The following is a 115,343-nucleotide window of genomic DNA, read 5'->3' on the forward strand; positions in this document are numbered from 1 at the left end:
TCTTATCAGAAAAATACCCGGTTTGGGGAAATGGTTCTTCTGTACTGCTTGGCTACAAATTATATGTTGGTTCGGCACCTGGTGTTAGCGATTATACTTATGCCGATGCATACAGCGTAGCTAACGATGAATATCCTCAGGGATCACTTGGAGCTGTTGGTTTCTTCCCTGATGAAGCCCCTGCAGACTATATTGCAGATATCCTTAATGACAATGTGAGCAACGCGGAAGAAGGAGACAACCTTTTGGTGCAGTACAAACAATACACCTCCGAGCCTGTTGCCGGATATTCAAATTTTTACGAAGTTGATTTCACCGATGGCAGTTTAAATTCGTACGAAGCTTTCAGCGTTGTTGGCGACCAAGTTTGGGAAGCAACAAACTACGGTGCAAAAATGTCGGGATATGCAGGTGGTAGCCAAGACAATGAAGACTGGTTGGTTTCTCCAGCAATTGACTTAAGCGACGCATCTAATTTATTGTTTCAGGTGAGCCAGATCATCAACTATTCAAGCGAGCTTGATCTGCTTAATATTATGGTCTCAACGGATTATACAACAGGCGAAGCACCATCTACCGCAACATGGACTGCTTTAACAATAGAAACAAAACCTGACGGAAGCAACTGGGATCCGGTAGAATCAGAATTAATTGATTTCTCGGCTTACGAAGGCGAAACTATTCACGTTGCATTCAAATACGAATCAACTACTGAAACCTCGGCTACATGGGAAATAGAAAACTTTGTAATTAAAGCTGCCGGTGTTGAAGGCGAAACAGTATCAAAAGAAATCTTCTACACATACGATGGTGAAGAATGGGAAGCAGCAGAAGGCGCATACTTCTTAAGCGATGCCGATTTCGATGCAATGGGTGAAGAGTATGGTCGTCCGGGCTACTACAATAATTTCAGCAGCTCAATCTCCCCTGGTGATTACCTGTCAACGTTCATGGCAACCAATTATGCATACGGGCAGGAAGAAGATGAGATGATTATCGTTTACGATTATTACTCAAGCTCGAGCGGTGCACAGTGGCGTGGTACATTATTCAACTACACCGGCGGCGAATGGGTAGAATACGAATCAGTACAAGATGTGACCTTGCAATTTGCACACGACGGTAATGCCTGGGTACCCGACAATACGATTAAATATGCTTTCACAGGTGATGACTACGCATATGTTGTTGATCAGCTGGGTTCGACATATCCATCAGAAACAGGTAACCTGTCAAACTACGGTAACTTTAACAAATTCTCGTGGACAGATGAAATGCTCCTTGAATCAGTAACTTTAGTTATCGAAAACAACTTCCCATCAGCAGAAGAAGGTCAGAAGTTCGCAGTGACTTACACTGTATACGATGGTTCAACTCACGACGAAACAATGAACATCATTTTAGAAGGTGGTGTTTACGTACTTCAGTAAGAAATTTATTATTAACTCAATATAAAGAAAGCCGCTTTTATGCGGCTTTTTTTATGCTTCAAAACCAAACATTTAACCGATATCACTGTTTTTTATACAGGAATTTATATTTTTGCGCCCTGTTTATTCAGAATCTTAAAGATGGAACAGCTTCAGATAAATAAAATGTTGGACGAAAAGGGTTATATTGAAGAAACAATTGATCCGAGCCTTAAATTGGTTGAAGAAATTACACGCCTGAAAAAGGAAAAGAACGCTGTAATACTCAGCCACTTCTACGTTGAGGGCGAATTACAGGACATCGCCGATTACGTTGGCGACAGCCTTGGGTTAGCCCAGGCGGCGGCCAGCACCGATGCTGAGATGATTGTTTTTGTGGGCGTGCATTTTATGGCCGAAACAGCCAAAATCATCAATCCCGATAAAAAAGTGATCCTTCCCGACCTGAAAGCAAGTTGTTCGCTGGCAGAGTCGGCACCGGCTGATAAATTTGCTGAATTCAAAGCCCAATATCCCGACCATAAGGTAATTACCTATGTAAATGCAACGGCCGCATTAAAAACCATGTCCGACATTGTTTGTACATCGGCCAATGCCGAAAAAATTGTCGACAGTTTCCCTGAAGATGAGAAGCTGATTTTTGCTCCGGATAAAAACCTTGGAAACTACATTAACAGCATAACCGGCCGCAGCATGGTGTTGTGGAACGGAGCCTGCATGGTTCACGAGCAATATTCGGTTGAAAAGATTATTGACCTGATGGACAAAAATCCTGATGCTGAATTTATCGCACATCCCGAATGCGAAAAACCGGTATTACTACTGGCTAAACATATCGGCTCAACTACTGCCCTGCTAAACTACGTGCAAAGCAGCGATGCAAAGAAATTTATTGTAGCCACCGAAAGTGGTATTCTGCACCAGATGACCAAAGCGTGTCCGGATAAGGTATTTATTCCGGCGCCATCAAACGACTCAACATGCGCCTGCAACGATTGCGAATACATGAAACTAAACAGCCTGCAAAAACTTTACATCTGTTTAAAACATGAGCAGCCGGAGGTTACACTTCCTGAAGATGTAATTGAGAAAGCCCGCATCCCAATTCAACGGATGTTGGAGATATCAAAATAATAAACATAAATAAGCCTGGTAAAATTACAAATTACCAGGCTTATTTTTTATATCACGACTGTTAGTTTATCCCAACCACCGAATCGGTAGCCACCACATTTTCAACCATCAGATTTTGCTGCGATACCTCAATGGCGCGCAACAATGTTTTATCAATCTGTTTGATGATGGGATAAAAACCTTCTTCGCCCATAATATTACGGGCCACATAGGCTTTTATTTGGGTGCTAATAACCCGTCCCGAAGCTTTTAAACCTTCAGCATCCTTTTCCACACCCTTTTCTTTGGCATAAGCCACAAACTCGTTAAATGCATTGTACTTATCCATGTAATTTTCAAACTCATCAGCACTCGATAATTTTGACAGCTCATCGCGGTGCGAATCGGCATAAGCATATGCAAACGAGTAGATCAATCCCTTGCGGTAAATCTGGTTGAAATATTCCGAATTTCCAGTGGTATCAACCGGAACAAAAAATCGGGCATTATACCGCCACCGCCATAAACAACACGTCCGCCTTTGGTTTCGTAGCGCAGCGAGTCATCAAAATGAATACTGTCGGCTACCAACTGCTCCATGTTATGAAAACGCTCGTAAATATGGTTGTAATATTCTTCGTTACCATCATCGTAGGAGCTTTGAATACAACGTCCGCTGGGTGTATAAAAACGTGCTACAGTAAGGCGTAGTGCCGAGCCGTCCATCAGTGGAATTTGCTCCTGTACCAATCCTTTTCCAAACGAGCGACGTCCGATTACAAACCCGCGATCATTATCCTGCATAGCGCCGGCAAAAATTTCGCTTGCCGATGCCGAAAACTCGTCAATCATCACATAAACATCGATATCCGAGAAAGTAGCTTTTGCTGAGGCATTGTAAGTTTTTCGGGGTTGATTAATCCCTTCGGTATACAGAATGGGTTCTCCTTTTTTCAGAAATTCGTCAACCATTTGCAACACGCCTACCAGCGATCCACCGGGGTTACTGCGTAAATCGATAATCACTTTCTGTGCTCCGGAATCCTTTAGTTTCAGCATTCCTTCCACAAACTCGCGGTAGGTGGTATTGGCAAAACGGCTCACTTTAATAAAGCCGGTTTCGTTGTCAATCATATACGCCACGTCAACACTGTAAAGCGGAATATCGCCACGGGTGATTTCAAAATCCAGCTCACCATCGTAGCCCGAGCGCATCACGCCAACACTCACTTTCGAATTCTTTTCACCGCGCAACAACGACATCACTGTATTATTCCGAACATCTACTCCGGCAATTACTGAGTCGTTTACACTCACAATGCGGTCGCCAGGTAATACGCCCACCTGGCTCGACGGGCCCCCGGAAATTACTTCTATCACCCGAACCGTATCTTCCTGAATGGAGAACTGAACGCCGATACCCGAAAAGTTACCGCTCATTTCTTCCTGCACTTCGAGCATATCTTTTGCAGGAATATAGTTGGTGTGCGGATCCAGTTTTTTCAGAATCTCAGGAATCGTCTCCTCAACAATTTCGCTGGTATTAACACTGTCGACATATCCTTTATTGATTAAATCGAGAATGGTGGAAATTTTATTGGGTTGAGAAAATCCCATGCCATGAAAAGCCGGAGTAGTGGCATTTCGACTCAGCATATTCCCGATCAGAATTCCTGCTGCAACGGCTATTGCAATCAGTACTGGTAAAAGTATTGTTGTTTTCTTGTTCATAGCTTTCTTTTATGGCCAGTGCTCCAGGTTACCGGGCCTGTCCTCTCATTACTTGTTGTCATCGGCAATTTGCCGCTCTAAATATCAACCTGCTTTACCTCAATATCGGCACGTTTTAACAGGTTTATTCCATCTTCCAGTCGGTAACTTTCGGTAAACACCACACGTTTAATTCCTGCCTGAATGATGAGTTTTGAACACTCCAAACATGGCGAGGAAGTTACGTACAGAGTGGCTCCGTCGCTACTGTTTCCCGACTTGGCAACCTTTGTAATTGCATTGGCTTCGGCATGCAGCACATAAGGTTTTGTTATGTTTTCGTCGTCTTCACAAATATTTTCAAAACCCGACGGTGTCCCGTTGTATCCGTCAGAAATGATCATTTTATCTTTTACAATTAACGCGCCTACCTGGCGGCGTTTGCAATATGAATTCTGCGACCAGATATCGGCCATTTTCAGGTAGCGCTGATCAAGTAATATTTGTTTTTTGTCTTTGCTCATACAATGTTTTCCTTAATTGAATGGGTATAGTTTTTTTGTACCGATTACAAATGTAATACTGATTTCCAATAAATTCTGAAATTATAACACGTATAAACCCTTTGTTGTTGATTTTAATAATTTTTAAAGGTTGAATTGTTAAGAATTCAAAATCATCTTGTTTTTGCACCGTGGCTTCAGCCCGTTGATAAAATCCTAGCCACTGCAATAGGCTTTAGCCAATAATGCCAATTCGTTAAATGCGAAAGCAATTCTTTCTATTCTCAAAAGTCACCGCCCTAAAGGACCGTGCATAAGAAAAGTCCGCCAACAAAAAACGCCGCAAAAGCGGCGTCTTCAAATCAATTTGAAATATTGTTTATCCTTTAATTAAAAGCCATACGTCAGAGTATTTCGGGAAAGCATTACGAACTTGTGCTACTCGGCCTCGTGCTTCGGTTTCGCTCTTATACGAATTTACACAAACACGGTAATAGCCGGTTTCGCTGTGCAAAATAATTGGCGTAAAACCTTCGTCGATAAGCGTTGTACGGTAATTTTTTGCATTGTCTAACTGGCTAAACGATCCGAGAATAACAAAAAATGTATTTGCCTCATTTGCGCTCTGGTCGGTTTCATTGGTAAAAGAAACCTGCTCTTTACGCATAGCAATTGGTTTCTCGTCAACTACAGGTTCGGGTTTTGTAACCGCAGTTGGCTGCGTATTAGTTTCGCTACCCGGAACGGTAAACACTTTTGTGGGTGCTGTGGTGTCGGTCGTATATTGCGACTCGGCCTGACCCGACGATTTTTGGAATATTTTACAAGAAGATGCAGTAATTGCAAGAACTGCCAAAAGAATAACTATCCTGTTCATCTGTTTAAATTTTTATTTCTGTTTTCTGTTTAAAACTACACACGAAGATACGCATTACACCTTCGATGATTTTTCTAAACAAACGCAAGTTTTGCACAGCATGTTGTTCGCAACTACAAAATATATTAATTCGCGGGTTATTTTTTGCATTTAGTGCCGGCACCACCTCCGCCAAAAAATAGCATTACACCAATTAAATAACCAAAATTATACCACCCTCCGGCATTGGGGAAAGCATAAATTTCGTAATCGGTAAAAAGACTGGCTATAAAACTGAACAGCAAAATAAAACCGTGAAAAACACCTTTTATAAATCCCGGAGGATCGCCAATGTTTTGGAACGATTGTGTTGCACATCCGGCAAAAAGGAGTGCTGCAGCCAGAACTACTGTCAGTAAAATAAATGTACGTTTCATTTCAACATTTTTTTGATTTATAAAATTGAAGAATTCTTATCCACCAGAACAAGTTATGGTTTATTTGATTAAAAGAAAAGCTAAAGGAATAAACTACTCTTGAATTATTTGTTGCATAAAAGCAACAAATTCGGGGTATTGAGCCTTTCATTAAGCATTATAAAGTATGGATTAATAAGATCGGCTTTGTTGTAAGCCATGGTTTCAAAATTATCCTGACGAAAAACAGTGCCGCCAAATTCTTCCACCATCAATTGGCCGGGTGCGGTATCCCACTCCGAGCATGGTCCTGCTTTCAGGTACATATCGGCATTTCCTTTTATGATCTCAATTTGCTTTTTTGAACTGCCGCAATGAAGGATTTCCAGCTCAAAATTGCGTTTCATTTTTTTGATCAATTCGGCTTCGCGGGGCTTAAAAAACGAACGACTGGTAGCCACTCTGATTTTTCCATTATAAGCTCCCGGTTTCTCAATTTTTACGAAATTACCGGTATTGTCGAACTCAAATACTCCGTCTCCTTTTCCACAGTACCAGCCTTTTTCTTTTAGCGGTTCATAAATCCATCCGTTTACCGGCGCAGTTTTATTAATCAGGGCTATGTTAATACAGAATTCGCCGTTTCGTTTTATAAACTCCTTGGTGCCATCCAACGGATCGACCAAAAAATAGTTTTCCCAGGTTTTTCGGATTGTGTATTCCGGGAAATTTATTTCTTCGTCTAAAACAGGATTATCAGGGAAAATTTCTGCGAGGCCTTCATTAATAATTTTACTCGATGCTTTGTCGGCCCGGGTAACCGCGGTATTATCCGATTTACGCTGTTCATCAAAGTCGTTGCTTTCGTACACTTCAATAATCGCTTTTCCGGCTTTGGCCAGCACATCAATAACACTATATACCTTGTTTAAGTCCATTTGGCTTTAGTATTCTTGTAAATTTACGTTATCTGTTCAACCAAAAAAATCGCTGCTACAAAAACAGATGGTATTTAAATGTTTCTTTACAAACAGCCCCACAAACCCAATTTATTGATTTTCGTAATAGAATTATTATCTTTTAGCTGAAAGTAAGCCTATGATATTCAATAAAAGTAATAACAGGGAGCCGGCGGTGGCCGGACAATTTTACCCTTCTTCGGCAAACACCTTACGAAATGAATTGGAAGAATTTTTCAGCCAGGCCACTGATGTAAAGACATCACAACCGCTTCGTGCAATCGTTTCGCCGCATGCAGGTTACATTTTTAGCGGAGAGGTTGCTGCTGCCGCGTTCAATCAAATTCCGGCAAATAAAAGCTATAAGAATGTATTTGTTCTTGCATCGAGCCACCGTTATTCCTTTGGCGGCGCGTCGGTTTATACCGATGGAAATTACGAAACACCGCTGGGCGAAATTACTGTGAATAAGAAGACCGGGAAACAACTTATGGCCTCATCGTCGGTATTTGCCGACCATACCGAGTCGCACTATCACGAACACAGCCTTGAAGTTCAACTACCGTTTTTGCAATATCGTTTGGCTAATAATTTTAAACTTGTCCCAATTATTCTTGGAACCAACTCGCCCAGTACCTGCAAGAAGTTGGCAAAAGCACTGCAACCTTATTTTACAGCCAACAATTTATTTGTTGTCAGCACCGATTTTTCGCATTTTCCAACTTATGAAAATGCAAAGTTAGTAGACCAGTTAACGGCTGATGCCATTTGCAAAAACCACCCAAAAAAATTGTTGAAAACACTCGAAAAGAATAAAAACAAACCAATTGAAAATTTGGCCACCTCGTTGTGCGGCTGGACTTCGGTATTAACGCTGTTGTACCTTACCAAAAACAAAAATTTTGAATTTAAGCAACTGACCTATAAAAACTCGGGCGACAGCCAGCTTTATGGTGGAAAAGACCGCGTTGTTGGCTATTGGGCGCTGGGTGTTTACGAGAAAGCTGTTTTTGAAATCAGCGCTTCAGAAAAACAGGAAATTTTACAACTGGCCCGAAATTCAATTGCCCGGTTTTTGGGAACAGACGTGAAAGAAAATACGCACAAAAAGTACGATGACAGCATATTGGATAAGAAAGCCGGAGCTTTTATCAGCATTTATATCGACAATGATTTGCGTGGCTGCATTGGCGGGTTTGCCGGTGAAAAAACCTTACGCGAAATGATCAAACGTTTTGCCGTTTCGGCTACAAACGACCAACGTTTTGATCCGGTTGAAGCTTCTGAACTGGATAGAATGACGCTGGAAGTTTCGGTTTTAACACCTTTGAAAAAAATTAAATCGATTGATGAAATTGAGCTGGGCAAACACGGCATTTATATTAAAAGCGGGTTTAACTCGGGCACTTTTCTGCCACAGGTTGTTGAAAAAACAGGGTGGAGCAAAAAGGAATTTTTGGGAAGATGCTCGAAAAACAAAGCCGGAATTGGATGGAACGGTTGGAAAACGGCCGAACTTTATACCTACGAGGTAGTGATTGTAAAAGATAATCAGGAAAAAACCTCCTGAAGCACTTTTAACGATTTTATTTCGCCCAGCGTATCAAAATGCAAGCGGTAATAATCAATCAATTTTTCAATCAGCGAATCGCGCATGCTGCGTTTCATTTTCAAACTATTTAATTCGTTTAGCTTCAACAAAGCCAGTTTTACCAGAATTGCTGTTGCTTCCTTGTTCGCAAACATTGGGTGCGATGGCTCGAAAGGCACCACTGCTCCTTTTTGCAGATCGAGCCAGCCCTGAAAACCAACTTGTGTTGTATCGGGCATAAATCCGAGGTACTCGGTTAAATGAAAGAGAAAATACAAATGAAAATTTGTCTTGCCCTCATCCATCAGATCGAGATAAAGCAAAGCGTTTTTTATAAACTCAAACAATTCCGGGTAACTTTCCTGTTCGTGGATGGTTTTATACAACACCTCGGCCAGAAAGATAGCCTGTGTAGACTTTACAATGTCAAAAGGAATTTCCTGGTAAGTGTTCAGGTTTTTCAGCGTTCTAATTCGCTGCAGATCGCGGTTTTGCTTCTGGTAGGCTTCCAGTTCAACCATAAATAAGGGCTGCAATAAACCCGCTTTATTTTTTGATTTTCGGCTCCGGGCAGCATTGATCAGATAACTTTGCCGGCCAAATTCTTTGGTAAAAACAGTGGTGATAACACTGCTTTCGCCATATTTTATCGTGTGTAAAACAATGCCTTCCGTAGCCGTTATCATATATCAGTTAAGCTTCTGTTGAATCTGGATCAATGGATAAACAATATTTTTGTGATGTGGGTTTCTTCGCCATTTTCATCATTACAAAATACCAGGTAAACACCGGTTTTTACACGGTTGCCGTTCAGGTTATTCCCGTCCCAAACTGCCTGGCCACCAAACGATGTGGTTTTGTATACCAAATTACCGGTGATGTCGGTAATTTTTACATCGGTATTTTCAATTAACCCGGCAATCGTTACCGGACCATCGTAAGTTTCTCTAACCGGATTTGGATAAACGTACACATCGCTGTACGTATCTGCTCCACCTGTTGCTTCACCCTGATAGGAAATTAACCCTTTGTCGGTTCCTAAAAATACCTCTCCGTTTTTCTCATTTATGGCAATTGACAGAATATTATTTGAAAGTAAGGGACTGTTTTCGGTTGTAAAATGTTCAACTTCTGCCTCGCCTGTTTCCGACACTAAAAATACTCCTGAGTTTTTAGTTCCCAGCCATTTTCGGTTAGCGCCGTCAACGGCAATAGCAGTAACAGTTTCGGTTTCCAACAGTGGATGATAGATACCATCATTTAAATCGAGCCCCGGTTGAGTAGCATAAAAAGTTTCCGAATTCCATATTCTCGACGGGTTACTATACACTGCCACTCCTTTTGAACTCCCAATCCAAATGGCACCCTCCTGATCTTCAGCAATAGCAAACACATCATTCATTCGCGTAGTAATCTCATCGGTACCGTTGCTAAAATAGGTGGTTACAAACAATCTTCTCTTCTGATCACCGTTTCTGTTCACCACGTAGGCATCGTGCCCCGGAACCAACATCCACTTGTCCTCATTTTCATTCACAATGATAGTGGTAACATTTCGGCTATTGGCAATCTCGGGCAATTCAAACGATTCCCAATCGCCGGTTGGCGATAACTTATGCAAATTATGCGCGCATTCAGCGTTGGTAATCCATAAGTTCCCCTCCGAATCGAAACTCATTCCTCCTACTCGTGTATACGGCTCATTGGGCTGCTCCGGCAATGCCGTTTCCAGCGGGCTATTCAGATTATAATACCGTTCCACCAATTCATCATTGCGGTACTCTAACAAGCCACCACCCCAGCTGGCAGCAAAAAAGTGATTTGGATCGCGGGGATCCACTTCTATAGCCAAAATGTTATGAAATCCCTCCAACTCAGGATGTGTTTCTTCGGTAAAATAAGTCCATCCATTGTTATTATAACGCTGGAAAAGGGGCCTGATAAACCCTGTAGTACTACCCGGAGTCATCCAAATTTCTGAATTAAATGCTCCAACAAAAAACATGTCGTTATTTATTGGCCCTGGAGGTAAGGTTTGCTCAAAGCTTTCGTTGTAATAGCGTACCAACACTTCATTATTATCAGCAATCCAAACCGAACCGTCGGCAGAAATGCCCGCACTTCGTGGATTGACGTCTTCTTCCGTCCCATTATTAAATGCGTAGTTATCGATCCGTCCGATTTGCGAATGATTGTTATCGATAATAAATACAGCACTGCGACTGGCAATGGTTAAATATTCACCATTACTTTGTATATCAAAAGCATAGCGAATAGACGAATTGTAAGCCTCCCAGGTACTGTTAGTAAGAATATACATTTCATCCAGGTACCACTCGCCCGCTGCATAATTGGCAATTATGTTCCCCGCATGATTAACCAGATGATTAAAAACATCATCAGCGCGCGGAATATCATCTACATGAATCCAGTTGGCAAAATTGGCCAGATTGGGTTCATTTTTATCTGCCCGGTAAATTCCCTGATTGGTAGCAGCAAAAATCGAATTGTTATCTGTTTCAACATCATTCACTACCAGGGAAGATCCACCGTCGCCGATATAGTAGGTGTCTTTTACTTCCTGCCTTTCAAGGTTCAGCACTACAATTCCAAAACCACAGGCCAAATAAGCTTCATTTCCGGAGAAACAAATGTTGTTGATGACCTTGTTTCCAACAATGGTTTTCCGCTTTATATCCGACAGGTTAACAACCTCTCCATTATCATAAAGCAGATCGATATTGCTGTTTTCGTATGCAATCACCAGCACCTCATTCTGATCGTTGTAAGCGATGGTTTTTACTCCAAAATCCGACAACTGAATGGCATCGCCAAACTTATTTACACTGTTGTCTTCCAGATCGTAATAAAACAAACCACCCTCGGTTAAACAGTAAACTTTATTGGGCGAAACAGCAATTTTACTGGCATTATTATACGAAAGATAATCATGCCACGATCCCTGTTCGCGTTGTGCCTGCGAAACAAAAAACGGAAGTAAAATAATTGCAGAAAGTATAAATCGTTTTATCATTTAATCCAGCTTTTTTAAATAATCGACCAGTTTTTGTACGGCTCTTCCCCGGTGACTGATCTTGTTTTTATCTTCGAGGCCCATTTCAGCAAACGATTGATCAAAGCCTTCAGGTTTAAAAATAGGGTCGTAACCAAATCCCGAATCGCCACATTTCTCCTTCAGTATTTCACCGTTTACAATTCCTTCAAACTGCTTCTCTTCACCATCAATCACCAGCGAAATTACAGTTCTAAAACGTGCTTTCCGTTCATTTATTTTAGCCAGTTTTTGCAATACCTTATTCATATTCGCCTCCGAATTTTTGTCTTCGCCGGCATAACGAGCCGAAAAAACTCCGGGTTCAGCATTCAGCGCTTCAATTTCCAAACCGGTGTCGTCGGCAAAACAATTCATGCCGTATTTGTCGTAGACGTAATAAGCTTTTTCGCTGGCATTGCCTTCAAGAGTAGGCTGTTCCTCCGGGATTTCATCGAAACATTCAATATCTTTTAAACTCAAAAGGGTGAATTCATCACCCAGAATAGCTTGCAGTTCTTCTAATTTATGTTTGTTGTTTGTCGCAAAAACGAGCTTCATAATATGTAATTTTAGCCTGAAAAATTCATGCAATTTTTCACACAATGTGTTGACGATTGAAAATCTGCAAGATATACGTTTTAAATGAATCAAGCTAAAGATTATCAATGTCAAGGTTAACCCTGACAAATAATTGTTTTTCAATTATTTCGTCAGTCCTTCGGATAATTAATTCATCTTAATGAATTAATTAGGTTAGGTAAAAATAAGAAAATGCCTCTACTTTGAAGGTACATTAAGGAATAGCTTTTTAAGGCACAAAAAAACCGCATGATCTAAATCAGCGGTTTCTACTATCGTAATAATTTTTTTTAATCGCAGGTGCAGGTTTCCATGCAATCAACAATCTGACTCAAGATGTTGTATTTCAGGTAATAATAAGTATTCTTTCCTTCTCGTTTCGAGCACAAAACCCTTTATCGCGCAATATGCCTAAATGATGAGATGTGGTTGACTGCTCGATCTTAAGCAGTTCGTGTATCTCGGTAACTGTTAATTTCTTTCCTCCCTCCAGATGCTTCAAAATAGCAATCCGCATCGGATGTGCCATTGCTTTCAGCATACTGGCAGCAACCTCCAAGCGTTCAACATTTATCTCCTTGATATCTACCATGGTTATACCTTTAAAAATGCAAATATATAAATATTTAAGATTTGTTTACTCCTTTTTTGTTTGCTGATAGCTAACATTTGTACAAAATGGATAATTTTTAGATTTTTTAAATAAAAAGCCTGTTTTTATTTAAAATTATTCTATGTTCGTTCATCGAAAGCGAAGTTGGAAAAAGCAATGACGACGATTAAGAAAATAAAGGCCCCAATACAACAGGAACTGCATGATTTTGAGCCCTATTTTAAAAATTCATTGCAAAGCGATATTCCCTTGCTGGCAACCATTTTAAATTTCCTTTATCGTACAAAAGGTAAGCAGCTGCGCCCCATGTTTGTATTCTTATCGGCAAAACTGCACGGCGGAACCAACGAATCTTCAAAACTGGCTGCCTGCTCGGTGGAATTATTGCACACCGCCACATTGGTACACGACGATGTGGTTGACGAGTCGTACGAACGCCGCGGATCATTTTCGGTTAAAGCGCTTTGGAAAAACAAACTGGCCGTTTTGGTGGGCGATTATATTTTAGCCCGCGGACTGCTGCTGCAACTCGAAAGCAAAAAATACAATTTCCTTCATCTTATTTCACGTGCGGTTCAGGATATGGCCGAGGGAGAAATTCTGCAGATGAAAAAAAGCCGCAAACTCGACATCGATGATGAAACGTATTTCGAGATCATCCGCAAAAAAACAGCTTCGTTGATTGCAACCAGCATGGCCATTGGCGCTGCATCGGCAGTTGATGACGAGGCGATAATTGAAAAAATGTACAGCATTGGGCAAGATGCCGGAATCGCCTTCCAGATAAAAGATGATATTTTCGATTACCAGTCGAAAGGCCTGCTGGGCAAACCAACGGGTAACGACATAAAGGAAAAGAAAATTACCCTGCCGCTGCTTCATGTGTTAAACGAGGCCGACAGAAGTGAACGCAAACGTATTTTAAGGCTGATAAAGCGCAAAAATAACAGTTCTACCGTAGTTGAAGAATTAATTCAGTTGGTAACCGAAAAAGGTGGCCTTGAATACGCCGAGCAAAAAATGAATGAGTTTAAAGATAAAGCGATTTCGGGCTTAAAAGAATTTCCGGAATGCGAAGCGCGCGAATCGCTTATCGAGCTGATGAACTACATTGCTACCCGCAAAAAATAACCATTGTGCTTTCTGATATTTAAAACGCGGCTATCGTCGAAGATTAAATATTGCCCTTTTATTCCGGCCAATGTTCCTGTAATTTCAGGGAGCTTATCAAAACCAACACTTTTAATTTTCACCGGAAACTGCTCCACCGGATAATTTATTTCAGTAACCTCATTTTCAACATCAATATATTTTTGCAGTTCCAGTGGCAGCAAATTTGTAATTCGTTCTTTTTCAGCTGCCAGATCAAAATCTTTTAATATCTCGTTTTTTAACATCGACCGCCAGTTGGTTTTATCGCTAAAATGATTTTTTAGAAACACCTCGATAACACCGGCAATATGGCGGTTTGGCGTTTTTGCAATTTTAATGGCGTAACTCGCTCCCTGATCGATCCACCGCGTAGGAATTTGATGACCGCGTGTAACACCAACTTTTAAAGCACTTGCCACTGCCAGGTAAACAAAATGATCAATCATATCGTGTTTTTCGGCCCATTCCATATCGCGGGCAATTCCAAAATGTGCTTTCGACAACTCGGGGCGAAGAATCGACTCGCTGGCTTCGGGAGCGGTTTGAAGACAGTTGTAACAAAATCCCTGGCTAAACGATGTTTTCGTTTTCTTCCCACACGAAATGCAATTAATTTGTCCGTCAAATTGCATCGAAATTTCTTTCCCAATCAACGCATTCATATCAATTTGTTCGCCGCCAATAGGTAGCATATATTTTACCGGAGCATTAAGCTCAGTAAGCATTTTTCTTATGTTGCCTTCAAATTCCATAATCATCATTTTCTGACGTGAAAATAATACAGATGCCTGAGGATGCAAGCTTTGTTTGGAAATTAATCATCAAAGCCCGGTCGTTTAAATTCCATCACTCCGGGAAATGTTTTTAGCATCTGCTTTTTTATTTGCGTCAGCTCGAGTAAAAACTGCAGGATTTCATCTTCCATTTCACTGAAACCGTTATAAAACAACGAAAGCGCATCCATCGAACGATTTATGGCAATTATGGCAATCTTCGCCGATCCCAGATTATCAGCATATAAACCGTATTCATCGTCGGGGTCGTTTTGTCGTTGCTCCAGCTCCAAATGTGCACGATGAACTTTTGCCCCAATAAAAGCACTGTACCATTGAATAACTTCTGCCGCATCACGGTATTTAAACATCGACTCATCATCATCGATCATTACCAGTTTTTCTGCTTTGGCCGAAAAAAGTACCTTATGCTTATTCATCCATTTGTGAATGTTTATTCCGTAATTGCGGGCTTGTACTTCCAGTGGTGTTTCAATGTGTTCGGGCAATTCAATCTCTTCCACATCGTCCAGGTCAATTCCTTCGTGGTCGGCATCTTCTTCAATCATTTCCATGGTTACTTCCCAGGCCAATCGAATTTGTTCCCAAAAGTTTTTATTCTCTTCATCGGGATTTTGCGAATCACCCTCTGCTTTTGTTTCCTGTTCATGTAAATAGGTCAAACATTTCTGCGTCATGGTACACCGTTCGCACCAGCGGTCGCAATAATTGTAAATTCCAGGAACAAGATCCTCCCTTTTTGCCAGATCGAGCAACGTTTGCTTGAAGTGTTCTTTTTTCGATTTCATAAGTGCCAGACAAGTAGTATTAGCACAGTAACAAGGTAAATCGATAAAAAGTTGATAGTATCTTTAGCGCAGCTAAAGATTAGTGTCGTTTGCCACGCCCAAAATGCCGAGGTAGAGCAGTTTTGCAGCATCTTCCATAATCTCGGGAGTTAACACATTTGTTTTGTCGGCGGGCATGTGGTAATGCACCGGGTATACCGAATTACGTGTCCACAGGCCAAATGTTTTAATTCCAACATTTTCAAAATTTGATGCATCGGAACGTGGCCGGCCATAATTCTTTCGAACTGCTGAAGCCCCCATTTCGCGGTGGATATAGTTATTGTTGGCCCGTTCAAAATGACTAAACAATGCCGAATGCGTTTTTCCGCCCGACACAAAAAATCCGGTTCCGTTTCCAACCATATCCAGGTTCATCATCATTTTTGTTTTTTCTATCGGGAATAATGGATTTTTGCAGTAATATTTCGAGCCATACAAACCACATTCCTCACCACCTAAAAGAATAAAAAGTATTGAACGTTTTGGTTTTACTTCGGAGTTTGCTAATGCTTTTGCAGCCCCAGAATATCACTGATTCCGGATGCGTTATCGAGGGCGCTGGAGAATATCACATCACCCATTTTCCCCTGTCCGTCGAGGTGACCACCAATAATTATTACTTCATCTTTCAAATCAGGATCAGCACCTTCAATCATCCCAACAACATTACAAGCCTGTGCCTCCGGAAAATATTTTGTTTCGGCGCGGATAAACACTTTTTGTTCTGCCGGCAACGCAAACGAAGGTGTTTCCATATTCTTTAGCTGCGTACGTACCTGCTGATAATCTTTTCCGGCATCGGCCATCATTTGTGTAACAACTTTTGGATCGACATGTGCATAAATAAACCCTTCGAGATTTACCGTATTCGGATTGGCCACTTTACTGGCATAGATCATTCCGGCAGCACCATGTTTTACCGCATTTCTGAACTTATAGCGGTGATAAGCATAAGGTGTCCATTTTTCCAGTGTTTCATCGTTTTTGGTGTATGGCGTCCCACTTTCAAGGATAATGATTTTCCCTTTTACATCCACGTTTTTATAGTCATCGTAATCCAGTTCCGGGGCAGTAATTCCATGACCAACATACACCAGTTCGGCATGAACGGTGCCGCTTGCCGAGTTGGAGCCGGGTAAATAATCTTCAGGAAAATCGAGGTACGTTTTTTCATTTCCGTTGAAATAAACTACCGATCCCAGCGAGTTTACCGATGAATATTCGTTTGAAAAATACTGAAAATAACTGCCGTTGTTGGCAGGCTGAACACCCCACGCTTTAAATTTTGATGCACACCACTTGGCAGCTTCCAAATATTCCGGAGATCCCGACAAGCGCCCTGCATATTTATCAGCACTTAATTCGGTTGCAAACTCCATTAATTCGTTGCTCGAAATGGAATGTAAAGTAGTTAAATCCACTTCTTTCTGCGCACACAAAGTGCCTGTCAACAATACATTCAGTAGAACAATTAAAACCTGTTTCTTCATTTCTGATCACATTAAAAATGCTAAAATACAATTTTATGCTCTAATGACTGAAGACATTACAGCCGGAGGATTTATTTTATCTATGACTATTTAACTGGTGTGGCAACCAGGGTGCATATTGTATCCCGAACGGCGCAATTCCCTTATGCCTGATTCCCGAAAATTTAAACAATGAGGATAGGATTTTTTAATCCAATTCTTTAATCATGATGTTTTTAAACGCTATGCCCTGACCTTCTGCCTGCAGACCAATATATCCACTGGTAAGTGGAGTGCCATCAATTTTAAGTGCAGGGTCGTAACCATTGGCTACACCACCACCTATTTGTGGCTTGCTGTATTCCAGCACTTTTTTGCCATTTACCTTATGTATAATTAGAGAATCTCTATAAACGATGAGTTCTCCTTGCACCCACTCATCCCATTGATAGGTTTTAGAGGATGAGCTAATACAATGACGCGGATCTTTTTCGTTGTTAAAAATTACATCAGTACCGGGAGAGCACATATTTCCGGTTGGCCGAGGCTCGCCATCGCCTGCATCTGCCAGAATTTGATATTCAATGGAAATTGGCCAATCCTGCTCTTTTAATATGGTTTTAGGAGCCTGAGAATGGAACATAATTCCACTGTTTCTGTAGGTATAAGATTCAGCATCGGTAAGCCATTGGTCGGTAAATTTGTATTCAAATTTAAGGTGGTAGGAAGAGAATGGCTCCTCATAAAATAAGTGTCCATAACGATCATCAAATGTTGTATAGTCATCATAATTAACTTGTAAAGTACCATTATCGACCCTAAAAGTATTGGCGTAATTATCGCCTAATTTATGATGATGAAATTTAGCCACCCATCCCGTGAGGTCTTTACCATTAAATAAGCTACGCCATTCATTTTTGTTGCTTTTGGGTTTTTTGTGCGTGCAAGAAACAGATGCAATTATAAGAATAGCTACCAGGTAAGTTTTTAATGTATTCATTGTAAGTTGTATGTTAGAACATGTTTCCTTTTATTATTCAATCAAATTATAAACCAGAAATTAGCTGCCGGCAAATATAAACGTAGTGCGAGATTGCAAAGCCTATAGTTTTAATTTTGTCGATATGTTAAAATAGTTCATCATTTCAAATTTAGCAATATTGCCCGTTTTACGCTTATAAAATGTTAACGACTGGCTTTATTCAATTTCTTTCTAAGAATTCCATAACAGCCTTATGCACTGCCTCTGGGTTCTCGAAATATAGTCAGCTAGAGGAATTTTCGATAAGAACCAATTCACTATTTGGTAAGAGCTGCCAAAAAAAGTTGGAGAACGGTCTCTATAAAGCAATAAAACCGGAACATCCAACGCTTTGATTTTTTCCTCATTAAAAGACACAAAACTTTCCTTGATGTTTTCACCCCAAATCTTCAATCACAGTTTTCCTCAGCAGCCGTAAGTCCTGTTTCAACCTGATTTTCGATAGCAGATCATTGAGTTATACATGCAAGTCCCACCAACAAGAATAGAATGTAAAACCATTTTTCATTATCTGTTTCTTTAAAATACAGCGTTCAAGTTCTGATATTAGGTAATGAGCAGGTTCAAGTTGCTTGTTGTACGTTCGTACTTTTATTCATTTTAATTTTTGTGCTACTTATTTTTTTCGAAGTCTTTGGAGGCTTTCTATTTCAGCCAAACTGGTGTTGTGTCCGATTCGTGATTTTTGCCAATTATGTCCTTGTACAGTTCGGGTCGTCTTGCATTCTTATATCTCCAACCACCCGACAGTTTGATTTTGTCTTTTGTAATTTTTGAAATCGTAATATCATCATCAAATGATTTTACTTCGGATAAAACCTCTCCAAATGGGTCAATTATCATTGAATTGCCATTTTTAAGATGCTCTCCGTCATAACCAATCGGGTTTGTAAAAGCATAGTAAACTCCATTGTCGTATGCTCTGGCAGGCAACCAACGCATTAACCAACGTCTACCTTTCGGTCCGTCAAATTCCATTCTCAACGAAACGGGGTCATTTTCACGGTTCTGCCAATATTTGTCGTCGACATAATCTCGATGTGGCATTGCCGATGGTGTACAACCTGTAACGTGGGGTGCAAATATTAATTCTGCTCCCAAAAGGCTCGTTGCACGAACGTTTTCTATTACGTTATTGTCATAGCAAATCAAAATTCCACATTTCCAACCGAGTAAGTCGAATACGCAATACTCGTTTCCAGCAGACATATGTTTGTTTATAAAAGGATGAATTTTTCTATACTTCGCTACTAGTCCTTCTCTCGTAACACAGATATACGTATTGTAAATTTTTCCGTGTGATTTTTCAACTAATCCTGCCAAAATCGGAATATTCAATTCTTTGGAAATCGCAATCAATTCCTGCGTACTTTTTCCGTTTGGAACTTCCTCCGCTAAGTCCGTTATCTGTTGTAAATCCAAGTCCTTGGTAAAAGTGTAAGCAGTAATAGACATTTCGTGAAAGCTAATTAAATCCGCTCCATTCAATTTGGCTTTTCCCGCAAGTTTTCGGATTATCGATAAATTGTATGTTTTATCTCCGTCTTTCGGCTGAAATTGAGCTACTGATATGTTCATATTTTGATTCATTTAGTTTTGTTGGATTTATTGAATGGGGGCGTCTTTTTGCTTGCCCATAACGGCGGTCTGTCTAAAAAGTAAAATACAGCCGTTGAGATTTCAATATTTCATTCTTTTTAAAGCCAGCTATCCAAATATTTCTTTCACGGAAAGAGGTTTTTAGACAGTCTGACGGTAAATTGTATGAGTAGTGGCAGATTGCTTGGTACTTTCCTGTCAAACCGCTGCGCACTTTGAGCGGGCTATAAACCTTAAAACTTAGCACTTTCCCTGCCATTACTTATACAAAATGTTGTGCTTAGTTTTTTTAATTTTTTTTACTTTTATATTAATCACTGTCAAGTTTCTCGATGGTTATTTGCATCAAACAAAAGAGCAAATCTCTTTATCTATTTTTTATTCTGGTAAGTGTCCAAATTTATTTATTTCTTCCAACGAATCATCCCAACTTGCTTTGTTTGAGATAAAAATATGTGCATCAGGTCGTTTTTCTAGATTTGTATCTAAACATCCTGCTGGAACTACTAAAAGTTTACCATCCATTTGTAAATTAGGCAGAGCTGAACCACAATTTGTACAAAAAGCTTTCACATGATTACTCTTATGTGGTTGATATGTTTTAATTTCAGTTTCTGTTTTTATCCATTCTAGTTTAGCTGTTGTAGAAAATAAATTTGCAGCATGTGCAGACCCTGTATCTTTCCTACAATATCTGCAATGACATAAATAAAAACTCTCAAAGTCACCTATAACTTTAAATTTAATTCCTTTGCATAAACAAGAACCCAAGTATTCCATTTGATAAGTCCTTTCTTAAAATTATGATTTTAGTGAAATCCATTTTCTGTTATTTTCTATTTTTTTCTCACTTACACTACCCAATCTTTTCTTTAAGCAGTAAGGGTATCTCTGTTAAATTAAGCACAACGGCAGTCTGTCTAAAAATTAAAATTCAGCCGTTGAGATTTCAATATTTCATTCTTTTTAAAGCCAGCTATCCAAATAATTCTTTCACGGAAAGAGGTTTTTAGACAGTCTGACGGTTTGGCTATGTGGAGTGTGGGACTTTGAAATGCTTCACAGTAAGGCTGCCACTGAGCCAATTCGTTTATTCATGTTTTTTTTCTAGCCAAGTCGTCAAAGACGAATTGGCATTGTTGCTACGAAGAACTGCGGTTGAATTACCCACTGTACCCCACATTACATATAGCTTTTGTTAGCGGCTGGGCTTTATTATTTTCTTGATTCAATGGCCGTTTCAATCCAATCTTCAACGTTATTTTTTATATCATTATAAGTGTCTGAAGAACTTGGATTATAGCATTTGACTTTCGTGGATAGTTTCGTACCATCTTTAAAAGTAAACTGGTCAAATGGATTAACTCCTTTAGAACACTTTCCTGTTTTGGGGTCTTTTAGATTATGAATGTATATACCCAAAAGTCCTTTTCCATCTTCCCATGCTTTTTTTATCTCGTATTTAACCCAAGGTCTATTATGGGTATCTTCGCCAATTAAAACAATTACACAACTTTTGAACTTCATATTATCTTCAATCCAAGTCTCAATTGCTTTTTTCCCAGCTTTTTTAATTGTCTCCCAAGCATTTACTGTTACAGGTGTGTTTCCTTCTAATGCACCTATATTTCTAATCTGTTGTACTCTAAAAACATCATTGTCAAAATGAAAACTGTAAAAAACTTTGCGTTTAGCCATAACATTTATTTTTTTATAAGTTTTGAAATAAATTCTATAATAAGTTCAATTAGTTTTTCTGGAGCTAAATTCTCGTCTCCAAGAGCTTTATATAATTTGATATTGTCTTCAGAGCCAAAATAGGAAGAATAGTCTGCTAACATTTCTTCCCAAATTTGTTTAGCCATATATCCTGTTGCGCCAATTGGTAGAGCTATTGCTCCCTGTTCTATTGTAATCTCAAATTCACTTCTCACTCCATTTGCAAGTTTCAGTTGACCATCTTCTAATTTGTTTCCAAATAAGAAAATTGAAACACCTGCATAAGAAATCATGTCTTTCCGGTAATCCGTCCATTGTACTTTTCCCTTTTCTCCTTGTGGAAAAGGTCTTAACAATAGCTGGTTTTTTAAATTTTCTTTTTTATTTAAATATACCTCTTCCAAAACGCCATTAATAACAGAACTTCCTACACCCAGTCCAAAACCAGAAACTATTTTAAAATTATTTTTTATTAATTCTTGACTTAATTTTGATATAAATTCTTCAGCTTTAGCAGGAGTCATTGAACCGTATTCGTGAGCACTTCCTGAAATATATACTGTTTGCCGTTTAAATCTATTTTCGATTTCTTTTAATATGTCTGTAATTTCAGAATACTCTTTAACTAGTATGACATGAATATTAAATCTCAACAAGTCACTAATCATTAATTCTTGTTTTATCTTTCTATACTCAAAGTCATCTGACGATTCATCTTTTCTTTTGCTTACATCCCGAAAAAAACAATAATGTTTCCTTTGGTTGTTTTGATAGGTTACTCTTATACGACTTAAAATGTAATCCAAATTTGGGTCTGTAAAGCTAAAACCAATAAATAGAAACGTCTTTGAGACTAAGTCACCGCTTAATGTATTTATAAAAGCACCATGAGTATGATAATATTTCTCATATTGGTCTTTTGAAATTATTGCATCATCAGGATGCTCAACATCTCCGTGCATTTTATAAATAATAGCATCCCTCCCATGAATTGTATTTGCTAAATGCTTAGTTGTATACTTTACATCAATGATTTTTCCTTTATCCTGCAATGATTTCTCTATGAGTCTATCATAATTTGTTGTCCAAAATGTTTTAATTGGTAGTCGAGCTAGAATCTCATGATTTAGATTCGGATTTTTACCATGATGAAATTCATTAGCAATTTTTTGATTTAACTCGTGCCGATTATTTGCATTCTTATTCAAGTGATATTGGGCTAAAGAAATTAAATCATTCTCTTTCTCAATATCAAGGTGAAGTTCTTCCGCAAAGTCTTTTAATAGTCCTTTCCAGTCAACGTGACCAGAAGCTGCAGAAAGTCCAGCACCTGCAAAAATTGCAGCATTATTTTCTTTAATTTCTTTAAGGAAATCGTTTATGAAATGTTGAATTTTTCTTTTCATGTATTTATAGTTTTCTCAACCAATTCTCAATTGTTTCCCAAGTATTATCAGGATACCAAACATAATATCCTTCTCCTCCAGACTCTCTTGGATTTTTTTCAATTCGTGGATAAATCTGCAAGTATTCATTTCCGTCCCAACTACCACTATTATTTGCTAATGGTAGAATTGCAAACTTTTTTTTTGGCAATTTGAATGGGTCCGCAATACCAACTTCCCAATTACACCATTTAGAATTGACAGCATTATTGGTAGCAAGAAGAACAAATTTATCATTGACTGAAATAATTTGGTTTTTAATTTTATTTGCTGTAGTCCCATTTGTTCTTTCTGGCATAGTTTCATCTGCCCAATCAACATAAATGCTTATGCCTAAATTTTCAAAGAATATTTTCGCTTGTTCAACCACATCTTTGTCATAATGAGAGTGTGAAAGAAAAATACTTGTTGTAGCTGCAGATTTGGAATATGTTCTATTTTCATTTACATATCCAGTTAAGCCTCTATAGCCAGACTTACTTTCTGCAATCGACCGGAATTGTCCTCTTGTTAAAATTGCCATTATTTATTGTTTAAAGATTAGTTCATTGTCTCGTCAGCCTTGCCGCTAACTACTGTGCATCAACATTGTTGTTACATCGCTAATAGTAGCTAAAAAAGTGATGTTACACCCCCAAAACCGGGTGATAACAACACCTATTATGTTTATTGTAATTTTTTCTGCTGCTATTTCAGGGTGCGTATTCAACGGTTTCGGTTTTATTGTGGTTTAAAGTTAGCATTCCTGTTAAACAAAACAATATGGGATTAATAAATTTGAACCAAACCCCCTAACTAGCTGAATAAAAGCCTCCCCCAGGTGGCCGAAGTTGGTTTTAAACGCGTTTTTTTACGCCTGCAGGTGACAGAAGTTCGTTTCAAGTCTGTTTTTTTTCATCCTCAGGGCCTGGGGAAGCTTTCAAACGTATTTTTTTGCGCCCCCAGGTAATCGAAGTTGGTTTCAAACGTATTTTTTTGGGCCCCCACGAGGCAATTGTTGGTTTCAAACACGTTTTATCTCAGCACCACAGCATAGTTGTTGGCTTCAAATGGGTTTTGCACAGGCATCAACTACGTGTAATAGGGATCCGATACGTTTCGATGACGTAAATACAGATCGGATCCATTCTTTTTACAATAAAGCTTGACTCTTTCATTGGCAGCTGAAATCTTCGCGTTTTTGAGTCTTCGTGTTAAACCATCCTTATCCCCCACAGCCTCAATACCATATTTCTCGAATCTCACCAAAGCCCTGTGAGATAGGGATCCGATCCGTTTCGATGACGTAAATACAGATCAGTTCCATTCTTTTTATACAATAAAGCTTGACTCTTTCATTGGCAGCTGAAATCGTCGCGTCTTTGAGTCGTTGTGTTAAACCATCCTTATCCGCCAATCTCCACCTCAATACCAAATTTTTCGAATATCGCCAGTGCCCGGTTCTGTTCCTCTTCGGTGGGTTCTTCCATATTCAATTCCTCGTACTTCGATCCAAGTTTGTTGTATTTATTCGCCGCAATATTGTGGTAGAGCAATAGATTCACCACGGGCCTTTTACCGGGCAAACTGGCAATAAATTCAGCCATCTCGGCAACTGCGTTATGGTCGGCATTTACATTTCGGATAAAGGGAATACGGATATTAATGTTGGCACCACTTTCGGCCAGAACTTGCAGATTTGCCAGGATGAGTTTGTTGCTTACACCGGTCCATTTTTTATGTTTGGCCTCATCCATCAGTTTTAGGTCGAACAGAAAAAGCTCGGTTTTTTTAGCTACTTTCATCAAGGTATCGGGGTCGGCAAATCCGCAGGTGTCGACAGTTCGATGCAGTTTGTTTTTGCCACAGGCCTCCAATAGCTGCAGCAGAAAATCGGAGTGCATCAACGGCTCACCACCCGAAAAAGTAACGCCACCACCCGACTGATCGATGTGGATACGCTCGCGCTCGATGATCTGCATCAGTTCGTCAACCTCGTATGTCCGCCCCGACATTTCGATGGCTTTCGTGGGGCATACATCGGCACAAATACCACATAGGGTACAGGCCTGGTAGTCGGTAACAATTCCTTTTGGCGTAAGTGTAAGCGCATCTTCGGGGCACACTTTTATACATTCCTGCGCACCAATACATTTCGATTCGGTGTATAGTTTTTGTACACCCGGCGACTGACTTTCGGGATTATGGCACCATTTGCACGATAAAGGGCAGCCTTTCATAAAAAGGGTTATCCGAATGCCCGGTCCATCGTTAATGGCGTATCGTTTTATATCGAATAGAAGTGGTTGATTCATCTTTTTGTTAGCATTTCGTACTGAGCCATTTTCTGTCATTTCGACGAGTATGCGAGGAGAAATCTTTTACATTGAAAGAGATTTCTCAGTCGTTCCTCCTTCGAAATGACAGCTTATAGCACCTCATTCTGCGTACGGTCAATAACTTCCTGTTGCAGGTCGGCATTCATATCGTTAAAATAATCGCTGTATCCGGCCATACGCACCAGCAGGTCTTTGTAATCCTCAGGACAAGCCTGCGCTGCCAAAAGTGTTGCCGTGTCAACAATATTAAACTGAATGTGGTGACCTCCCAGCGAGAAGTAACTGCGGATCAAGTGCCCCAGTTTTTCCACGTCTTTGTCGCGTTTCAGCAAACTCGGCACAAAACGCAGGTTCAGCAATGTTCCTCCCGATTTTGACTGGTCGAGTTTCCCCAGCGAGCGAATCACATTTGTTGGTCCGTGTGTATCGCAACCATGCGATGGCGAGGTACCGTCGGAAATCGATTTACCCGCAAAACGTCCGTTTGGTGTGGCTCCCAGCACCAGTCCAAAATACACGTGGCAGGTGGTTGAAAGCATATTTAAATGAAAAACTTCGCCTTTGGTATTTGGTTTCCCTTCAATGGCATCCAGCAGATCGTTGTATACCTGCACGGCAATGGTATCGGCATATTCATCGTCGTTGCCAAAAAACGGTGTACGGTTCAGAATCCGCTGACGCAACACTTCTTCACCCTCAAAATTTTTGGCCACAGCACCAAGAATGGTTTCCATCGGGAAAGTCTTGTCCTCAAAAACATGCTTTTTCAATACCGAAAGACTATCGGTTACCGTTGCCAAACCGGTGCACTGAATATAGTTGGTGTTGTAGCGCGGACCACCATTGTAGTAGTCCTTTCCTTTCGAAATACAATCTTCGATTACCACTGAAAGGAATGGTGCCGGAGCATATTTGGCAAACATCTGATCGATGTAGTTGCTTACGCGTATTTTCTGGTCGACCACAAAATTCAGTTGCTTTAGGAACGCTTCGTACAACTCATCGAAACTTTTAAAGCTGAGTGGATCGCCTGTTTCAATACCGGCCACTTTCCCGGTTAACGGATCGATACCGTTATTCAGCGTAATTTCCAGAACTTTCGGAACATTCAGATAACCGGTCAGCAAATAGGCTTCCTTACCAAACGCTCCCACTTCGATACAGCCACTGCAGCCGCCTTCGCGGGCATCCTGCAGGGTTTTTCCCTGGTTCACCATTTCCTGAATATACATATCGGGGTTAAACACCGAAGGGTAACCATGTCCCTGGCGGATGAGTTTACCGGCGGCCTGTAAAAAGGCATCGGGAGTAACTTTGGCAATGTGCACCGAGTTACCAGGCTGCAAAATGTGCAGCTCTTCAATAACTTCCAGCATCATATACGACACTTCGCTAACGCCGTTGGTTCCGTCAGGTTTTACACCACCAATATTGATGTTGGTAAAATCGTTGAAGGTACCACTTTCGCGCGCTGTAATTCCTACTTTTGGTGGCGCGGGGTGGTTGTTTACTTTTATCCAGAAACAGCTGATCAGTTCCTTTGCCTCATCGCGGGTCAAAGTTCCTTCGGCCAGTTCTTTCTCGAAGAACGGAGTAAGGTGCTGATCGAAATGCCCGGGATTCATGGCATCCCAGCCGTTTAATTCGGTAACGGTTCCGAGGTGCACAAACCAGTACATTTGTATGGCTTCCCACACATTTCGTGGCGCGTTGGCAGGTACCCAACGACACACTTCAGCAATACGCTCCAGCTCGGCAACACGTTTCGGATCGTTTTCGGTTTGTGCCATCTCTTCAGCCAGATCGGCATGGCGCTCAGCAAAAACAATGGCTGCATCGCACGATACATCCATGGCTTTTAATTCCTCCAGCTTTTCGGTGGCTTCCGGGTCATTTAAAAAGTCGAGCCGATTGATATGATCGTTGATCTCCTTTTTATAATCGAGCATCCCCTTTTTGTAGATCGCCCCGTCGAGCGCGGTATGACCGGGAGCGCGTTGCTCCATAAACTCGGTAAACACTCCGGCTTCGTAGGCACGTTTCCATTCGTTTGGCACGTGACTAAAAATACGCTCGCGCATGGTGCGGCCTTCCCAATATGGAATTACTTCGCGTTCGTAAGTATCAATATCTTTCTGCGAAATAGTGTACTGTTGCTGATCGCGCGTGTTCAACACATGAAAATCCTCTACACTATGGCAGGTAAGCTCCGGAAAGGTAGGAACCGATTTTGGAACCGGACCACGTTCGGCAACAATCAACTCATCGTCGCCAATATAGATGGTTTTTTGCTTACAAATTTCAAGAAAGTTGAGGGCACGCATCATTGGTTCCGAATACTTGCCGTAGTTTTCCTTATAAAACTTTGTGGTGATCAGGGCGCGCTCAATCGACAGCGACTCCTGTGTTTCAAAACTTAGTTTTCGCAAACGCTGAATGCGTTCGTTCATGCCGGGACCAATAGCATCAGGGTGCGGCGTGTAAAAATTACCTTCCGCGCCAGCCGGACGCTCGGGTGTCTTTATGGTTGGTTCATCTGCAAAAGACATGACTTCAAAAAATTAAATGATACAATAAATAAAGAAACAGGGTTAACCGGTCAGGGAGATTCTAGGCATACAAGATCCAGCACTCGAACAAGCACCGGTAGCTTACCAGAAGATTTGATATTTTCAATTTCGATATCACTCGACAAATGTAATTTAATGCTGTAAATTTAGTCAAAAGTTAATTACAATATCACGATAATACACAATAGAGCAAACAATTTCTACAAAAAGTCACCAGATAGAAAATAGAATTAAAAATCATTGTTGTCCGGTAAAAAGGAATTACAAACAAACAGATTGCTTCATAACTGCATTGTCAGCGAATTAGATTTGCAGGAATTCGATCGTTTACATTAATGACGAAGGAATTGACGCCGAAGCATCGCTCCTATTCACCTGTAATCCTCCCGGCTCTTATTCTGCAAATATTTCTTTAAAATCATCTTTCATACTCACCACATGCCATCCTTTTTCGGCGGCATCAGCAATTGCCATTTCGCTTCCGTGCATGTAATCGAATTCGCGAGCTTCATCGTTGTGGTGCACCAATATCGCCATTGATGGTTTATCACCTGACAGCGTGTACTCCATCATTTGGTAATCGCCATCGCTATTGCCCGCAGCAAAAATGGGTTTCCGGCCAATGTGCAATTCAATATTGGTTGGTTTTACTGCTTTATTGTTGTTTGAATTCATTTCGGCTGTTCGTACCAGATACGCTCCATTTTCATCTGAAACATATTCCAGTAATACGCTAGTTCCCACAACATTTTCTTTAGGTATATCGTAAATCTCCTCGGAAATGGTACGCACCGAAGTGATTTCGCCACCGGTTACTATATATACCGAAAAGTTGTTATTCTGAAGGTAATGAACCAACTGTACCATTGGCGAGTAGGTCATTTCTTTTAACGGACGGTTGAACTTTCGATGTTTTACCTGCGACAAAGTCTTATAAACAAAATCTTTATAATCTTCTTCTTTCATACCTTGTTGAGCATCAAATATTTTGTTAATAATTTCTTCGGTACTGTAATCCTCCAAAACCGAAAGGTTGTCGCCAGCCAACCCGCTGAAGAATTTATTCTGTTCCCATTCAGGCCGTTTCGGATATTCGCGTTTTACGTAGGCTAACTCCAGTTCAACAGGAATGCAAACCGGTTTCTCGCACCAAAGTGTACCATCGTTATCAAAAACAGCAATTCGGTCTGTAACAGCCACGAAATCGGCCGAAGTTGTATCCGTAACATTCGAAACAAATTCGGTTATTGCCGTTTTTACAGCGCCATCATTCCACAGCGGTAATACCTCTGTTTTTGATGATTCCTTCGTTGTAATAGTACACTGTGTTAAAAGCAATGCCAGAAGAAGAAACAAATTTCGGTGCATCATTTTAGTTTATTTAAATATTTAACATCTAATTATCGATTTTTTTAAGGCTTCTATGTTCTGCAAATTAGAAGAACTTTAGACTCAAAAGTTCGGAATATTTCCGCAAACACACGAATATATTTTTTGCTTTTTCGCTAAAAAAAATCGTATTCTCATATTGCAGCTATTAGTTTCTCAACAGAGACTTGGAGATCATTTCATTGAATTCGTCAGGCTAAAGAAGTTGAAAATGTTAAATAAAAACGTCTCGGAGCAAAACAAAATCACCATTAAACTACTTATAAATAAAGCACATATCAATTAATAAAAGATTATGGCAAAAAAAGTAAATGCTCCTCACGAAGGGGAAGCTCACCTGGTAAGCAACAAAAAATATTTTGATGTAGATGGTCCTGTTTTTTGGCCGGCAGCAATACTTATCGTACTCTTCATCGCGATTACATTAATTGTTGGGCAACCCATGAACAAAGTTTTCGCCACCATTCAAACCTCAATTTCAAATTATGGCGGATGGTTTTTTGTGGTGTCTGTAAATATATTCCTCTTTTTTGTTGTGTTTATAGCCTTTAGCAAGTTTGGCAAAATTAGGTTGGGAGGCAGTAAAGCCAAACCAGAATTCTCGAAAACGGCGTGGTTTGCCATGCTCTTTAGTGCAGGTATGGGAATTGGTATTTTATTTTGGAGTGTGGGAGAACCCATCAACCACTTTATCCATCCACCGGGAGGCGAACCACGAACTATTGAAGCCGCCCGAATATCGATGGAAATAACCTTTTTACACTGGGGCCTGCATGCCTGGGGAATATACGCGTTGGTAGGAATGGCGCTGGCATTTTTTACTTTCAACAAGAAACTGCCGCTTACCATTAGTTCTATTTTTTATCCGCTGTTAGGTAAAAAAATCTATGGCCCCTGGGGAAAAGCAATTAATGTACTGGCTGTTGTTGCTACACTTTTTGGCTTGGCAACATCGCTGGGTATGGGAGTACAACAGGTTAGCGCCGGTTTGGCTCACCTTTTTAACATGCCCGACACCATTACCTCACAAGTTATACTGATTACCCTTATTACGCTTGCCGCAACAGGGTCGGTAGTAGCCGGACTAAGCGGTGGTGTAAAACGATTAAGTGAATTAAATATGTTTATTGGGGCAGTCTTTTTGCTTTTTATGATCGTTGTAGGACCGACATTATTCATATTCGATTCGTTTATCCAGAATATTGGAGGATATGTTCAGAACTTTTTTGAATTGTCGACATGGACAGAAACCTACCAGCAATCGGACTGGCAAAACGACTGGACCGTTTTCTACTGGGCCTGGTGGATTAGCTGGTCGCCATTTGTTGGTATGTTTATCGCCCGTATTTCAAGGGGACGAACATTAAAAGAATTTGTTTTGGGGGTATTAATTGTACCAACACTCCTTACTTTTTTATGGTTATCAACATTTGGTGGAAGCGCCATGTTTCTCGAACTCAATTCGATGGCCGATGTCGCAGGAGCAGTAACCGAAAATATTGCCACCTCGCTTTATGTGTTGTTGGAACAATTTCCAATTTCAGTCGTAACTTCTACGGTTGGAGTGATTTTGGTAACCAGCTTTTTTATTACCTCATCCGACTCGGGTTCGTTGGTGGTAGACTCATTAACAGCTGGCGGGAAATTAGATGCACCGGTTCCTCAACGTATTTTTTGGGCTTTAACCGAGGGTGCCGTTGCAGCAGTGCTATTAGTTGGCGGTGGACTGGGAGCTTTGCAAACAGCTGCAATTTCAACCGGTTTACCATTTGCCATTCTTCTACTTTTTTTGGTTTGGAGCCTTTTAAAAGGATTGCGCGAAGAACACCGCGATTTAATGGAAGTGAAACGCGAGAAAGAACATAAAGAATACCTGGATACCATTACCAGAATGTTGCAAAAACGCGGAAAAACGCAAGCCACTACAGAACCCCAAGGAAATAAAAACAATTCATAACTCTTTAAAAAGTATAAAAATGTATCAATTAAATCATATTCTGGTGTGCCTCGACCTAAGCGAGATGGATGATTCCCTTATTCGTTATGCCGATTTTCTGATTAATAAAATAAAACCGGAAAGTATTACTTTTCTACATGTTATGAAATCTTACGATATTCCCAAAGAATTAATGGATGCTTTTCCGGAATTGGACGAACCTGTTCCTGAAATTATTCGGGAAGAGTTACAGGAAAAAATTAACGAGCAATGCAGCTCGTGTGCCGATGTTAAAATTAAGGTGGTAGTGAAGGACAGTTACCCTATGGAAACCATTGTTAAGTACACTCAGGAAAACCACATTACACTTACTTTAATGGGTAAAAAAATGGGATACGAAGGAAACGGAAGTATTGCCCGAAAAGTTATTGGTATTATTCCTTCTTCGGTATTGTTGGTTAGCGAATCTGTATATGAGCGCATTGATAACCTGTTGGTACGAATGGATTTCTCAAAAGCCAGCGAAATGGCCTTGCAAATGGCTTTTCGGATAAAAGAGTTAACAGGAGCAAATGTGGCTTGTCACCATACCCACAAATTGCCTGTAGGGTATTTTCCGCAGATAGATCCTGATCAGGATGAAAAACTACAGAAATATGTGGAGAAAGTAAGCATTAAAGAGTTTAATAAATTCAACAAACATTACAAACACAATACCGATGAGGTTTCATTTTCGTACACTGTTGATGCCGAAAATGAAGAAGATCAGATTTTGTACAGAAAGGCGCTCAACACTGGTGCAGACATGATTATAATTGGCTCTTCCATGAAATCAGGACTGGCAGATATCCTTATTGATTCTACATCTGAAAAGTTGGCAGAATCCGATAAAAATATACCGGTTCTTATTGTGAATGACAGAAGCAAAGCAATCGTATTTCTAAAAAGATTATTCCAATAAACTATAAAGAAAATGATACAATATTTTTCAAAAACTAAAGTAACAGTACTGATCATCTTGCTCGCGTTTTTTTCGTCGTGTAATACGGGCACTGAAACGGAAGATGAGCGTTCGTTAAAGATTGTTTATACCGATTGGTCGGAAAGTGTTGCCATCACCTATTTATCGTATGTTTTGCTCGAAGAACACATGGATTACAAGGTTATTTTGAAGCTAACAGATGTTGAAACAGCTTACCGTGAAGTGGCCAACAACGAGGCTGATATTTTTACTGATGCGTGGTTGCCCGAAACGCACAAACAATATTTTGATGAACACCAAGATAAGCTGGAAATGCTCGGCATTACTTATCCCGAAGCACGTACAGGGCTTGTTGTTCCGGCTTACAGCGAACTGAAATCAGTAGCAGATCTGGAAAACTATCCTCACCCGATTGTTGGAATTGATCCTGGTGCAGGAGTGATGCAAAAAGCGCAGGCTGCCATCGATAAATATTCCCCGGGAAATACGTTACTGGCACTTTCAGAAGAAGAAATGGTTGAACAGCTGGGCGATTCCATTAAACGACGCTTAGATATTGTGGTAACCGGTTGGGAACCGCATTGGATATTTGCACGCTACGATGTTCGTTTTTTAGATGATCCGGATAATATTTTTGGTCAGAAAGAAAACATTTACACCATTGCCAGGACAGGCCTCGAAGAAGAACATCCGAATGCCGTTCGTTTTTTCGAGCGTATGCAACTTACTGAAATGCAATTAAACAACCTTGTTTATGAAATAAGGGTGAGCAAAGATCCTGTAGAAGGCGTGAATAAATGGATGGAGCAAAATGAATATGTTGTCAATCAGTGGATGAAAAACCTGACAAAAGAGCGCTTAAAAATCATGTAAAATTTTTCGGCCCCCGACTTACTTGTCATCTTTTACACACCTGAAACCGGTGTGATTCATCCCGGTGTTAATTTCACCGGGCATTCGGGCAGCTACCCGATAACTTGAGCAATAACTATCGTTGCAAAGAAATGATCCTCCGCGAATGGTTTTTCGTTTGTCGTATGGATTTCGTGCATCGTTACTTTTTGCAGGTCCTTTCGGGTCAACTGTAACTTTATCGCTTGGTAAACTTGTGTAATAATTCATATCGTACCAATCGGCCGTCCATTCCCAAACATTACCGGCCATATCGTAAAGTTTATAAGGATTTGGCATGTACGATTTAACAGGAGCGGTGCTATAAAAACCATCTTTTTGAGTGTTTAGGTTCGGGAAATTACCATTCCACGAATTGGCTTTGGGTGTACCAGCTTCAATGTGATCGTTTCCCCACGGATAAATATTATTTTCCAGTCCGCCGCGTGCTGCGTATTCCCATTCGGCTTCAGTAGGCAAACGTTTTCCAGCCCATTTGCAGTAAGCCACGGCATCGTTCCAGCAAATATGCACTACCGGATAATTTTCACGACCTTCAGTCGAGCTCTCGGGTCCTTCGGGGTGTTGCCAGTTGGCACCAACCACCCACGACCACCACTGCGAATAATCATTCAGCGGAACAGTTTGCGAAGGTGGGTTAAAAACCATTGATCCGGCTTTTAGCATTTCTTCCGAAGGTTTTGGAGTACCCGGCAGAACCTGCATTTTCATCATTTCCCAATCTATATCTTTTTCAGCCTCGGTAATATAGCCGGTTTCATCCACAAATTCTTTGAATTGTGCATTGGTAACTTCATGTTCATCCATCCAAAAACTGTTTACTTTAACCGGGTGTTTTGGATATTCGTCGGGCCGCGCCTGGTTGTTATCAGCACCCATTTCAAAAGTACCGCCTTCAATAAAAATCATTCCCGCTGTTCCGGTAGCTTGCGGAACTATTTCTGACGAATCGGATTGTACTAAAAACCGCGATTTGGAATTTATATTACAACAGGAGAGCTCCTCCGCATTGGCAACGACTTTTGTTTTTGATTCTTTTTTGGTTTTACAACTCAGAAAAACAACAAGAAATAAACATAACAAGGGAAATCGATACATATTGTCAGGTTAAATTTCTATGTATAACCTGATATCTAAAAAAAGGTTTAGAGAACCTTTATTCATGGTAAAGGCCGGTTATCACCGGCCTTTTATGAATGTGTTGCTCTTAATGTTTGCTAAAATCTATATACAGCACACTAAGTTTAACTTTTGCAAGGTACAACAAATTAGTATAATCAGGAATGAAAAACCGCATTATTTTCACCCTAAACCACTACAAGTCATGGTTTTAATAATAACTATCTTATTAAAAAGAAAAAGAAAAAATCACAATCGATGGAGAAATTCAGGGGTATTTTAAACGAAGAAAGGGCAGTTCAACAACTGCCCTTTTACTAATGTTAACCCCCAAACACACGTCGTGCTGAACGCACGACTATACAAATGAACGAAAAAGAATTTAGTTATCAAAACATCGAGAATTATTTTTCAGTTTTTTTAGACTTTTTCACCGTTTTTATGCTTCGTTATTTTTTTTGCAGGTGTTTAAGGTCTTATCTATTAAAATATATTGGTTGTAAGCCGGCTTTTTATATCCTTCAGAAAAATTGTAGTTTTGATAGATATTCGAATAATTAAAACCAATCAAATGAATACAGTTATTTCTGAAATAAAAGACTTTGGTAAAGATTTCCCGGCCGACTACACTATTCCCAAACGAAAATTAGGGAAAACCAACGAAGAACTTTCCATAATAGGATTTGGAGGCATAATGTTAAACGACAATCCACAGAAATTTGCCAACGAGTTGGTTGCTAAAGCTTTTGACTTGGGAGTAAATTATTTCGATGTTGCACCAAAATACGGAAATGCCGAAGATCGTTTGGGCCCGGCACTAAAACCTTACCGAAAAAATGTTTTTCTTGCCTGCAAAACCCGGCAACGTGATGCCACCGGAGCTCAAAAGGATTTGGAAAGTTCGTTGCGAAAACTACAAACAGATCACTTCGATTTATACCAGTTGCATGAATTAGCTACTGATGAAGATATCCAAACAGTTTTTGGAAAAAACGGAGCGCTGGAAACACTGGTAAAAGCAAAAAAGGATGGAAAAATAAAACATATTGGTTTTTCGGCACATTCGGTTAAGGCAGCTTTATTTGCGCTCAAAAACTTCGATTTCGACTCCATACTTTTCCCCATTAATTTCGCTTGTTGGAATGCGGGCGATTTTGGGCCACAGGTTTATGCCGAAGCAGAAAAACAGGGCATTGGGATTCTGGCTTTAAAAGCCATGGCACTTACCACATTCCGGGAGAAGGAAGACCTGATCTTTAAAAATTGCTGGTACAAACCCATCGACGATGAACGTATTATGAAACTTGCGCTTCGCTATACCTTGTCGAAAGGAGTAACCGCAGCAATTCCACCGGGAGAATACACGCTGTTTTTGAAAGCTTTGGAATTTATGCAGGATTTTAACCCGATTGAGGAAGAAGAGACAAAAGAACTGCTGGCTCTGGCACGAACCACCAAGCCGGTATTTATGCATGGTTGATAAAAACAAAAGGCCGCTGAGTTTCAGCGACCTTTGGAGCCCCTCAGGTATTTACTCAGCCACTTTCACACACAACATCCGGCTTTGATCGCGGATTAGCAACTTTCCATCTGCCAATGCCAGCGGTGCCCAGTTTTGGGTGCCAAATCTGGATGCCATCCCTTCGGCTGCTTGTTCTGTAAGCAGTTCGGACGAAGCCAGCGGTTTGAATCCTGCCGGATCAGGTTCGATTAGATAGAGTTTCTTCGCTCCATCACTTGCCAATAGCAGGCCATCGGCATAAATCATACTTCCTTTATTGAAATCGGGATCACGTTTCGTCTTCCACATTATTTCACCATCCATGTTCATACAGGTGAGTCCGTCGCGGCGGTTGTTTGTTCCGTACTGAGCATAGAAATACCCGTCGATTAGAAGTGGAGGTTTGGTTTGGTCGCCAAATTCAACAGTGGTAAAAAGTTCTTTTGTTGTAAATGTGCCATCACTGTTTTTTTCTACCTGTATCATTGTAGCACCACGCTCATATCCACCCGTTGCCAGAATTTTGTTATTGCCTGCATCAACAGCACTCGGCACTGTAATATGGCATTCCCATCCTTCAAATTCCCATAAAATCTCACCGTTCGCAGGATCAATTCCTACAATGCTTCCCATGGTTTGTGGTGCATCGCGGCGCCCTATTGGATTAGTGGATGAGATAACCATAACAATTTGGTCTTCACCATGTATTTTTATAACTGTCGGGCTTACATAATTCTCATTCCCCAGGTTAGGCGTTTTCCAAACCAGCTCACCCGTATTCTTGTTGTAAGCAACAACTCCAGCTTCAGGAGCCTGCGATGCCAACACCAGTAAATCGCCATAAATCATCGGATTTTGAGAAATCGCCCAGATCGGAAAATTTCCGCGAGCTGCAAAACCGCCCGCTCCTCCGTCCGTTTCATCTGAAGGCGGATTTCCAACATCTCCTCCAAAATCTGTCCATATATTTACATTCCACAAAGGCTTATGGCTTTCTAAATCAATGCAGTATAAATCACCATATGGCCCGCAAGAATATACATGTTTATCATCAACAACCGGAACACTTCGGGAGCCGGGGAACATTACCGAACCCGCAGCAGCGTATTCAAATTTCCAGAGTTCTTCACCTGAATCCAGATCAAAACAACACATTTTGTCGCCTTCTTCATCGTTACGATCAAGAATATACACTTTGCCGTCTTTAACAACTGGGCCGCCATAACCGATGCCCAAAGGAACGGTCCAGAGCACTTCCGGGCCGGACTCAGGCCACTCACGAAGCAGATTTTTTTGAGGTGAGGTACTGTTTCTTTCAGGACCAAGAAATTGTGGCCAATCCTGTGAAAAAACGTTAGTTGAAAGCAACATCAGCAGAACTGCCGATAAAAAGATAATTTGCTTCTTCATTTTGGTCATTTTTAGTTGATATTGGTTGTATTAAATGTAATAGTTCTATTTGTTTACCGCTTGTTCGTATTCTTCATCGCTTACTGGTTCTATCCACACAGCGCCTCCTTCATCACTGTTCAGGCTGATGGCAATGTGTGCAAATTCACTATCATCGGCTGCACCATGCCAGTGAACTACATTTCGTGGTATTTCAACAACATCGCCTTTTTGCAATGCTCGTGCAGGCTGTCCTTTTGCCTGGTAAAATCCCTTTCCTTCGGTGATAAAAAGAACCTGACCTCCCGGATGCGAGTGCCAGTTGGTTCGGGCTTTGGCCTCAAAAGTTACATTGCCAAAGCGGGCATACAAAGTGCTGTCCTGGGCTCCCATCATTTGCAGCCACACCGTGCCTGTAAAATTAGGGCTGTCTAATAATTTTCCCTTCGGAAATACAGATTCAACTTGTTTGCTTGTTTCGCTGGTATTTTCCTGCGTATTGCATGCTGCAATTACAATTACAAAAAACAGCAGACTAATTTTTATTCTTCTCTTCATTACTAATTTTTTAATGTTACTCCCTGTTGTCAAGCACTTCGTTTAAAACAGCCAGAGCTGCTTTAGCTTCTTTCTTTCCAACAGTTGATTTTATGATCCCGACAAATTCGTTTAACTGCTCAGGAGAATAGCCAACATTCAGGCAAATTGCTAAATGACTGCGAAGCATAGGTTCGGCTTTGCCAATTGCACATATCACCGAAACTGTTACCAACTCGCGTTCTGCGTAGCTTAGAACATCGCGGTCGAAAATATCGGAGAACAGGTGCTCTTTTAGAAATATTTCAATTACCGGAGCAAAAGCGGCATAAGCTCTTTGTGGTCCATCTAATGTTCGCCCGATAAGTTCTTCCAGATTCGCTTTGCCACGATCATATTTGCTTCGTTCATCATTAATTGCTGAAGCATCAGAACCCGTTTCATCAGTAATTCCTTTTGCTTTGCGTTCATCCAGTACTTCCATAAAAGTTTGCAAGCCACGTATGCTTCGCGGAAATCCACAGTAGGCATAAAGGTGTACCATTATTTCTTTTATTTCATTAATGGTCAGGCCTGCTTCTAAACCGGCGTTCAGTGCCGGTTTTAATTGCTCCAGCTCGCCTTTGGCAGTAAGTGCTGCAATGGGGACAATACTTTGTTGTTTTTCGCTTAAAGTCGTATTCGTTTCCATCGTATTCTGAGCCGAAAGGGTACCATAAAAACAACAAATTACAGCGATTAAAATTAGTGCCAGCTTTCCTATTTCTTTCATCCGTTTAAAATTTTCAAGTTTCCAATAAATTACTTTAAAATTTGAGAACGGATGTAACCGCTCCGCTCTCAAATAAACTTTTTTAATCATGCTTGTTTGTGAATTTATGATTTAAAAAGTTCATGTTCGTTTCATCTCATTAAAATTGCATATTTTACTTGTATTCGATGTAACTCTCGATGAATTTTAATTCTTCTTGTTTGTGAATTTGAAGAATAAAAATTCATGTTCGTTTCATAACAGTTAATTCAAAGTATAATGATAATTCAATTTTTAAGCTCGCTTAAATACCACCGCGTGTCTGTACCTTGTCCCGAAACTTAAATGCCTTTTCTACTGCATCCAGCCTTGCTTTCCTTGGATCAGGTTTTCCAAGTACTTTAGCATCTAAATCAATATCCAGGATCTTTTCATTTTTTGTGTTATAGAGCGGCCATACAGGAAGTCCTTCCCCATTCGGATTGCCGGTTTTTGCAAAGTTTGTCCAATAGGCATTCATTATTTTCGCTAACTTTTCTTCTTCGGGAGTAGCTTCGGTTGCACCCCAACGGGAATTGAGCGTGCCAAACACAAACGATACTTCCGATCCGTGACCGGCGCCATAACGAGCCCGCTCGCGCATTGCAGGAGGAACATAACCAAAATGGTAAACGTAGGCCGGCTGTCCACTGGCAACGAAGGCTCTTGCTGTAAACCTGGCCGGTTCACCCCAAACCCAATCGGTGTTAAATTTTGTTTGCACCTCAGCAAATTCTTTATTTCCCTCAGGATCAAAAGCTGCTTTAGCTTCTTCTTCCAGGTCTCCAAACGAAGAAAACAATTCTTCCTTTGTAGTGCTGTTACTCACGAATCCTCCCCCAATTTCGGCACTGCAATTTCCAATCATAAGCGGAACTTTTGCCTGGCTTCCCGTATTGTAGGCGCTTTCTGAAGTTTCTACTACAAATTTACCATCGAGAATGGGGCCTGAGTAAGTTCGCGGGCCTCCCTGACCATCCGTTTCCTGTCCCCCGTCAACAATTTCTTCAACACTTAAAGCACGCAACTTTGCCAGGGCAGCTGCACCTGTTCCTTCTATTCCATGCTTTTTTGCAAAATTTATCCCAATGGTTTCTGCTGAAACAGGATAAAGCGGATCGGCATTTTCTTTACGAATTGGGCGGCCTGTTAGAACACCGTCGCGGCCACCACTTGATTCGCCAATTGCTTTATGAAACAGACCTTTTGCATCAGGAATAGTAAGTAGTGCGTGCACCGATACGCCACCGGCAGAGAATCCAAAAATGGTGACATTGTTCGGATCACCTCCAAAAGCAGCAATATTATCCTGTACCCATTCGAGTGCGGCAATCTGATCCATAAAAGCGTAACTTCCTTTAGCTTCTTCAGGATGCTCCTTACTTAAGGCAGGAAAGGCAAAATGACCAAGGCGCCCCAGACGATAGTTTATTGTAACCAGGATTACATCTTTATCGGTAAACTGATCTCCGTAATTTTCCGGGCCTGATCCTGAACCACCAGTGAATCCGCCACCGTGTAACCACACCATAACCGGCATTTTATCTCCCCGTTTAAATGCTGCTGGTGTCCATAAATTCAGATAAAGGCAATCTTCCGACGATCCTTCGGCAATAGTTCCGGGAGCAGTTCCCCATCCTCCCTGTGCGCAGTTAGGGCCATACTCTTTTGCATCGCGTACACCTTGCCACGGTTTTACAGGCTGTGGCGGGCGCCAGCGAAATTCGCCAACCGGCGGAGCAGCAAAAGGAATTCCTTTAAAACTGGAAACATCCCCCTTAGTGACTCCTTCAACGACACCTGACTTGGTTTCAACCTCGGGGCCTGAAGTTTGTGCATTTATTGAAAATGCAATAAATACGAGTATAAATCCTGCTACTATTTTTTTCATTTTGATTGTTTTAATTATTACTAACGATCACCGGGTGTCATCAAGCGGGTAAATGATAATAAACCTAACTTCCAGATACCACCTTGTTTGATATACACTTCAGTAACCTCAAACGGATTGGTGACTTCGTTTCCACCTACTTCTGCCAGCAGATCAATTCTGTTCAGAAGAATTGCGGTGTTATCAATGATGTTTACCGACACTTCATGAATATCGGCTTTCTTGTACCAAATCCCGCCACTTTTAATAATTCCAAGTTCCTGCTCTGTTCCCCAGTGTCCGCCCATGTGAACAAACTCGGCTTTTGCGTGAAAAAGTTTGCTGAGCTCATCTACATTTTTATCCGACATCCACTGCCATTTGTCTTTCGACAAATCGACTATTTCCTGTTCTGCCTCAGTGAAGTTTTGAGGTGCCCGGTTTGCACCTGGCTGGCTGTACAACAATTGAGCACTCATAACCATTAGAAACAGACCGATAATTATTGTTTTCATTTTTTTCGTTTTATAATTCTATACTACGTTTAATTTCTCATTTATTAGTGTTCTATTGTATGTGTATCGCGCACACTGCTAAATGTAAGATCAAGTAATTTCCAGTCGTTTCCTTGTTTTTGATAGACTTCGGTTACTGTAAACTCATTCGATACATCATTTCCACGAACATGTGCCACAAGTGTAATACGGTTCCAAAGAATGGCAGTATTGTCAAACGTTTTTACCACCACATCGTGCACGTCTGCCTGCTTGTACCAAATACTTCCGCTTTTAATGATTTCAAGTTCCCTTTCTTTTCCCCAGGTTCCGCTCATATGGATAAATCGTGAATCATCATGAAAAAGTTCAGCAAGTTTGTCCACATCTTTGTCAGCCATCAATTGCCATTTCTCTTTCGACAGTTGAATAATTTCCTGTTCCATTTCTGAATTCTGTGCAAAGGACCATTGTGCACAAATTAGGATGATAAATAGTCCGATAAGTTTTGTTTTCATTTGATTCATTTTTACCGATTACTAATGCCTTACAAATTCTCACCAAAGAACTCCTTCAGTTTATTTGTTGCCTGTTCAACATATTGGGGCACATAATAGGTTTGTATGTGTGTGGCTCCCGGAATCAGAAATAATTCTTTATCGTTTGTACCGGTTGCAAGGTTAAATGCCCTGTCAGTCATATAATACGTGTCGGCTTTGCTTCCCGCAATCATCAACAAAGGCTGGTCAATCAGGTACATGTTGGTGGCTGCATCAAAAGCCATTAAATCGATTAAACTACTCATTGTATACCTGAATGTAGAATTAGGATGAGCATGCGTTCTGTGGTAATAATAATGCCCTTCACGATACAGATCATAAGGAAAACTGTCAGCCATTTCATCAGTCCAGTCGAGATCAGCAGCATAAAGAATCTCACCACCTGCCGCTTCCTGTGCGCGGGCTTCAGATGCCTGTTTTAATCGTTCCCGAATGGTTTCAAGCTGTGAACTCATAAACCCATTTCGGCGTACTACCCCCGAATTAAACATACTTAGCGTTGCCACCGCCTTAAAACGCTTGTCGGTTTGGGCTGCAGCCAAAGAATAACCGCCGCCACCGCAAACGCCCAACACTCCGAGACGATCAGCATCTACACCTTCATACTGAGTGATAAAATCAGCCATTCCGCGAATGTCCTCAATGCGATTAGCCGATTTATCCACATTACGTGGTTCGCCGCCACTGGCTCCCTGATACGATGCGTCGGCCGCAATGGTAATATAACCCAATTCTGCTAAATGCTGTGCATATAAACCTGCTACCTGCTCCTTCACACCACCATTGGGATGTGCAACCACAACCGCCGGATATTTCTTCGAAGCATTGTAATTTGCCGGAGTATAAACATTTGCAGCTATAGCAATGCCATTTAATTTATAGTCGACAGAATGAATATTCACTTCTCCCGGTACATTTTCGGTTACCGCACCGTTGTATACCAGTCCAAAAGGATTTTTGGTTTTACTTTGACTAAAAGCGATTGTGCTCGTTGTCATGATTATAACTACTAATAAAATGTTGCTAATTTTTTGTTTCATCCGTTTAAAATTTTCAAGTTTCCAAGAAATTACTTTAAAATTTAAGAACGGATGTAACCGCTCCGCTCTCACATAAACTTTTTTAATCATGCTTGTTTGTGAATCTATGATTTAAAAAGTTCATGTTCGTTTCATGTTATTTATCCAATCCTTTTTCGTTCAGCCATTCCGACATTAAACCGGCTATTTTCACATTGTTTAAATCCGAGAAGGGAAAATGTGTATTTCCTTTAATTCCGATTTCGGGCAAATGAACTACTGTTACATCACCACCGTGTTTATTAACGGCATCGCGCCATAAGCGAGCCATTTCAAGTCGGGCACGCCAGCCATCAGTTCCCGGATTTGGATCGGGAGTTTCCGGAATAAAATCGCCGTAATAAATAATGATCGGGATTTTTGTGAGCTTCATAAAATCTTCCATCGGAATTCCTGTGGCAACCAGTGCTCCGGCAGAATTTTCAATCGGTGCAGGAACCTCGCCTTCAGGAAAAAGAAAGCCGCTACCCGGCTCGTACGAAACAATGGCTTTTATATTGTCATTCTCGACCGCTGTTAACCAACCCATTCCGCCTGAATGAGAATGCGTAACCAGAATCCCTTCTCCTATTTTATCAAAAAGAGCAGAAACAGCATCCACATTCACCGCAATATCTATTGGCCCAATATCAGGCACCATTTGTCTGAAATATTGATTAAGCGCCTCGGGATCCTTTGAGAATTGTACGCCCGGAAAAAAAACGGGCCACTCGCCAACCCTGAATGTATTAAACCAAAATGCTTCGTCGGGGGTAGGCGTAAATGTACCTTCTGCCATACTACGACCAGCATTTCCACGACGTGGCTGATCGATTACATAAACCGGAAAACGCCGGCGTAAAAACAGCGTTTGAAAACCTTCTCTTCCGTCGGGCGTGGTTTCCCACGTTTTTGAAAATTGTCCGAAACCGTGCCACATCACCAACGGATACTGACGTGCATCAGCTGGTATCTGGTAGAAAACATAAGCGTGGTCGCCATGATAAGTCTGGCCTTCGGGGCCGCGCGTTATGGTGTTAAATGTTCCCGGATTTTCTTTTACGGTACCACCAACGGCAAAACTGCCCTGTTCACGAATTATCAGGTTATTTTCGTTGGCTGAGTTTTCAGAAGATTGAGTACAGGACAACAATCCGGTAAAGAGTAAGCATAAAAACAATGCTTTTCTTATATCGATATGCTTCAAACCAGCAAATGAAAACCTATTTTGATCTAGTATATTATTCATAAATCAATTATTTAATATTATTCAGTAAATCTGCTACTACAAATATAAGGCACTGTAATATAGTATTTTGTATATAGAATACGGATTACACTACCATTTTTACTGAAATGACTTCAATACGCATAAAAGCTTGTTGAGATTGTTTAAATTTGATTGAATAAAAAGAGAATGAAATGGAAAAGATGAACAGGTTTGAGACGGTAACAGAATATAATATTTTCAATAATCACGAAACTTTGCACCCGCTGGTAAGTATCATTGATTTTTCAAAGGCTGATCCACGACGCTTAATCAAAACCTATTTTGGCTTCTATTTGGTGTTGCTAAAAGATGTGAATTGCGGCGATCTCAGGTATGGAAAAAACACCTACGATTACCAGGAAGGCACCCTGATTTTTATAGCACCGGGGCAGATACTTGATATGAAACCAAGCGTAGAATTGTATCAGCCCAAGGGGCACGGAGTAATTTTTCACCCTGATTTAATTGCCGGAACATCATTGGGGCGTCATATCGATAAATATTCCTTTTTTAGTTACAAAACCAATGAAGCACTGCACATATCGGAGCGTGAGCGCCAGATGATAATGGACAGTTTTGGAAAAATAGAATACGAGCTGGAACATGCCGTAGATAAACACAGTAAAGAACTGATTTCTTCGAATATTGAATTGTTATTGAAATATTGCGAACGTTTTTACGACCGCCAGTTTATTACACGCGACAACGTCAACAAAGGTATTTTGGAGAGGTTTGAGCAACTTTTAAATAGCTATTACTCTACCGATAATCCGCAGAAATTTGGGTTACCATCGGTAGCTTATTTTGCCGACGAACTAAATCTTTCAGCTAATTATTTTGGTGATTTGATGAAAAAAGAAACCGGAAAATCAGCAAAGGAATACATACAGATTAAAATAATTGAAATAGCCAAAAACAAGATATTCGACGAAAACAGAACGGTGAGTGAAATTGCGCACGAGTTAGGATTTAAATATTCTCAGCACTTTAACCGCATGTTTAAGAATGAGACAGGTTATACTCCGAATGAATACCGGAATTTGAATTAATATCGCAGCTTTTTAACGGCTGAATAAGAATGGCAATTGAACGGAGTGGGTTGCCGGTTATTGATCAAGCATCGCGAGCCGTCCTGCAAGTGGAACGAGGGTCTCACAAAAAATAGTTTGAAGCATGAAATCGGTTTGTGTGATATGTGTGCAGTGACATAGGAACGGAATAGACAAAACCGCCAGGCTATCACTTAAAACAATCCCGGTTGAAGCCCGAAGCGACACGCAGGCGAGCCCAAAATGGGCAACGGTTGGATTTTAAGTCTTGCATCAAGGGACGACTGCATGTGCTTAAAATACAGAGAAAGCAATTTATTTGCACCTTCTATATGGTCAGGATGAACCTTATCCCGTGCACTTTTCCCTACTAATTCATCCACATCCCAACCAAACAGTCTTTTTACATTTGGGCTTTTATAGCGGTTTAATCCATTTTTATCGATAATTACAATTACATCGCCAATATTTGCAACCAACTATCGTTGAATAGATTCCCCTTTTTTTAACTCATTTTCTGCATTTTTCTTTTCAGTAATATTTTGAGTTAAGCCAATGACAGAAATGGCTTTTCCATTTTTATCGAATTTTATGTCAGCTTTTTCCCTTAGCCATTTTACTTTTCCATTTTCAATAATCCTATGCTCAATGTTATAAGGTTTCCCTTCCATTGCTGCTTGTCATTCCCGATTCACATAATCCCTGTCATCAGGGTGAATACAGTTCAAAAACACTTCGTAATTTAGTGAAGTCTTGTGGCTTAAACCAAAGTTTTTATAATTCTGTTTTGTCCAGTACAGTTTATTGTTCAAAATATCCAATTCCCATGTACCAATTTTTCCAATTTCCTGTGCCTTTGATAAATAAAATTGATTTTTAATCAAAGCATCCTCAACTCGTTTTTGTTCGGTAATATCTTTAAAAACACAATAAGTCTGTTTAAAACTTCCATCCGGATGAGTGCCAATATATCCTTCTAATGAGATATCTATGAAATGACCTTTCTTATGTTTTATTTTAAACTGAACATCGCTAACGTATCCTCTTCGTTTAAATTCAGCAAAGTTTTTTTCAAAAATGCTCTTCCAATCCGAATGCAAAAAATCAGCATAATTTTTACCGATAACTTCTTCCCAACTATAACCTAGCGTTGAAAGCCATGCTGGATTTATATCGATAAAATACCCTTCTACATCTAAAGATTGATATGAAAGCGGTGCATTTTCGTACAATGCCCGGTATTTGGCTTCTCTATGCGACAGTATAGATCCAGACTTTTTCAATATTTTTTGTATTTCCTGAATCTGATGTTTTAATTGGCGGTTCTGCTCTAAAAGTTCATCGTAAGACAACTTAGAATTGGAATTTTTAATAATCTCCAAACTATCGGTAATTAAAGATTTCTGGTTTTCGAGTTCTTCAAATTTATCAAATAATCTGAATGAAAGAAGAATTAATACATTGTATTTCAACTACAAACAACTTGAAACATGACAGAACATTAAAGGAAAACAAAAAATTGAAGTATTACCAGTCTAATCATCTGATATATTGCAATATATACACTTGCGTATTTCAACTATTAGTATTTTTGTTTTGATGGTATAACACCTCTAACACCGCCTGTAGGGTCATCCATGTCACCATCATATCTTGGTATTATGTGAATATGGCAATGAGAAATTGTTTGACCTGCTGCTTTGCCTATATTAATTCCAATATTAAATCCACCTTGTAAGTATTTCATTTTCTGGTAATTAATAATCGTATTAGTTAATTTTTCAATATCCAATTTTTCTTCATTTGTTAGGTTAAGATAATTGGGTTCATGTCTTTTCGGAATAATTAAAGCATGACCAATACTTATTGGAAACTTATCAAAAAATGCAAGTGATCAATTACTTTTTTCAATTATTCGGGTTGGTTCAATATTGCGAAATGGACATTCAGGCATTGGGGCATTAATATGCCACTAATTTACAGAAATCAACTAATTGAATGAGTTTTTATCGCGTTGAATTATTCCAAATAGAAAAGGGAAGTACAACATTCACTATTGCATGTAAGACTGCTAATCACAATCCAAGAGTTTGTATTGCATATGCACGTTATGGAATTATTATTTAGTGGAAAATACTTGGGTATAATTTTTTAGGAATATCTAGTTGCATCGTAGATTAATTAATCGCTCAAGTTTTTTGCATATCCACCCTAAATTTAAGAGAGCGAAAATTCAATTGGTATGTGCTGCGATTTAATATCGTACCTTCGTACTCTATTTTAGGGAAATTATATGAGACAGCTAAAGATTACGAAGTCAATCACTAACCGTGAAAGTGCTTCGTTAGATAAGTATTTACAGGAAATTGGTAAAGAAGAACTGATTACTGTTGAGGAAGAAGTAGAATTAGCACAACGGATTAAAAAGGGCGACCAAGCTGCTTTAGAGAAATTAACAAAGGCAAACCTGCGTTTTGTCGTTTCTGTTGCAAAACAGTACCAAAATAAGGGACTTAGCTTACCTGATTTAATAAACGAAGGAAACCTTGGGTTGATTAGAGCAGGTCAGAAGTTTGATGAAACACGAGGGTTTAAATTTATTTCCTATGCGGTATGGTGGATTCGGCAATCAATTATGCAAGCAGTTGCAGAACAATCACGTATTATTCGTTTGCCATTAAATCAAGTAGGTTCGTTGAATAAAATTAATAGAGCATTTGCAAAATTTGAGCAAGAAAATGAACGAAAGCCATCGCCAGAAGAATTAGCGGAAATCTTGGAGATACCTGCCGACAAAGTTGCCGATACTCTCAGAGTATCAGGAAGGCATGTTTCTGTTGACGCCCCATTCGTGGATGGTGAAAACAATAGTCTTTTGGATGTTTTGGTAAATAACGATTCACCTAACGCTGACCGTGCCCTTATGATGGAATCACTTGGGGAAGAGATAAGCCGTGCATTAGCAACATTGACAGAGCGTGAAACCAAAGTTATTAGATTGTTTTTCGGTATAGGATGTATGGAAATGACACTGGAAGAAATCGGAGAACAATTTGGATTAACCCGTGAAAGGGTGCGTCAGATAAAAGAAAAGGCTATCAGACGTTTGCGACATACATCACGAAGTACAATATTGAAAACATATTTGGGGTAATTAAACGTTTACGATTTATTCAAATTCATTATAAACTACAGGGTGGAACTGCATCGTTTTTGTACCTTAAAAATGGTGTCCTCATATTAAAATAGGATGGGCAACTCAAAAATTCAGTAACTTCAATATCCTTTCCAAATTCTTGAAGTCAAAAAAAATGGGTGATCGTTAAGGCCTTTCAGAATATTCAATTGTTGTATCACGGCGACGCAATATATTTCGAAGGAACGTTTAAGATAAAACAGTTATAAGTTGACTTATTTCGGGATGGCTGACTGCATGCTGAGTAAAACAACAAAAGAGAACCATTAAAGCTCTCTTTTGCAATTTTTTATCTCGATAGATAGTAGTCCCGACCGGAATTATTTATGCAAAATAGATTAAAACCAAACAAAGTAAAGACCTTACTCATACCCTTGAATTTAAAGGCTTATAGAAGTTTTAATGAAAGGTATATTATAAATAGTTATAAAGCATTATAAGTTTTTAGGTAAAGCCTATTTCAAAGTAAACACAACGACAGAAGGCTCTCATAGAGATGTAACGATTAGGATCAGAATTAAGCATGGTAAAGTAGATCAGGCAACAACCACCGAGGAACAAGTAAAGTTACAACATTTTCAGAGAAGGCTACATAAGGGGGAAGGCTACAGCGGAAGTTGTATGTTGTGGAGAAGCCATAAATTTTCATGTGATTTAAATTGATGTGGCATGAATAAAGAAAATTCTTAAAGTTGACTATCCCCGTGGCAAAGCCAAGGGGTATTACGCCAACTTTATTTCAGCTAAATCGCTGAAACTCGAATTTTCTTTATTTCACCCCTCTGTCAGCCATAAAGGCTGACATCTCCCTCAAACGGGGAGAAAAAGCGGAACCCCATGGCGAAGCCAAGGGGAATTATTAGATTAAATGCGAAAGCAATCGCAGATCAATAATTTGGCACCGAGAAATAAAAGGCAGCTCCCTTTCCAATTTCACTTTCCGCCCAGATTTTTCCTTTGTGCATTTCCACAAATTCCTTGCTTAGAATAAGCCCCAGTCCGGTTCCTTTTTCGCCTGATGTGCCTCTTTGCGTGGAATTTTCTTCCAGATCGAATAGAGTGGCTACCTTTTGTGGTGTAATGCCGATGCCTTCGTCTTTTATGCTAAAAATAACCTCATCGCTTTTTATTTCAGCATCAATCCACACTTTGTTTCCCGGATTGCTGAATTTTACCGCGTTGGTCAAAAGATTTCTGAAAACCAGCGATAGCATATTTTTGTCGGCCATTAAAGGAATGTCTTTCCCGCTCACATGGTTGACAATTTCAATGTTTTTCTTTTTGGCAATTGATGTTACTTCGGGCATAATACTTCCGGTAATTTCCCGCGCAGTGGTTTTAATTGGCGAAAAATCGATAGTGCCCCTTTGTGCGCTCGACCAGTTGAGAAGGTTTTCAAGCAAATTAAAAGCATTCTCACCCGATTCCTTCAAATCGCTGAGTACATTGTTCATTGTGTCTTCATCAAACGATTTATATTGCTCTTTCAGCACATCGGCATATCCGAGAATAACATTGAAAGGACTTCGCAAATCATGCGAAATAATCGAAAACAGTTTGTCTTTTGTGGCATTCAGTTTTGCCAATTCGCGGGTTCTTTCCTCCACCCTTTTTTCAAGAATGTGTTTTTGTCTTTCCAGGCTTTTAATCCGCACATAAAAAATGGAAAGAACAGTAAACCCAATTGCCAGAACCAGTAAAGTTTTAAACCACCAGGTTTGCCACCATGGCGGTTTAACAACAACAATCAGCGAAGCACCTTCTTCGTTCCAAACTCCGTCGTTATTGGCGCCTTTCACCCTAAAAATGTATTCCCCGGGGTCGAGGTTGGTATAGGTTGCCTGACGTTCGTTTTCTGAGTAGGTCCAATCACTGTCGAAGTTTTCAAGCATGTAGGCGTGTTCATTTTTGTTTGGGCTGGTAAAATCGAGCACAGCAAAATGGAATGTCAGCACCGACTGGTCGTAATTCAGTACTATTTTGTCGGTTTCGGGAATGATTTTATCCAATGGCGAGTTGGGATCACCTGGTTTTACGACCATGTGAAAAATATCGAAACCCGTAAACTGTACTTTCGGTACATGATTGTTTCTAACTATTTTTTGTGGATTGATGATATTGAATCCGTTGATTCCTCCAAAATAGAGGTAGCCTTCCGAATCGACAAGTGCACTGCGCGGGCGGAATTCGTTGCTTTGCATTCCGTCATTTTTATTAAAAACAGTGATGGATGAATTTCCCGGTTTAAACCGGCAAATTCCGTTTGATGTTGTTACCCATAAAACTCCCGAATTGTCATTTATAATGGCATTTATAATGTCGCCCGGCAATCCGTCGGCAGTAGTAAACCGCCTGGTTTTATTTGTTTCCGGATTAAAATGAAACATCCCCATGAGTGTTCCCACCCAAATGCTGGTGTCGTTTTCAACATTAACATCGTTAATTTCCAGGTTCCCGATATCAAGCCTGGCTGAATCTCCTTCAATTTTTTCTACCCTTTTATCTGATGGGTTATAAATAACCAATCCTTTTGTGGTTCCAACATATAGATTTCCTTTGCTGTCAGGCTTGACAACATTCACCGTATTTTCACCCAGATCATTGCTGATTTTATTGATGGAAGTAAAGCGGTTTTCGGAAGGTTCGAAAAGAATTAATCCTCCGTAATGGCTACCCAGCCATATTTTGTTGTTTTCGCCTTTTGCAACCGTATAAATTTTATTGCCCGGAATAGCGCTGTTTTCGGTGGTGAAAGATGTGAATGTTTCATTTTCAGGATTGAACCTGATTAATCCGCCGTCCCACGATGCCAGCCACAGGTTCTGGTTGTCGTCTTCAATCATCGATAAAATATAGTCATTTCCAAGGCCGGAGTTTTGGGTGCTGAAGTTTTTGAATTTACGTGTTGATTTGTTGAATTTTAAAATGCCGTTTCCATCCGTACCAATCCAGATATTTGCCCGGCTGTCCTCCAAAAATGCATTGACCAAAGTGCTGGTGTAGGTTTGGTTTTCAGCCACAATATCCTGAAATAATGAAATGGCATAACTGTTTTTTGTAATAGTGAGCACGCCGTGCCCGTAGGTTCCTATCCATAAATTACCTGCATTATCCTGGAAGATGGCATTCACCGAAATGTCCTGAAGATTTTGAACGCTGCGGCCATTCGAAACGACGACATCAAAATTCTGTTTGGTACGGTTAAACAGATAGAGCCCGCTGTTTTCAGCGCCAATCCATAAATTGTTTTCCTGGTCGACATAAATGGCCGAAAGCATATTTTCCGAAATGGAATTCGGATCATCCGGGGTGGGTGCAAAATGCTGCAATTTTTCTGCTGAATTTTCCGCTAATTTTATTCTGAATAAGCCGTCTTCGCTGTTTATCCAAAGATTTTTATTCTGATCCTCTGTCATTTCACGGAATACGTAATCTGAATAATCGTTCCCGTTTACTCCCTCGCTGACTAATTTGAAGGACTTGTTTTCAGAATTAAAAAGATTGATTCCTTTCTGGGTGCTTATCCACAAACGATTAAAACTGTCGATATGAAGTCCTGTGCAAAATGAATTGCTGATACTTTCCTGATTGGAAGAATCATGGGTAAATAATTCACAATTATTTTCAGCACGATTAAACTTTACCAGTCCAACATTCGAAGCAATCCATATATTTCCTTTGTCGTCGGATGTTATTTTATTAGCCTGGAAATTCAGGCTGTAAAGGCATGAAGAAGTATCCTGACTGAAATTGATAAACTGATCGGTTTTTTTATCATAAAGACTTATTCCAGTGTTTGTACCAACAAACATATTGTTTTTATTGTCGACGTAAAGCGAGCGAATCAGGTTGTCGGCCAGACTGTTGGGTTGATTGTTTCGGTTCTGGTAAATTTTCAGCTCTTTGCTGTCGTATCGATGCAATCCATCATACGTTCCAATCCAAATAAAACCATGTTGGTCTTGAGTTATGCTGAGAATATTGGATGAAACCAGGCCGTCATCGGTTGTAATTCCATTAAACAAGAGTTGTTTCTGCCCTGCGTAACCGCTAAAACTCATGGCAAGAAAAAGAAGGAGTGTTCCGAAATTGATTAACTTTTTTATACGCCCCATTTAAATTTATTAAATGTAAAATAACCTTCAAATTGAATGGCAAAAGATACGAAATTCAAAGCTGTTGACAAACGAGGTTTGTTAGATTGTTAAAATGGAGGTTCTGCTTAGAAAGTTTTGCATTTTGAAAAGAGTTTCATGACTATCTATAAACCCCGGACAGTAAATATCTTTAATCGTTTTCCGCAACTGCCAGACGCAGGTTGGGATTACGCAGACAAACGCTGATTATATAAATCTCTGCGAAAATCAGCGCAATATTTTCTTTTTTGGTTGGTATAGAAAGTATTCATTAAATTTTTTCATGAGTGTCCGGTAAAACGATAAGATTGCTTCGCGATGCTGCCAATGACAGATTTTAATAAGTCGTTAAATATGAGTAAAATACCACTTTATGCATTATTGTCATTTCGACGAAGAATGAGGAGAAATCTTTCACAAAAGGAACAGATTTAGCTCCGCTGATTTTCAATTCTCATTCGTTTCCCTCATTCGAAATGACACCCCTGCATAATCTGGCATTACCTCATTATGGCAAAAACAAAATTTTGGTGGACTCTCGCAATGACGCCTTATTCAAGGGGTTTTACACAGGGAGGGGTTGGATGGCGGCAACGCAATACATTACAAAGATAGGATTAAGATAATACAGTTGAAAATTGACTTATTTCGGGATTGTTGACTACATGCTGACTAAAACCACAAAAGAGAACCGGGAAGGCCCTCTCTCATAGCTTTTTATAATACACAAAAGTAGTCCCGACGGGAATAATTTACTATTTCACCACCTTTTGTACGATTGTGTAATATTACTGACAATCTGTTCTTTACAGTACTTTTGTTTATTTAGTTTTTGTAGGGTTTTGTGAAATTTATTATAAAAAGAGCTACCAAAATGCTACCAGAATTGTAAATTTATGGCATAGAAACAAAATCAAACTATGCCAAATATAAGCTTTTACCTCAATACTTCATCAAAAGGAAAGAAGGGAACGTCGCCGGTGATGGCAAAGGTTATTTATAATAAGAAACGCTATTATAAATCGATCGCAAGGGTGAACATTGACGACTGGGACGATGAAAAGCAAAGAATAAAAAGCTCATACAAACAATACAAGGCAAAAAACGCCACAATACAACACCTCAAGTCGTTAATGCTTACATTCGACAACTACTGCCAGCTGAACAAATACCCGGATATCGAAAACGCGATAAAAATGATATTAAGCGGCATCGATCCCATTCAAGGCAAACGTTCACCAAATATTCCTGAAATAAAAGTATTGGACGCATTTTCAGAATTTGTGGAATACTCCAAAAATAATTTCGAGAATAATACCTACCGCCGCCGCAACACTGTGTACAATTTTGTACAAGCTTTTAGTGAAAAAACAAAGTATAACATCACCTTCCAAAATATCGATGTGCAGCTCTTCGATAAAATGAAAGAGTACTCTGCCAAGAAAAAGCACTCGAACAACACTTTCGCCCAAACCGTAAAAGTTTTTAAACGATTTCTGAGCTGGAGCCAGGAAAGAAATTACTTTGATGGATCGATTCCAAAATACAAGGCTACCGAAAAAGATATCACACCAATAATACTTACCATTGACGAATTTAAAACACTCTACGATTTTGAATTCACAGATAAAAAGTTGGCCCGGGTGCGAGATATTTTCTGTTTTGGATGTCTCACCGGATTAAGGTTCTCAGATCTGCAACGGGCACGACGCGACTGGATAGTTAACGACCAGCTGGTAATTACAATGAAAAAAGTAAAAGAGCCGGTAAGAATCCCTTTAGTTGATCGATCAAAGAAAATAGTTGAAAGATATAAGCATCAACCAGTTTGGATCCTCCCCAGGATAAGCAACCAAAAGTTTAACGACTACATTAAAAAAGCCTGCAAAGCTGCAGAAATAAAAGCACCGGTTACTATTTCAACGCATTCAGGTAATAAATTCACTGAAAAAACCTTTCTCAAACACGAGGTAATTACTGCCCACGTATCTAGAAAGACATTCATAAGCATGAGCCTCTACCTGGGAATGACACAAAAAGTTGTGCAGGAAATAACCGGCATACGCGAAGAAAAAACACTCCGGAAATACATTTCCATTGTTGATGAAATGAAGACCAAGGAAATGAACAATACCTGGGGCAAACTATAAGTTACACAGATGGACAATTAAAAGGCCGAATATGAACACATATACTTATTCATCATCCTTCGGATCATAATCAAGAGCAGCCTTAAGATCCTCATTAAATCCTGACAAATTAGTTTTTCCTAAAGCTTCTTTTATACTTGGCATTTTTGGAGGTGATGGCAATTTTCCTGTTGTTTTTATCTGCTCCACAGCTTTATCGAAATCAGAAACATACTCCCTATCCTGAATCACCCTAAATTTTTTATACTCCCTTTCTGCGAACTGATCGGCAACCGCTTTCCTTATTTTACCCGAATCTTTTAAAAGGTCGTATTCATTGAAGGTGAGAAATGTATCCAGCTTTACGACCCAGTCCGACATTTTCATTGTATTATTCCTTTTGGCCTGCAACTCAGCATAATCAAGGTACATGTTTACAATATGATTCAGTTCACTAATCTCCTCATGACTAAGATAATTCTTTGCAACTGTAACATCAGATTTCAGGATTTTCCCACCCTTCTTATCATTTTTCCAGCTTGTTAGGCCCATGTTAGGCCTACCTGCATTTGCCCGTAATTTAATAATCTCCGGTGCCGTATGATGAGTAATAGCATATTCCAATTTATTTTGCACGGTCGCAAAAAACTTCCGGGATATAGGTGCTTTGGCATCATAATCAATACTACACTGAGCGTATATATCGGTAATCTTCTGATAAAACCTTCTCTCTGAAGCGCGTATTTCCCTGATACGCTCCAATAATTCATCAAAGTAATCCTTCCCAAACAAGCTCTTTCCCTGCTTTAACCTATCATCATCTAAGGCAAAACCTTTTGTCAGGTATTCTTTTAAAACATCTGTTGCCCAGATCCTAAATTGAGTAGCTTTATAAGAATTCACTCTATAGCCAACCGATATTATTACGTTTAAATTGTAATAGTGAACTGGCTTAGCAGAATTAGCAATGTGCAATTTTTGCACATTGCTATCTTCATCTAATTCTTGACTTTCGAAAATATTTTTAATGTGCTTAGTTATTCCACTCACATCAATATCAAAAATTTCAGCCATAGCCCTCTGCGTCACCCAGATAGTATCATTATCCTGATCAACTATAACTTGTATTTTTATAATTCCATCACCTGACTGATAAAACAGAAAATCTGATTGGTTGTCAATTTTATTCATATTAGTTTTTTATCAAATTTAATTCTCTAAATATAACACTAACTCGCTTACATACTGAATAATACACTTAAATATTGTTATTAAAACAATGCTGTATTCTCAGTAACATAAGTCGTGCAGTCTTATTTGAAACCCCAATTTTACGGGACAACTCGGTTGGTGAAATCTCGGATCCCTGATTAACCACTAACCAAATAACTAAAAACCACTTTTGAAGACCTACCTTTGTATTATCAAATAATGTTCCTGTTCTAACATTGAAATACTTCCCGGTATTTCGACATCGATACCTATTATTCTTACACTCATATACTTTCGATGTAGGATCAAAAGGAGAAACAACATTACCATGCCACCTAAGTTTTGTCAAATGATCAATACACGTTTGTTCATCCGGGAAAGCCTCAAGTAGTTCTGAAATTGTATTAAAATCTTTATTTATCATCATCAATAAATTGTGTCAGCACACAAATATAATACCTATTTACACAAGATGTTTTATTTTTGTGTAAATATATATTCACTATTTTTTTAGAGTTATTAACCAAAAATCATCAACGGAACAAATCAATGATCAAATCGGTGGGGAGGGGTTGGCAAGATGTGTGTTTGTATATACAAACACTTCCGCCCAGTGGCGGCTTGACTATAAAATTTTCAGGTAATTTTCTTTTCAAACACCCTCCCCTTTTTAGTGTTTACGAGGGATATTTGAAAAGAAAATATTTATGATCTAAGCCATGGAGGTTATTTTTCAAAGCTATCTTTATTCCTTAGCCTTTCAGTGGCCAATAACCTCGCTCTGCTCCACTTTAGTTTTTTATCCCATTTTTTATTATACCAAACAAGAAACTGCTCAACTTTCGAAGGAGATATATCCATATATTCACTCCAATAGTTAGCTAATTCTTTTGGATCACCTTCTTTATCACCGATAATAAGAGCCAATTTGGGATCATTTTGATAAAGTATTTCAAGTATCTCAAATTCTGAAAAAATTTCTTCTCTGAACAAAGTAGAAATCGTATCACTTAAATATTCCTTTTCAGATTGTAGCTGTTTTTCAAATTTGATTTTCTGTTCTCTGGAGTCAAATGTTTCTATTGATTCATATATCTCAAACAACAATTCCATATATTCAGTAAACTCACGTTCGATTTTCTCAAGATAGAGATCTTTGTATTTCTCCTTACGCAAAGTTGCGAGCTCTTCGTTCTTCTTTGACTCTTTATTTAGCTTTTGCAACTTAGTTTCCAAGTCATCAATTTGTTCGGTAAAATTTTTAAGCTGCAGATGTTTAGACTCAATTTCAAATAATTCATTAAAAGGAATATCCAACTCACTTGATATCTTGCGAGCTACTCCCAGCGGAATTAAATCCGTTTCACCTCTTTCAAACTTTATTAACGAAGGCTGCGAAACACCTATTAGCTGAGCAAAATCTTTTTGATTAATTCTTTTCGCCTTTCGTCCCTGGACGATCTTATCTGAAATTGAATTCATGTATCAAATGTAGATTTTCGATTTTTTACTTCAAAATATTTACCATTTAAAAAACAATATTTTGTTTTTCAGTCAACATTATTTTGTTTTATAGTAATTTATTTTTAGTATTGTGCTAAATAATATTTACTAAAGCTTCAAATAATCATGGGAAAAATCAAAAATGTTGTTCAAAAGAAAGAAAGCAGATGTTTTTTCTTTCATCCACAAAAACAGTTTTACAATGCAGTAGGCATTAATCAAAAACGCTGGGGCCAGATCTACCGGGGCGAAATTGATCCCACTATCTCAGAGGCAAAAGCCATTGCCGAATATTTTGAAGTTGATGTTACTGAACTCATTTAAAACCGCAACACATGAGCAAAGAAAATGAACGAGTAATGATTCTGAGCACTCCTGAGCAAATTGCTGAAGGGTTGGAATTATTCATGAAAAAGAGGGAGGCAAAGAACGTTCGGGCTGATTTTAAAAATGATCGGATTACCACTACACAAGCCTTAAAATTAGCTGGTGTTTCTCAACCAACATTCACTAAATGGGTTAAGGCTGGTCTCATTAAAAGGCACGGATCAGGCAACAAACATTTTTATTTCAAATCAGAATTGATTGATAGTTTAAGGAAAATGGCCAATGAAAAAGGGAATGAAATCGATTAAAGGAAAAACTATGAACTCGGATAACATTGAAAAGGCCAACCAGTTGCTTTCCGAATCGCAAAAACTTTATAAAAAAGGGATCGATGCATTAAACGCCGGCGAAGATCCGAAAGAAGTTAGAAAAAAGTATGCCGACGAAGCCGGCGAAAAGCTGGATAGAGGAATGGAGCTACTGTGGGGCTAATTTTTTGTCCTTTAAAAAGATGTGCATTTACACAACATTTGCAGTCATAACGCAATGCAAATTCAAATTACAATGAAAAAAGAAAAATTTCGGATACCCGAAAAACATCGCAAAACTTCAAATTTTACTGTTCGTTTTTCGGAGAGCGAGCGAATAAAACTGGATAAGTTTTGCAAGGAGAAGAACACCACTCTCACCGAATTAATAAGGTTTAGTTTGAGAACGATAATTGAACGAGCAAAATGATAAGAACGGCTAACCAAAGAATAGAAGCCGGCCTTAAATTGCCGGATATAAATTCTCTTATGGGAGATATTTGGCAAAGTGGGGAATTGATTTTCTTTTTCGGAGGAACAGGAACAGGCAAAAGTATACTAGCAGTACAAGTGGGAGACGGATTAAGTAAAGGGGAAAAAGTGTTGGACATACTTGATAATGAATGCGGTCCTCAAACGGTACTATTTCTTGATTTCGAATTATCAGACAAACAGTTCCAGGTTCGATACACCAATAAAAAAAACAATTCTACATATAATTTCTCTGACCGATTTTTAATTGTCAATATTCCATTTGGGGAAATATACGAACCAGGTAAAAAATTGACTGAGAAAATTTTCCGGATTATAGATGGATTTCTTAGAGAATCAAATGCAACAGTTCTGATCGTTGATAACATAACTGCACTCAGCGGAGAAGATAGCAAAGACGGAAATGTAGCGATGGAGCTAATGTCATATTTAGATCGAATTAAGCGTGAAAAAGGATTAAGTATTATGATCCTTGGACACACACCCAAAAAATTCGACTATACCCCACTAACTAATTCAGACTTGGCAGGTAGCTCAAAACTAATTCAGTTTGCGGATTCCGCTTTCGCTATAGGGAAAAGCAGAATTGATACAGACTTTCGATATCTTATCCAAACCAAATTTTCACGAACAAAAAGAGAAGCATACAGCAAAGACAATGTGATCACCATAAGGAAAGTATTTGATAACAACTGTTTGAGATTTCAGCAAGAAGGTACCGGCAAAGAAAGTGAACACATTTCTGATGATGGAGACGACACGAAACTTCAGGCCATTGCTTTAAGAAATCAAGGATTAACAGTTCGGGCTGTTGCTGAGAAAATAGGTGTTTCAATTGGAACGGTATCTAACTGGACAAAGAACACCAGGGGACTTGAACCATTCAGACATTGAACAGATTGAACACTTTGAACATACTGAACAGATAGCACTATTTATGAACAGATTGAACGCTTTGAACAGTTTTTACAAAATATACAAACTAAACAATGTTCAGTGATTTGTGTGCTACTTTATGGCAAATGAACAAGAATGAACACATATATACCTCTATTACTGATACTTACACTTTGCTCGTTCAGTAGAGTGTTTAATTTGTTCAGTTTCCTATAAATTAAACAATACCATCTCATAGCAATGTTCAATTTATAAGGATTAGACAGAGGCTGTTCAAATCTGTTCAATAAAATTACAGTGAAAAAAGAAAGAAAATGAATATCTCAGAAGCGAAACAAATACCCATTGAAACCTACCTTAACCGAATAGGTGTAAATCCTGAACGCCGGGACAAGCATAAGCAATGGTTGTGGTATTGCTCACCTATTCGCGGCGAAAAGGTTCCAAGTTTTAAAGTTGATCAGCGCCTTAACCTTTGGTACGATCACGGAGCCGGAACCGGTGGCTCAATACTGGATCTTGTTATCGCAATTAATGACACGGATATAACCGGGGCAGTTAATATTCTATCTGGAGAAAACATCCCCAGGCGAATCGATCCTTCTTCTTTTCATCGTTCCGGATTTCGCGCTGAGTCAAATTTGAAAATCAACAATGTACGAATGTTGCAAAACCTGGCGTTGATTGGTTATCTTAAAAGCCGCGGCATAATGTACAGGCATTGCGAAAAGTATGTAAAAGAAGCCTATTACTCTGTTAATGGCAAAAATTATTTTGCCGTGGCATTTCCAAATGATAAAGGAGGTTTTGAACTTCGCAACAAATTATGGAAAGGATCCTCAAGCCCTAAGGCAATTACAACGATTAAAGGAAACCAAACAATAAATCTTTGGGAAGGTTTTATGGATTTCCTTTCAGGTATGGCATATTACAATGTCCGGGAGGCTGCAACAACGAATATAATTTTAAACAGCGTCGCCAATCTAAAACATGTAATTTCTACACTCGACGAATACAAAGCAATAAATACATTTTTTGACAACGACGAAGCCGGTAGAAATGCGAATAATGAAATCCTGAAAAGATATCCTGAAAATACGACTGACTACTCTCAAATCATTTTCAAAAACTATAAAGATTTTAATGAATATCTAATTGCAAAAAAATAATCATGTCTCTATCAAATAAGTATTTCGTGAAAGTTTTTACAATATGCGGCGACGGATCACCAGCCCGACAACAAGTATTGCCAACATTTGCAAACGATGAAGTTTCAGCAGAAGAAAACATCGATGATATTATTGCTTGTTGGCCAGAGGTTTCCTCCTACTGGATTATGCGAGTTTCAGACCAACCAATAAAACTAAAGAAATACCGAATTGAAATTTTGGTTACACACCCAACCCGAACCAGAACAATGAGTCTTATTGTAAACATGGAAGAACCAGGTGAAGCGAAAGATATATTCGAGGCATTCTCCGAGGACTGGAAATACATTAAAAGTTTCGAAATATTAAAAGTAACACTAATATAAAATGCGAATTATGAATGAAATTGAATTCCACAAAAAGAGAATAGAACTAACTCGAGGTATTATTGCTGGATACAAAAAGGATAAGGAGCTGGCGATCCTGGACTCCCAGAGGAAAGGGAAGCGTGCTGACACATATTTTGAGCAACTGCTTGAGTTTAAAATAGCAATCGACAAACGTATTGCCATGTGCTCTGAAGATTTCAAAGAGAGCGAAGTGTTTTTAAATGCACGAGGAATAAATCCCTACCCTATGACCACAGAAGAAAAGAAACAATTTAAAAAAGAATACCCAGATCCTTACCGTTGGCGTTGGCCTGCATGGTTACGAGAGCCTATAAAAAAACTTTTTACAAAAAATAAAGGCGACTCAACAGCCGCCTTATAATTGCTTGAACAGTAGTAAAATTAATATTTAATACTATCACTCTAAAATTACACTATTATGGAAACAAATCAAATTATTGAAGAACAAAACATTACAGCATCAAAAGAAAGTGCAACATCTTTTCGAACCGAGTTTGAACAAATTGTAGAGGATAAAAACTCTGGAACTATTGACACCTCGACAGCTATATCGAAGATGAAACAACTTAGAGACAACGTCAATAATTCTCTGTTCACAGAAGAGAATATACAACTCTTTAGTCAGCTTGGCCTAACATTGCATAAAGGTCACCTATTCGTTTAAGACATAACGTTCAGGCCGTTATCGATCCAGTGCGATAACCGGTCATACTTGGCTAGCCCGCAGCTATAACAGTTGCGGGCTTTTTATTTGCCTCCGTTTTATATTGTTGAAATCATTGACTTCAATGTGTCCTTTGTATTCATCACTCTGCATTCTACATTTGGTTTCGTAACTATAAACAAAGTTGAAATGATTGAAAATGGAATTATGAGAAGTGAATCTCTTCGTGGTATCGTTTCTGCCAGGATCCCAAAGGATGTAGAGAATGCAATTAAGGAAAAGGCAGAAAGCGAGGACAGACCAGTTGCCTATATAGTAAGGAATACTTTGATCAATCATTTTGGGCAGAAAATGCATGAAAATAAATAAATCTTTCTCTCATATATCCTGCAATACTGCCCATTATTCTGCATCCTTAAATAGGGCAGGCTCGGCAAGGGTAGAGACTAAAATAACGTAGTTTGGAGAAAATCGAAGTTTTTGAAAAGCTGAAACGCCATGATATCAACACTTACCGAAAGAATTGAAAAATTATTGTTGAGAATTAAAAATGGAAAAAACAACGTTTCAGAAAGGAGATATCGTGTTTAAAACAGATGATTTGAAAAAGGTTAATCCAATCAAAATTTCATCTGTAAAACCAGAAAACGGCGAAAATGTATGTCGCGGTTGCCATGCCAACGCAAAAGGAAAAATGGTTTATACAAAGTATAGAGAATCAGAATTAATTGCAGCAAAATGAGTGTGTCAGAATTAAAAAAATTGGAAATAGCCGCTTTCAAACCAAAGCTAACAAAGTTTAACCTTGGCGACCTGGTTACTGAAAAAAAAGCCGATCGTCCTGAATTAATGGTGGTTAGTGATTTATGCCCTATTGGCGATATACACGATGAAAACGCAGATTATTGCTGCAGCTGGATTACCCTCCGAGGCAAAATCAAAGAAAAGCCATTTAAACAAAATGAATTAAAACTTTCGGAATTATGAGCTTACGTGAATTGAAAAAAATAGAAGTAGAAAACTCGGAGCACGATTTTAAATATCAGCTGGGCGACGTAGTATATATGAAAAACGATTTAGAGTTTAAGTTCCCAATGATTATCCAAGATTTCATACCGGACGAATCGTGTTGTTCTGATTACGAGGTGTCTTGGATGGACAAACAAGGATCGCAAAAATATACAGGCATGCCTGAGGAATGTTTAATCATAAAACCTGAATAACATGGCAAACACTTACAATCGTCGGATAAACCTCTACATCAACGGCAAAGAGGTTAAAAACAATATAAAATCTATAAAGCAAGAATTTTATAAGGCAACTGCTCAGCTTAACAAAATGACTGTTGGCAGTGAAGAGTACAACCGACAATTAATGAAAGTTGGTAAGCTAAAAGGTATTATGGACGATCATAATGCTTCCGTGCGTCAGGCTGGGAAAGAATGGAGCAATACCGGCAACCAATTGAAGAAACAAAACGGAGTTATTGGTAAATTGGTAGGATCTGCAAAAGGATTACTCCCAGCGTTTGGGTGGGCTGCAGTTATCGCCGGAGCAGTAAAAGGAGCCAAAGCCCTATTTAACCTATATACAGAAACAGCCAAAGCACGACGCGAAGCGGAGCGCCTTACTGGTCTAAGCGGTCAACCCCTGGCAGATTTTACTGCCTCCGTACAAGCAACAGCCGACACCTTCAATGAAGATTTTAGCGAGGTTTTAATTTCAACAAACAATTTTGCAAAAACTATGGGGATTTCTGCAGAAGAAGCCCTTAGTAAAATTAATGATGGATTCATCACCGGAGCCGACAGCTCGGGAGAGTTTTTGGACATACTCAAGGAATATGGCAGCCAGTTTAAAGCAGCTGGATTATCTGCAGACGAATCTATTGCCCTAATTACGCAGCAAGTTACATCTGGTGTTTATTCGGATAAAGGCATAGATGCAATCAAAGAAGCAACTATTAGTCTCCGGGAAATGACACCGGCCACAAAAGCTGCAATCGACAATATCGGAATTAGCTCAAACGAACTGCAGGCTAAACTCCGAGATGGATCCATTTCTGCTTTTGATGCAATTCAGATGATTAGCAATCGACTGGCAGAACTACCACCACAAAGCACTGAGGTAGGTACGGCCATTGCCGATATTTTCCGTGGAGCCGGTGAAGATGCTGGTCTGGAATACATCGCAATGCTGGGACAGGCAGAATTGAGTTTAGAGAAAGTAAAAGAAGGAGTTGGTGAAAATGCAATAGTTCAAGAAATACTATTGGAGGCTAACACCAAACTAAAACAAGCCTGGGGAGAATTAATGGGAACCGGAACCGGAACCTTTACTGCCATTAAAGCCACCGCAACCGAATTAATGGCCAACGGAATAGTTTCTCTTTCAAGAGGTATTAAAAATGTTCGCGACTGGTTTATTGAACTTTACAATGGTAGCTTGCCTGTTCGTGCAGGATTTCAATATATGATTTCCAGCTGGATTACAGGTTTTAATATCGTAAAGACAGCTGTTCAGGCATTATGGGAAAACCTTAAGTTAGGAGGAAAACTTATAAAAGCCGTTTTAACTTTTGATCTTGATGGAATCAAAACTGCCTTTCAGGAATACAGCGACAACACTAAGGCCGCTGTTGTTGCCAATGCTCAAAAAGTGGCGAGTACCTGGAAGAGTGCATATGAAAATACAATTAATGGAAAAATTGAAGTTGGTGGCAATATTACTACAGATCCCACTGTTCAAACAAATGAACTGCCTGTTCCAATTGAAACAACGACAAATGATCCTTCTTCCCTGATCGGAAGAAATACAGAATCGATGGAACAGCTAGACTCTATCGATCCCCGAATAGAAACGGAGGAATCTCTTACAGATACTGTTTTAGAACAAACAAAGCTAAGACAAAAAGCCCTGGATAATGAGCAAAAAGCGGCAGAAGAAAGAGCAGCTATTGATGCTCAACTTCAGGAACAAAAGAAAGCAGCTTATTTATCAACACTTGATACAATTATCGGTGTGTTTGGCGAAGAAAGCAGAATTGGGCAGGCAGCATTAATGGCTAAGCAAGCCTGGGCAATTGCCGAAACAATCATCAATATTGCCAAAGGAACGGGTGAAACTGCAGCCAGTGTTCCTTTTCCGGCAAACATACCTTTAATAGCTGGATATGTGGCCCAAGTGGCAGGTCTAATTGGAACGATAAAAAAAGCTACCGGGAAAACTAAAGGATTCTCGCTGGGAGGCTACACCGGCGACGGCGCAACGCTTGAACCAGCCGGCATTGTACACAAAGGCGAATATGTAGTTCCTAACTACCTCATGAGAACACCAGCAATCGCCGATATGGTTTCAGCCATTGAAACAATGCGCACTAACCCGGTATCGGTTAACTCTTCACTGTCTAGAATGTATTCAGATGGTGGCTATACTAGTATTGATAACAGTGCAATAGATAGCTTAAATCCAGAACCTGAAAACTCAGATATCCAAAGACTACAAGACTCCGTAGGGAAACTACACAGTTCTGTTGAAAGATTAAGCAAACAGAAATATTATGTATCAGTGGAACTGATAAAAAAACACCTTGACCTTTGGAATGACATTCAAATGCAAAGCGGCCTACTCCTATTGATTACATTATCGATCTGTTTATAATTTCAAAATATAATATTATGGAAGCAACAACACAAAGCACCAGGGTGGCTGCAGCAGCTGCACCGGAAACACAAGAGTTTGAACCTAAACTGATCGGAGATCCTGATTTTAAAAGGCTTGATGAAATCAATAGGGCATATGAAAAACTGTTTGGGCTTACCGAGCAATTAAAGAGAGAACTGGAAGAATGTCTAAAGAGAGAAAAACCATTCTCTTTTACTGAATTTCTTGATTTTCTTACAAGCGATACTCAAAAGTGGATCTATACAAAACATATTGAGTACAACAATTTGAATTATCCGGGAATAAATCTTGAGAAGTTAATAGAGCTTGAAGCTATTACAATTGAGGGAATAAACGATGTTTTAAACTCAAAGGCAGAGTTTGACAAACTGAAAGATACAGTTAAGAAACTAAGATTCAACTACCCTTTAATTAAGCTCTGGAACGAAGAAGATCAGCGATTTGCAGAAAATCAAGATTTCTGGGAAGCTGTTGATAAATTTTGCTCAAGAATTACCAAGTCAGAAGAACAAAATAGGATCCTCAAGAAGATGGAAAATCTTCGCGATGCTTTAAATGATTTGGTTGAAGAAGGGATAATCAGGCCAAATAATGGAATTCCTGAACTTGATCACTTAAAACATTGGCTACTTCTACCAAACAGATCAAATCTAACCGGATTTTCAGTTGATCGCACATTATTCCAAAGTTTCAGGATGAGTAAATACGAAATTAAAGGAATCCCTCAACATTGGAACACAAACCCGAATCTTCTTCTTTCAAACGAATAAACAACACACAAGATTTTAATGATTACAATTATGAGACAATTTAAACATGTAAACAAAGCACTCGGAGTAGAGCGTCTTGAATTAGTAAATGGAACCGCCAGTTTGCATATTGATCAAATTGATTCGCTTAACCGGACAATTGAAAAATTGGATGCTAAGGGCGAAAGAAAAATTACCCAAATAGAATCGGAAACGGCAACAGTTCAAAACGAGACTGCAAAATTCAAAGCAAAATCACTACGTTTTGGAGAAGCCCTGGATAGCATCGATCCGCTGGTAAAAGCTCAGAGCACTGTTGAAAAGAAAATTGCGGCGGTTAGGGCTATTCTTTCAGCAAAACCAGGTGTAAAACTGGATATGGATTTGAATGATAAACAACCGGGTTCAAAAGAAGAACAGCTGCTTGCGAAAGATCTAAAATCCGTTGATTGGGAAACCATTGACGCACTGGAGCACAACAAAAGAGCTGATGACATTAAGAGAAATTAGCTTTGTTTCATTATATGGATTGAGTATTTTTTGAGGTGTGGCTTTGCTGCACCTTTTTTTTCACGGTAACAATAGATCTTCAAAAGGGAAATGTTCTCTGAGAAATTTGATATTATCTTCAACAACATTACCAGCGGTCACCCGGCTAGAAAGATCCCGATCATCCATTTTATGAAAATTAATATTATACAGAGTTCTTAAGTCTTTAACAAAAAGAGAATTCATTTCAATCCTCGTCAGCCCAAATGCAGATGAATATATATTTGGCATATAACCGTTTGTGAAAAATTTGATTCTTGGAAATCCTATTCTTTTCAAATTATCCGGATGAAATCCGAAACCTAAAAAAACAATATTATTACACTCTTTTAATTCATCATGCAATTGATTAAATATTGTCATATCATCAACTTCGAATATAATTTTTAGATTTTCTGATACTGCCCGGAGTGATTCAAAATTATGTACCGTATCGAGCGCCCCGAATTCAGTCATTCCTAGGTTTCCATGAAGATGATGTATGGGAATACTTTTCAACAATTTTATATATTTCTCGTTTTCTTGAAACATACTTTTTGATGCTCCCTGAAAGAAATACCTGAGAGATCTGTCATAGTTAAAAGTATAAAAACTGAAACTATATTTTTCAGAATCGACAAGGTATATCTTCGACCAAATGTGTTGATACCAATCTCCAGTCAATTTCTTTTCTTTCAGACATTTTTGCTCAGCTTCAAGCAAATGGTATGCGATACACATTTTTCCTATATCAACATATTTGGGCCAGTTATTAAGAAACACATCAATCGAGTAACTCTGAGATCTACTTAGATCATTTCTAAAACCATCAATAAGAGTGTATGGCATTCCTTTAATCAGGATTCTTGGCAGTGGATGATTGAAGGATTCTTTTGATCGTAGGTCAGGCCTTACTGCTTGAAGTGAATTTATTATCGATTTAACAAGTCCCATCCCAGACGGAAAACCATAGGGCATACTTGCACCGGCACCAAGAATAAAAACTGTTTTGGTAGGCATATTTGATTTTTATTGATAAATATAGTGCAAATTTTATTTTGCGCAATCTGTATGATTTAGGGACAATTTCAAAATCACTCAAAATACCTGGTCGAACACATCAATACAATCCTTCTTTATTTCATCTGGCAAATCAGAATTATGTGCAAATCCAAATTTTACTCGATCGGATTGAGTCCACAACACCCAGTGATTATGAAGATGATCTCTTTCACCATCACTTTCAAACACCGGATCTCTTTCTTCAAAATATTTAATGTGTTTCTTCTCAACTTCCAGAAGCTTTTCTTTAAACTCTTCAGATTTTTGTTCGTAAGGTGATTGAAGCATTGGATTAAATTTTAGTTTCTACCAAAAGTATAAAATATTGATATCAATTTACAATCCACCTGTCCGAGTATTTCTTTATCAATTCTATTTGTTCAAAGGTGTAAGATTCAGGGGCGATTTCATAAATCATTGAACGACTACCAAAACATCCACAAAAAAAGAGCTAAATATTTAATATTCAGCTCTTTAACAGTAGTCCCGACGGGAATCGAACCCATATCTACAGTTTAGGAAACTGCTATTCTATCCGTTGAACTACGGGACCAATTGTTTTAATTTTTCTTTGCCTATGCCACTTTTATAATATTTTTCAAGCTTACGCGCTTCGATTCTATATCCACAAGTTTGCTGAAAAATTAATTTCCATGGCGTAAATCCTTTTGTTGATTTTGTTTTACCTGAGTTGTGTTCCCCAATCCTTCGATCTAAATCTTCAGTAAAACCAACATAAATTCTACCATCTTTTTCACTTTGTATGGCATATACCTTATAATCCATTACTTCAAATATAGCGAAAACTGCTATTCCCTGCCTGCCGGCAGGCAGGTATCTCTACCTGTCGGTAGACAGGCGTTGAACTACGGGACCATAAATGTGGCGCAAAAGTAGTTAAAAACCTGAATCCCGACAAATCGGTCTAAAATATTGTTGCCCTGTTTTTATTCACTATAATCTGAATCATTATCTTTGCACCTCAGTTTAAAAGAACAAGGATGTTAGACAAGATCAAAGCGTTACAGGAAGAAATTGACAGTATTGTAGCTTCAAGCCACGAAGAGGTTGAGGAATTACGCATAAAATACATCAGCAAAAAAGGACTTATCAGCCAGTTGTTCAACGACTTTAAAACGGTACCTGCCGAACAAAAAAAGGAGGTTGGACAGGCCATTAACACGCTTAAAACTTTTGCTTTAGAAAAAATTAACACGCTAAAAGAAGGTTTTGAGAACAATGGCAACGAAACCGCCGGACAGGATTTAACCATGCCCGGTGAGCCCATGAAACTGGGAACACGCCACCCATTGTCGCTGGTTAAAAATGAGATTATCGGAATTTTTGCGCGTCTTGGATTTACCGTTGCCGAAGGCCCTGAAATTGAAGATGACTGGCATGTGTTTTCTGCTTTGAACTTTCCGCCGGAGCATCCGGCACGCGATATGCAGGACACTTTCTTTATCGAAAAAGATCCGGATGTGCTTTTGCGTACCCACACTTCAAGTGTTCAGATTCGTGTAATGGAGCGCACCGAGCCGCCTATCCGTGCTATTTTCCCGGGGCGTGTTTTCCGTAACGAAGCAATTTCAGCACGATCGCACTGTATATTCCACCAAATTGAAGGCTTGTATGTGGATGAGAATGTTTCGTTTGCCGACCTAAAACAAACCTTATTACAGTTTGCCAAAGAGTTGTTTGGCGAAGACACAAAAATCCGTCTGCGTCCTTCGTACTTCCCGTTTACCGAGCCAAGTGCCGAAATGGATGTAAGCTGCTCGATTTGTGGAGGCAAAGGATGTAACGTTTGTAAATACACTGGCTGGCTCGAAATTCTGGGCTGCGGAATGGTTGATCCAAATGTATTGGAACTTTGTAATATCGACAGTAAAAAATACACAGGTTTTGCCTTTGGAATGGGAATAGAACGTATTACTATGTTACGTTACGGAATTAAAGATATACGCCATTTCTTCGAAAACGATGTGCGTTTCCTGAAACAATTTGAATCAGCAACCTAATACGATTAAAAAACAATTTATAATGATTAAAAAATTAACCTTTTTAACACTGTCATTGTTATGCCTTTTTTCCATGTCTTTTGCACAAGAAACATCAAAACGCCAGGCCGTTTACGCCGAATTAGGCGGTGCTGCTGTTTTAGGATCAATAAACTACGATTTTAGGTTTAAACCCGGCAACGATGGATTGGGAGCTCGTGTTGGCTTCGGATATGTTCCTGACGTACTCGTTCTGCCATTAGAATTGAACGGTTTAGTTGGAAAAAACAAAGTGGCATTTGAATATGGTGCGGGTATTTCTGTTGCCTATTTTACTGAAAACCACAATACCGGAAATCAAACTTTCCGAAGTGGCGACTCAAGAATTGGAATCATTTACCATGGAAAAGCCGGTATTCGGATAACGCCTGCAAACAACGGTTTCTTTTTTAATTTTAACTGTACACCCCTTGTTAATACTGAAGAAACACGACTGTGGTTCGGACTTGGTTTAGGCTATTCCTGGCATTAATTTCTGCCAGGACTTTTGGCTTAATATTCCTCATATTTTGTAACTACCACGTTAACACGAATTTAACAAACGAGCACACTCAAACATGTTATTTGGCATGTTAATATAAAAAGCCATACCTTTGTACCATACTTTTTAGTCTTTTATTCGACTGGGAAGAGAAATTAGAAACAGCCCGATCCTGAGGAACACAGAAAATAACAATTAAACATTTATAATTTTTTCGATTGGGCAACTAAATAATAATTGAATGGAAACAAAAGCAAATCAGAATCAGATTGTCATTAAAATGAATACTGAGAATGAGAAAAAAATGCTGCCGTTGAACTTTATTTTCACACTGGCGGCAGGTGCTATTGCCGGAATGGCAATTATTTTCAGTCTCTTCTGGGGATTGGAAAAGTTATTTGGAATGTAAACCACGTATTATAGAACTGAAAAGGCTCGCAATTGCGAGCCTTTTTTTATTGGTACTTTTATGTCATTTCTAACGAAGTGAGAAATCTGTAACTTGGCAGCAAAACTGTAATAGATTTCTCAGTCGTTCCTCATTCGAAATGACAGTCCTATTTCAAAACTTCTTCAATAGCCTCAAGTTCCTTATCACTAAAAGCAACATTCTTTAACATTTCCACGTTATCATCCAATTGTTTTACCGAGCTTGCTCCAATCAGCACCGAAGTAATTCTTTTATCGCGTAATATCCAGGCAAGTGCCATTTGTGCCAACGACTGCCCACGTTCCTGAGCAATAGTATTTAGTGCCACAATTTTGTCGTGTGCCGTTTCAACATGTTCTTTCTTCAGAAAAACTTCGCGGGTTGCTCTCGATCCTTCAGGAATTCCTTTTAGGTATTTATTGGTAAGCAAACCCTGTGCAAGTGGCGAAAACGGGATACAACCAATTCCCTCTTCCTCTAAAACATCCAAAAGTCCGTCTTCTACCCAGCGTTCAAACATCGAATAGCGTGGCTGATGGATTAAACATGGAGTTCCCAGTTCTTTCAAAATTTGGGCAGCTTCCTTTGCCATATCGGCCGGATAATTTGAAATACCTACATACAAAGCTTTCCCCGATCGCACAGCCCGGTCGAGCGCCATCATTGTTTCTTCAAGCGGCGTATCCGGATCGGGTCGGTGCGAGTAAAAAATATCAACGTATTCCAATCCCATTCGATTTAAACTCTGGTCGAGGCTGGCCAGCAAATTCTTACGGCTTCCCCATTCGCCGTAAGGTCCGGGCCACATCAGGTATCCCGCCTTGCTCGAAATAATCAACTCATCGCGATAGGCGCTAAAATCCTGCTTCAAAATTTTACCAAAATTTTCTTCTGCTGAACCGGGAGGCGGGCCGTAATTATTGGCCAGGTCGAAATGTGTGATACCCAAATCAAAAGCCCGGTGTAACATCGCCCGGCCATTTTCAAAAACATCAATTCCGCCAAAGTTATGCCACAATCCCAGCGAAACGGCAGGCAGCTTAAGCCCCCACTTTCCGCAGCGATTGTACTGCATTCCATCATATCTCGATTCTTTTGGTAAATAGGTCATACTATTAAATTTAATTGGTTATTGCTAAAAAATGCATTCAGAGTTGTTTGGAAACAATTCCAATTGCACCGCTTAAAGTTATTATTCTTTTGGCACTTTTCTAAATGAAAACAGCATCCTTTTCATCAATAGACGTTTTCAAAAATCAATGCCCGTACAAGAATTCAGGCATTTTCTGAAACTAATCGGCCTTAAAACCATATAAATAATACAGAAACTAAAATTGAATAGCCATGAGTGAAAAACTAGTTACTATTGTAGTATTACCTCTGGCGCGCGCCCATATTTTAAAAATGCGTTTGGAGGAAAAAGGAATTAAATGCGAATTGGAAGACGTTCATTTAATTGAAGGAGCTGCCACTTCAACTGTTCGGGTTAAAATTTTAGAAAACGACCTGAACGAAGCTTTTAAAGAAGTAGATATTTTACTGGGATTAAAATCCGGGAAACATAAGAAAGTGAGCAAACCCGGTCAAGTCCTTGTTCCTATTGATTTTTCCTCTGTATCGGAAAAAGCAGTACAAATGGCCTTTAATATTGCCAGTCATTTGAATGCTCAGCTGGTAATTATGCACTCGTACATAAGTCCAATACGCTTTTCAGTTCCCTATGGCGATATTTATCCTTACGACACCACCCTGTTAAAACAAACCGAGGATGCCGAGGAAGAAGCTAATCAGCAGTTTAAAAACTTTCTGGTCCCATTGGTGCAAACTATCGGGCCGGAGCTCTGGGAAAAAGTAAATCCGGAATATATTGTAAAACCCGGATATGCCGAGGAAGACATACTGGCTTATGCCGACGAACAACCTACCCGCTTGATTGTAATTGGTCGCGGAGGTGATAAAACATGGCCGGGAACAGTGGGCAGTGTAACCGCAGATATAATGTACAATGCACCGGTTCCTGTACTGGTTATTCCGGAAGATATGGAGCCCAAACCGATTGAAGAGTATAAAGAAGTGCTTTATGCTACCAATTTCGATGAAAAAGACTTTAATGCACTTGATAAGCTAATGAGCATTGTAAAATCGTACAAAGTAAGGGTTGTTTGCGCGCACGTTGGGCTTCCCGATGAATATGGCTGGGACATTGCCCGGCTGGAAGGAATGAAAGATATTTTACACAAGAAATACGAGAATAAGGAATTTGAGTGCAAGCTGATTATGGGTAACGACGTTTTAGATACGCTTGAAAGCACTATTAAAAATGATCCCGTAGATATTTTGGCACTAACTACACATAAACGAGGTATGATTTCGCGGCTTTTTAACCCAAGCCTGGCGCGAAAAATGGTGTTCCATACGCATATTCCATTGTTGGTATTTCATGCCTAAAGTTATTGTTTGAGGTTCAACACTTTAAAAAAATTGCAATCCCCGATTTTTAGGATGGTAAAAGCACCTGCTCTGAGTAAGTTCAGTTGGGCACGGTCTTGTGCAAACCGGAAATAACTTCCTTTGCCGTTTTGGGCACAAACTCATGTTGAACTAAAACTTACTGCTATAAAAAATCTAAAAAGTTGCGATAAAGCCTCTTTACATTTCGTTTTTTGAACATTCCGTGGCTATTTCAGGATGTTTAAATAAACTCGATGACCATTTCGTTGTTAATAGATTTAGTAAAATTGTAGTTTTGTGGCACAGCTAATCAATGCTTAGTTAGATTTTGATAAATATTACTCTGATAAAACCAAATCTTCAATGATCAAAACCCGAAGGTCAACCCAATTAATTTTTCTGTTTCTGCTTCTCATTTGTCAACAAATGAGTTTTGGAGCCTCCGGTAATAGTGAACAAGCTGATAGCTTGCATCAGGAAGTGCAAAATAAAGAAGGAGAGGAAAAAATACGTGCACAGCTGGATTTGGCAATGTACTTCATGGTAGAGAACAATACTGAGGCCCAGTCCGTTGCCCATTCAGCTTTAGCTGCTGCTAAAAAATTAAAAAACCAAACCTTGCAAATGGAGGCCTTTTTTATTTTGGGTCGCGTTAGCCACTCACTTAACAACATTAACCGCTCTCAAACCTTCTTTGACAGCGCCCTCACTATTGCAAACCAACTCGATGATTCCTGGATGCAGAGCAATATCTTAATGCGAACCGGAATTAACCAACACACCCAGAGCGACCATTTAAAAGCGTTGCAATCGTTTACTATGTCAATTCAAGCTGGTCGTCAGTCAAATAATTTTCGTGCTGTTGGTGCATCCTATTCAATGATGGGAACTGTTTTCAGAGTTAACGGTTTGTACGACCGCGCTATTGAATATATTATTAAAGCACGATTAAATTACGAAAAAGCAGAGTATACAGAAGGTTATGCCTGGTCGGCCTATCTGCTAGGCCGTATTTATGCCGATCTTAAACTAATGGATAAGGCGATGGAATACTACAAACTCTCGCTCGAAACATATGAACGACAAGCGAAGCAGGATAATAACTTAAACGGGGTTGCTATTTGTTACGAGCAGATAGGTATTTTAAACTTATTAACGGGAAAAATTGATGAAGCACGTAAAAACATAGAATACACCCTACAAATACACGAAGTTACAGGTTCGAAATTTGGTATCGCCAATGCATACAAAAATCTGGGCCGTGTCGAATATTTCTCCGGAAACTATGCCTTAGCCGAAGAATACCTTAAAAAAGCCTTAAGTTCGAAAATTGAAATGGGCGATATGCTCAGCAAACCTTCCATTTATCTGTATTTGGGATTATGCGATATCAACACCGGCCGCCCCGATGATGGTTTAGCCAACATTCACAAAGGCCTCGATCAAGCTATTATTAATAACCAAAAACGTATTCAACTAGATATTTATTCTAAACTAAGCGACATTTATCTTGATCGTAACGATCTGGAGAAAGCACTTGCCTGCCAACAACATCAAATTAGCATACAGAACTCAATGCTTTTAGGTGCGGCAAATATTAAACTTGAACAGTTGCAAGGTATTTATGAGCTTGATGCAAAAAACAGCCAGATTGCAGCGTTGGAACAACAAAACGAAATAAACAGGCTGGAACTGAAACAAAACCGTACTTCGGGAATTTTATTGATAATGGCGATTTTGCTGGCTATTATTATTGCAATCATCATTTATGTTTTTTACCAGCGGTTACGCCAAAAAAACAGTCAACTTGAAGAAGCAAACATTGCAAAAGACAAGTTTTTTGCCATTATTGCCCACGACCTTCGTGGCCCTGTTCACACTCAAACATCTTTTCTTGATCACCTGCACCAGGAATTTGATTCGCTCGAAAAAGACGAACTAAAAAAACTGCTAAAGCTGCTTGTCTCATCATCGGAACATATCAGCGATCTGCTCGACGACCTGTTGCTTTGGGCGCAATCGCAGGTGAAAAAGATGGAAGTAAAAACAACCGAGCTCGAACTCAATCGTGTAATTCAAAATACGGTTGAAACTCTGAAACAATCGGCAAAGCTGAAACAAATAAATATCTCACTTGATACCGACAATAAGCTTAAAGTTTTGTCCGACGCCAACATGCTTCAAACAATTATCCGCAATATAATTAGTAATGCCATAAAGTTCACACCTCGCGGCGGATCTGTTAGTGTAAAAACCTTTGACTCCGGGCAGGGACAGGTGACCATAAACATCACCGACACTGGTTTGGGCATGGCCCCCGAAAAATTGAACAAGCTATTTGACATCACCTCAAAAAACCATTCACAAGGAACTGAAAATGAAAAAAGTACCGGTCTCGGACTTATTTTGGTAAAAGACTTTATTGAAAAAATAATGGAAGTATAAACATTGAAAGTGAAGTTGGAAAAGGTACATCTGTTATTGTTACCATTCCGCGCGCCTAAATTGTTGGTTAAAGTTAAAAGTCCGGGACAGTATTGTTTCCGAAAATACCGCCACGGACAATAGTTTCTGCTTTACCGGATCACATTAATTCATTCGTCATCATCCCGCTCCGGAAAATCATTTGAAAGCATTACCAAGGCCTTTTCCAAACGCTGATACAAGTTACTAATATGCGTTCCCTCATAAGCCTCAAACTGGTGTTTTATGTTCATGGCACTCATTTGCTGGTCGAGCGTCACATTTGGCGGATACATCATCAGGTCATCACTCATACCACAATCAAAATATACAGTTTTCAGCTTTTTTAAACCTTGCCTGTATTTCTGACTCAAAACCATCAGATTTTGCTCATCAACTTTTTTCATCAATTCCTCATCCAATACAGGTTCTCCGTTAACATAAGTAAAAGGTAATTCGGCTAAATATGGAAGTTTTGCAGGATTAGGCAACCAGGCTTGCATAAGGAAATACACCGTGTTATTTACAAACTTAAATGGTTGCATCGGATCGTATGGTATCGGTCCGGCGGGTGCTCCCATTGGCTCCCACATATCATCTTCAACCGGCATAAATGAAGCCATATACATTATGGTTTCGCGCGGAAAATGAGCAGGAGATAAACCAGCGGTATAACGGAAAATATCAGGATGTTTCATCGCCAGTTTCATTGCGCCGTAACCACCTGCACAATGGCCGGTAATAGCTCTCCAGTTAAAATGATCGATGGTGCGGAAGTTGCTGTCGATAAAATGAACGAGGTCTTTGCAAATATAATCTTCGCACTTTCCTAAAACCGGAGAGTTGGTATAAGACGAAACACCAAACAGTGTGCGCGCATCAGGGAATACAATTATTGCCTCCTGCATTCCTTTATTATCTACAAGGTCGTTTAGCCAATCTTCCAATTCAACGCACGGATAATCAACCGATGCCTGCAGTTGGGCCACCTGTCTAAAAATTTCAAATGGAACAGGTTCCATCATCATTTTCCCCCAGGCAGGCATTCCGTGCAAAAAGTATATAACAGGAAAATGTTTATCAAGACTGGTATAATAGCTCTTTGGCAAATACACATAAACCGGTCGGTCGGCCGGATCGCCAATAAGATTACCCTCAAGCGCTTTACTGTGCATATTAGCAGTAACAATGGTTCCAGCCGCAACCATCGCTGCTTTCTCAGGTTGTAAACTGTCGGTATCAGGAGATTCAAAATTGTCCTGACAGGCAGGCAGAATAAAAAGACCAATTACGATCAGGATTAAAATTTTTGTTTTCATTGCAGTACATTTTTTAGATTAAATTTATCCACAATGTACAGTACAACCCACTAACCGGCTTTCCGGTTTTTCCCAAATACTTCCTTAATCTTCCCAGGAATCAATTGTAGCTTTTTTCGCTTTCGTGCATTAAAAATTCGCGCGGACTTTTGCCAAATTCTTCTTTGAATACCTGGCTGAAAGTACTTAAGCTTTTCATACCAACCTCGTAACCAATTTCAGTGATGTTCATCGACGAAGAACTTAAGAGATGTTTAGCTTTTTGCATGCGCAACGACCGGATATAACGTGCTACCGATTGATTGGTTAAGGCCTTAAACTTGCGGTACAGCTGTGATTTGCTCATCGCCATTTCCTCACACAACTCAGGTATGGAAAAATCCTCATTGTTAAGGTTCTCACTAATGGTGCTATTCAGCTTTTTCATAAACCGGTCTTCGCGTTGCATAATCGGGTCCTTGCTGTAATCAAATCCGTTGCCTTTGCTAAAACGCTCGTAGAGTTTCTTTCGTAACTCCAGCAGTTTTTGCAGGCGTACCAGCAATTCCTGTTGATTAAACGGTTTTACCACATAAGCGTCGGCACCTTGCTCCAAGCCTTCAATTCGCGATGGAATATCCGCTTTTGCCGTCAGCAAAACAATGGGAATATGACTTGTACGAAAATCCTCCTTTAGTTTTTTACAAAGCTCAAAACCATCCATTCCGGGCATCATAATATCACTTATAATCACATCCGGAATTTCGTTAACTGCTTTTTCGAAACCTTCCTTGCCATCTTTTGCCAGCTGAATGCGAAAATAATCGGAATAACAGGCTTGCAAATAAGCCAAAACATCAGGATTATCTTCAACAATTAATAAACGCTCCTTTTTTGTTTGCTGAGTTTCAACAGGCTCTTTTTCTGCCACGATTTTCTCTTCAGCTTCCGGTAGCGCTTGCTCCCGCTGCTGAAACTCTTTCGCATGTAAGGTACTTTTAACAGGCAGTTTTACGGTAAACGCTGTCTCCTTAGTGGGAACGGAATGTACCTGAATTGTTCCGTTTAACAAGACTACCAACTCGCGGGTAAGTGCCAGGCCAATTCCGGCACCACCGGCCTTTCGAGTATTTTTGTCATCGGCCTGGTAAAATCGGTCGAAGATTTTATTCTGTTTTTCTGTAGGAATTCCAATACCATTATCGCTCACAATTATATTCAACATCCCATTTTCAACAAAAACATGCATTTTTACAGCTCCGCCTGCCGGAGTAAACTTGATGGCGTTACCTAGCAAATTAGAAACGATTACCGTTGTTTTTTCCGGATCAAAGTCAAGCACATACGACTGCTTATCAGCTTCAAAGTTCATTTTTATGTTTTTCTCTTCGGCATAATACTCTTGCAGCTGAAAAACATACCGAAGAAATGGAACAATGTTAGCACTGATCTTTTTTACTGACAAACTGCCCGATTCCATTTTACTCAGCTCTAACAATTGATCGACCAGTTGCAGAAGGCTTTTGCCGTTTTTTATTATTGTTTTGGCAAGTTCCGGGCTGTTTTTTCTACCCGAACGCAGCGAATCGGCCAACCCCAGAATCACAGTTAACGGTGTACGAAACTCGTGAGTAATGTTGGTATACAACCTTGTTTTCGCCTCGCTCATTTCCTTTTGCCGTTGTGCTTCGCGTTCTTCCATTTTTGCAAACAGGTTAACAGCGTACAGGCTAAAAAAGAAGATATATCCTGTAATGGTGATCAGGCTTACAAAAAAGAAAATAAGGTTTTGTTGCGGGTTGAGCACTTGTTGTTTGGGGAAATAAGGATCCAATACAAACAAGCTTAACATAGCAAGCAAAAACACTATACTTACCGGCAAAATAAGCTTTGGTTTGCGCAAAATTACTGAGCTGGTTACTGCCTGAATGGCCAGCAGAAATAATCCACCGCATGTTAACAATCCACCCATGCGTGCAACATACACCGATGAAATCACGATCATCAGGATTTTGAATAGCTTAATTAAAAAATCCATCTTGCGGGCATAATAAAATATGGCGGTCGACACACAGACAATTGGGATATAAATGAGGCTGAATTCGAAAATCAATCTGGCAGAAATGATCCACGCAACAATCAATAGTACCAATAAACCGGTTATAGCAAACACACCCTGCACCATCATATATTTTTTCCCCAGCTTATCCCACTCGCTTAACGCTTCGTTTTCGGTTAAACGCTGCAGAAAAAGATCAATACGCTCCGGAAGTTGACTCAATCGTAACATTGGTCTTGTTTTTAGTGTTTTTCTAATCCGATGATTTACAGTATTATCAAGTGCAAGATGCTGTATTTCCTTTATACTTTATTTTTCTGAAAAGGTTGGGGTGATATAAATCGCATAAGAAAGAACACAGCGAACACAAAATGAGCCAATAACTCATTATATTTCAACATATTATTTGATTTTAAAAAGGGATATCGTAAATTACAGACTAATTTGTCCTTAAATATCGCTTCATGAAAATTTTAAAATTAAAAAAAGCGTTCTTGCTGAGCTTATTTGTATGTATTTCTGTTTATGGTTTCTCTCAGATTCAGGGTTCGGTAAAAGACACGCTGAACCAGCCGATAGCATTTGCAAACGTACTTTTAATGCACGCAAAAGATTCTTCTGTTGTTTCCGGGGTGATGGCCACCGAAGAAGGAACGTATTCTATTACTGAATTTAAACCCGGCACGTACCTGATTGGCGTTAGCCTAATTGGTTATAAACCGGCCTGGACTTCTCCGTTTGAAGTAAAGTCATCTAATGATCATATTCACGAACAAGCTATTATTGTTGAACCAGATGTTCATCAAATTAAAGATGTAAATGTGGTAGCCAAAAAACCCATTTATGAGCTAAAAATGGATCGTATGGTGGTGAATGTAGAAAACAGTATCACATCGAGTGGAAATACGGCACTGGAAATACTCGAAAAATCTCCAGGCGTTCTTGTTGATCGTCAAAACAGCAGCATTTCAATGGCAGGCAAAGGTGGGGTACAGGTAATAATTAATGGCAAACAAAACCGGATGCCCATTGAAGCAGTGATGCAAATGCTTGACGGGATGAACGCCGACAATGTAAAAAGAATAGAACTGATTACCACTCCTCCGGCAAAATATGATGCTGAAGGGAACGCGGGTATAATCAATATAGTATTACAAAAAAGTGAAGATTTTGGGACAAATGGTACATTCTCTTTGGGAGCCGGGATGTCAGATCGCGAAAAAATGAATGCAAGTCTCAACCTTAATCATCATGTGGAGAAGTTTAATTTTTATGGAATGTACAATGTAAATTTCAATAACCAAAAGTCTAATATCACAACTTATAACTCCTTTCAACAAGGAAACAATAGCGTTGAATCTTACGGTAAAAGTATTCGCTCGGCATTGATTCTTTATCAGAATATACGAATGGGTATCGACTACACTTTAAGTAGCAAAACAACACTCAGTTTTCTTACAAACGGCTATATCCGCGATTACGATATGGATGCATATAATAATATAAACTACTTCACAGAAGGTGTTGAAACAAACCTTTCCAGGTTGGAGACCAAAGAGCTCAACAAATGGATACATGGAATGGGAAACCTAAACCTGAATCATCGTTTTCATGAAGAGGAAGTGCTGGATTTTAATGTTGATTACCTGAATTATCATAACGACAATCCATCAGATTTTACGCTCGAAAATTATCAATCTTCGGGAGATTTTATTGATGGAGAGGATATTGAGATCACCAAAACTACACCCATCGATATTTTAGTTGGAGCGGTGGATTACACTAACCGTAAAAATGAAAAAATAAAATGGGAGCTTGGCTTAAAAGAGACTTTAACGTGGTTTACCAACGATGTTGCTGTAAAATATTTTCGTGATGGACGGTGGGAATACGATCCTGAACTGACCAATAAATCGTGGCTAAATGAAAATATTTCTGCCGCATACGCATCAGTAAACTGGCAAATGACTGAAAATACCGGAGTAACAGCAGGATTACGCTACGAATACCTGAATTCGGTTCTCGACACAGAAGAAGAAAAAGGGATCGTGGATCTTCATTACGGGAAATTATTTCCAACCTTTTATACTTCGCATAAACTGAACGAAAACAACACCATCCAATTCTCCTACAGCAAACGAATTGATCGGCCAACTTTTAATGAATTAGCCCCTTTTGTAACTTTTGTAACCCCCGAAACGTTTGTGGCCGGAAACGAAAATCTGGTGCCGGCTATGAGTGACATTTTTAGGCTTGATTACCAGATGAAATCATACATTCTTTCCTTTAGTTACACCAACACCAAAAATTCAATTTCGAGATTTCAGCCGGTATGGAGTGAAGATGGAGAAAGGCAGTATTTTGTTTCGAGGAACATGGATAAATCGGAAAATGTTTCGGGAGTACTTGCCCTGCCAGTAACGGTAACAGAATGGTGGAAAATGCAGAATAATATTTCCTGGGTATGGCAACGATTGGCTACCGATTATGAGGGAACTGCGATTAATTACAAACAGAATTATTATAACGTCAGCACCAACCAAAGTTTTACAATTAGCAAACAGGTTTCGGCAGAAGTAAGTGGTTTTTACCGTTCTAAATCGTTGGCCGGTATTTTTGTGCAAAAACCATTAGGGCGACTGGATTTAGGAATCCAGTGGAGCTCAAAAAGCCAGAACAGTCGGCTTAACCTAAATCTGTCGGATGTTTTTAAAACACAACTGATCAAGCGGGAAGCAAAGGTTCCGGAACTTGGCATAGATAATTCTTTTGAGCTCGATTTTGAGCCGCGTGTGCTGCGTTTAACATTTACCCATAATTTTGGAAATAAAGCCATTAAAATACGGAAACGAAATACAGCCTCCGAAGAAGAACAAAGAAGAGTAACGAATTAAATCTTACGAAAAGTTGAAAATAACGGAATCAACAGGGATTGCAGAAGTAATCATCTGTAAAACCTTTATTGAAGACCGTTTCGCAATTCCATATATTAATACTGGCATTGTCCCTATCACAAGGGAGCACTGCCACTCACCCCCGGCAAACGACAGTTTTCCCTAAAAGCCCCTGTCTGCCACTACTTAAAGGTAATAATCCCATTATCTTTTTATTCAAAACAATGTGCCCTAACTTGAACACCATCGCATTAAAAACCAGTGGAAAAATGAAGATATTATTAGTATATCCGGAATACCCCGACACCTTTTGGAGTTTTAAATACGCGCTGAAATTTGTATCCAAAAAAGCGGCATATCCACCACTGGGATTAATTACTGTGGCATCGTTGTTACCCCTGCATTGGGAAACAAAACTGGTAGATATGAACATTGAAAAACTACACAGCAAAGACCTGGAGTGGGCCGATTATGTTTTTCTGAGTGCTATGAATACCCAGATTCAATCCGCCATAACAGTAATCAGCCGTTGTAATCACCTGAAAGTTCCGGTTGTTGCGGGCGGGCCACTTTTTACTGCTGATTACAAAAAATTTGACAACGTCGACCATTTGGTTTTAAACGAAGCAGAAATTACACTACCACATTTTCTTGCCGATTTGGAAAATGGCACCCCAAAACACCTCTACAAAACCAATCAGTTTGCCTCGATGCAAGAATCGCCCTTACCAGATTACAAGTTGGTAAAACGGAATAAATACACCTCAAAATCCATTCAGTTTTCGCGCGGATGCCCGTTTAACTGCGAGTTTTGCGATATTACCGCTTTACTGGGCCACCAGTGCCGGCTAAAATCTACCGAACAGATTATTGCTGAACTGCAAAACCTTTACGAGCTGGGATGCCGTGGTGATGTGTTTTTTGTTGACGACAATTTTATCGGAAATAAAAAACGACTAAAATCAGATCTTTTGCCGGCAGTTATCGTCTGGATGCAACAACATAATTATCCTTTCCACTTTTCCACCGAAGCCTCTATAAACCTGTCGGACGATGATGAATTAATGGACCTGATGACACAGGCAGGATTCCTGAGTGTTTTTATTGGCATTGAAACCCCCCAAGAAGTGGGACTTGACGAATGTAACAAAGTGCAAAACAAAAACCGGAACCTGATTGGCAGTGTAAAAAAAGTACAGGCAGCCGGCATGGAAGTTTTGGGCGGATTTATCATTGGTTTCGACAGCGACACACCCAACATCTTTCAACAACAAATTCAGTTTATCCAGGAAAGTGGTATTATTTCGGCCATGGTTGGTTTGTTGAATGCTCCAACCAAATCCTTACTTTACAAAAGACTAAAATCCGAAGGCCGGATTCTGGCCGATTGGGACGGCGACAATACCAGCAATATCATGAATTTTATACCCAAAATGGACAGCGAAAAACTGAAAAATGGTTTTAATCAGGTGATTCAGGGAATATACGGAAGCGAGGCATTTTACGAGCGGGTAAAAATTTTCCTGAAAGACTTTCATCCAAAATTGAATTCCAAGAACAAAATGAATTTTATCAAATTAAAGGCATTTTTTAAGTCGGTTTTTATTATTGGTATAATCGACCGTGATAGGAAATATTACTGGAAACTGTTTTTCTGGAGTTTACTGCACCGACGCGACCTCTTTCCAATGGCCATTACATATGCCGTTTACGGTTATCATTATAAAAAATCGTATGCTAAAATATTTTAGTTGAGTTCAATTTTGCACTTGCTTACACCACAAAAAGTAGTTTCTGCAACAAAGAATGTTTCCGGACAGAACAATATCGGGCAGATTTCGTTTAAATAAATCCGGCGGCAGTATTAAGCCGCTATCATTTTAATACGAATTTATGCAAGCAACTACAGCCGATTCTATATCGGTATCAAATAAGAATCAAAACGAGCTAATCCCGTTTTCTCAGTTTTTAGAGAGTCTAAAAGAAAAAATGAAACAGGTGTTTCATGTGCGGGCAGATATCGATCAATTGAGTTTAAAGCGGGGGCTTCCACCCTTTGTAATGCGCGAAATTATGTCGGTAAATCCGCTGTCGGTGGGTATTCCAACACGCTTTGGTGGCCGCGGTGGAGTTATGAAAGAAAACATTGGTTTACTCGCCACTGCATCGTACGAATCGTTGGCGTTATCGCTAACCTTTGGTATTAATTCGGCCTTATTTCTGCAACCATTTGGCAAGTTTGGCCAGGACGAGGTAAAAGCACCCGTTTTTAATCGCTTTTTAAACGAAAAAGCCATGGGCGGTTTAATGATAACCGAACCGGATTATGGCAGCGATGCCTTGAACATGCAAACGTCGTACACCGAGTCGGATTCGAAATATCACCTAAAAGGAACAAAACACTGGGCAGGATTAACCGGCTGGGCCGATTATTGGTTGCTTTCGGGACGTCAGCAGTCGAAATCGGACAAACTGCAACGTGACATCGATTTTTTTCTGTGTGATGTAAATGCACCCGGACAAAACATTGTTGTGGAAGAGTTTTTTGAGAACCTCGGCTTGTATGCCATTCCTTACGGACGAAACCGTATTGACGTACAGCTACCACAAACTCATAAACTCGTGCCCGAAACAACGGGTGTTAAAATGATGCTCGATCTGTTACACCGCAGTCGTATGCAATTCCCGGGAATGGCAATGGGATTTATTCAACGTTTGTTGGACGAAGCCCTGACACACTGCAAAGAAAGAATGGTAGGCGGAAAAAGTCTGTTTAATTATGACCGGGTACAACACCGCTTATCAAAACTACAGGCTTCTTACACCATTTGCTCGGCTATGTGTGCCAACAGTAGCGAGAAAGCAGGAATCGACGTTGACCTCTCGGGGCAGGGAATGGAAGCCAATGCCGTAAAAAGTGTTATTACCGATTTAATGCAGGAAGCCGCACAGTCGGTGGTTCAGCTGGTTGGTGCAAAAGCGTATAAACTCAACCACATTGCCGGACGAGGAACAGCCGATAGCCGCCCGTTCCAGATCTTTGAAGGATCGAATGATATATTGTATGCTCAAATTTCGGAAGCGCTGGTAAAAATGATGAAACGGGCTAAAGAGCGTAACCTCTTTCAGTTTTTGAAAGGTTTTGATCTGACAGACAAGGCTGTTCATTTTGTAAAGAATCAGGTTGATTTTAACCTCGATCTCCAGCTTCCGCAGCGCAAGTTGGTTGAAATGGGTAAAATCATTGGCCGGGTAATTTCGCTGAATCAGGTAATCGAACTGTCGGAGAAAGGATTTAAAAAAGAACTGATCGACGGAAGTGTAACATTCCTGCAACAAGAGATCACCAAATTAATGTCGACATTTAATTATTCCAACAGCGAACAAGTGGTTGACGGTTATGATGAGAACACTTCGTGGATGAACTTTGTGGCCGGGTAGAATATCACTATCAGGACGAAAACCGATCATCCAGCCACCCAAAGAACTTTTCCAGAAGCTTGTTGTTGTTTTGTTTAGGTCAGACAGTCAATGGTTTTACCATCTGCATGTCTGATTTTTACATTCAGCAACGGCGGTAACAAAATCAAAGCTTATGCCTATCTACATGGATCGACACGATGTTTCAGCAGAAGTAACCGCCGAAAACGTTGCTGAATTACATCGGCAGGATTTAAAAGTTCAACATAAATTTAATTGCCGGGGACTCACTTATTGGTTCGACGATGTTCGGAAAACAGCATTTTGTTTGATCGAAGCCCCCAATGCGGAGAAATTAAAAGAAATGCACGACCATGCGCATGGCGAAGTGCCACACCGGATAATAGAAGTGGAACCAGCCATTGTTGAATCGTTTTTGGGCAGAATAGAGGATCCCGAAAAAGCAAAAGATATCCGGCTGAATATCATCAACGATCCGGCATTCCGAATCATTATGGCCATAGAGTCAACCATGCTTTCCTTTAAAGAGTGCGATAAACAATCACTTCAACAACACACCGAAAATTACAAAATACAGGTAATTGAAACCATCCGACAATTTGGTGGAAGGGTGGTAAATAACAAGGAACGCCGATTCCTGATATCGTTTACTTCGGTTACAAAAGCAGTAGATTGTGCCCTTGAATTATCATCCAAATTCAGCAAAATTCCGGAAAAAACGGCCGGATTAAAAATAGGGTTAAGTGCCGGTGTTCCGGTAACCGATAAAAATACACTTTTTGAAGATACCGTAAAGCTGGCTGAAAGTATGTGTTACCTGAATGCAGAGATCAGTATTTCGGAAGAAGTAAGCGATTTGTACCGGAGTGAAAACCTGCATCATACTACTTTCAACAACCGGATCTATATATTATCGGAAGCTGATCAGCAGTTTTTAAACCGCCTGATGGAATTTACCGATAAGGCCTGGACCGATACCAACCTTAACGTTAATGGTTTTGAGCGAAACCTCGCCTTAAGTAAGTCGAAACTATACCGAAAAATGATGGACTTAACCGGGGTATCTCCAAATAACTTTCTGATGCGTTACCGTTTAAAACGCAGCAGGCTGCAGTTGCATAAAAAGAACAGCAACATTGCCGAAGTGGCTTACAACGGAGGTTTTAACAGCGCGTCTTATTTCTCGAAATGTTTTGGAAAAGTGTATGGTCTGAGTCCCTCTGCCTATAAAGATTTGTTAGTCTGACAGCACTCCAACTCCGGGACTGAACCAAATGTGTTATCCTTTGAACCATAAGTAGGACTACTTTCAACCCGACTGCCGTAATTTTGAATGGTGCGCAGTTATGTACGTGGTTTCGTTATTGGCAAACGGGCGAGCATAACCCGTTATAAACCAATATTCATCAATTTAAAATACTGTAAAATGGAAAAAACAAAAGAAGTTGAAAAACGAACACTTTTCGAGCGTTTAGGCGGAACCAGTGGTATAACTGCCATTGTTGACGATGTAGTTCAAACCCACATGGAAAATCCGGCAATTAGTAAACGTTTTACTGCTTATAACGACAAGCCCGAACGTATGGCTGTTATCAAAAAGCACACTGTAGATTTTTTTAGCGCGGGTAGCGGTGGAGCTGTAGAATACAAAGGCCGGTCGATGGAAGAAACCCATGCCGGGATGAACATCAGCCGCGAGGAATATACGCATGTGATCGATGATATTATGCAGGTGCTCGATAAACACGGCATGAGCGAAGACACCAAAAAAGAAGTGCTGGCGATTCTCTGGTCGTTAAAAGGAATGATAATCGGGCAGTAAGGTTTATTGAGCTTTCTCTCCCCCAATTTTTCCCTTGTGGTGTTTTAAGCCGAAGTCAAAGCAAGAGTTAAATGTGATTATTATATCAACTTTGATTGACACTCCCACTCGCGTATACCGAAGCACCCGTCCTGGCTCCCTTTGTCATCCTTCACCCGGACCTCTCGCCGACATTTCCCCCAAGCGAGGAAAACAAAATGGAATAGTGATTTTTTATGTTGGGGGAATTCTGGTGTAACAAGCTAATTTTGAATGATAACAGTTAAAATTAAATGTATTACATCTCTCCTCTTCCCTTGAAGATTGAGCTTTTGTGACGTAGGAGTAAAGGTCGGGGTAGTTAAATTAAAATGGGCAAACGACAAAGCAGGTAAAACAATCTTTCTCTAAACATTTTTACTTTTGCAGCCTTATAGTATTCATGCGAATTTTTAAAGATTTAAACCCACAGGAAAGCCTTACCTTAAAGCTGCATTTGTTTTACAGCGGTATTGAAGGTATTGCTGCCGGAGCTTTGTTGCTAACGGAGTTTATCTTTATCAAATCGCTAAAGGGAAGCAATGTACAACTGGCTTTTCTGTTTCAGTTTAATATGGTGGTGTTTTTATTCGCCATGGTAGCCAACGAAATTTTGCGCCGTTACACCAACCGAAAAGTGCTGTTGCGCACCATTGCCATTGTCTCGAAACTGCCACTGGTAGGCCTGGCCTTTTTCCCCGATGTAAGCCAACAGAAAGGACTTCCACCCCTATACCATACTATTTTTCTGGCTATATTCCTGCTTTATTTTATGTCGCGTATTGTGGCAATCCCCTCCGTTAACCAATATTTAAAGGGGAATTACAGGCACGAAAATTTTGGGCGCCTGTTTGGCTATTCCGTTACGGTGCAAAAAGTCGCCATGTTGGCTTCTACTTTCACTGCCGGTTTGCTACTCGACTGGAACCCCAATTCATACAAAGTATTTTACCCCATTGTTGGTATTCTGGCCATTGTCTCCATTTTCCAGCTCACCAAAATAAAATTTGTTCAAAAAAAGGAAATAATAGATACACCCTTATGGAAAGCCTTACAGCAATCGTTCCATCGTATTTTTCAAATTCTGAAACACAATAAAGCATTCCGGCATCTTGAAATGGGGTTTATGCTTTATGGTTTTGCCTGGATGAGTACGCATGCTGTTATTACCATTTTTTACGAGCGTGCTCTACATTTAAATTATTCGAGTGTGGCCTTTTATAAAAATGCGTTTAATCTGGTGGCCATTGCTTTTTTACCCTTTTTCGGAAAGTTTATTGGCAAACGCGATCCGCGCCGCTTTGCGATCATCACTTTTGGCTCGCTGATGTTATTTATTTTGTTTACTGCCTTAACCGAATACTACAATGGCTACACCGAAGTGTATGGCATAAAAATTTATTACATGCTTATGATAGCCGTTTTCTTTAATGGTTTGTTTATGGGAAGCATGCCTATTTTGTGGGGCATTGGCAGTTCGTACTTTTGCCAACCCGACGAAGCAGCCGATTACCAGAGTGTACACCTTTTTTTAACCGGCCTACGTGCTTTGCTGGCTCCTATTATTGGTATAAAACTATACGAATGGGCCGGTTACAGTTATACTTATGCAACCGGTGTTGTACTTCTGTTTTTTGCTATTTTACTGATGATCTGGTCAGAGAAACGGGTGCCGAAGACGGGATGAAACTGCGCGAATTCGTATGATAGCCATAAAAGATTACCAGTCATTGCGAGAGTCCACCAAAATTTTGTTTTTGCCATAATGAGGTAATGCCAGATTATGCAGGGGTGTCATTTCGAATGAGGGAAACGAATGAGAATTGAAAATCAGCGGAGCTAAATCTGTTCCTTTTGTGAAAGATTTCTCCTCATTCTTCGTCGAAATGACAATAATGCATAAAGTGGTATTTTACTCATATTTAACGACTTATTAAAATCTGTCATTGGCAACCGACGAAGGAGGCAAAGCAATCTAAACCTTAATTTCTCGTTGCAAACAAGAGGTAGTAAAAATTTACTTCAGCAGTCTTACTGCGCAGTTCTCAATGCATCAATTTTCTGCTGTACAGCTTCCGCCTCGGCATATTTTTGGTCGGATAGTCGACGATTGGTACGCGACAATAAAAATGCCTCTTCCGTTAATTTATCGTGTTTTTTGCTTAAGGCCTTTACAGGGTCTTTTTTAAATATTCCAAACATATCTTTCTTGTTTAAATGGTTTCTAATTCAGGCTACTTTGCCGGTTTCCCTTTCCGAGCAGGTGATTCATGTATGTCGAAAGAATCTCGTCTCTTGTTCTGATGTTTTCCATACACGTTAAACATCAATCTTACTGTTTTGTTTAATGATTGACTGTTTTTTCTTAAACATTATAATTGTATTGAAGGATTGCTGGGGCTCCTAATTGAAGGAATAGTGGGATTTTGAGACATTGGCCTAAAAGATTGAGGTGGTAGAAGATTTGCAAATTTGAATCAGAGGACCAGCGCAATTGGTGAGGTGGTGTTATTGCTTCATCGTTCCTCCTTTGCCCTCCACAAAACAAGGGCTGGTAAAGGCAATTTTAAATCCTTACATTTGAAGGAAACATTAAAGAAAAGCATGAAAGAAGAAAATAAGAAGCCAACAGAAAAGGAAAACAAGTCTGAAAACAAAAAGGACGAAACGTGGATTGATAAAGCTGAAGCTAAAATAGACGAAACGGCCGATAAAATCCACCAGAGCGAAGCCTATCGTAAAGCCGACAAAAAACTGGAAGACACCACTAAAAAACTCTTCCGTAAAGCCGGGCACTGGTGGGGCAAAAACAAGCCGAAGAAGTAAGCGGAGAAACAGGTTCGCGCGGCAGCTATGAAGTTCTACTCCTAATCGTGCATTCTTAAAAAAATTCAAACAATTATCCATCCTGTTAGTTGGAATAGGTAGAAACCAAAATTTTTTTAATGAAGTACTTAGTAAAAATCAAAGATGTAAAATCAACCGACGAACTGAAAGGAGCCTGGAGTAACGAAGACTTTAAAGCCTTACTGGCAGAGTTTGAGTACCCCGATGCTGCACAATTAAAACCCGGGGAATTGAAGGAATTCCTTTTTCTGGCCATTGCCGATTTTGAACCCAACGAGGCGGCCGCAATTCTACTCGATTACAAATGCTCGGACCGGTTAGCCGAAGGACAGATCGATAACCTTTCGCACGAAATGTTGCGGGTAAAAGTCTTTGAAAATTATTCTGAAATCGATCTTCACCAGGATTTATTCAACATTAACCAACTGCTTTACAAAGCCTACAACGGAAAGTTTCCGCAGGGCATGGTAAACGTTGTAGAATTAGAAATAAAGCCCGTCGACAACGATTCGGAGGAAATGACAAAGGAAACCGCATTAAAAGCGATGAGTTACGGACTTGCGGAAAACAATTTAATTAACCGCCTGCTTAGCGACCAGATTGAGGGACGAAAAGCGTTTCCCGAGGCGGAAGGAATAATTTGGGACTTGCAGCACAAGGGAAATCATGTTTATTCGATAACGATTTCTGAAAAATGGCTCACCAAAACCGAATTTACAACCCCGGAATATGAATGTACGGTAGTGCCGTTTGAAGATCAGGAAGAAGAAGAATAAACGCGAAACCACCGAAAAAGGATCGGCGCAGTAGCGGAATATCGGCTCACAAGAGCGTTAGACGGTGATGAAAGAGAAAAAGAAACATTTTTAAATGTTAATCGTTTTACTATTAAGAGAAGCTTAAAATATTAATAATATGGAATTTAACGAAAAAATTAAAGCAGAACTTGAAGGAAGAATCAAACAACTGGAAGACCTCATTGCTAAAAAAGGAATTGGGTCAAAGCAATTGAATAAAGTAAGAAACACACAGCGCAATGTGAATTTAGCCGTTATTGTGGGTAGTGTAATTACTGTTGCCGGAATTACCATGTGGGCAATAAGTAGCAGCAGCAAAAAAGATTAACCGTACACCTTACTGCGTTTGTACACCCAAAAGCAAATAACTACCCGGGAAATTTGTCGCACGATTTATCTGCGCTAATCCACGCAAAAGGATTCGCTCGGCTGCGAGAGATTAAAACCTTCAAATAACTCCAAAACTGTTGTGATTACTGCCTGCCGGCGGCCATAGTATTTGGCTTGATCCAAATAATATGAACAAAAATCAAGGCTGCTTTTGGCCCTTCACCCACCTGCGTTTTTATAAAACCTAAGTTCGGACGGGTAAAGTGGGCGCAGCCTTGGGTTTTGTGTTTATTTAATTATTTCTCTGCCCCTTATTTACGATGAGGGGCTTTATGTTTTTTGGGTTTAAAGCCACCCTTCATCCTTAAAAACGTCAACCAGCTTTTCCGGGAAAAGGGGCACCGGCTCACACATTCCTACAAGGGGCATGTAACTTGATTGTTTTTAAGTTTTACATGTATGTATTCTTGGTATTACAAACAACCGAGCACATATCCTTCACTGCAAACGAGAGGGAGACAGGGTTTTCAGCTCCACTCTGGAGCGTACAAAACAACCAGAGATTACAGCTATTTATACAAAAAAAGGCTGTAATAAATTACGGCCTTAAAAATCAATTAAGCTAATCCAAAATATTATTTGATATCTATCCTACTTTCATCGATTTTGATTTAGTATTCAGGGCTCAACGGTTAATTCTTATTCGTTCTCGTTGCTAACAGTATTCCAGATTTTATCATTAATCATCCAGTTTTCAATTTCCATTCCTGTTTCCACTTCTTCAACAACACTGTTAGTTGAATTCCATACTTCAGGATTTGTCATCCAGTTTTCAATTGCCATACTTGATTCTGTTTCCACAATAAGTTCTACCATGTTTGTGGCATTGGTATTCCAAATGTTTTGGTTGGTCATCCAGTTTTCCATCTGAAGAGTTGTTTCCGTTTCAATATTAAAACTGTTTGCTACTTTTAACTCTGTTGCTTTTACATTTCCCACCATTAATAAAAGTGCTATAAAAGTTCCTGTTGCTATTCGTTTAACTGTATTTTTCATTTTTTTATTTTTTTAATGTTTATAATTCTGTTTTCTGTTCTGAACTTGTTTTTGTTTTCTTGCTTTGTTTAACTAATCATGATTCAATATTAAACATTTTCTGTTTAATTTACAAACTCATCTATTAAACACTTTATGGTTTTTATTCGTTTTATGCCCATTTTACTGGACTTATAGACGTTTGTTAATATTTGTTAATTATAACATACTTGTATATAATCATTGTTAGAAGATGCCGTTTTGGTCAATCTTTCATGAGTTCTCGTTTTTTTCATTTGAAAAATTTTGCCCTGTTCCCTATACCTCCGCCATTCTGCGAAATGGGGCAGCGCTTACAAATCGGCAGGTGGGGAAACGTTTATGCTAACAGGCAGGCAGCTACTTAAGCTGTAAATCTTTAAAATGACTTGAAGAACATTTCCGCTCCAACAAGAAGGAGCGGACTTTTATGAGGTACGAATAAAGAATATTCTTAAAGTTGACTATTCCCGAGGCAAAGCCACAGGAACCACAGGGAATTCATCTGATTAAATGGATGAGGTGGTGAGCGACTTATTTACTACCGCGTCATCGTTGGGTTGTTATTCTTTCATGGCAAAACATTTGATTATGCAATCCTGCCGGCCGGCGGCCATACTATTTGGCTTGACCCAAATAGTATGCACAAAGATCAAGGCTGCTTTTGACCGGTCCACTGATGTAACACCAGCGAACCCTGCTGGTGCGCGATTCTATCGCGTTTCACTAAACCACGTGAAAGGATTCAAGCGGGAGTCGTGTATTCAAAAACCTAATCCTCCGGCTTCCTGCGTCAGCCAACTCCTTTAGCAAAAGGAGAACGCTAAGCCACGCGAAAAGATCCGCGCGGCAACGGTGGCTGGCAACAAAAACTTATCTCAATAATGACTTCGCCATTGCAGCATGACGAAGTTCATCGTCGATAATTTGCTGAATTTTGGGGAAATCATTTTTTAAAGGTTCATAATTATCGATTGATTTTAACTCGCCTTTCTCCAATAAACCCATTACAAAGTTATGTCCAAGCAGTTTATACAGAAAGCCCACTACTTTTGCTTTTTTTCCATCGGGTTTTAATACCTCATTGGTATATGATTTTAGGATTGTAGCATGTTTTCCTTCATCGGCTGCTATTTCCGAAAATACCTCTTCCCCTTTTTCGTGTTTGGTAATACGAGCCAAACGCTGATAAATTAACACAGCATTCAGCTCGCCTTGTTGCGACTTTATTAACTGTTCTTTCTGTTCTGCTGTCATAGTTGTAGTTGTATTCATTCAGCAAAGAAAGCAAAAGGTTTTATGCCACAAACTCATTATGTTTGATGGAACAAATATATTCTACCCGGATTTTGAATGGATTAAAACCCACCCACCCCAAAGAACGACAGATGGTGCACAACGTAGGGCTTTAATTTTATTCTGTTTTTTAAGCGAATTGTAAACGAAAAGAATACTTTTGCCCTTGCTTTTCAGGACTTGGCTTCCACCTGTCCTGATTAGTTTAAAACCTTATCATTTATTTGGTAAGGTTTTTTTATGCTGTGAGGTTAAACAGTAGGTTTTAAAAACTCCACTAAACCGCGCCAAAGGATTCAAGCGGTAGCGGTGCACTCAAAAGCCTAACCCTCCGGCTTCCTGCGTCAGCCAACTCCTTTAGCAAAAGGAGAACGCTAAACCACGCGAAAAGATCCGCGCGGCAACGGTGGCTGGCAACAAAAACTTATCTCAATAATGACTTCGCCATTGCAGCATGACGAAGTTCATCGTCGATAATTTGCTGAATTTTGGGGAAATCATTTTTTAAAGGTTCATAATTATCGATTGATTTTAACTCGCCTTTCTCCAATAAACCCATTACAAAGTTATGTCCAAGCAGTTTATACAGAAAGCCCACTACTTTTGCTTTTTTTCCATCGGGTTTTAATACCTCATTGGTATATGATTTTAGGATTGTAGCATGTTTTCCTTCATCGGCTGCTATTTCCGAAAATACCTCTTCCCCTTTTTCGTGTTTGGTAATACGGGCCAAACGCTGATAAATTAACACAGCATTCAGCTCGCCTTGTTGCGACTTTATTAACTGTTCTTTCTGTTCTGCTGTCATAGTTGTAGTTGTATTCATTCAGCAAAGAAAGCAAAAGGTTTTATGCCACAAACTCATTATGTTTGATGGAACAAATATATTCTACCCGGATTTTGAATGGATTAAAACCCACCCCCCCAAAGAACGACAGATGGTGCACAACGTAGGGCTTTAATTTTATTCTGTTTTTTAAGCGAATTGTAAACGAAAAGAATACTTTTGCCCTTGCTTTTCAGGACTTGGCTTCCACCTGTCCTGATTAGTTTAAAACCTTATCATTTATTTGGTAAGGTTTTTTTATGCTGTGAGGTTAAACAGTAGGTTTTAAAAACTCCACTAAACCGCGCCAAAGGATTCAAGCGGTAGCGGTGCACTCAAAAGCCTAACCCTCCGGCTTCCTGCGTCAGCCAACTCCTTTAGCAAAAGTAGAACGCTAAATCGGTACCCCACGCGAAAAGATTTACATGGTAGCGAAGCCCAAAAGAGGCCAGTCCTCTGATGTAACATCAGCTACATCGAAACCTGGCCTCGTCCGGTGAGCCGGAAAACAAGTGATTACGGCGTTTAAAAATTACTGCTGTTTGAGGAGGACACTAAACCACGCGAAAGGATTCGCGCGACAACGGGAGATTAAAATGGTTGAATAACTCCAAAACGATTGTGATTACTGCCTGCCGACGGCCATGCTATTTGGCTTGATCCAAATAGTATGCACAAAGATCAAGGCTGCTTTTGACCCTTCCCCTGCGTTTTTATAAAACCTAAGTTCGGACGGGTGATCTCCTCGCTCGCTCGGAGCTTCCCGCTCTCACTATGATTTTATTGCAACTCCGGGCAACGACCAAAAGAGGCCAGTCCATGAATGTAACAAATAGCTACGCGAAAACATTCGCTCGGCAGCGCAGGAAAGGTTCGTGCTACAGACTTAATTTATATTTCTACGGTAAAATCAACAGCAATCATTTCTCCTTCTCAAAAGGAGGAGTACCGCTGCTATAGTGCAACGGAAGCAGTGGGGAGGTGGTGAAACGATAATTTCTACTACGTTACGCTACGGCACAACACAATAGTTGAGGCAAACCAGGGGAAGCCAGCTTCGGGTGGGTGCAACCATTACTAGGGCAACCAGTTAACACCCGGAGCCCGATATTCCCCTGTTCTTTTGGCCGCCTCATCAATCTCTTCCGGTGTTAGCAGTGCCACGCTCTTCACCGTTACCAGGCCGCTTGCCGCTGCCCGCAGCGAAAAAGCCACCATAACGGTACTGTCGGGCATATCCATTATCCCGTAAATATCATATTCGCCAAAGGCGTAATACACACACTCAACTTTTCCACCAAGCGATGCCACTAACTTTTCAATTTCCGAACGTCGGCTCGTTCCGCCCTCATTCAATAATCCCTTAACTCCATCGCCAATATATTTTCCACATACCAGATATTTTGCCATACCATTCCTATTTAAGACCTTAATGTCTGTTATTCTACGGCATTTCTATTTTAAGGTTTGGTAATTAGCTAAAAATCGATGTTTTTCTGCACTAACCCATTCGAGAGGATGCGCGTTGAAGCGGAAGTAATTCATCTTTTTTCAAGAACCTGCTCTACAACAACTTGACAGCTATTCTAATTTTTCATAATTTGCATATCTGTTAAAAACCAATATCACGATAACACCTCGAAATACAAGGTAACATCGTAATTTTTTAACAACCCGACCTGACCACATGCTACAGGGATAGCATGTACACGCCATCTGAAATCCTTGGCGTGCATACAAAAAAAAGGCCACCTGCGCCGGCAAGCTAACAGGTGACCCGAATTAATAACTAATGCATAATTATTAAATCGCTTAAATATGGCAAATTTAACCGAGAGTAAGAAGCGTGATTTTGTTTCGCAGTTAATTGTGATCCTGCAACAGAATACAAGCCTTCTAACCGACAAGGGTTTCGACCCTACCGCAAAGATCACACAGTTAGAAACCGAGCTGACGACAGCCGACGATGCCGAGGGCAAACAACTTGAAGCTGCAGCTGCGGCCAAAGATGCTACCAAACTGGCCAACGAAACGCTCGATGTTGCCTACACCGATGGTTCGGCCACGGTTGATCTGATAACGGGCTTACTGGGCAAGAAAGATAACCTGGTGCTCGAGATCAAAAAACTCCGTAATACCGGACGTCCTTCAAAAAAAGATCCGATAATGGATTAAGTACAAAAGTGATAAAACCGGAGAACCTTGCCGGCTCCGGTTTTTCATTTCACAGCCTTCTCTTTTCCCCTTTTTCTTTGTGTTTTTTAATTACTTCCTTTGGGAATCACGATTTTACCCCGGGTAATCATAGCTATTACCTAAGTAATTACTCCTATCCCTTAGGGAATAGCTATTATCCTTTAGGGAATTATCGTTCTACCCCAGGTAATAATGTTTTTACCCTTGGGTAGCATAGCTGTTACCTAAGGGATTGCTCCTTTACCCAAGGGAATAGCTATTATTCCCTTGGTAATTATCTTGCTACCCTTGGGTAAAAGGCCTGTACCCTAAGTACGAAAATGGCTGAAACCCTTTATTTACAGGCGTACTACAAGATTGTATACTCCAAAATGCGGTTTGGTTTAGTCTAAACAAATCCAGTCGTCCGAGCCATTATCTACTTCAACAACCAGCTCTCCTTTTCCATTATAAGTAATATGGTAGGTTGTTTTAGCCATTGCAATGGGCACCCCTTCGCATTTAATAATACTAATGCCGGTATTGGTTTCGGTATAGGCCTTTCCTTTATAGGTTTTCCAATGCCAGTTTTGAACCATTCGCCACGAATAATGTTTACCCGATTCGCCAACATAGTGTCCCTCGTACTTAAACTGCCATTTTGTGCCCCATTCGGTAACCACATACGATTCTGTACCACTTGCATAATCATCGGTACACATCATTACACCTTCCCATGGGTAAGATCCCGTATAAACGGTTTTGTTTTGCGCTTCGACAAAGCTTGTTCCCACAAGAAAAAATACCATTACTGCCAAAAACATCACAATTTTTTTCATGATCGTAAATTTTAAATTAATACTGAAGTATTGGTGTGTTTTACCAGCAACCTAACGGGATGATGAACAAACAGGTTAAAAAATGTCGCTAACGGGGGAAAAGGAAAGTTTAATTCTTTACCTGAAAATAAATGGTTTTTTACGACGACTTATACGCAGCCGCACGAAAATAGTTTTAACCTCGCCTGGTGCGCGATTCTATCGCGTTCCTTTTGTTTAGATCATAGTCCACGATAAAATCGCCCGGCAGCAAGGGCGATAACCCACGCGAAAGGATTCGCCCGGCAGCGGGGGTTATTAGAGGATTGTGTTTTAGAATCCAAATTTTGAACGATGTTCCCGAAAGTAATTCACTGACGGATGAAATTCACTGTTAGCAGGTAGAATAATATCTCTGTTTTCGAATTGCTTTATCCCTGCTTCCGGGTGAAAGTCTTTTAACTTTGGATGAACTAGTATTCTGTACGTATCGGAAATGCCAATCAAACCACGGTCGAAGGCGCGATGAAAAGTTGGGGAAAGAGCTAAGCCATTTCTTATTGAATCGTTATAGGTTTCGGCAAAAGGTGTGATATGGCAAGCATCAACCAATGAACGATTTTTGGCATCGGCAACTTTTAATCCTGTTACTGCGCATTGATTATCGTACACCTCAAGAATGGCTTTTCGAAATACAGAACTGCGCATTACCACAAATTCTTCTCGTATCTCTTTCGGCTGTTCATCAATAGATTGTTTTACTTTTCGTGCGTAGTTTTGAGCAGGGTCGTAAAGTATTTGCTGTTTAATTTTTGTGGAATAAACTTTTTGTGGTGGGTATTGTGTTGCTTGACGGATACCAAAATATTTGTCAAGTATCGCAGCTTTTATCTCTTCACGTTTTATCGGATCGGACAAGGCAATATACAATTCATTAGAAAGTGTAGCCGCACAAACGGTTTCCGTTAATGCCCGATAACTTTTTATCGATTTGCTTTTTGTTGTAGGAATTTCCCTGCCGGGATATGTAATCAATTTCCAAAACTGTCCTTTTTCGTTTTTAAGGTGAAAAAAAGGTAATGCAAAAGTTGGTATATGTGGAGTTTTAACCAATAACTTCCAAATATCAATAAAGCGCTGCACTAGATCGTCGTTTACCTCAATCCAATTATCCGCAATTTCACCACTTTCAAACGACTCTATTACCGCCAAAAGTAAAACAGGTTTGTGCGGCGCTTTGCCGTATTTGGTTGGGGCTTGTTTTAAGGTGAGGATATGTTGGATTGTAGATGTCATAAAGTTAAAATCTACTTACTCAAATATTTTCTGATTTCTAGTATCTCAAATCCATTACCAAAGTCAATCGTATCTCCCACTTTTTTATTTGTTAGTAACTGAGCCATTTTACTTTCGCTGCTAATCCTCTGAGCTCTGGGTGCATCAACTCCAATACTAAACCACTTGGAATCACGACCGGGAGATTTTAATAAAACCATAACTCCATTTCCTACCGAAGCAGTATAATCTTTTTCTAGAATTTCCTCTTTAACAAGCTTGAATCTGCAAATTATATATCCACTCTTACCGCGATCTTCCCAATGATCAACTACGCGATAAAGACCTCCATATTTATACCCCGAAATTGGGGATAACTTAGATTTGTGTTTGAAACCTCGAATTACTCTTACAGGAAGCTGCCTCTGTTGACTAACAACTAGGCCTTTGTTACCTGGAGAATCCCAGGACTGATGATCAACCTGCTTTTTAGAACTTGAATCATTACCTCCATGACCGGTATAAATAATATAATCACCCCAATCTTCGTCATCTTCATAACCATCAGACAAAACAATAGCTGAAGCTCCTTCATTACCATTCCCATCAATCCCATGAACGGTATAACGATGTAAATCTGCTTCAATTAATTCCTTTCTTGACGCAAAGCATTGTTCTTCTCTTATTCCAACTGGTGTTCCAAAAAAAATATCAGCCATTCTACAAAAGTTATTATTCAATAATTTCAATACCTATCGAACTCAGATACTCAAAAGTATTATCATAAAACTCGGGAAGCCTTGTGTGGTCCTTCACATCGCCTTCGGGTACAACAATCACCATTCCTTGACGAGCTCGTGTAAGTAAGACTCGATAAGCATTTTTTAAATACAACTTCCGATCGACTTTTTTAATATTTTGCCATTTGCTGCCTTTAAAAGATTTGTAATCCCACCCTTCTTCTGTATACCGGAAATCTCCGTCCCAAGCCACGCAAGCCCAATCTAATTCGAGACCTTGAACGTGAAATTCTGTTGCAACATCTTCCAAATAATAGGAAGATCTAACATCTGCTTTTTCATCTAAAAACCAATGGACCGGATCAATTGGCGATTTTACATCGATACAATATGGTTTTAAGCGTTGAGCTTGAGATGAAACTACAATTCCATATCGTTCTGAACCTCGTGCTTTATTGCGCAACCATTGCTTTGCTTTTTTGAAGTTCCGCGTTAGTACAATCGGATATTTTTTATTTATCTCTGATAAAGTTGATTGGGCACCAATTTTATCTAAGTCCAAAACTTGTTTTACCAACAACGAAACATTCTCAGCTCGAAAAGATCGCATAGAAACAGCAAGATGTAGTGAACCTGAATGTGTTACGTTTTTTCTATTTTTTATCTTTTGAAGAATTTGCTCAGTGTTGTACTCGCTATCCGTCAACTTAGTCGACATGTAAATATTCCAATCACGAAAAGAACGCTCAAGTGCTTCAACCCATTCGGATATACCAGCCTCTCCGGTGTTTATTTCTTGTCCTCCACCCACCAAACAAACTACCACTGCCCAATCAGGATGTCTATCAAGACAAGAAATAAGGAATTCAGGTTCAGACTTATTAAAATCTGGAACACCTTTCTTTTGTCGCATAAAGTTGGTGGTTTGTTCTAAAGTCCAAGCGCGTTGTGCTTCATCAAATAATGTAACATGTTCTATTGGTGGATTGCTATCACGTAGTCCCTCATCTCTGAAATGATGCACATTTTGAATAAAAGCCTGTACTTCGCTTTGGGCCACTTTCTTTGTAAGCTTCTCGCCGTTAGCCTTAGCTCTCTTCACTTTATCACGTGCTAATGCTTCTTGAAGTATTTTTACCAATGGGCCATTCCCAGATAGAAAAACACTGTAAAGTTCACTGTCTTTATCGAAATGTGTTGTTGCAATATTAAGTCCTACCAAAGTCTTTCCAGCACCAGGTACTCCTGTTACAAAACAAATTGCCTTTTCTGAGTTATCTCTAGACTTTTTAATAATTGCTGCCACTTCATCCGAAGTTTGACTCAAATTAATTGCGCTAGCGTCACTCCTCGAAATATCTTTAACTGAATGGTTAGCATAAAGCGAAGTTGCTGCCTCAATTATTGTTGGTGTTGGTTGATATCGCCCCTGCTCCCAATCCTCCAAAATAAATTGTTCTTGTCCATCATGAAACTGTAATGCATGAGCGATGATACTCTTAAAGCTTTCAGTGTTTGATTTTACGGGGTCAAAAAGGTTGTCGGCTTGTTGCGATGTGGTTAAAAGAAAGTCCGACTGCTTAGCTTTGGTAGCGAGTAAAATTGGAACAATAACTTTATCATGGCTTGTCTCGTGAAAGTTTTTTAAATCCAAAGCATAATCCCAAACTTGATCGATAGCATATGAAGGATATTCTTTTTCCCCAACTTTAAATTCCACAACAAAAAGAATCGACTTGATAATCAGAAGCACATCAATTCGTTTACCCATTCTTGGGATAGCGTACTCAAAATAAATTGAGCCGGAATGCTCTACTAATAATTCTTGTAGATATTCAATTTGAAATTTCCATGCATCTTTTTGGGTCTGCTCTGTAGCAAACTCGTTGTTATTTGCTAACTCTCCCAATATATGGGTATAGGACTTAATCAAAAACGATGTGATGGAATCTGAGTAATATGCTCGGTTCATTAGATTATGTTGAATTTTCAACTATAAAACTAATAGAATTTTCGTTAAAAAGCTTAGCTTTCAACTGTAAGAAAAACAAACAAACCCACATAGCGGCGACAAACAAATATTAATTTGTTCTTCGGATTCGGAGATGTTATAAGTGTTGAACACTTCTGTTCTTACACCACATATCAGACAAGTTGTTGGTTGATCTGAAATAAGGAATGTTTCAAGAGCAGAAAAAATTGAAGGATTATATTCACTCATTTTCTTCTTTTAACAAAATCAATTCACACCAATCATGATCAAGTTTTGGATTATAATCAGGAAACTGAGGTTTTATTAATCCAAAATCATGAGGCACGAAATATAAATCATCAATAAGCTGACATCTAAACCACTTTTCAAATTCTTGAAGTGATAAATTCTTTGGATTATCTATTTCTGCTTCTTCATAAAGCTTATAATTCGCCGCGTCTCGATACAAATATTCAATGATTATTCTATGTTTCATTGCGTGCAAAACAACAAAATAGCTTTATTCTCGTCAACGGACTATAAGTAACATCTACCTGATGCCGGCGGCATCAAATGTATCTAGAAAAAAGATTGGTGGAAAACATTCGACTCCAACAGGAGTCGCACCTTTTTTCCCAACTATGCTTTCTATACACATTTAAATCCGCTGGATTTGTCGCATTGTTTTTAAAAATTCCTGTACCAATATTTGCACCGGTTTAAAGTCGCTGCTTTTTTCGTGGGTGCCGGGTTTCAGGTAAAGACGGCGGACAACTTCCAGCATCAGCGATTGTACCCTGTTGTTTTTGTTGTACCAGCGCATGGGCACCAGTGTTCCGGCATAGGGGCGGTTAATTTCAACCGTAAATCCCCGTTCAACAAAAAACTGCTCGGCAAGGCTTGCCAGTTCGGGCGATGTATGAAAAGGATCGGTTCCCAGGTTAAAATCGGGGCGCGGGGTGCTTTGGTGCAAATCACGTTGCAGCGGCTTATCGGGGAATGAATGACAGTCGATAAGCAAAGCACCGTTATATTGGGCAAGTTGTTTTTCAACAGCCTCCGTTAATCGTTGGTGGTGTGCGTTGTAATACGTTTCCACTACCTGTTTGTGTAAAGCGGCACTCACCCGCCGCATTGGATTTCCCGCATCCGTTTTTTCATACAGCACACCCATTCCGTATTTCGCCATGGGTTCAAGCGAGTCGTCGGTAAAAACGTTCCACATCGCAAAACACCCGCGAGAAGGGTGCGATTATCGCCTCATCCCGTTTGTTGGCAAACAGCTCGTCGGTGTACCAGTCGGTGAGTTTTAGTATTTCTTCCTGTAAAGCTTCACTGCTTAATAAAAAGCCGGTGTAATCAGGGATTTGCGTTGAGGCGTGGGGAATGTGGAGAATAAGTTGTTTCATTTTAATGTATTGAATTGTTAAAGATCGCTTCTCCCGATTCGTTTTACTCATCGGGATCGCGATGACGTTGGGATAAAGTTTACGGCAGCGAACCGTGTAGTTTTTTCCAGGGAACATGATTCTCGTGGTCCGCTGCCCGACACACAAAGAATGTAAGTCATTGCGAGCGTAGCGAAGCAATCTCTCAAATGCCCCTCGTTAAAAACAAGAGGAAAAAGAGAGTTAATTATAGTAACCCTGATTGAGTGTTTCGACCAGTCCTTTAGGAATCCAGCAAATTCTTTTCTGGGTGTCCCCGTATTTTTCACACAATTCCAAACCGATAATATTACCGCTCGGAAACTTTACCAAAATGACAAAATTTTGTCCTTCTCCCAGTTCGACGTTCTTTGGGAAAATACCGGCTGGTGTTTTAATAAAATACGGTAACCTGGCGTCCTCCAACTGAAAAAATTCTTCCAGAGTTACTTCATCCACCTTATCAGCAAAAATGCTAAAGGTTGTGTGTCCGCAATTTTCACCATGATAAAATTTAAATCTCGTCACTTTTAATTGTAGAAAGCGCTCAACAAAATTGGGCCAGTTCTTTGAATGAATTTTCATAAAGCACAAATTTTAAATGGTTAATATTTGTGCATCACGTGTAATCGGCTTATGTCTGAATTGTAATTGTTTTTGACAGACTGTCCGCATACCAGTGTTATGGCATTTCTGCTCTAACACTAAACCACCGTGGCTTTACTTGCTCGGTTGGTATCCCGATAAAATCGGGATTCATGATGCATTACAAATATGTTCAATAAAATTGAAAGAAACAAACCATTATACAAGGCAAATGATAGTGAAGAAAGCGGAGAATGATTTTTATATGGCCTGCCGGAATTCCAAAATTGCTGTTGTGCCTTTTCCCGGTTCGCTTTCGAAACGGAGCGTTCCCTTATGAAAACCAACAAACTCGTTGCACAACACAAGCCCCAGGCCGGAGCCCGCTTCGCCATGGGTTCCCTGTTTAGATTCTCCCTGTTTAAAGCGATGAAGCGATTTTAGTGTTTTCTCGTCCATCCCCCGGCCGGTATCGGTAATTTGTAATTGTATTTTATCGTTGGTTTTTGTTGTACGAATGGAGATGCGGCCCTTTTCGGGTGTAAATTTAATGGCATTGGAAACCAGGTTGCGCAAAATGGTTTGCAGCATGTTTTTATTGCCGTCCAGAAAAATACCCTGCCCCTGGTTAAATTCCATCTCAATAGATTTTACGGTGGCCGAGCTTTTAAAGAAACTCAGGTTTTCTGAAATTAGCTGGTTAAGGTTTAAAACCTCTGTTTCAAAGTTGCTGCGGTTTTTTGATTTCGATGCCCAATCAAGCAGGTTTAACAAGAGGTGATAGGTAGACTGACTAAGCGTGTTAATCGTACTCATAAAACTTTTTCGATCAGTTTCGGTCAGTTCGGGTTCGTTTTCCAGCAAGTCTAAAACGGTCATAATGTTTCCTACCGGCCCCTTAAATCGTGTGCAATAATGGAGAAAAACCGGTCTCTCGACTTTAACTGGCTCCTCAGGTCGTTGGAAAGCTGCATATTGGCAGCCGTTAAAAAGCCAAAGGTGAGGGCAATCATTACAAATCCCGATATAATATGTAATACAATTCCGGAGGTGCTTAGCTCGGATGTATTAATCGATATATTTTGCATTACCGCTACCAGGTTAATCATCAGCAACAAAAAGAAGATAAAAAAAGAAAAGGCATTGATACGGAAAATTTGTTTCAGAAAATTTTGTTCGGGCGAAAGATTAAACATCTCGACGATAGCGATAACACAGTAAACAGAAAGAAATAAAACGTGGATTGCCAACTGCAACTGAAAAGAATGAAACACAAAAAAGAATACCAGCGACTGTAAAAAATCGGCTAGCGGAAAACCAATAATTATGGGATAGTGAATTTTGCGTTGTTTAAATTTCCATATCCCGGCGAGGTACAAATACAATCCCACAGAAACCATAAGCCCCGGTGCAACCATCGACAAATATTCGTTGTGCGATGGAAATAAGCGAAACAACAGGCCAAAACCGATTACAAGGCTACCGGAAGCCCAAAACCCTATTCCGTGGCCGGTTGTAGATTTGCGTAACAACAACATATATAACCCCATTATTAAACTTATTCCTGAATTTATAATGGTGAGAATTTGAATGGTACTCAACTGCATGGTTTAAAATTCGAATTGTTTGATTTAGATTGGTGACTGTATGCCAAAATTAGCAATGTCAGTGCAATTTACAAGTTTAAATGACAACGTGCTGACAGACGTGTAACGAAGAATTATCCGGGATTATTCAATTTGATGGATATTAGGTGTAATGTTCGTTAATCCAGTGCGTTATGGCAATTAACGTGGCTTATGATAAATAATGCGGGTTAACTTCTTTTTTACACCTGAGTTTAAAGTACAAAAGCAGGAAATTTATATCTTGAGCCGCAATAAATTTACAGAACACATACCATGTTTCATTTTTATATTACCCTTGCCTATATTCTTCCAAACATTTATGTTTTCTTCCGCATAAAAACCCTGTTTGTCTCCAAAAAATACCACCGCTTATACATTGCGATTTATTTGCTGCTGGCATTGATTTTCCCGGTATCCCAGAATTTTTTAAGGCATAATACCGATTTTATTTCGCAATTCTTTACAACCGTTTCGGGCTATCTATTGCCCTTTTTCCTGTACCTGTTTTTGTCGGTACTTGTTTTCGATTTATTTTTACTGACAAACCTGATTTTTAAAATCGTTTCGGTCGAACATCGAAAAAGTTTTTCATTTCGGCGGGCGGCATTTTCGTCCCTACTGCTTATATCGGCGGCAACCGTAATTGGTGGCGTTATCAATTTAAATACCATACGGGTTTCAAAATACAACATTGTTGTTCCGAAAAAGAACACGACTATGGAGAACCTGCGGGTGGCTTTTGTTGCTGATTTTCATATTCAGCAAAAAACCAGGCTGCGTTTTGTCCGGCAATTTGTTCGCAAGGTAAATGCCTTACAACCCGATCTAATTCTTTATGGCGGCGACATTGTTGAAGGGCGGGGCGAAAGTGCAACTTCCGTGGAAATTGAATCGGCATTAAAAAGTATTCAAACTAAATACGGGGCATTCGGAGTGCTTGGAAATCATGAATTTTATGCCGACCAGAACGATGGGCGTTTTTTCGAACAGGCAGGAATAATCTTGCTTAACGATTCAATTGTCAGAATAAACGATTCGTTTTACCTGGCAGGACGCTACGATGAGCATTTTAGAAACCGTAAAACGGTGCACGAAGTTTTGGGAAATAATCCGGCTGATTTGCCCCTGATTCTTTTGGATCATCGCCCCACACAATTGCAGGAAGTTAGCCAAACAATGGTTGACGCGCAATTTTCGGGACATACGCATAACGGGCAACTTTTTCCCCTTAATTATATTATTCGCCAGATGTACGAACTAAGCTGGGGATACCGGAAAACAGGGGATACCCATTTTTTTGTGACCAGCGGCTTGCGTTTGTGGGGGCCACCGGTTAAAACCGCCGGGAAATCGGAAATAATGCTGGTGGATTTTACGTTTGAATAAAAGGCTGTTCAAAAGCATTTTCTATACACATGCGATGCCGCTGGCATCGGGAATGCATCGAATTATTTCCTCTAAATCCATCGGATTTGAATGTTTATAGAAAAGAATGTCGGGAAAGAATTGGTACGACTCCTTCCGGAGTCGAATGTTCTGTGTTCATTAATGTTTCTATAAACATGTGATGCCGCTGGCATAAAAGGAAAAAGGCATTGCTTGTGTAGTCCGCCAGCTTCAGATTATGTTTCTGGTCGCTTAATAAAACAAAGGTATAGATCATTAACTTTGCACAAAAACAGGTTCCACTTTGCAATGGATGATTATCAGAAACAAATTCGTACGGAATTATCGGTTTGGCAAAAACAAATGCTTCAAAGGCCATCTGTTATCAACTGGCTGTCGAAAAAAGTACAGGTAAAAATCAATACATGGATACCTGAAAAAATACATCGGGCAATTACAGTCACCATCAAACAAATGATACGCGGGGTTTTGTTCGGTGCCAACTATACCACCGCCAAACCGCTGTCGGGCGTGTCGTTGCAGGCACGTGAGGCTGCCATTCAGAAACGGATCAAATTTTACCAAACCACTGCTGCTGTTGAAGGGGGAATAACCGGTGCAGGCGGTATATTACTGGGATTTGCCGACTTTCCGGTTTTAATTGGCCTTAAACTGAAATTGCTGTTTGATATCTCGTCGATGTATGGTTTTAACGTAAAAGATTATAAGGAAAGGGTGTACATCCTGCATATTTTTGAACTGGCATTCTCAAGTCATGTGCACAGGCGGAAAATATACCTCGAAATGATTGACTGGGAAAAGAAGAGTAAAGACCTTCCTGAAGATATCCATCAGTTTGACTGGCGAAATTTTCAGCAGGAATATCGCGACTACATTGATCTGGCAAAGATGGCCCAGTTGATACCCTTCGTAGGTGCACCTGTTGGATACCTGGTTAACTCCCGCCTGATTGACAAATTGGGAAAAACGGCTATGAATGCTTACCGCATGAGAGCATTGGCAAATCAGTAAGAGCAGAGAGAGGAAGACGGAAATTTGAAGCACGAAGAGGGAAAAAATGAGCGGAGAGAGAAAGTGATCAGAAGCAGTTTTTCAGTGAAAGAAAATGTTACCGGTGTCAAGTCAACTATGAGCTGTAAAGGCCAAAAATTTTAGCATAGCCTTAGCTACATTACAATTTTTGAACGAATAGAAAACGGAAAAGAATAAGCTTATATGCGGCATTTCATGGTTTATGTGGCATAATACTATGCAAGCTTTAACCTTTCCAAACTTCCCGGCTTTTACATTCTAATGGGTCTCAACTGACTTCTGTTTAAGTAAAAAGTAAGAAACAACGCAGCCAGCGGAACCAGCATGTGAGGCAATCGGTAAACAGTTTCGAAGAGATTTTGGTGCAGGCTTTCCAGCGGGAAATCAATGTAGAAATTGGCCAGGGTTCTGGCCAAGGCAGTTAATCCACCCCACAGCGCAGCATAAATAAGTGAGTAAGCAGATAAGTGCGGAATAAATATGGTAATTGAGATTATAAAGTCGAGTATTCCTGCAATCTGTAAAATGCTTTTTGCTGTTCCTTCGTCGATACTGAAAATATTAAGGAATAGATCTATAAATACTCCGGGTTGCGGATAGTAACCAATGGCATACAAGCCATGTGCGGTAAATGTAAATGCAATGGCAATTTTCATGAGCAGAAGCAGCTTTTTCTTTTTAATCCGATTTGATAATCCGTAACAGAAAAACAAGGGGAGCAAAAACTGGATGGTGTATTCGAAAAATTGTCCGACATGAAAAAATTTCTCTTTGGAATACAAAAACGCCAAAAATACCAGCGCAAGCGAAGAGAGAATATAAAGTGGTGTAAACTTTGCCAGTTGTCGGCTGCCAACAACCAGCGTGAGTACAGCCATTAAAGCATAAAAAATACCAAACCCAACTACGGTGTATTGAATAAATTGGTCGGTTGCGGCACTGGTAACATACTCCTGCCAGGTGCCGCCACGAAAAAACAACACCAGGCTTTCCATTATATCTTTATCCCACAATAAAGCTCTAAAAGGCGCATCCCAAAACAGGTGCTGCCACGCCCGTCCTGCAAACAATGCGAAGGTTGCCACACGTAAGGTAAGGTGAACCAATTGTAAGCCCGAATGTTTATTAGCCATGAAATGAAGAAACTGTTGGTTTCATTATTTAACACAACACGATTCGCTTGATTTATGTTTCATTCACTTTCAAAAAAATACGACTTTATGAGGTACTTTGTTTTTATTTTCCTGCTTGCCATTCCCTTCAGTTCTTTTTCGAAGACCGGAAAATACCGACTAACATTAAGAGACAATCCTGCCACATCGGTAGTTATTGGCTGGGAACAGGTGTCGGGTGAAAACCCGGTGGTTTATTACGGAAGTGAGGACAATGGAACAGAATGGAAAAAATACAAGCGGAATGCAAAACCCGACAGGTTGGTGCAATATGCAGAAATGGAAAACTGCTTTGTAAGGTTAAACGGACTTTCACCCAACACGGCCTATTATTTCGTTATAAAAGACAGTGAGGGTGTATGCCAACGATTCTGGTTTAAAACGGCTCCAATGGAATCGAATTCCAGAATGTCGTTTATTGCCGGTGGTGATTCACGCAATAATCCCATACCCCGCAGAAATGCAAATTTGCTGGTTAGTAAATTAAAACCACACGCCGTACTTTTTGGTGGCGACATGACAGTGAGCGGAACACCTGAACAATGGCAGGCATGGTTTGAAGACTGGCAATACACAATTAGTGAAGACGGAAGAATGTACCCGATAATTGCTGCACGTGGCAACCATGAAGGAAATAACGAAATGATATATCATCTTTTTGATGTGCCATCGGAAAAAATTTATTATGGTGTTACCTGTGGCGACGATTTAGTGCGTGTTTATGTATTAAATACAGAAATTTCAATTGCCGGAGAGCAAACAAACTGGTTAATAAACGATTTAGAAGTACACAAAAAATCACGATGGAAAATAGCACAATACCATAAACCCATGCGTCCGCATGTGTCGAGAAAACGAGAAGGCAACGGACAATACATGGAATGGGCTAAATTGTTTTACGACGAGAAAGTAAAGCTTGTGGTTGAATGCGATGCACACACCGTTAAAACCACGTGGCCGGTAAAACCGTCAACAAAAGGCGACAGCGACGAGGGATTTGTTCGTGACGACCGCAAAGGAACTGTTTATGTGGGTGAAGGTTGCTGGGGAGCGCCGCTCCGTCCGTCTGACGATCCTAAAAGCTGGACACGGGACCATGGAATGTTTAACCAGTTTAAATGGATATTTATGGATAAAAAACAGATTGAAGTAAGAACGATAAAAGTGGATAATGCCGAGGAGGTTTCTTCGGTTTCCAACGACAATCCCTTTGCAATTCCTGAAAATTTAGATGTCTGGAATCCGGAGAACGGATCTGTTGTTACGATTCGTCGTTAGATAAGTATCGGATATTTATAGAAAATTCCATAGGAAGACAAACATTAAACTCCGGCCGCCTGCCTGTCCGGTAGGCAGGAAGTCGCACCCTTTATACACACCCCTATTTCTATGTTTTTTTTATGCGCTAAGCGGTTCAAAACCGCTAAGCGCGTTTGCAAAAGCTAATGACATGAATAATCCGGGTTAATCCGAAATATGCATTAGAAAAACTATTCCACACTATAAATTACCGGCATTTGCCCCTTCCACTTGTTCCATGTGTCGTTATCAGTAATCAGCTCGGCCATAAAATGGGCTACATTTATCCGACTGACTTTTCCGGCATTAAACAGCGCACTTCGCGTGGGTGAGGGATGAATTTCGTAGGGGGTGACTTCATTTTCATCGATTAAATCGTCGGGCCGCACTGCAGTCCATACCACCATTGGTTTGTTTTTTACATTCGTGCGCAGGTAATCTGCCGCCTGTTCGTTATCGACATGTGGGGGAGCAGCAGGCGCAACAGCGCAAGAACAATTTTATGCGCCAAAGAAATGGGTTCGTGCAAATCGCGGTTGCGGTTACCTGTAGTATTCATGAGCACATACTTTACCGGCTTTTCGGGTTGGTTGGCAGCAATTGCCTTACACAAACGACGGGTAGCATCTGTTACCAATCTGCGCGGTTGACCAAACATTCCTTTAAAGCTCAGGTTATGCCCGAGACAGGAAGCAACGGCATCGCAGCCCTGAACATGTTTGGTCAGCTCTTCGTCGCTAAGTTCGAGCACACTGGCTGTTACTACCGTCAGGTTTTTATTATTCAGTAATTCGGTCAACTTTTCAGTCGATCGTACAATTGCTGTTACTTTTTCTCCGCGATTTAATAAGTCTTTTACCAACAGCCGCCCCGTTGCCCCGCTTGCACCAACTACCAGTATTTTCATACAATACCCTTTAAAATTTTATTCATTAGCAGTTCTTACAAGTTAAGAAATTGCTCGTAGTAGCCAGCCACAAAAGCGGAAATGAATTTTTACTAACGAAAATTTTTAACTCTCCCTACCCTTTTTTTCCCGACGTAAAGTACGGGATTTCGCAAGTTCAACTATCGACATTTTCTCTTACGAAGGGAAAACTGCTTTTTTAGTAAGTTTACAAGAAGATTTGATACCAGCCACTATAGTTGCCAAAAATCGGCTCCCGAGGGGAGCTCCCGACAGTTGAGGGGTAAGGCATATATCATTACAGTGATGTCCAAAGATTATAATCCACCGGAAATTCCATGTAACCCCAATAAAGGCTGAAATCTTCTCTCCCCAGCGGAGAATAAGCGGAACCCCGTGGCAAAGCCAAGGGGTATTATTAGATTAAAATTGGAAAGCGGGAATTGAACGCCCGAAGTTTGCATAAAAAGAAGTACCAGCCGAATCAGCCCGGGCAGCGAAATGGGTGCTGCCCCGCACAACAGAAATCGTTGAAATACCGCGCTAATACCCCTTTAAATCAAGGTCTTCGGTTTCAATGCGGTCGACCATGCGCCCCATCTTTTTTTGGATGATTTTAAAATGATGCTCATCATTGGGGCTACCAGGGAAATTGCTTCTCCCGGCGCTTCGGCACGCCCTGTTCGTCCAATACGGTGAATATAATCTTTTGGAGAGCGCGGTAATTCGTAATTAATTACACAGGGTAAAAATTCGATATCGATGCCACGTGCCAATAAATCGGTGCTCACCAGCACCTGAATAGCACCCGATTTAAACTGGCGTAATGCTTCGGTTCGTACCCATTGGCTTTTTTTGCCGTGAATAGCCTCGGCATCGATTCCGTGTTTGATTAATTTATCGGCCACAGCTTCGGCTTTAAATCCCGACGATGTAAAAACCAGTACCTGTTGCCACTTTTTGGTTTTTATCAGATAACGCAACAGCGGTCCTTTTCGCTCTTCCAACACATAATAGGCAACCTGATCGATTTGGCTCAGGATATTTGTTTCGGGCGCTATTTTAATAACCAACGGATTGTTTAAAAGAAACTGGGTAATTTGGTTCAGATCATCGCTTAAGGTAGCCGAAAACAAAAGGTTCTGCCGTTTTTTGGGCAGCAGCGCAAATAGCTGGTTCATCTCGTCTTTAAAACCAAGATTTAGCATTTTGTCGGCTTCGTCGAGCACCAGCGTTTTAATATCGGATAAATGAACAGCCTTAGATTCTACCAGTTCCAACAGCCTGCCGGGAGTGGCTACTAACACATTCACTCCCTGTAAAGCTATCATTTGCGGATTTATGGATACACCACCGTAAACGGCCAACGATTTAACGGGTTTTGGAAGTGCAGGTGCAAAAGTCGAAAACACCTCGTTAACCTGCACCGCCAACTCGCGTGTGGGCACAAGCACCAAAACGCTGACATGTCGGTTTTTAGTTACCCGATTATTTTGCAAATTCATTAACAGTGGCAATACAAAACTGGCTGTTTTCCCCGAGCCTGTTGCAGCGATACCCAGCACATCGCCCCCCTTTAGAATAGCGGGTATAGCTGATTTCTGAATGGGATAGGCTTTGGTGTACTTTTGTTCAGACAATACATTTAGTAAAGCCGGCGATAATCCTAAAGTGGTAAATGACATACGTGTTTTCCCGATTAGATGCGGATAAATTTCCAGCGGCAAATATAGACAAAAGAGAAGAGAGTTGGCAGAAAGAGCTGAGATTAGCAACCGGAGTCGTTCCCGGTCACTCACCGATTGTTTGCTGTAAATAGTTCAATTTACAGGATTTGTTGCAACACCACCAAAAAATTCCAGTAGCCGCTTTTGTTTGGGAATAAAGGGCTGAATTATTTCAGACTTTCAGCCCTACAATCCCCCAAAAAAGATACCTGGAAGTTTTCTTTACAAACAAAATTAGCGCTGAAAGTGCGTTTTACTTCAGCCCAGGGCGGAGTAATGTAGAGAATTACGTGGCCCCGGGGTTTATCATCAAAGCCTATATCGTCCGGCGACGAAAGCAGTTCAAGATTGATCCGTTTTCCGGGACGAAAATCAACAGACTCAAAAAATGTGTCTAAAGCTTAGCTCCAAGCGAGAATGGGCGGAAATCCGCGGCAAAACCACGGGGAATTCATCTGATTAAAAAACATACATTCATTATTTGCAATTATTCTTTGTATTTTACAAAACATTATAAAGAATTAAAGCCACTGCCTTGTGGTTAAGGTTTTTATTTAAAACAAAAAACATGAACGATAATCCCGGTATCCTAAAAATGATTCGTGCCCCATTTCTGAGTAGTATAATTGCCCCCATTGTAATCGGCACCCTATGGAGCGCAGGTGTAAAAGAAAGTTTTGATGTGCTGAATTTTATTGTTGTACTGCTTATTGGGATTGGCCTGCACGTTGCCACCAATGTGTATAACGATATCTACGATACGCTTCAGGGCACCGACAAAGTGAATGTTCACCGCAACGAATCGAGTGGTGGCTCGGGCGTGTTACTCGATAATCCGGAGCTGATGGGAAAGATGTACTTTTTGGCACGTACGGGCCTGGTTGTTGCTTTACTGGGGACGATCGCCCTTACTTTTCTAATAAAAAAAGACTTGCGTGTGCTGCTGTGGGTGCTGTTTCTTGTGTCGGCATTTTTTAGCAAATATTATACAGCACCACCCGTTAAACTGGCCTACCGGGGTTGGGGCGAGGTATCGGTTTGGCTGGCCTTTGGCCCCATGGCTATTCTCATTGCCGCTGTCAGTCAGAATATGGGTATTCAACCGCACTTGCTTTGGTTGTTACCCATTACCGGGCTCAGCACTTCGTCGATTTTACTGGTGGGGCAAATGATCGACCTGGATGCTGACAGGGCAGGAGGAAAACACGGTGTTGCTTCGCGAATGGGCTCACGTTTTACCTCGGTGTTGTATGTGTTGGTACAGGTGGGCATTGCAGTAAATATACTCGCGCTGTTTGCCGGTTATCCGGGTTCTACCTGGCCACTGCTTCTGGCGCTTCTTCCCTACATTTTGCTGTTTCCTAAAGCTGCGGGAATCATTTGGAAACACCACGATAACCCGGATAAGCTAAAAGCCGGTGCTAAATTAACGGTACTTATCCACCTTGTTTTTTCGGTGTTGCTGATTGTTGGGTTTGGCATCTATAACTTTTTGAATTGATGTAGTGCGGAATGGAAGTATAAGAAAGCCTATTTTTTTCATACGTATACGGTAAAACTTTAAGATTGCTTCGCAATGCTCGCTACAATACCAGAAAATACAGCACCAGGAAAAACACCCATGCAGTAAATGATCCGCCCAGGTTTACCAGATCGTTTGGGGTGATGGATTCCGGCTTCTGCTGCTTTCTGAAAAATGTTAGCTGATGCAGTTTCCCTTCGATAAAAGCCCCTAAAAAGGTATCGGCAAAACAAGCCAAAAAGGCTGATAAGGTGAGTAGTGCAATCTCGGTCTGGTTCCACGCATCGAAAAACCAATTATACGAAAGGGCTGAAATAAGAAAAGCTCCTGCCAGTGCTGCTGCCGTTCCGCCCAAAGAGATACCGCCAGTTGTGCCGGCTTTATGCATTTTCCAGTCGGCCACCGAAAAACTCCGCTTGTTTAAAAGCGGGCCTGCCTCACTGGCCCATGTATCGGCGGTTACTGCTGCCACGCTGGCAATAAAAAAGAAAATAAACAGCTCGTTTTTGGTGATGAAGAACAACATGGAACTCAGCAGTGCCCATAAAATATTGGCCACTACCTGCCAGGCATTTCGCCCGCCCAACTGACTTTTCTTTTTTCTGTCCGTTGGATTTACTTTGGTGAAGATCACTGAACTCGCAAAGAAAAACAATACCGGCAGCAACCAGTTCCACCCGGCTACAAGCGATAAATAAAAACCCAGTAACCCGGCTGCTAAACTTCCGTAGCGGGTTAGCAGTTTCCATTTATACAGCAGGTAAGCGCCTGCACCAATTACTGTCAATACCACACTCACGAAAAGAAAATCGGGCTGTTGTGTGTGTTGAAAAATAAAGAACAGTGCGAGTCCGATTGGAATGGACAGATTATCGGAGCCGCGCCACGAAATAACTTCACAATAAGCGGCAAGCAACAGCAGCGCAACAACAAAAAAGACATCGGCTAACAGCACATGGGGCAAAAACACCAGCAAAACAACCAGGTTGGACAGAGAATAAGCCATGACTCCATAAATACTTTTTTTATCCTTGCCTATCCTAAAAATGCGATTTCTTTTGTTGATTTGCCCAAAGACGTTAGCCAGCGGATCGGAAACGGTTAACACCATCAAGGCGCTTTGAAAGTAATACATTGGCAAATCGGCCAGAAGCTGAAACGAGATAAGGATTCCCAGTGGATAAAACAGGGTGCCCAAACTTTTGTTATCGGTTTGATGAATAAGCCGCCAGCTTTTGAAACGAAAGGTAACAAATGAAATGATGGAACCGACAATGATCAGGATAAACAAAACATGGCGCTCAATGGTGTAGGTCAGCAGCAGAATAAGCAGCCCGGTGAACAGGTGAACCAGCTTTCTGACCATAAATGCTTTTTTCCTTGTCGCCAGGGAAGTGGTGGTATTGATTTCTTTTTCTTTGGCTTCCAATGCTTTTTTTTAGTGTTCGGTTCTACCCGGTTTTATTTTATTTTTTTGCATCATTTCATCCTCTCAGCGTAATTTCCTCGATCTTTCCAGCCACTTCCAGTGCGGCATTTCGCCCGGTGTCTTGAAAAAGAATTTTACCACTTTTTTTGTCGGTCAGGGTAAGTTCCAGTTCCGAGGTCATACTTTCGCTGATACGACCATCCATAATACCGGAAAGCGGTGAGGCCAGCTCGGTAGCATGATCGCGGTGTGCAAGCACTTCAAGGCGGTATTTTTTGTTTTCCATCAGCAATTCTACCTGCTCTTGGTTGGCCAGTGAGCGCAACAGTTTTGTGCCATTATAAGTGGTAAATTCGAACAGCTTACCATTAAAATACAAACCGGCAATAAAGCCCACAAAAGAACTCCGCAGCCACGGTATTTTTGCCACCGACGCTTTAAACGAAATACCGGGTTGTGCAAAGTGGTTCGACTGCATCCAGAAATATGCCGATGGAAAAGAATGGCCCCAGTCTTTTTCGATATAACCACGTCCGTCGCTAAAATCAACTGGCCTGCCTCTAAGGGTTAAGGTGCC

Annotated in this window: 110 protein-coding genes, 1 tRNA gene, 1 pseudogene and 1 riboswitch (2 of these 113 only partly in view); of the genes and pseudogenes, 45 read left to right on the plus strand and 67 right to left on the minus strand. The window is 40.0% G+C overall.

The window, feature by feature from the left end; all coding sequences use genetic code 11:
* Both G0Q07_RS00940 and nadA read left to right on the plus strand, forming a co-directional pair.
* Positions 1 to 1,430: the 3' portion of a choice-of-anchor J domain-containing protein gene (locus G0Q07_RS00940; protein ID WP_163344316.1), read on the plus strand. It extends 214 nt beyond the left edge of the window; only the last 1,430 of its 1,644 coding nucleotides appear in the window; its start codon lies beyond the left edge, outside the window; the stop codon is at positions 1,428 to 1,430.
* Positions 1,431 to 1,571: 141 nt separating this feature from the next.
* Positions 1,572 to 2,564, plus strand: a complete 993-nt coding sequence (nadA, locus tag G0Q07_RS00945; protein ID WP_163344317.1) for a quinolinate synthase NadA — start codon at positions 1,572 to 1,574, stop codon at positions 2,562 to 2,564.
* A gap of 61 nt (positions 2,565 to 2,625) precedes the next feature.
* Here the strand turns inward: nadA and G0Q07_RS00950 are convergent, their stop codons facing one another.
* The 6 genes from G0Q07_RS00950 to G0Q07_RS00975 all read right to left on the minus strand — a co-directional run bounded on the left by G0Q07_RS00950 (position 2,626) and on the right by G0Q07_RS00975 (position 6,966).
* Positions 2,626 to 2,979, minus strand: a complete 354-nt coding sequence (locus G0Q07_RS00950; protein ID WP_163344318.1) for a hypothetical protein — start codon at positions 2,977 to 2,979, stop codon at positions 2,626 to 2,628.
* Positions 2,976 to 4,274, minus strand: coding sequence for a S41 family peptidase (locus tag G0Q07_RS00955; protein ID WP_163344319.1), 1,299 nt, complete (start codon positions 4,272 to 4,274; stop codon positions 2,976 to 2,978). The genes G0Q07_RS00950 and G0Q07_RS00955 overlap by 4 nt, the downstream gene beginning before the upstream one ends.
* Before the next feature lie 77 nt (positions 4,275 to 4,351).
* On the minus strand, positions 4,352 to 4,777 hold the full coding sequence (locus tag G0Q07_RS00960) for a deoxycytidylate deaminase (protein WP_163344320.1): 426 nt from the start codon (positions 4,775 to 4,777) through the stop codon (positions 4,352 to 4,354).
* Positions 4,778 to 5,135: 358 nt separating this feature from the next.
* On the minus strand, positions 5,136 to 5,633 hold the full coding sequence (locus G0Q07_RS00965) for an SPOR domain-containing protein (protein WP_163344321.1): 498 nt from the start codon (positions 5,631 to 5,633) through the stop codon (positions 5,136 to 5,138).
* A 137-nt stretch (positions 5,634 to 5,770) separates the two neighbouring features.
* Positions 5,771 to 6,049: a hypothetical protein gene (locus G0Q07_RS00970; protein WP_163344322.1), complete on the minus strand. Its 279-nt coding sequence runs from the start codon at positions 6,047 to 6,049 to the stop codon at positions 5,771 to 5,773.
* Positions 6,050 to 6,153: 104 nt separating this feature from the next.
* On the minus strand, positions 6,154 to 6,966 hold the full coding sequence (locus tag G0Q07_RS00975; RefSeq protein ID WP_163344323.1) for a 3'(2'),5'-bisphosphate nucleotidase CysQ family protein: 813 nt from the start codon (positions 6,964 to 6,966) through the stop codon (positions 6,154 to 6,156).
* 160 nt (positions 6,967 to 7,126) lie between these two features.
* On the opposite strand from G0Q07_RS00975, the gene amrB reads away from it, so the two are divergent.
* Positions 7,127 to 8,557: an AmmeMemoRadiSam system protein B gene (gene amrB / locus G0Q07_RS00980; RefSeq protein WP_163344324.1), complete on the plus strand. Its 1,431-nt coding sequence runs from the start codon at positions 7,127 to 7,129 to the stop codon at positions 8,555 to 8,557.
* Here the strand turns inward: amrB and recO are convergent.
* The 4 genes from recO to G0Q07_RS01000 all read right to left on the minus strand — a co-directional run bounded on the left by recO (position 8,539) and on the right by G0Q07_RS01000 (position 12,804).
* Positions 8,539 to 9,264, minus strand: coding sequence for a DNA repair protein RecO (gene recO, locus G0Q07_RS00985; RefSeq protein ID WP_163344325.1), 726 nt, complete (start codon positions 9,262 to 9,264; stop codon positions 8,539 to 8,541). The two genes, amrB and recO, sit on opposite strands and share 19 nt — an antisense overlap.
* A 29-nt stretch (positions 9,265 to 9,293) precedes the next feature.
* Complete coding sequence (porZ, locus tag G0Q07_RS00990; RefSeq protein WP_163344326.1) at positions 9,294 to 11,612, minus strand: type IX secretion system anionic LPS delivery protein PorZ; 2,319 nt, start codon at positions 11,610 to 11,612, stop codon at positions 9,294 to 9,296.
* On the minus strand, positions 11,613 to 12,191 hold the full coding sequence (locus tag G0Q07_RS00995) for a non-canonical purine NTP diphosphatase (RefSeq protein WP_163344327.1): 579 nt from the start codon (positions 12,189 to 12,191) through the stop codon (positions 11,613 to 11,615).
* 367 nt (positions 12,192 to 12,558) lie between these two features.
* Entirely contained in the window at positions 12,559 to 12,804 is a 246-nt protein-coding gene (locus G0Q07_RS01000) for an ArsR/SmtB family transcription factor (RefSeq protein ID WP_246222959.1), read from the minus strand.
* 177 nt (positions 12,805 to 12,981) lie between these two features.
* Here G0Q07_RS01000 and G0Q07_RS01005 point away from each other — a divergent pair, with 177 nt between their 5' ends.
* Positions 12,982 to 13,956, plus strand: a complete 975-nt coding sequence (locus G0Q07_RS01005) for a polyprenyl synthetase family protein (protein WP_163344328.1) — start codon at positions 12,982 to 12,984, stop codon at positions 13,954 to 13,956.
* Here G0Q07_RS01005 and G0Q07_RS01010 read toward each other — a convergent pair.
* The 13 genes from G0Q07_RS01010 to G0Q07_RS01070 all read right to left on the minus strand — a co-directional run bounded on the left by G0Q07_RS01010 (position 13,932) and on the right by G0Q07_RS01070 (position 29,134).
* Positions 13,932 to 14,729 (minus strand): DUF2797 domain-containing protein, encoded by a 798-nt coding sequence (locus tag G0Q07_RS01010; RefSeq protein WP_163344329.1) that lies wholly within the window; start codon positions 14,727 to 14,729, stop codon positions 13,932 to 13,934. The two genes, G0Q07_RS01005 and G0Q07_RS01010, sit on opposite strands and share 25 nt — an antisense overlap.
* Before the next feature lie 62 nt (positions 14,730 to 14,791).
* Complete coding sequence (locus G0Q07_RS01015) at positions 14,792 to 15,559, minus strand: hypothetical protein (RefSeq protein WP_163344330.1); 768 nt, start codon at positions 15,557 to 15,559, stop codon at positions 14,792 to 14,794.
* Positions 15,560 to 15,631: 72 nt separating this feature from the next.
* The gene (locus tag G0Q07_RS20950; RefSeq protein WP_163348849.1) at positions 15,632 to 16,075 is read right to left on the minus strand and encodes a M28 family metallopeptidase; all 444 of its coding nucleotides are present in this window, start codon (positions 16,073 to 16,075) and stop codon (positions 15,632 to 15,634) included.
* 29 nt (positions 16,076 to 16,104) lie between these two features.
* Positions 16,105 to 17,091 (minus strand): PA domain-containing protein, encoded by a 987-nt coding sequence (locus G0Q07_RS20955; protein ID WP_163344331.1) that lies wholly within the window; start codon positions 17,089 to 17,091, stop codon positions 16,105 to 16,107.
* 187 nt (positions 17,092 to 17,278) lie between these two features.
* Positions 17,279 to 18,070: a 3-keto-disaccharide hydrolase gene (locus G0Q07_RS01030; protein WP_163344332.1), complete on the minus strand. Its 792-nt coding sequence runs from the start codon at positions 18,068 to 18,070 to the stop codon at positions 17,279 to 17,281.
* 687 nt (positions 18,071 to 18,757) lie between these two features.
* Complete coding sequence (locus tag G0Q07_RS01035) at positions 18,758 to 19,690, minus strand: nitrilase family protein (protein ID WP_163344333.1); 933 nt, start codon at positions 19,688 to 19,690, stop codon at positions 18,758 to 18,760.
* Positions 19,691 to 20,089: 399 nt separating this feature from the next.
* Positions 20,090 to 20,491: a GFA family protein gene (locus G0Q07_RS01040; RefSeq protein ID WP_163344334.1), complete on the minus strand. Its 402-nt coding sequence runs from the start codon at positions 20,489 to 20,491 to the stop codon at positions 20,090 to 20,092.
* Positions 20,492 to 20,926: 435 nt separating this feature from the next.
* Complete coding sequence (locus G0Q07_RS01045) at positions 20,927 to 21,409, minus strand: TIR domain-containing protein (protein WP_163344335.1); 483 nt, start codon at positions 21,407 to 21,409, stop codon at positions 20,927 to 20,929.
* Between the two features lie 5 nt (positions 21,410 to 21,414).
* Positions 21,415 to 22,836, minus strand: a complete 1,422-nt coding sequence (locus G0Q07_RS01050) for an SIR2 family protein (protein ID WP_163344336.1) — start codon at positions 22,834 to 22,836, stop codon at positions 21,415 to 21,417.
* 4 nt (positions 22,837 to 22,840) lie between these two features.
* Positions 22,841 to 23,398: a toll/interleukin-1 receptor domain-containing protein gene (locus G0Q07_RS01055; protein WP_203532641.1), complete on the minus strand. Its 558-nt coding sequence runs from the start codon at positions 23,396 to 23,398 to the stop codon at positions 22,841 to 22,843.
* An 862-nt stretch (positions 23,399 to 24,260) separates the two neighbouring features.
* A complete protein-coding gene (locus tag G0Q07_RS01060) occupies positions 24,261 to 25,169 on the minus strand; it encodes a glycyl-radical enzyme activating protein (protein WP_163344337.1) in 909 nt (302 codons plus the stop codon).
* Positions 25,170 to 25,282: 113 nt separating this feature from the next.
* The gene (hypD, locus tag G0Q07_RS01065; protein ID WP_203532642.1) at positions 25,283 to 27,742 is read right to left on the minus strand and encodes a trans-4-hydroxy-L-proline dehydratase; all 2,460 of its coding nucleotides are present in this window, start codon (positions 27,740 to 27,742) and stop codon (positions 25,283 to 25,285) included.
* A 414-nt stretch (positions 27,743 to 28,156) separates the two neighbouring features.
* Positions 28,157 to 29,134 carry an HAD family hydrolase gene (locus tag G0Q07_RS01070; RefSeq protein ID WP_163344338.1) on the minus strand — a complete coding sequence of 326 codons (978 nt, stop codon included), beginning with the start codon at positions 29,132 to 29,134 and terminating at the stop codon, positions 28,157 to 28,159.
* A 313-nt stretch (positions 29,135 to 29,447) separates the two neighbouring features.
* On the opposite strand from G0Q07_RS01070, the gene G0Q07_RS01075 reads away from it, so the two are divergent.
* The 3 genes from G0Q07_RS01075 to G0Q07_RS01085 are packed head-to-tail and all read left to right on the plus strand — an operon-like array spanning position 29,448 to position 32,943.
* Positions 29,448 to 31,109 carry a BCCT family transporter gene (locus tag G0Q07_RS01075; protein ID WP_163344339.1) on the plus strand — a complete coding sequence of 554 codons (1,662 nt, stop codon included), beginning with the start codon at positions 29,448 to 29,450 and terminating at the stop codon, positions 31,107 to 31,109.
* 19 nt (positions 31,110 to 31,128) lie between these two features.
* Complete coding sequence (locus G0Q07_RS01080; RefSeq protein ID WP_163344340.1) at positions 31,129 to 32,049, plus strand: universal stress protein; 921 nt, start codon at positions 31,129 to 31,131, stop codon at positions 32,047 to 32,049.
* 12 nt (positions 32,050 to 32,061) lie between these two features.
* Positions 32,062 to 32,943, plus strand: a complete 882-nt coding sequence (locus tag G0Q07_RS01085) for a glycine betaine ABC transporter substrate-binding protein (RefSeq protein WP_163344341.1) — start codon at positions 32,062 to 32,064, stop codon at positions 32,941 to 32,943.
* Positions 32,944 to 32,961: 18 nt separating this feature from the next.
* Here G0Q07_RS01085 and G0Q07_RS01090 read toward each other — a convergent pair whose 3' ends face one another.
* Positions 32,962 to 34,080 (minus strand): formylglycine-generating enzyme family protein, encoded by a 1,119-nt coding sequence (locus G0Q07_RS01090; protein WP_163344342.1) that lies wholly within the window; start codon positions 34,078 to 34,080, stop codon positions 32,962 to 32,964.
* Positions 34,081 to 34,672: 592 nt separating this feature from the next.
* Between G0Q07_RS01090 and G0Q07_RS01095 the strand changes: the two genes are divergently transcribed.
* On the plus strand, positions 34,673 to 35,581 hold the full coding sequence (locus tag G0Q07_RS01095; protein ID WP_203532643.1) for an aldo/keto reductase: 909 nt from the start codon (positions 34,673 to 34,675) through the stop codon (positions 35,579 to 35,581).
* 51 nt (positions 35,582 to 35,632) lie between these two features.
* Here G0Q07_RS01095 and G0Q07_RS01100 read toward each other — a convergent pair whose 3' ends face one another.
* From G0Q07_RS01100 to G0Q07_RS20565, 8 genes are all read right to left on the minus strand, one after another.
* Entirely contained in the window at positions 35,633 to 37,012 is a 1,380-nt protein-coding gene (locus G0Q07_RS01100; RefSeq protein ID WP_163344343.1) for an outer membrane protein assembly factor BamB family protein, read from the minus strand.
* Between the two features lie 45 nt (positions 37,013 to 37,057).
* The gene (locus G0Q07_RS01105; protein WP_163344344.1) at positions 37,058 to 37,549 is read right to left on the minus strand and encodes a cupin domain-containing protein; all 492 of its coding nucleotides are present in this window, start codon (positions 37,547 to 37,549) and stop codon (positions 37,058 to 37,060) included.
* Positions 37,550 to 37,565: 16 nt separating this feature from the next.
* Positions 37,566 to 38,300 (minus strand): carboxymuconolactone decarboxylase family protein, encoded by a 735-nt coding sequence (locus G0Q07_RS01110; protein ID WP_163344345.1) that lies wholly within the window; start codon positions 38,298 to 38,300, stop codon positions 37,566 to 37,568.
* Positions 38,301 to 38,583: 283 nt separating this feature from the next.
* Complete coding sequence (locus tag G0Q07_RS01115) at positions 38,584 to 40,209, minus strand: carboxylesterase/lipase family protein (protein WP_163344346.1); 1,626 nt, start codon at positions 40,207 to 40,209, stop codon at positions 38,584 to 38,586.
* Between the two features lie 20 nt (positions 40,210 to 40,229).
* The gene (locus tag G0Q07_RS01120) at positions 40,230 to 40,703 is read right to left on the minus strand and encodes a nuclear transport factor 2 family protein (protein WP_163344347.1); all 474 of its coding nucleotides are present in this window, start codon (positions 40,701 to 40,703) and stop codon (positions 40,230 to 40,232) included.
* Positions 40,704 to 40,747: 44 nt separating this feature from the next.
* Complete coding sequence (locus G0Q07_RS01125) at positions 40,748 to 41,200, minus strand: nuclear transport factor 2 family protein (protein ID WP_163344348.1); 453 nt, start codon at positions 41,198 to 41,200, stop codon at positions 40,748 to 40,750.
* 29 nt (positions 41,201 to 41,229) lie between these two features.
* Positions 41,230 to 42,240 (minus strand): alpha/beta hydrolase, encoded by a 1,011-nt coding sequence (locus G0Q07_RS01130; protein ID WP_203532644.1) that lies wholly within the window; start codon positions 42,238 to 42,240, stop codon positions 41,230 to 41,232.
* A gap of 178 nt (positions 42,241 to 42,418) precedes the next feature.
* A complete protein-coding gene (locus tag G0Q07_RS20565) occupies positions 42,419 to 43,549 on the minus strand; it encodes an alpha/beta hydrolase (protein ID WP_246222960.1) in 1,131 nt (376 codons plus the stop codon).
* Positions 43,550 to 43,722: 173 nt separating this feature from the next.
* Between G0Q07_RS20565 and G0Q07_RS01140 the strand changes: the two genes are divergently transcribed.
* Positions 43,723 to 44,619, plus strand: a complete 897-nt coding sequence (locus G0Q07_RS01140; protein ID WP_163344350.1) for a helix-turn-helix domain-containing protein — start codon at positions 43,723 to 43,725, stop codon at positions 44,617 to 44,619.
* A 194-nt stretch (positions 44,620 to 44,813) separates the two neighbouring features.
* Here the strand turns inward: G0Q07_RS01140 and G0Q07_RS01145 are convergent, their stop codons facing one another.
* The 4 genes and pseudogenes from G0Q07_RS01145 to G0Q07_RS01160 all read right to left on the minus strand — a co-directional run.
* The gene (locus G0Q07_RS01145) at positions 44,814 to 45,098 is read right to left on the minus strand and encodes a PAS domain-containing protein (RefSeq protein WP_163344351.1); all 285 of its coding nucleotides are present in this window, start codon (positions 45,096 to 45,098) and stop codon (positions 44,814 to 44,816) included.
* The gene (locus tag G0Q07_RS01150) at positions 45,099 to 45,290 is read right to left on the minus strand and encodes a PAS domain S-box protein (RefSeq protein ID WP_163344352.1); all 192 of its coding nucleotides are present in this window, start codon (positions 45,288 to 45,290) and stop codon (positions 45,099 to 45,101) included.
* A gap of 9 nt (positions 45,291 to 45,299) precedes the next feature.
* Entirely contained in the window at positions 45,300 to 46,091 is a 792-nt protein-coding gene (locus G0Q07_RS01155) for a PAS domain-containing protein (RefSeq protein ID WP_163344353.1), read from the minus strand.
* Between the two features lie 110 nt (positions 46,092 to 46,201).
* Positions 46,202 to 46,498 (minus strand): annotated as a pseudogene (locus tag G0Q07_RS01160) (HIT domain-containing protein); the annotation flags it as partial.
* A gap of 414 nt (positions 46,499 to 46,912) precedes the next feature.
* Between G0Q07_RS01160 and G0Q07_RS01165 the strand changes: the two are divergent.
* On the plus strand, positions 46,913 to 47,773 hold the full coding sequence (locus tag G0Q07_RS01165) for a sigma-70 family RNA polymerase sigma factor (protein ID WP_163344354.1): 861 nt from the start codon (positions 46,913 to 46,915) through the stop codon (positions 47,771 to 47,773).
* A gap of 929 nt (positions 47,774 to 48,702) precedes the next feature.
* Here G0Q07_RS01165 and G0Q07_RS01170 read toward each other — a convergent pair.
* Positions 48,703 to 51,930 carry a ligand-binding sensor domain-containing protein gene (locus G0Q07_RS01170; protein WP_163344355.1) on the minus strand — a complete coding sequence of 1,076 codons (3,228 nt, stop codon included), beginning with the start codon at positions 51,928 to 51,930 and terminating at the stop codon, positions 48,703 to 48,705.
* Between the two features lie 941 nt (positions 51,931 to 52,871).
* Here G0Q07_RS01170 and G0Q07_RS01175 point away from each other — a divergent pair.
* Complete coding sequence (locus G0Q07_RS01175) at positions 52,872 to 54,101, plus strand: site-specific integrase (RefSeq protein ID WP_163344356.1); 1,230 nt, start codon at positions 52,872 to 52,874, stop codon at positions 54,099 to 54,101.
* A gap of 45 nt (positions 54,102 to 54,146) precedes the next feature.
* On the opposite strand, the gene rhuM is transcribed toward G0Q07_RS01175, so the two are convergent.
* Together rhuM and G0Q07_RS01185 are read right to left on the minus strand one after the other, a co-directional pair.
* Positions 54,147 to 55,271 carry a virulence RhuM family protein gene (gene rhuM / locus G0Q07_RS01180; RefSeq protein WP_163344357.1) on the minus strand — a complete coding sequence of 375 codons (1,125 nt, stop codon included), beginning with the start codon at positions 55,269 to 55,271 and terminating at the stop codon, positions 54,147 to 54,149.
* Positions 55,272 to 56,018: 747 nt separating this feature from the next.
* Positions 56,019 to 56,774, minus strand: a complete 756-nt coding sequence (locus tag G0Q07_RS01185; protein WP_163344358.1) for a helix-turn-helix domain-containing protein — start codon at positions 56,772 to 56,774, stop codon at positions 56,019 to 56,021.
* Between the two features lie 147 nt (positions 56,775 to 56,921).
* Between G0Q07_RS01185 and G0Q07_RS01190 the strand changes: the two genes are divergently transcribed.
* The 15 genes from G0Q07_RS01190 (at position 56,922) to G0Q07_RS01260 (ending at position 65,984) form a co-directional block, all read left to right on the plus strand.
* Positions 56,922 to 57,119, plus strand: coding sequence for a helix-turn-helix transcriptional regulator (locus G0Q07_RS01190; protein ID WP_163344359.1), 198 nt, complete (start codon positions 56,922 to 56,924; stop codon positions 57,117 to 57,119).
* An 11-nt stretch (positions 57,120 to 57,130) separates the two neighbouring features.
* Positions 57,131 to 57,430, plus strand: coding sequence for a helix-turn-helix domain-containing protein (locus G0Q07_RS01195; protein ID WP_163344360.1), 300 nt, complete (start codon positions 57,131 to 57,133; stop codon positions 57,428 to 57,430).
* Positions 57,417 to 57,614 (plus strand): hypothetical protein, encoded by a 198-nt coding sequence (locus G0Q07_RS01200; protein ID WP_163344361.1) that lies wholly within the window; start codon positions 57,417 to 57,419, stop codon positions 57,612 to 57,614. Before G0Q07_RS01195 ends, G0Q07_RS01200 begins: the two co-directional genes overlap by 14 nt.
* Before the next feature lie 242 nt (positions 57,615 to 57,856).
* Positions 57,857 to 58,816, plus strand: coding sequence for an AAA family ATPase (locus tag G0Q07_RS01205; protein WP_163344362.1), 960 nt, complete (start codon positions 57,857 to 57,859; stop codon positions 58,814 to 58,816).
* Between the two features lie 317 nt (positions 58,817 to 59,133).
* The gene (locus G0Q07_RS01210; RefSeq protein WP_163344363.1) at positions 59,134 to 59,988 is read left to right on the plus strand and encodes a toprim domain-containing protein; all 855 of its coding nucleotides are present in this window, start codon (positions 59,134 to 59,136) and stop codon (positions 59,986 to 59,988) included.
* Positions 59,989 to 60,014: 26 nt separating this feature from the next.
* Positions 60,015 to 60,353 carry a hypothetical protein gene (locus G0Q07_RS01215; protein ID WP_163344364.1) on the plus strand — a complete coding sequence of 113 codons (339 nt, stop codon included), beginning with the start codon at positions 60,015 to 60,017 and terminating at the stop codon, positions 60,351 to 60,353.
* 10 nt (positions 60,354 to 60,363) lie between these two features.
* Positions 60,364 to 60,738, plus strand: coding sequence for a hypothetical protein (locus G0Q07_RS01220; RefSeq protein ID WP_163344365.1), 375 nt, complete (start codon positions 60,364 to 60,366; stop codon positions 60,736 to 60,738).
* 57 nt (positions 60,739 to 60,795) lie between these two features.
* Positions 60,796 to 61,041, plus strand: a complete 246-nt coding sequence (locus G0Q07_RS01225; RefSeq protein WP_163344366.1) for a hypothetical protein — start codon at positions 60,796 to 60,798, stop codon at positions 61,039 to 61,041.
* A 189-nt stretch (positions 61,042 to 61,230) separates the two neighbouring features.
* Positions 61,231 to 61,410: a hypothetical protein gene (locus G0Q07_RS01230; protein ID WP_163344367.1), complete on the plus strand. Its 180-nt coding sequence runs from the start codon at positions 61,231 to 61,233 to the stop codon at positions 61,408 to 61,410.
* Between the two features lie 181 nt (positions 61,411 to 61,591).
* Positions 61,592 to 61,783: a hypothetical protein gene (locus tag G0Q07_RS01235; RefSeq protein ID WP_163344368.1), complete on the plus strand. Its 192-nt coding sequence runs from the start codon at positions 61,592 to 61,594 to the stop codon at positions 61,781 to 61,783.
* Complete coding sequence (locus G0Q07_RS01240; RefSeq protein ID WP_163344369.1) at positions 61,780 to 62,028, plus strand: hypothetical protein; 249 nt, start codon at positions 61,780 to 61,782, stop codon at positions 62,026 to 62,028. Before G0Q07_RS01235 ends, G0Q07_RS01240 begins: the two co-directional genes overlap by 4 nt.
* Positions 62,025 to 62,264, plus strand: coding sequence for a hypothetical protein (locus G0Q07_RS01245; RefSeq protein ID WP_163344370.1), 240 nt, complete (start codon positions 62,025 to 62,027; stop codon positions 62,262 to 62,264). The genes G0Q07_RS01240 and G0Q07_RS01245 overlap by 4 nt, the downstream gene beginning before the upstream one ends.
* Before the next feature lies 1 nt (position 62,265).
* On the plus strand, positions 62,266 to 64,701 hold the full coding sequence (locus G0Q07_RS01250; RefSeq protein ID WP_163344371.1) for a phage tail tape measure protein: 2,436 nt from the start codon (positions 62,266 to 62,268) through the stop codon (positions 64,699 to 64,701).
* Positions 64,702 to 64,718: 17 nt separating this feature from the next.
* On the plus strand, positions 64,719 to 65,495 hold the full coding sequence (locus G0Q07_RS01255) for a hypothetical protein (protein WP_163344372.1): 777 nt from the start codon (positions 64,719 to 64,721) through the stop codon (positions 65,493 to 65,495).
* 30 nt (positions 65,496 to 65,525) lie between these two features.
* The gene (locus tag G0Q07_RS01260) at positions 65,526 to 65,984 is read left to right on the plus strand and encodes a hypothetical protein (RefSeq protein ID WP_163344373.1); all 459 of its coding nucleotides are present in this window, start codon (positions 65,526 to 65,528) and stop codon (positions 65,982 to 65,984) included.
* A gap of 60 nt (positions 65,985 to 66,044) precedes the next feature.
* On the opposite strand, the gene G0Q07_RS01265 is transcribed toward G0Q07_RS01260, so the two are convergent.
* From G0Q07_RS01265 to G0Q07_RS01280, 4 genes are all read right to left on the minus strand, one after another.
* Positions 66,045 to 67,022: a hypothetical protein gene (locus G0Q07_RS01265; protein ID WP_163344374.1), complete on the minus strand. Its 978-nt coding sequence runs from the start codon at positions 67,020 to 67,022 to the stop codon at positions 66,045 to 66,047.
* A 78-nt stretch (positions 67,023 to 67,100) separates the two neighbouring features.
* Complete coding sequence (locus G0Q07_RS01270) at positions 67,101 to 67,352, minus strand: hypothetical protein (protein ID WP_163344375.1); 252 nt, start codon at positions 67,350 to 67,352, stop codon at positions 67,101 to 67,103.
* A gap of 193 nt (positions 67,353 to 67,545) precedes the next feature.
* Positions 67,546 to 67,617 (minus strand) — tRNA-Arg (locus G0Q07_RS01275).
* Positions 67,608 to 67,850: a GIY-YIG nuclease family protein gene (locus G0Q07_RS01280; RefSeq protein ID WP_163344376.1), complete on the minus strand. Its 243-nt coding sequence runs from the start codon at positions 67,848 to 67,850 to the stop codon at positions 67,608 to 67,610. Before G0Q07_RS01280 ends, G0Q07_RS01275 begins: the two co-directional genes overlap by 10 nt.
* Positions 67,851 to 68,065: 215 nt before the next feature.
* On the opposite strand from G0Q07_RS01280, the gene pheS reads away from it, so the two are divergent.
* The 3 genes from pheS (at position 68,066) to G0Q07_RS01295 (ending at position 70,014) form a co-directional block, all read left to right on the plus strand.
* Positions 68,066 to 69,085 (plus strand): phenylalanine--tRNA ligase subunit alpha, encoded by a 1,020-nt coding sequence (gene pheS / locus G0Q07_RS01285; protein ID WP_163344377.1) that lies wholly within the window; start codon positions 68,066 to 68,068, stop codon positions 69,083 to 69,085.
* 22 nt (positions 69,086 to 69,107) lie between these two features.
* The gene (locus G0Q07_RS01290; protein ID WP_163344378.1) at positions 69,108 to 69,596 is read left to right on the plus strand and encodes a hypothetical protein; all 489 of its coding nucleotides are present in this window, start codon (positions 69,108 to 69,110) and stop codon (positions 69,594 to 69,596) included.
* 250 nt (positions 69,597 to 69,846) lie between these two features.
* Positions 69,847 to 70,014: a hypothetical protein gene (locus tag G0Q07_RS01295; protein WP_163344379.1), complete on the plus strand. Its 168-nt coding sequence runs from the start codon at positions 69,847 to 69,849 to the stop codon at positions 70,012 to 70,014.
* A gap of 148 nt (positions 70,015 to 70,162) precedes the next feature.
* Here G0Q07_RS01295 and mgrA read toward each other — a convergent pair whose 3' ends face one another.
* Positions 70,163 to 71,146: an L-glyceraldehyde 3-phosphate reductase gene (mgrA, locus tag G0Q07_RS01300; RefSeq protein ID WP_163344380.1), complete on the minus strand. Its 984-nt coding sequence runs from the start codon at positions 71,144 to 71,146 to the stop codon at positions 70,163 to 70,165.
* A 233-nt stretch (positions 71,147 to 71,379) separates the two neighbouring features.
* Here mgrA and G0Q07_RS01305 point away from each other — a divergent pair, with 233 nt between their 5' ends.
* Positions 71,380 to 72,483, plus strand: coding sequence for a universal stress protein (locus tag G0Q07_RS01305; protein WP_163344381.1), 1,104 nt, complete (start codon positions 71,380 to 71,382; stop codon positions 72,481 to 72,483).
* Between the two features lie 429 nt (positions 72,484 to 72,912).
* Complete coding sequence (locus G0Q07_RS01310) at positions 72,913 to 74,931, plus strand: tetratricopeptide repeat-containing sensor histidine kinase (protein ID WP_163344382.1); 2,019 nt, start codon at positions 72,913 to 72,915, stop codon at positions 74,929 to 74,931.
* A gap of 149 nt (positions 74,932 to 75,080) precedes the next feature.
* Here G0Q07_RS01310 and G0Q07_RS01315 read toward each other — a convergent pair whose 3' ends face one another.
* Complete coding sequence (locus tag G0Q07_RS01315) at positions 75,081 to 76,268, minus strand: alpha/beta hydrolase (RefSeq protein WP_163344383.1); 1,188 nt, start codon at positions 76,266 to 76,268, stop codon at positions 75,081 to 75,083.
* Positions 76,269 to 76,368: 100 nt separating this feature from the next.
* A complete protein-coding gene (locus G0Q07_RS01320; protein WP_163344384.1) occupies positions 76,369 to 78,537 on the minus strand; it encodes a hybrid sensor histidine kinase/response regulator transcription factor in 2,169 nt (722 codons plus the stop codon).
* Positions 78,538 to 78,770: 233 nt separating this feature from the next.
* Between G0Q07_RS01320 and G0Q07_RS01325 the strand changes: the two genes are divergently transcribed.
* From G0Q07_RS01325 to G0Q07_RS01350, 6 genes are all read left to right on the plus strand, one after another.
* The gene (locus G0Q07_RS01325; protein ID WP_163344385.1) at positions 78,771 to 81,200 is read left to right on the plus strand and encodes a TonB-dependent receptor domain-containing protein; all 2,430 of its coding nucleotides are present in this window, start codon (positions 78,771 to 78,773) and stop codon (positions 81,198 to 81,200) included.
* A gap of 269 nt (positions 81,201 to 81,469) precedes the next feature.
* Positions 81,470 to 82,951, plus strand: coding sequence for a B12-binding domain-containing radical SAM protein (locus tag G0Q07_RS01330; RefSeq protein WP_163344386.1), 1,482 nt, complete (start codon positions 81,470 to 81,472; stop codon positions 82,949 to 82,951).
* A gap of 142 nt (positions 82,952 to 83,093) precedes the next feature.
* On the plus strand, positions 83,094 to 84,641 hold the full coding sequence (locus G0Q07_RS01335; RefSeq protein ID WP_163344387.1) for an acyl-CoA dehydrogenase family protein: 1,548 nt from the start codon (positions 83,094 to 83,096) through the stop codon (positions 84,639 to 84,641).
* Positions 84,642 to 84,795: 154 nt separating this feature from the next.
* Complete coding sequence (locus tag G0Q07_RS01340; protein ID WP_163344388.1) at positions 84,796 to 85,887, plus strand: nickel-binding protein; 1,092 nt, start codon at positions 84,796 to 84,798, stop codon at positions 85,885 to 85,887.
* Between the two features lie 180 nt (positions 85,888 to 86,067).
* Positions 86,068 to 86,463 carry a group I truncated hemoglobin gene (locus G0Q07_RS01345; protein WP_163344389.1) on the plus strand — a complete coding sequence of 132 codons (396 nt, stop codon included), beginning with the start codon at positions 86,068 to 86,070 and terminating at the stop codon, positions 86,461 to 86,463.
* Positions 86,464 to 86,884: 421 nt separating this feature from the next.
* Entirely contained in the window at positions 86,885 to 88,168 is a 1,284-nt protein-coding gene (locus tag G0Q07_RS01350; RefSeq protein ID WP_163344390.1) for an MFS transporter, read from the plus strand.
* A gap of 344 nt (positions 88,169 to 88,512) precedes the next feature.
* On the opposite strand, the gene G0Q07_RS01355 is transcribed toward G0Q07_RS01350, so the two are convergent.
* A complete protein-coding gene (locus G0Q07_RS01355; protein ID WP_163344391.1) occupies positions 88,513 to 88,683 on the minus strand; it encodes a Lacal_2735 family protein in 171 nt (56 codons plus the stop codon).
* A gap of 378 nt (positions 88,684 to 89,061) precedes the next feature.
* On the opposite strand from G0Q07_RS01355, the gene G0Q07_RS01360 reads away from it, so the two are divergent.
* The 3 genes from G0Q07_RS01360 (at position 89,062) to G0Q07_RS01370 (ending at position 90,453) form a co-directional block, all read left to right on the plus strand.
* Positions 89,062 to 89,307, plus strand: coding sequence for a hypothetical protein (locus G0Q07_RS01360; RefSeq protein ID WP_163344392.1), 246 nt, complete (start codon positions 89,062 to 89,064; stop codon positions 89,305 to 89,307).
* 119 nt (positions 89,308 to 89,426) lie between these two features.
* On the plus strand, positions 89,427 to 90,104 hold the full coding sequence (locus G0Q07_RS01365) for a hypothetical protein (RefSeq protein ID WP_163344393.1): 678 nt from the start codon (positions 89,427 to 89,429) through the stop codon (positions 90,102 to 90,104).
* Between the two features lie 139 nt (positions 90,105 to 90,243).
* Positions 90,244 to 90,453: a hypothetical protein gene (locus tag G0Q07_RS01370; RefSeq protein ID WP_163344394.1), complete on the plus strand. Its 210-nt coding sequence runs from the start codon at positions 90,244 to 90,246 to the stop codon at positions 90,451 to 90,453.
* 701 nt (positions 90,454 to 91,154) lie between these two features.
* On the opposite strand, the gene G0Q07_RS01375 is transcribed toward G0Q07_RS01370, so the two are convergent.
* The 4 genes from G0Q07_RS01375 to G0Q07_RS01390 form a co-directional block, all read right to left on the minus strand.
* On the minus strand, positions 91,155 to 91,511 hold the full coding sequence (locus G0Q07_RS01375; protein WP_163344395.1) for a hypothetical protein: 357 nt from the start codon (positions 91,509 to 91,511) through the stop codon (positions 91,155 to 91,157).
* An 891-nt stretch (positions 91,512 to 92,402) separates the two neighbouring features.
* Positions 92,403 to 92,786, minus strand: a complete 384-nt coding sequence (locus G0Q07_RS01380; protein ID WP_163344396.1) for a ferritin family protein — start codon at positions 92,784 to 92,786, stop codon at positions 92,403 to 92,405.
* Positions 92,787 to 93,249: 463 nt separating this feature from the next.
* A complete protein-coding gene (locus G0Q07_RS01385; RefSeq protein WP_163344396.1) occupies positions 93,250 to 93,633 on the minus strand; it encodes a ferritin family protein in 384 nt (127 codons plus the stop codon).
* Positions 93,634 to 94,728: 1,095 nt separating this feature from the next.
* Positions 94,729 to 95,061, minus strand: a complete 333-nt coding sequence (locus tag G0Q07_RS01390) for a GYD domain-containing protein (protein WP_163344397.1) — start codon at positions 95,059 to 95,061, stop codon at positions 94,729 to 94,731.
* 408 nt (positions 95,062 to 95,469) lie between these two features.
* Here G0Q07_RS01390 and G0Q07_RS01395 point away from each other — a divergent pair, with 408 nt between their 5' ends.
* The gene (locus tag G0Q07_RS01395) at positions 95,470 to 95,826 is read left to right on the plus strand and encodes a hypothetical protein (protein WP_163344398.1); all 357 of its coding nucleotides are present in this window, start codon (positions 95,470 to 95,472) and stop codon (positions 95,824 to 95,826) included.
* Positions 95,827 to 96,230: 404 nt separating this feature from the next.
* On the opposite strand, the gene G0Q07_RS01400 is transcribed toward G0Q07_RS01395, so the two are convergent.
* The 10 genes from G0Q07_RS01400 to G0Q07_RS01445 form a co-directional block, all read right to left on the minus strand.
* The gene (locus G0Q07_RS01400; RefSeq protein WP_163344399.1) at positions 96,231 to 96,665 is read right to left on the minus strand and encodes a hypothetical protein; all 435 of its coding nucleotides are present in this window, start codon (positions 96,663 to 96,665) and stop codon (positions 96,231 to 96,233) included.
* A gap of 312 nt (positions 96,666 to 96,977) precedes the next feature.
* The gene (locus G0Q07_RS01405) at positions 96,978 to 97,940 is read right to left on the minus strand and encodes an HNH endonuclease (RefSeq protein ID WP_163344400.1); all 963 of its coding nucleotides are present in this window, start codon (positions 97,938 to 97,940) and stop codon (positions 96,978 to 96,980) included.
* 11 nt (positions 97,941 to 97,951) lie between these two features.
* Positions 97,952 to 98,638, minus strand: coding sequence for a YDG/SRA domain-containing protein (locus tag G0Q07_RS01410; protein ID WP_163344401.1), 687 nt, complete (start codon positions 98,636 to 98,638; stop codon positions 97,952 to 97,954).
* A 13-nt stretch (positions 98,639 to 98,651) separates the two neighbouring features.
* Complete coding sequence (locus G0Q07_RS01415; RefSeq protein ID WP_163344402.1) at positions 98,652 to 100,631, minus strand: DUF2075 domain-containing protein; 1,980 nt, start codon at positions 100,629 to 100,631, stop codon at positions 98,652 to 98,654.
* Positions 100,632 to 100,872: 241 nt separating this feature from the next.
* Entirely contained in the window at positions 100,873 to 101,127 is a 255-nt protein-coding gene (locus tag G0Q07_RS01420; protein ID WP_163344403.1) for a hypothetical protein, read from the minus strand.
* A 162-nt stretch (positions 101,128 to 101,289) separates the two neighbouring features.
* Positions 101,290 to 101,820: an N-formylglutamate amidohydrolase gene (locus tag G0Q07_RS01425; RefSeq protein ID WP_163344404.1), complete on the minus strand. Its 531-nt coding sequence runs from the start codon at positions 101,818 to 101,820 to the stop codon at positions 101,290 to 101,292.
* A gap of 4 nt (positions 101,821 to 101,824) precedes the next feature.
* On the minus strand, positions 101,825 to 102,040 hold the full coding sequence (locus G0Q07_RS20960) for an N-formylglutamate amidohydrolase (RefSeq protein WP_163344405.1): 216 nt from the start codon (positions 102,038 to 102,040) through the stop codon (positions 101,825 to 101,827).
* A 222-nt stretch (positions 102,041 to 102,262) separates the two neighbouring features.
* Positions 102,263 to 102,643: a hypothetical protein gene (locus G0Q07_RS01435; RefSeq protein WP_163344406.1), complete on the minus strand. Its 381-nt coding sequence runs from the start codon at positions 102,641 to 102,643 to the stop codon at positions 102,263 to 102,265.
* A gap of 58 nt (positions 102,644 to 102,701) precedes the next feature.
* Positions 102,702 to 102,828: riboswitch (SAM-I-IV-variant riboswitch) on the minus strand.
* A gap of 76 nt (positions 102,829 to 102,904) precedes the next feature.
* Positions 102,905 to 103,522: a sensor histidine kinase gene (locus G0Q07_RS01440; RefSeq protein ID WP_163344407.1), complete on the minus strand. Its 618-nt coding sequence runs from the start codon at positions 103,520 to 103,522 to the stop codon at positions 102,905 to 102,907.
* An 8-nt stretch (positions 103,523 to 103,530) separates the two neighbouring features.
* Positions 103,531 to 104,244, minus strand: coding sequence for a hypothetical protein (locus G0Q07_RS01445; protein ID WP_163344408.1), 714 nt, complete (start codon positions 104,242 to 104,244; stop codon positions 103,531 to 103,533).
* A gap of 300 nt (positions 104,245 to 104,544) precedes the next feature.
* Between G0Q07_RS01445 and G0Q07_RS01450 the strand changes: the two genes are divergently transcribed.
* The gene (locus G0Q07_RS01450) at positions 104,545 to 105,657 is read left to right on the plus strand and encodes a metallophosphoesterase (protein ID WP_163344409.1); all 1,113 of its coding nucleotides are present in this window, start codon (positions 104,545 to 104,547) and stop codon (positions 105,655 to 105,657) included.
* A gap of 309 nt (positions 105,658 to 105,966) precedes the next feature.
* Entirely contained in the window at positions 105,967 to 106,689 is a 723-nt protein-coding gene (locus G0Q07_RS01455) for an EcsC family protein (RefSeq protein WP_163344410.1), read from the plus strand.
* Between the two features lie 272 nt (positions 106,690 to 106,961).
* On the opposite strand, the gene G0Q07_RS01460 is transcribed toward G0Q07_RS01455, so the two are convergent.
* A complete protein-coding gene (locus G0Q07_RS01460; RefSeq protein WP_163344411.1) occupies positions 106,962 to 107,843 on the minus strand; it encodes a hypothetical protein in 882 nt (293 codons plus the stop codon).
* An 87-nt stretch (positions 107,844 to 107,930) separates the two neighbouring features.
* Here G0Q07_RS01460 and G0Q07_RS01465 point away from each other — a divergent pair, with 87 nt between their 5' ends.
* On the plus strand, positions 107,931 to 109,160 hold the full coding sequence (locus G0Q07_RS01465) for a purple acid phosphatase family protein (protein ID WP_163344412.1): 1,230 nt from the start codon (positions 107,931 to 107,933) through the stop codon (positions 109,158 to 109,160).
* A gap of 212 nt (positions 109,161 to 109,372) precedes the next feature.
* Here the strand turns inward: G0Q07_RS01465 and G0Q07_RS20965 are convergent, their stop codons facing one another.
* The 3 genes from G0Q07_RS20965 to G0Q07_RS01475 form a co-directional block, all read right to left on the minus strand.
* Positions 109,373 to 109,588, minus strand: a complete 216-nt coding sequence (locus G0Q07_RS20965) for an SDR family oxidoreductase (protein ID WP_262887982.1) — start codon at positions 109,586 to 109,588, stop codon at positions 109,373 to 109,375.
* An 11-nt stretch (positions 109,589 to 109,599) separates the two neighbouring features.
* Positions 109,600 to 110,088, minus strand: a complete 489-nt coding sequence (locus G0Q07_RS01470) for an NAD(P)-dependent oxidoreductase (protein WP_203532645.1) — start codon at positions 110,086 to 110,088, stop codon at positions 109,600 to 109,602.
* A gap of 554 nt (positions 110,089 to 110,642) precedes the next feature.
* Positions 110,643 to 111,773, minus strand: a complete 1,131-nt coding sequence (locus G0Q07_RS01475) for a DEAD/DEAH box helicase (RefSeq protein ID WP_203532646.1) — start codon at positions 111,771 to 111,773, stop codon at positions 110,643 to 110,645.
* A 610-nt stretch (positions 111,774 to 112,383) separates the two neighbouring features.
* On the opposite strand from G0Q07_RS01475, the gene G0Q07_RS01480 reads away from it, so the two are divergent.
* A complete protein-coding gene (locus tag G0Q07_RS01480; RefSeq protein WP_163344413.1) occupies positions 112,384 to 113,316 on the plus strand; it encodes a prenyltransferase in 933 nt (310 codons plus the stop codon).
* Positions 113,317 to 113,398: 82 nt separating this feature from the next.
* Here the strand turns inward: G0Q07_RS01480 and G0Q07_RS01485 are convergent, their stop codons facing one another.
* Together G0Q07_RS01485 and G0Q07_RS01490 are read right to left on the minus strand one after the other, a co-directional pair.
* A complete protein-coding gene (locus tag G0Q07_RS01485) occupies positions 113,399 to 114,766 on the minus strand; it encodes a DUF92 domain-containing protein (RefSeq protein WP_163344414.1) in 1,368 nt (455 codons plus the stop codon).
* 55 nt (positions 114,767 to 114,821) lie between these two features.
* Positions 114,822 to 115,343 carry the 3' portion of a tocopherol cyclase family protein gene (locus G0Q07_RS01490; protein WP_163344415.1) on the minus strand. The gene runs 453 nt beyond the window's last position, so the window shows 522 of its 975 coding nt (coding positions 454-975); its start codon lies off the right edge, out of view; its stop codon occupies positions 114,822 to 114,824.

Origin of the sequence: Draconibacterium halophilum, assembly GCF_010448835.1 — a bacterium.
GTDB lineage: Bacteria > Bacteroidota > Bacteroidia > Bacteroidales > Prolixibacteraceae > Draconibacterium > Draconibacterium halophilum.

Excerpts from the sequence above, each read along its gene's own strand:
- nadA (WP_163344317.1), top strand. The coding sequence starts at position 1,572 with ATGGAACAGCTTCAGATAAATAAAATGTTGGACGAAAAGGGTTATATT.
- G0Q07_RS00955 (WP_163344319.1), bottom strand. The coding sequence starts at position 4,274 with ATGAACAAGAAAACAACAATACTTTTACCAGTACTGATTGCAATAGCC.
- G0Q07_RS00960 (WP_163344320.1), bottom strand. The coding sequence starts at position 4,777 with ATGAGCAAAGACAAAAAACAAATATTACTTGATCAGCGCTACCTGAAA.
- G0Q07_RS00965 (WP_163344321.1), bottom strand. The coding sequence starts at position 5,633 with ATGAACAGGATAGTTATTCTTTTGGCAGTTCTTGCAATTACTGCATCT.
- G0Q07_RS00970 (WP_163344322.1), bottom strand. The coding sequence starts at position 6,049 with ATGAAACGTACATTTATTTTACTGACAGTAGTTCTGGCTGCAGCACTC.
- G0Q07_RS00975 (WP_163344323.1), bottom strand. The coding sequence starts at position 6,966 with ATGGACTTAAACAAGGTATATAGTGTTATTGATGTGCTGGCCAAAGCC.
- amrB (WP_163344324.1), top strand. The coding sequence starts at position 7,127 with ATGATATTCAATAAAAGTAATAACAGGGAGCCGGCGGTGGCCGGACAA.
- recO (WP_163344325.1), bottom strand. The coding sequence starts at position 9,264 with ATGATAACGGCTACGGAAGGCATTGTTTTACACACGATAAAATATGGC.
- porZ (WP_163344326.1), bottom strand. The coding sequence starts at position 11,612 with ATGATAAAACGATTTATACTTTCTGCAATTATTTTACTTCCGTTTTTT.
- G0Q07_RS00995 (WP_163344327.1), bottom strand. The coding sequence starts at position 12,191 with ATGAAGCTCGTTTTTGCGACAAACAACAAACATAAATTAGAAGAACTG.
- G0Q07_RS01000 (WP_246222959.1), bottom strand. The coding sequence starts at position 12,804 with ATGGTAGATATCAAGGAGATAAATGTTGAACGCTTGGAGGTTGCTGCC.
- G0Q07_RS01005 (WP_163344328.1), top strand. The coding sequence starts at position 12,982 with ATGACGACGATTAAGAAAATAAAGGCCCCAATACAACAGGAACTGCAT.
- G0Q07_RS01010 (WP_163344329.1), bottom strand. The coding sequence starts at position 14,729 with ATGGAATTTGAAGGCAACATAAGAAAAATGCTTACTGAGCTTAATGCT.
- G0Q07_RS01015 (WP_163344330.1), bottom strand. The coding sequence starts at position 15,559 with ATGAAATCGAAAAAAGAACACTTCAAGCAAACGTTGCTCGATCTGGCA.
- G0Q07_RS20955 (WP_163344331.1), bottom strand. The coding sequence starts at position 17,091 with ATGAAGAAACAGGTTTTAATTGTTCTACTGAATGTATTGTTGACAGGC.
- G0Q07_RS01030 (WP_163344332.1), bottom strand. The coding sequence starts at position 18,070 with ATGAATACATTAAAAACTTACCTGGTAGCTATTCTTATAATTGCATCT.
- G0Q07_RS01035 (WP_163344333.1), bottom strand. The coding sequence starts at position 19,690 with ATGAACATATCAGTAGCTCAATTTCAGCCGAAAGACGGAGATAAAACA.
- G0Q07_RS01040 (WP_163344334.1), bottom strand. The coding sequence starts at position 20,491 with ATGGAATACTTGGGTTCTTGTTTATGCAAAGGAATTAAATTTAAAGTT.
- G0Q07_RS01045 (WP_163344335.1), bottom strand. The coding sequence starts at position 21,409 with ATGGCTAAACGCAAAGTTTTTTACAGTTTTCATTTTGACAATGATGTT.
- G0Q07_RS01050 (WP_163344336.1), bottom strand. The coding sequence starts at position 22,836 with ATGAAAAGAAAAATTCAACATTTCATAAACGATTTCCTTAAAGAAATT.
- G0Q07_RS01055 (WP_203532641.1), bottom strand. The coding sequence starts at position 23,398 with ATGGCAATTTTAACAAGAGGACAATTCCGGTCGATTGCAGAAAGTAAG.
- G0Q07_RS01060 (WP_163344337.1), bottom strand. The coding sequence starts at position 25,169 with ATGAATCAACCACTTCTATTCGATATAAAACGATACGCCATTAACGAT.
- hypD (WP_203532642.1), bottom strand. The coding sequence starts at position 27,742 with ATGTCTTTTGCAGATGAACCAACCATAAAGACACCCGAGCGTCCGGCT.
- G0Q07_RS01070 (WP_163344338.1), bottom strand. The coding sequence starts at position 29,134 with ATGATGCACCGAAATTTGTTTCTTCTTCTGGCATTGCTTTTAACACAG.
- G0Q07_RS01075 (WP_163344339.1), top strand. The coding sequence starts at position 29,448 with ATGGCAAAAAAAGTAAATGCTCCTCACGAAGGGGAAGCTCACCTGGTA.
- G0Q07_RS01080 (WP_163344340.1), top strand. The coding sequence starts at position 31,129 with ATGTATCAATTAAATCATATTCTGGTGTGCCTCGACCTAAGCGAGATG.
- G0Q07_RS01085 (WP_163344341.1), top strand. The coding sequence starts at position 32,062 with ATGATACAATATTTTTCAAAAACTAAAGTAACAGTACTGATCATCTTG.
- G0Q07_RS01090 (WP_163344342.1), bottom strand. The coding sequence starts at position 34,080 with ATGTATCGATTTCCCTTGTTATGTTTATTTCTTGTTGTTTTTCTGAGT.
- G0Q07_RS01095 (WP_203532643.1), top strand. The coding sequence starts at position 34,673 with ATGAATACAGTTATTTCTGAAATAAAAGACTTTGGTAAAGATTTCCCG.
- G0Q07_RS01100 (WP_163344343.1), bottom strand. The coding sequence starts at position 37,012 with ATGAAGAAGCAAATTATCTTTTTATCGGCAGTTCTGCTGATGTTGCTT.
- G0Q07_RS01105 (WP_163344344.1), bottom strand. The coding sequence starts at position 37,549 with ATGAAGAGAAGAATAAAAATTAGTCTGCTGTTTTTTGTAATTGTAATT.
- G0Q07_RS01110 (WP_163344345.1), bottom strand. The coding sequence starts at position 38,300 with ATGAAAGAAATAGGAAAGCTGGCACTAATTTTAATCGCTGTAATTTGT.
- G0Q07_RS01115 (WP_163344346.1), bottom strand. The coding sequence starts at position 40,209 with ATGAAAAAAATAGTAGCAGGATTTATACTCGTATTTATTGCATTTTCA.
- G0Q07_RS01120 (WP_163344347.1), bottom strand. The coding sequence starts at position 40,703 with ATGAAAACAATAATTATCGGTCTGTTTCTAATGGTTATGAGTGCTCAA.
- G0Q07_RS01125 (WP_163344348.1), bottom strand. The coding sequence starts at position 41,200 with ATGAAAACAAAACTTATCGGACTATTTATCATCCTAATTTGTGCACAA.
- G0Q07_RS01130 (WP_203532644.1), bottom strand. The coding sequence starts at position 42,240 with ATGACAACGAGCACAATCGCTTTTAGTCAAAGTAAAACCAAAAATCCT.
- G0Q07_RS20565 (WP_246222960.1), bottom strand. The coding sequence starts at position 43,549 with ATGAATAATATACTAGATCAAAATAGGTTTTCATTTGCTGGTTTGAAG.
- G0Q07_RS01140 (WP_163344350.1), top strand. The coding sequence starts at position 43,723 with ATGGAAAAGATGAACAGGTTTGAGACGGTAACAGAATATAATATTTTC.
- G0Q07_RS01150 (WP_163344352.1), bottom strand. The coding sequence starts at position 45,290 with ATGGAAGGGAAACCTTATAACATTGAGCATAGGATTATTGAAAATGGA.
- G0Q07_RS01165 (WP_163344354.1), top strand. The coding sequence starts at position 46,913 with ATGAGACAGCTAAAGATTACGAAGTCAATCACTAACCGTGAAAGTGCT.
- G0Q07_RS01170 (WP_163344355.1), bottom strand. The coding sequence starts at position 51,930 with ATGGGGCGTATAAAAAAGTTAATCAATTTCGGAACACTCCTTCTTTTT.
- G0Q07_RS01175 (WP_163344356.1), top strand. The coding sequence starts at position 52,872 with ATGCCAAATATAAGCTTTTACCTCAATACTTCATCAAAAGGAAAGAAG.
- rhuM (WP_163344357.1), bottom strand. The coding sequence starts at position 55,271 with ATGAATAAAATTGACAACCAATCAGATTTTCTGTTTTATCAGTCAGGT.
- G0Q07_RS01185 (WP_163344358.1), bottom strand. The coding sequence starts at position 56,774 with ATGAATTCAATTTCAGATAAGATCGTCCAGGGACGAAAGGCGAAAAGA.
- G0Q07_RS01190 (WP_163344359.1), top strand. The coding sequence starts at position 56,922 with ATGGGAAAAATCAAAAATGTTGTTCAAAAGAAAGAAAGCAGATGTTTT.
- G0Q07_RS01195 (WP_163344360.1), top strand. The coding sequence starts at position 57,131 with ATGAGCAAAGAAAATGAACGAGTAATGATTCTGAGCACTCCTGAGCAA.
- G0Q07_RS01200 (WP_163344361.1), top strand. The coding sequence starts at position 57,417 with ATGAAATCGATTAAAGGAAAAACTATGAACTCGGATAACATTGAAAAG.
- G0Q07_RS01205 (WP_163344362.1), top strand. The coding sequence starts at position 57,857 with ATGATAAGAACGGCTAACCAAAGAATAGAAGCCGGCCTTAAATTGCCG.
- G0Q07_RS01210 (WP_163344363.1), top strand. The coding sequence starts at position 59,134 with ATGAATATCTCAGAAGCGAAACAAATACCCATTGAAACCTACCTTAAC.
- G0Q07_RS01220 (WP_163344365.1), top strand. The coding sequence starts at position 60,364 with ATGAATGAAATTGAATTCCACAAAAAGAGAATAGAACTAACTCGAGGT.
- G0Q07_RS01225 (WP_163344366.1), top strand. The coding sequence starts at position 60,796 with ATGGAAACAAATCAAATTATTGAAGAACAAAACATTACAGCATCAAAA.
- G0Q07_RS01230 (WP_163344367.1), top strand. The coding sequence starts at position 61,231 with ATGATTGAAAATGGAATTATGAGAAGTGAATCTCTTCGTGGTATCGTT.
- G0Q07_RS01235 (WP_163344368.1), top strand. The coding sequence starts at position 61,592 with ATGGAAAAAACAACGTTTCAGAAAGGAGATATCGTGTTTAAAACAGAT.
- G0Q07_RS01240 (WP_163344369.1), top strand. The coding sequence starts at position 61,780 with ATGAGTGTGTCAGAATTAAAAAAATTGGAAATAGCCGCTTTCAAACCA.
- G0Q07_RS01245 (WP_163344370.1), top strand. The coding sequence starts at position 62,025 with ATGAGCTTACGTGAATTGAAAAAAATAGAAGTAGAAAACTCGGAGCAC.
- G0Q07_RS01250 (WP_163344371.1), top strand. The coding sequence starts at position 62,266 with ATGGCAAACACTTACAATCGTCGGATAAACCTCTACATCAACGGCAAA.
- G0Q07_RS01255 (WP_163344372.1), top strand. The coding sequence starts at position 64,719 with ATGGAAGCAACAACACAAAGCACCAGGGTGGCTGCAGCAGCTGCACCG.
- G0Q07_RS01260 (WP_163344373.1), top strand. The coding sequence starts at position 65,526 with ATGAGACAATTTAAACATGTAAACAAAGCACTCGGAGTAGAGCGTCTT.
- G0Q07_RS01265 (WP_163344374.1), bottom strand. The coding sequence starts at position 67,022 with ATGCCTACCAAAACAGTTTTTATTCTTGGTGCCGGTGCAAGTATGCCC.
- G0Q07_RS01270 (WP_163344375.1), bottom strand. The coding sequence starts at position 67,352 with ATGCTTCAATCACCTTACGAACAAAAATCTGAAGAGTTTAAAGAAAAG.
- G0Q07_RS01280 (WP_163344376.1), bottom strand. The coding sequence starts at position 67,850 with ATGGATTATAAGGTATATGCCATACAAAGTGAAAAAGATGGTAGAATT.
- pheS (WP_163344377.1), top strand. The coding sequence starts at position 68,066 with ATGTTAGACAAGATCAAAGCGTTACAGGAAGAAATTGACAGTATTGTA.
- G0Q07_RS01290 (WP_163344378.1), top strand. The coding sequence starts at position 69,108 with ATGATTAAAAAATTAACCTTTTTAACACTGTCATTGTTATGCCTTTTT.
- G0Q07_RS01295 (WP_163344379.1), top strand. The coding sequence starts at position 69,847 with ATGGAAACAAAAGCAAATCAGAATCAGATTGTCATTAAAATGAATACT.
- mgrA (WP_163344380.1), bottom strand. The coding sequence starts at position 71,146 with ATGACCTATTTACCAAAAGAATCGAGATATGATGGAATGCAGTACAAT.
- G0Q07_RS01305 (WP_163344381.1), top strand. The coding sequence starts at position 71,380 with ATGAGTGAAAAACTAGTTACTATTGTAGTATTACCTCTGGCGCGCGCC.
- G0Q07_RS01310 (WP_163344382.1), top strand. The coding sequence starts at position 72,913 with ATGAGTTTTGGAGCCTCCGGTAATAGTGAACAAGCTGATAGCTTGCAT.
- G0Q07_RS01315 (WP_163344383.1), bottom strand. The coding sequence starts at position 76,268 with ATGAAAACAAAAATTTTAATCCTGATCGTAATTGGTCTTTTTATTCTG.
- G0Q07_RS01320 (WP_163344384.1), bottom strand. The coding sequence starts at position 78,537 with ATGTTACGATTGAGTCAACTTCCGGAGCGTATTGATCTTTTTCTGCAG.
- G0Q07_RS01325 (WP_163344385.1), top strand. The coding sequence starts at position 78,771 with ATGAAAATTTTAAAATTAAAAAAAGCGTTCTTGCTGAGCTTATTTGTA.
- G0Q07_RS01330 (WP_163344386.1), top strand. The coding sequence starts at position 81,470 with ATGAAGATATTATTAGTATATCCGGAATACCCCGACACCTTTTGGAGT.
- G0Q07_RS01335 (WP_163344387.1), top strand. The coding sequence starts at position 83,094 with ATGCAAGCAACTACAGCCGATTCTATATCGGTATCAAATAAGAATCAA.
- G0Q07_RS01340 (WP_163344388.1), top strand. The coding sequence starts at position 84,796 with ATGCCTATCTACATGGATCGACACGATGTTTCAGCAGAAGTAACCGCC.
- G0Q07_RS01345 (WP_163344389.1), top strand. The coding sequence starts at position 86,068 with ATGGAAAAAACAAAAGAAGTTGAAAAACGAACACTTTTCGAGCGTTTA.
- G0Q07_RS01350 (WP_163344390.1), top strand. The coding sequence starts at position 86,885 with ATGCGAATTTTTAAAGATTTAAACCCACAGGAAAGCCTTACCTTAAAG.
- G0Q07_RS01355 (WP_163344391.1), bottom strand. The coding sequence starts at position 88,683 with ATGTTTGGAATATTTAAAAAAGACCCTGTAAAGGCCTTAAGCAAAAAA.
- G0Q07_RS01365 (WP_163344393.1), top strand. The coding sequence starts at position 89,427 with ATGAAGTACTTAGTAAAAATCAAAGATGTAAAATCAACCGACGAACTG.
- G0Q07_RS01370 (WP_163344394.1), top strand. The coding sequence starts at position 90,244 with ATGGAATTTAACGAAAAAATTAAAGCAGAACTTGAAGGAAGAATCAAA.
- G0Q07_RS01375 (WP_163344395.1), bottom strand. The coding sequence starts at position 91,511 with ATGAAAAATACAGTTAAACGAATAGCAACAGGAACTTTTATAGCACTT.
- G0Q07_RS01380 (WP_163344396.1), bottom strand. The coding sequence starts at position 92,786 with ATGACAGCAGAACAGAAAGAACAGTTAATAAAGTCGCAACAAGGCGAG.
- G0Q07_RS01385 (WP_163344396.1), bottom strand. The coding sequence starts at position 93,633 with ATGACAGCAGAACAGAAAGAACAGTTAATAAAGTCGCAACAAGGCGAG.
- G0Q07_RS01390 (WP_163344397.1), bottom strand. The coding sequence starts at position 95,061 with ATGGCAAAATATCTGGTATGTGGAAAATATATTGGCGATGGAGTTAAG.
- G0Q07_RS01395 (WP_163344398.1), top strand. The coding sequence starts at position 95,470 with ATGGCAAATTTAACCGAGAGTAAGAAGCGTGATTTTGTTTCGCAGTTA.
- G0Q07_RS01400 (WP_163344399.1), bottom strand. The coding sequence starts at position 96,665 with ATGAAAAAAATTGTGATGTTTTTGGCAGTAATGGTATTTTTTCTTGTG.
- G0Q07_RS01405 (WP_163344400.1), bottom strand. The coding sequence starts at position 97,940 with ATGACATCTACAATCCAACATATCCTCACCTTAAAACAAGCCCCAACC.
- G0Q07_RS01410 (WP_163344401.1), bottom strand. The coding sequence starts at position 98,638 with ATGGCTGATATTTTTTTTGGAACACCAGTTGGAATAAGAGAAGAACAA.
- G0Q07_RS01415 (WP_163344402.1), bottom strand. The coding sequence starts at position 100,631 with ATGAACCGAGCATATTACTCAGATTCCATCACATCGTTTTTGATTAAG.
- G0Q07_RS01420 (WP_163344403.1), bottom strand. The coding sequence starts at position 101,127 with ATGAAACATAGAATAATCATTGAATATTTGTATCGAGACGCGGCGAAT.
- G0Q07_RS01425 (WP_163344404.1), bottom strand. The coding sequence starts at position 101,820 with ATGGCGAAATACGGAATGGGTGTGCTGTATGAAAAAACGGATGCGGGA.
- G0Q07_RS20960 (WP_163344405.1), bottom strand. The coding sequence starts at position 102,040 with ATGAAACAACTTATTCTCCACATTCCCCACGCCTCAACGCAAATCCCT.
- G0Q07_RS01435 (WP_163344406.1), bottom strand. The coding sequence starts at position 102,643 with ATGAAAATTCATTCAAAGAACTGGCCCAATTTTGTTGAGCGCTTTCTA.
- G0Q07_RS01440 (WP_163344407.1), bottom strand. The coding sequence starts at position 103,522 with ATGACCGTTTTAGACTTGCTGGAAAACGAACCCGAACTGACCGAAACT.
- G0Q07_RS01450 (WP_163344409.1), top strand. The coding sequence starts at position 104,545 with ATGTTTCATTTTTATATTACCCTTGCCTATATTCTTCCAAACATTTAT.
- G0Q07_RS01455 (WP_163344410.1), top strand. The coding sequence starts at position 105,967 with ATGGATGATTATCAGAAACAAATTCGTACGGAATTATCGGTTTGGCAA.
- G0Q07_RS01460 (WP_163344411.1), bottom strand. The coding sequence starts at position 107,843 with ATGGCTAATAAACATTCGGGCTTACAATTGGTTCACCTTACCTTACGT.
- G0Q07_RS01465 (WP_163344412.1), top strand. The coding sequence starts at position 107,931 with ATGAGGTACTTTGTTTTTATTTTCCTGCTTGCCATTCCCTTCAGTTCT.
- G0Q07_RS20965 (WP_262887982.1), bottom strand. The coding sequence starts at position 109,588 with ATGGTGGTATGGACTGCAGTGCGGCCCGACGATTTAATCGATGAAAAT.
- G0Q07_RS01470 (WP_203532645.1), bottom strand. The coding sequence starts at position 110,088 with ATGAAAATACTGGTAGTTGGTGCAAGCGGGGCAACGGGGCGGCTGTTG.
- G0Q07_RS01475 (WP_203532646.1), bottom strand. The coding sequence starts at position 111,773 with ATGTCATTTACCACTTTAGGATTATCGCCGGCTTTACTAAATGTATTG.
- G0Q07_RS01480 (WP_163344413.1), top strand. The coding sequence starts at position 112,384 with ATGAACGATAATCCCGGTATCCTAAAAATGATTCGTGCCCCATTTCTG.